94 protein-coding genes (2 of these 94 running past the window's edge) are annotated in these 115343 nt (G+C 72.3%); 46 read left to right on the top strand and 48 right to left on the bottom strand.

Going from position 1 to position 115343, the window contains the following annotated elements:
• Positions 1-68, bottom strand: partial view of a GTP-binding protein gene (locus tag KGD83_RS07150; protein WP_212643082.1) — the beginning only. Its footprint begins 547 nt before the window's first position; 68 of the gene's 615 nt are visible here — the first part of the coding sequence; the start codon lies at positions 66-68; its stop codon lies off the left edge, out of view.
• A 768-nt stretch (positions 69-836) separates the two neighbouring features.
• Here KGD83_RS07150 and hisS point away from each other — a divergent pair.
• The 4 genes from hisS (at position 837) to KGD83_RS07130 (ending at position 8897) form a co-directional block, all read left to right on the top strand.
• Complete coding sequence (gene hisS, locus KGD83_RS07145) at positions 837-2171, top strand: histidine--tRNA ligase (RefSeq protein ID WP_212643081.1); 1335 nt, start codon at positions 837-839, stop codon at positions 2169-2171.
• A gap of 344 nt (positions 2172-2515) precedes the next feature.
• Positions 2516-4972, top strand: a complete 2457-nt coding sequence (locus KGD83_RS07140) for an ATP-binding protein (protein ID WP_212643080.1) — start codon at positions 2516-2518, stop codon at positions 4970-4972.
• A 166-nt stretch (positions 4973-5138) separates the two neighbouring features.
• Positions 5139-7652, top strand: coding sequence for a LuxR C-terminal-related transcriptional regulator (locus tag KGD83_RS07135; RefSeq protein ID WP_212644304.1), 2514 nt, complete (start codon positions 5139-5141; stop codon positions 7650-7652).
• 396 nt (positions 7653-8048) lie between these two features.
• Positions 8049-8897: an AMP-binding protein gene (locus tag KGD83_RS07130; RefSeq protein WP_394358113.1), complete on the top strand. Its 849-nt coding sequence runs from the start codon at positions 8049-8051 to the stop codon at positions 8895-8897.
• A gap of 212 nt (positions 8898-9109) precedes the next feature.
• On the opposite strand, the gene KGD83_RS07125 is transcribed toward KGD83_RS07130, so the two are convergent.
• Positions 9110-9661 (bottom strand): ATP-binding protein, encoded by a 552-nt coding sequence (locus KGD83_RS07125; RefSeq protein ID WP_212643078.1) that lies wholly within the window; start codon positions 9659-9661, stop codon positions 9110-9112.
• 352 nt (positions 9662-10013) lie between these two features.
• On the opposite strand from KGD83_RS07125, the gene KGD83_RS07120 reads away from it, so the two are divergent.
• Positions 10014-10973, top strand: coding sequence for an ATP-binding protein (locus KGD83_RS07120; RefSeq protein ID WP_212643077.1), 960 nt, complete (start codon positions 10014-10016; stop codon positions 10971-10973).
• 14 nt (positions 10974-10987) lie between these two features.
• Here the strand turns inward: KGD83_RS07120 and KGD83_RS07115 are convergent, their stop codons facing one another.
• The 3 genes from KGD83_RS07115 to KGD83_RS07105 form a co-directional block, all read right to left on the bottom strand.
• Positions 10988-12211, bottom strand: a complete 1224-nt coding sequence (locus KGD83_RS07115) for a multidrug effflux MFS transporter (RefSeq protein WP_212643076.1) — start codon at positions 12209-12211, stop codon at positions 10988-10990.
• A 145-nt stretch (positions 12212-12356) separates the two neighbouring features.
• Positions 12357-13199 (bottom strand): GNAT family N-acetyltransferase, encoded by an 843-nt coding sequence (locus KGD83_RS07110; protein WP_212643075.1) that lies wholly within the window; start codon positions 13197-13199, stop codon positions 12357-12359.
• A 91-nt stretch (positions 13200-13290) separates the two neighbouring features.
• Positions 13291-14931, bottom strand: coding sequence for an alpha/beta hydrolase (locus KGD83_RS07105; protein WP_212643074.1), 1641 nt, complete (start codon positions 14929-14931; stop codon positions 13291-13293).
• Positions 14932-15079: 148 nt separating this feature from the next.
• On the opposite strand from KGD83_RS07105, the gene KGD83_RS07100 reads away from it, so the two are divergent.
• Positions 15080-15544 carry an Lrp/AsnC family transcriptional regulator gene (locus KGD83_RS07100; protein ID WP_212643073.1) on the top strand — a complete coding sequence of 155 codons (465 nt, stop codon included), beginning with the start codon at positions 15080-15082 and terminating at the stop codon, positions 15542-15544.
• Between the two features lie 263 nt (positions 15545-15807).
• Here the strand turns inward: KGD83_RS07100 and KGD83_RS07095 are convergent, their stop codons facing one another.
• The 6 genes from KGD83_RS07095 to dxr all read right to left on the bottom strand — a co-directional run bounded on the left by KGD83_RS07095 (position 15808) and on the right by dxr (position 25048).
• Positions 15808-17517, bottom strand: a complete 1710-nt coding sequence (locus KGD83_RS07095) for a flavin monoamine oxidase family protein (RefSeq protein ID WP_212643072.1) — start codon at positions 17515-17517, stop codon at positions 15808-15810.
• A gap of 177 nt (positions 17518-17694) precedes the next feature.
• A complete protein-coding gene (locus tag KGD83_RS07090) occupies positions 17695-18501 on the bottom strand; it encodes a carbon-nitrogen hydrolase family protein (protein ID WP_212643071.1) in 807 nt (268 codons plus the stop codon).
• Between the two features lie 238 nt (positions 18502-18739).
• Positions 18740-20224: an amino acid permease gene (locus tag KGD83_RS07085; protein ID WP_212643070.1), complete on the bottom strand. Its 1485-nt coding sequence runs from the start codon at positions 20222-20224 to the stop codon at positions 18740-18742.
• A gap of 710 nt (positions 20225-20934) precedes the next feature.
• On the bottom strand, positions 20935-22092 hold the full coding sequence (gene ispG, locus KGD83_RS07080) for a flavodoxin-dependent (E)-4-hydroxy-3-methylbut-2-enyl-diphosphate synthase (protein WP_212643069.1): 1158 nt from the start codon (positions 22090-22092) through the stop codon (positions 20935-20937).
• A gap of 358 nt (positions 22093-22450) precedes the next feature.
• A complete protein-coding gene (locus KGD83_RS07075) occupies positions 22451-23806 on the bottom strand; it encodes a M50 family metallopeptidase (RefSeq protein WP_212643068.1) in 1356 nt (451 codons plus the stop codon).
• A gap of 21 nt (positions 23807-23827) precedes the next feature.
• Positions 23828-25048, bottom strand: coding sequence for a 1-deoxy-D-xylulose-5-phosphate reductoisomerase (dxr, locus tag KGD83_RS07070; RefSeq protein WP_212644303.1), 1221 nt, complete (start codon positions 25046-25048; stop codon positions 23828-23830).
• Between the two features lie 392 nt (positions 25049-25440).
• Here dxr and KGD83_RS07065 point away from each other — a divergent pair, with 392 nt between their 5' ends.
• Both KGD83_RS07065 and KGD83_RS07060 read left to right on the top strand, forming a co-directional pair.
• Positions 25441-27126, top strand: a complete 1686-nt coding sequence (locus tag KGD83_RS07065) for a CocE/NonD family hydrolase (RefSeq protein WP_212643067.1) — start codon at positions 25441-25443, stop codon at positions 27124-27126.
• 154 nt (positions 27127-27280) lie between these two features.
• Complete coding sequence (locus KGD83_RS07060; RefSeq protein ID WP_212643066.1) at positions 27281-28336, top strand: trypsin-like serine peptidase; 1056 nt, start codon at positions 27281-27283, stop codon at positions 28334-28336.
• Positions 28337-28420: 84 nt separating this feature from the next.
• Here KGD83_RS07060 and KGD83_RS07055 read toward each other — a convergent pair whose 3' ends face one another.
• Positions 28421-29845, bottom strand: a complete 1425-nt coding sequence (locus tag KGD83_RS07055) for an aldehyde dehydrogenase family protein (protein WP_212643065.1) — start codon at positions 29843-29845, stop codon at positions 28421-28423.
• Positions 29846-30156: 311 nt separating this feature from the next.
• Here KGD83_RS07055 and KGD83_RS07050 point away from each other — a divergent pair, with 311 nt between their 5' ends.
• Entirely contained in the window at positions 30157-31965 is a 1809-nt protein-coding gene (locus tag KGD83_RS07050; RefSeq protein ID WP_212643064.1) for a coiled-coil domain-containing protein, read from the top strand.
• A 43-nt stretch (positions 31966-32008) separates the two neighbouring features.
• Here KGD83_RS07050 and KGD83_RS07045 read toward each other — a convergent pair whose 3' ends face one another.
• A complete protein-coding gene (locus tag KGD83_RS07045) occupies positions 32009-32500 on the bottom strand; it encodes an AAA family ATPase (protein WP_212643063.1) in 492 nt (163 codons plus the stop codon).
• Positions 32501-32559: 59 nt separating this feature from the next.
• Between KGD83_RS07045 and KGD83_RS07040 the strand changes: the two genes are divergently transcribed.
• Positions 32560-33444, top strand: coding sequence for a 3-methyladenine DNA glycosylase (locus KGD83_RS07040; protein WP_212643062.1), 885 nt, complete (start codon positions 32560-32562; stop codon positions 33442-33444).
• 37 nt (positions 33445-33481) lie between these two features.
• Here the strand turns inward: KGD83_RS07040 and KGD83_RS07035 are convergent, their stop codons facing one another.
• The 6 genes from KGD83_RS07035 to KGD83_RS07010 form a co-directional block, all read right to left on the bottom strand.
• Positions 33482-33895 (bottom strand): thiol-disulfide oxidoreductase DCC family protein, encoded by a 414-nt coding sequence (locus tag KGD83_RS07035; protein ID WP_212643061.1) that lies wholly within the window; start codon positions 33893-33895, stop codon positions 33482-33484.
• A 309-nt stretch (positions 33896-34204) separates the two neighbouring features.
• On the bottom strand, positions 34205-35311 hold the full coding sequence (locus KGD83_RS07030; RefSeq protein ID WP_212643060.1) for an ABC transporter ATP-binding protein: 1107 nt from the start codon (positions 35309-35311) through the stop codon (positions 34205-34207).
• Positions 35308-36423, bottom strand: coding sequence for an ABC transporter ATP-binding protein (locus tag KGD83_RS07025; RefSeq protein WP_212643059.1), 1116 nt, complete (start codon positions 36421-36423; stop codon positions 35308-35310). The genes KGD83_RS07030 and KGD83_RS07025 overlap by 4 nt, the downstream gene beginning before the upstream one ends.
• Before the next feature lies 1 nt (position 36424).
• The gene (locus KGD83_RS07020) at positions 36425-37468 is read right to left on the bottom strand and encodes an ABC transporter permease (RefSeq protein WP_212643058.1); all 1044 of its coding nucleotides are present in this window, start codon (positions 37466-37468) and stop codon (positions 36425-36427) included.
• Complete coding sequence (locus KGD83_RS07015) at positions 37468-38472, bottom strand: ABC transporter permease (RefSeq protein WP_212643057.1); 1005 nt, start codon at positions 38470-38472, stop codon at positions 37468-37470. The genes KGD83_RS07020 and KGD83_RS07015 overlap by 1 nt, the downstream gene beginning before the upstream one ends.
• A 242-nt stretch (positions 38473-38714) precedes the next feature.
• On the bottom strand, positions 38715-40382 hold the full coding sequence (locus KGD83_RS07010; RefSeq protein ID WP_212643056.1) for an ABC transporter substrate-binding protein: 1668 nt from the start codon (positions 40380-40382) through the stop codon (positions 38715-38717).
• A 340-nt stretch (positions 40383-40722) separates the two neighbouring features.
• Here KGD83_RS07010 and KGD83_RS07005 point away from each other — a divergent pair, with 340 nt between their 5' ends.
• A complete protein-coding gene (locus KGD83_RS07005) occupies positions 40723-41130 on the top strand; it encodes a hypothetical protein (protein WP_212643055.1) in 408 nt (135 codons plus the stop codon).
• A gap of 130 nt (positions 41131-41260) precedes the next feature.
• Here the strand turns inward: KGD83_RS07005 and KGD83_RS07000 are convergent, their stop codons facing one another.
• Together KGD83_RS07000 and KGD83_RS06995 are read right to left on the bottom strand one after the other, a co-directional pair.
• Positions 41261-41755, bottom strand: a complete 495-nt coding sequence (locus tag KGD83_RS07000; RefSeq protein WP_249352189.1) for a hypothetical protein — start codon at positions 41753-41755, stop codon at positions 41261-41263.
• 107 nt (positions 41756-41862) lie between these two features.
• Complete coding sequence (locus KGD83_RS06995; protein WP_212643054.1) at positions 41863-42393, bottom strand: gluconokinase; 531 nt, start codon at positions 42391-42393, stop codon at positions 41863-41865.
• 138 nt (positions 42394-42531) lie between these two features.
• On the opposite strand from KGD83_RS06995, the gene KGD83_RS06990 reads away from it, so the two are divergent.
• On the top strand, positions 42532-43248 hold the full coding sequence (locus KGD83_RS06990; RefSeq protein ID WP_013154647.1) for a FadR/GntR family transcriptional regulator: 717 nt from the start codon (positions 42532-42534) through the stop codon (positions 43246-43248).
• 27 nt (positions 43249-43275) lie between these two features.
• On the opposite strand, the gene KGD83_RS06985 is transcribed toward KGD83_RS06990, so the two are convergent.
• Positions 43276-44652: a GntP family permease gene (locus KGD83_RS06985; RefSeq protein WP_212643053.1), complete on the bottom strand. Its 1377-nt coding sequence runs from the start codon at positions 44650-44652 to the stop codon at positions 43276-43278.
• Between the two features lie 672 nt (positions 44653-45324).
• Between KGD83_RS06985 and KGD83_RS06980 the strand changes: the two genes are divergently transcribed.
• The 7 genes from KGD83_RS06980 (at position 45325) to KGD83_RS06950 (ending at position 53164) form a co-directional block, all read left to right on the top strand.
• Complete coding sequence (locus KGD83_RS06980; protein ID WP_212643052.1) at positions 45325-45957, top strand: DJ-1/PfpI family protein; 633 nt, start codon at positions 45325-45327, stop codon at positions 45955-45957.
• Positions 45958-45959: 2 nt separating this feature from the next.
• Complete coding sequence (locus KGD83_RS06975; RefSeq protein ID WP_212643051.1) at positions 45960-46415, top strand: MarR family winged helix-turn-helix transcriptional regulator; 456 nt, start codon at positions 45960-45962, stop codon at positions 46413-46415.
• 82 nt (positions 46416-46497) lie between these two features.
• The gene (locus KGD83_RS06970; protein WP_212643050.1) at positions 46498-47502 is read left to right on the top strand and encodes a threonine aldolase family protein; all 1005 of its coding nucleotides are present in this window, start codon (positions 46498-46500) and stop codon (positions 47500-47502) included.
• Positions 47503-47645: 143 nt separating this feature from the next.
• A complete protein-coding gene (locus KGD83_RS06965) occupies positions 47646-48437 on the top strand; it encodes an IclR family transcriptional regulator (protein ID WP_212643049.1) in 792 nt (263 codons plus the stop codon).
• A 260-nt stretch (positions 48438-48697) separates the two neighbouring features.
• Positions 48698-50197 carry a glycerol kinase GlpK gene (gene glpK / locus KGD83_RS06960; protein WP_212643048.1) on the top strand — a complete coding sequence of 500 codons (1500 nt, stop codon included), beginning with the start codon at positions 48698-48700 and terminating at the stop codon, positions 50195-50197.
• A gap of 214 nt (positions 50198-50411) precedes the next feature.
• The gene (locus tag KGD83_RS06955; RefSeq protein WP_212643047.1) at positions 50412-51164 is read left to right on the top strand and encodes an MIP/aquaporin family protein; all 753 of its coding nucleotides are present in this window, start codon (positions 50412-50414) and stop codon (positions 51162-51164) included.
• A 431-nt stretch (positions 51165-51595) separates the two neighbouring features.
• Positions 51596-53164 (top strand): glycerol-3-phosphate dehydrogenase/oxidase, encoded by a 1569-nt coding sequence (locus KGD83_RS06950; protein ID WP_212643046.1) that lies wholly within the window; start codon positions 51596-51598, stop codon positions 53162-53164.
• 81 nt (positions 53165-53245) lie between these two features.
• On the opposite strand, the gene KGD83_RS06945 is transcribed toward KGD83_RS06950, so the two are convergent.
• From KGD83_RS06945 to KGD83_RS06900, 10 genes are all read right to left on the bottom strand, one after another.
• Positions 53246-53449, bottom strand: coding sequence for a cold-shock protein (locus KGD83_RS06945; RefSeq protein ID WP_047868215.1), 204 nt, complete (start codon positions 53447-53449; stop codon positions 53246-53248).
• 638 nt (positions 53450-54087) lie between these two features.
• The gene (locus tag KGD83_RS06940) at positions 54088-54996 is read right to left on the bottom strand and encodes an ATP-binding cassette domain-containing protein (protein ID WP_212643045.1); all 909 of its coding nucleotides are present in this window, start codon (positions 54994-54996) and stop codon (positions 54088-54090) included.
• Between the two features lie 8 nt (positions 54997-55004).
• Positions 55005-55961: an ABC transporter ATP-binding protein gene (locus KGD83_RS06935; protein ID WP_212643044.1), complete on the bottom strand. Its 957-nt coding sequence runs from the start codon at positions 55959-55961 to the stop codon at positions 55005-55007.
• Entirely contained in the window at positions 55961-56869 is a 909-nt protein-coding gene (locus tag KGD83_RS06930; RefSeq protein ID WP_212643043.1) for an ABC transporter permease, read from the bottom strand. Before KGD83_RS06930 ends, KGD83_RS06935 begins: the two co-directional genes overlap by 1 nt.
• Entirely contained in the window at positions 56866-57861 is a 996-nt protein-coding gene (locus tag KGD83_RS06925) for an ABC transporter permease (protein WP_130394988.1), read from the bottom strand. The genes KGD83_RS06930 and KGD83_RS06925 overlap by 4 nt, the downstream gene beginning before the upstream one ends.
• A gap of 187 nt (positions 57862-58048) precedes the next feature.
• Positions 58049-59752: an ABC transporter substrate-binding protein gene (locus KGD83_RS06920; protein WP_212644301.1), complete on the bottom strand. Its 1704-nt coding sequence runs from the start codon at positions 59750-59752 to the stop codon at positions 58049-58051.
• 555 nt (positions 59753-60307) lie between these two features.
• Complete coding sequence (locus tag KGD83_RS06915) at positions 60308-61327, bottom strand: LacI family DNA-binding transcriptional regulator (RefSeq protein ID WP_212643042.1); 1020 nt, start codon at positions 61325-61327, stop codon at positions 60308-60310.
• A 121-nt stretch (positions 61328-61448) separates the two neighbouring features.
• Positions 61449-62330 carry an Fpg/Nei family DNA glycosylase gene (locus tag KGD83_RS06910; RefSeq protein ID WP_212643041.1) on the bottom strand — a complete coding sequence of 294 codons (882 nt, stop codon included), beginning with the start codon at positions 62328-62330 and terminating at the stop codon, positions 61449-61451.
• Positions 62331-62461: 131 nt separating this feature from the next.
• Entirely contained in the window at positions 62462-65572 is a 3111-nt protein-coding gene (locus tag KGD83_RS06905) for a DEAD/DEAH box helicase (RefSeq protein ID WP_212643040.1), read from the bottom strand.
• A 159-nt stretch (positions 65573-65731) separates the two neighbouring features.
• A complete protein-coding gene (locus KGD83_RS06900; protein WP_212643039.1) occupies positions 65732-67177 on the bottom strand; it encodes a PucR family transcriptional regulator in 1446 nt (481 codons plus the stop codon).
• Between the two features lie 250 nt (positions 67178-67427).
• Between KGD83_RS06900 and gabT the strand changes: the two genes are divergently transcribed.
• Positions 67428-68765 (top strand): 4-aminobutyrate--2-oxoglutarate transaminase, encoded by a 1338-nt coding sequence (gene gabT, locus KGD83_RS06895; RefSeq protein WP_212643038.1) that lies wholly within the window; start codon positions 67428-67430, stop codon positions 68763-68765.
• Positions 68766-68930: 165 nt separating this feature from the next.
• Here the strand turns inward: gabT and KGD83_RS06890 are convergent, their stop codons facing one another.
• Positions 68931-69857: a LysR family transcriptional regulator gene (locus tag KGD83_RS06890; protein ID WP_212643037.1), complete on the bottom strand. Its 927-nt coding sequence runs from the start codon at positions 69855-69857 to the stop codon at positions 68931-68933.
• A gap of 119 nt (positions 69858-69976) precedes the next feature.
• On the opposite strand from KGD83_RS06890, the gene KGD83_RS06885 reads away from it, so the two are divergent.
• From KGD83_RS06885 to KGD83_RS06875, 3 genes are read left to right on the top strand one after another with little or no spacing between them, the layout of a single operon-like run.
• Positions 69977-71341 (top strand): CitMHS family transporter, encoded by a 1365-nt coding sequence (locus KGD83_RS06885; RefSeq protein ID WP_212643036.1) that lies wholly within the window; start codon positions 69977-69979, stop codon positions 71339-71341.
• A gap of 32 nt (positions 71342-71373) precedes the next feature.
• On the top strand, positions 71374-72705 hold the full coding sequence (locus KGD83_RS06880) for an acyclic terpene utilization AtuA family protein (RefSeq protein ID WP_212643035.1): 1332 nt from the start codon (positions 71374-71376) through the stop codon (positions 72703-72705).
• The gene (locus KGD83_RS06875) at positions 72702-73028 is read left to right on the top strand and encodes an AtuA-related protein (RefSeq protein WP_212643034.1); all 327 of its coding nucleotides are present in this window, start codon (positions 72702-72704) and stop codon (positions 73026-73028) included. Before KGD83_RS06880 ends, KGD83_RS06875 begins: the two co-directional genes overlap by 4 nt.
• A gap of 15 nt (positions 73029-73043) precedes the next feature.
• Here KGD83_RS06875 and KGD83_RS06870 read toward each other — a convergent pair whose 3' ends face one another.
• Positions 73044-74648: a PucR family transcriptional regulator gene (locus KGD83_RS06870; RefSeq protein WP_212643033.1), complete on the bottom strand. Its 1605-nt coding sequence runs from the start codon at positions 74646-74648 to the stop codon at positions 73044-73046.
• Between the two features lie 196 nt (positions 74649-74844).
• Between KGD83_RS06870 and KGD83_RS06865 the strand changes: the two genes are divergently transcribed.
• Together KGD83_RS06865 and KGD83_RS06860 are read left to right on the top strand one after the other, a co-directional pair.
• Entirely contained in the window at positions 74845-76131 is a 1287-nt protein-coding gene (locus KGD83_RS06865) for an aspartate aminotransferase family protein (protein WP_212643032.1), read from the top strand.
• A gap of 178 nt (positions 76132-76309) precedes the next feature.
• Positions 76310-77818 carry a CoA-acylating methylmalonate-semialdehyde dehydrogenase gene (locus KGD83_RS06860; protein WP_212643031.1) on the top strand — a complete coding sequence of 503 codons (1509 nt, stop codon included), beginning with the start codon at positions 76310-76312 and terminating at the stop codon, positions 77816-77818.
• Positions 77819-78059: 241 nt separating this feature from the next.
• Here KGD83_RS06860 and KGD83_RS06855 read toward each other — a convergent pair whose 3' ends face one another.
• Together KGD83_RS06855 and KGD83_RS06850 are read right to left on the bottom strand one after the other, a co-directional pair.
• Positions 78060-78302 (bottom strand): hypothetical protein, encoded by a 243-nt coding sequence (locus tag KGD83_RS06855; RefSeq protein WP_212643030.1) that lies wholly within the window; start codon positions 78300-78302, stop codon positions 78060-78062.
• Positions 78303-78541: 239 nt separating this feature from the next.
• Entirely contained in the window at positions 78542-79357 is an 816-nt protein-coding gene (locus KGD83_RS06850; RefSeq protein ID WP_212643029.1) for a carbon-nitrogen hydrolase family protein, read from the bottom strand.
• A gap of 133 nt (positions 79358-79490) precedes the next feature.
• On the opposite strand from KGD83_RS06850, the gene KGD83_RS06845 reads away from it, so the two are divergent.
• The 3 genes from KGD83_RS06845 to KGD83_RS06835 are packed head-to-tail and all read left to right on the top strand — an operon-like array spanning position 79491 to position 82743.
• Positions 79491-80165, top strand: a complete 675-nt coding sequence (locus tag KGD83_RS06845; RefSeq protein WP_212643028.1) for a TetR/AcrR family transcriptional regulator — start codon at positions 79491-79493, stop codon at positions 80163-80165.
• A 53-nt stretch (positions 80166-80218) separates the two neighbouring features.
• On the top strand, positions 80219-81148 hold the full coding sequence (locus tag KGD83_RS06840; RefSeq protein ID WP_212643027.1) for an ABC transporter ATP-binding protein: 930 nt from the start codon (positions 80219-80221) through the stop codon (positions 81146-81148).
• A complete protein-coding gene (locus tag KGD83_RS06835; protein ID WP_212643026.1) occupies positions 81145-82743 on the top strand; it encodes an ABC transporter permease in 1599 nt (532 codons plus the stop codon). The genes KGD83_RS06840 and KGD83_RS06835 overlap by 4 nt, the downstream gene beginning before the upstream one ends.
• 74 nt (positions 82744-82817) lie before the next feature.
• Here the strand turns inward: KGD83_RS06835 and KGD83_RS06830 are convergent, their stop codons facing one another.
• Positions 82818-83288: a YqaA family protein gene (locus tag KGD83_RS06830; protein WP_212643025.1), complete on the bottom strand. Its 471-nt coding sequence runs from the start codon at positions 83286-83288 to the stop codon at positions 82818-82820.
• A gap of 31 nt (positions 83289-83319) precedes the next feature.
• On the bottom strand, positions 83320-84417 hold the full coding sequence (gene rlmN, locus KGD83_RS06825; protein WP_212643024.1) for a 23S rRNA (adenine(2503)-C(2))-methyltransferase RlmN: 1098 nt from the start codon (positions 84415-84417) through the stop codon (positions 83320-83322).
• A gap of 198 nt (positions 84418-84615) precedes the next feature.
• On the opposite strand from rlmN, the gene KGD83_RS06820 reads away from it, so the two are divergent.
• Both KGD83_RS06820 and KGD83_RS06815 read left to right on the top strand, forming a co-directional pair.
• Positions 84616-85701, top strand: a complete 1086-nt coding sequence (locus tag KGD83_RS06820; protein WP_212643023.1) for a suppressor of fused domain protein — start codon at positions 84616-84618, stop codon at positions 85699-85701.
• A gap of 91 nt (positions 85702-85792) precedes the next feature.
• Positions 85793-87025: an MFS transporter gene (locus KGD83_RS06815; protein WP_212643022.1), complete on the top strand. Its 1233-nt coding sequence runs from the start codon at positions 85793-85795 to the stop codon at positions 87023-87025.
• 22 nt (positions 87026-87047) lie between these two features.
• On the opposite strand, the gene KGD83_RS06810 is transcribed toward KGD83_RS06815, so the two are convergent.
• The gene (locus tag KGD83_RS06810; RefSeq protein WP_212644300.1) at positions 87048-87422 is read right to left on the bottom strand and encodes a BlaI/MecI/CopY family transcriptional regulator; all 375 of its coding nucleotides are present in this window, start codon (positions 87420-87422) and stop codon (positions 87048-87050) included.
• Between the two features lie 636 nt (positions 87423-88058).
• Here KGD83_RS06810 and KGD83_RS06805 point away from each other — a divergent pair.
• From KGD83_RS06805 to KGD83_RS06790, 4 genes are all read left to right on the top strand, one after another.
• Positions 88059-91718, top strand: a complete 3660-nt coding sequence (locus tag KGD83_RS06805) for a multifunctional oxoglutarate decarboxylase/oxoglutarate dehydrogenase thiamine pyrophosphate-binding subunit/dihydrolipoyllysine-residue succinyltransferase subunit (RefSeq protein WP_212643021.1) — start codon at positions 88059-88061, stop codon at positions 91716-91718.
• 77 nt (positions 91719-91795) lie between these two features.
• A complete protein-coding gene (locus KGD83_RS06800) occupies positions 91796-91975 on the top strand; it encodes a DUF6104 family protein (RefSeq protein WP_013154687.1) in 180 nt (59 codons plus the stop codon).
• 187 nt (positions 91976-92162) lie between these two features.
• Complete coding sequence (locus KGD83_RS06795; RefSeq protein WP_212643020.1) at positions 92163-93014, top strand: DUF4097 family beta strand repeat-containing protein; 852 nt, start codon at positions 92163-92165, stop codon at positions 93012-93014.
• A complete protein-coding gene (locus KGD83_RS06790; protein ID WP_212643019.1) occupies positions 93015-94085 on the top strand; it encodes a PadR family transcriptional regulator in 1071 nt (356 codons plus the stop codon).
• A gap of 68 nt (positions 94086-94153) precedes the next feature.
• On the opposite strand, the gene KGD83_RS06785 is transcribed toward KGD83_RS06790, so the two are convergent.
• Complete coding sequence (locus KGD83_RS06785; RefSeq protein ID WP_212644299.1) at positions 94154-95284, bottom strand: NAD(P)-dependent malic enzyme; 1131 nt, start codon at positions 95282-95284, stop codon at positions 94154-94156.
• A gap of 447 nt (positions 95285-95731) precedes the next feature.
• Between KGD83_RS06785 and KGD83_RS06780 the strand changes: the two genes are divergently transcribed.
• The 7 genes from KGD83_RS06780 to KGD83_RS06750 all read left to right on the top strand — a co-directional run bounded on the left by KGD83_RS06780 (position 95732) and on the right by KGD83_RS06750 (position 101128).
• Positions 95732-96664 carry an ABC transporter substrate-binding protein gene (locus KGD83_RS06780; protein ID WP_212643018.1) on the top strand — a complete coding sequence of 311 codons (933 nt, stop codon included), beginning with the start codon at positions 95732-95734 and terminating at the stop codon, positions 96662-96664.
• A 38-nt stretch (positions 96665-96702) separates the two neighbouring features.
• Positions 96703-97668 (top strand): amino acid ABC transporter permease, encoded by a 966-nt coding sequence (locus KGD83_RS06775; protein ID WP_212643017.1) that lies wholly within the window; start codon positions 96703-96705, stop codon positions 97666-97668.
• Positions 97665-98486, top strand: a complete 822-nt coding sequence (locus tag KGD83_RS06770; protein ID WP_275956950.1) for an amino acid ABC transporter ATP-binding protein — start codon at positions 97665-97667, stop codon at positions 98484-98486. The genes KGD83_RS06775 and KGD83_RS06770 overlap by 4 nt, the downstream gene beginning before the upstream one ends.
• 137 nt (positions 98487-98623) lie before the next feature.
• Entirely contained in the window at positions 98624-99211 is a 588-nt protein-coding gene (locus KGD83_RS06765) for a class I SAM-dependent methyltransferase (RefSeq protein ID WP_212643016.1), read from the top strand.
• 83 nt (positions 99212-99294) lie between these two features.
• Positions 99295-99777 carry a GNAT family N-acetyltransferase gene (locus KGD83_RS06760; RefSeq protein WP_212643015.1) on the top strand — a complete coding sequence of 161 codons (483 nt, stop codon included), beginning with the start codon at positions 99295-99297 and terminating at the stop codon, positions 99775-99777.
• Positions 99778-99902: 125 nt separating this feature from the next.
• Positions 99903-100328 (top strand): ATP-binding protein, encoded by a 426-nt coding sequence (locus KGD83_RS06755; RefSeq protein ID WP_013154696.1) that lies wholly within the window; start codon positions 99903-99905, stop codon positions 100326-100328.
• A 41-nt stretch (positions 100329-100369) separates the two neighbouring features.
• Positions 100370-101128, top strand: a complete 759-nt coding sequence (locus KGD83_RS06750; RefSeq protein ID WP_061080583.1) for an RNA polymerase sigma factor SigF — start codon at positions 100370-100372, stop codon at positions 101126-101128.
• A gap of 32 nt (positions 101129-101160) precedes the next feature.
• Here KGD83_RS06750 and KGD83_RS06745 read toward each other — a convergent pair whose 3' ends face one another.
• Entirely contained in the window at positions 101161-101550 is a 390-nt protein-coding gene (locus KGD83_RS06745; RefSeq protein ID WP_212643014.1) for a hypothetical protein, read from the bottom strand.
• A 184-nt stretch (positions 101551-101734) separates the two neighbouring features.
• On the opposite strand from KGD83_RS06745, the gene KGD83_RS06740 reads away from it, so the two are divergent.
• Positions 101735-102667 carry a diacylglycerol/lipid kinase family protein gene (locus KGD83_RS06740; RefSeq protein ID WP_212643013.1) on the top strand — a complete coding sequence of 311 codons (933 nt, stop codon included), beginning with the start codon at positions 101735-101737 and terminating at the stop codon, positions 102665-102667.
• 305 nt (positions 102668-102972) lie between these two features.
• Positions 102973-103230, top strand: a complete 258-nt coding sequence (locus tag KGD83_RS06735) for a WhiB family transcriptional regulator (protein ID WP_047869445.1) — start codon at positions 102973-102975, stop codon at positions 103228-103230.
• Between the two features lie 170 nt (positions 103231-103400).
• Here the strand turns inward: KGD83_RS06735 and KGD83_RS06730 are convergent, their stop codons facing one another.
• Positions 103401-104945, bottom strand: coding sequence for a sensor histidine kinase (locus KGD83_RS06730; protein WP_019608063.1), 1545 nt, complete (start codon positions 104943-104945; stop codon positions 103401-103403).
• 143 nt (positions 104946-105088) lie between these two features.
• Here KGD83_RS06730 and KGD83_RS06725 point away from each other — a divergent pair, with 143 nt between their 5' ends.
• On the top strand, positions 105089-105829 hold the full coding sequence (locus KGD83_RS06725) for a GntR family transcriptional regulator (RefSeq protein WP_013154702.1): 741 nt from the start codon (positions 105089-105091) through the stop codon (positions 105827-105829).
• Positions 105830-106658: 829 nt separating this feature from the next.
• Positions 106659-106970: a hypothetical protein gene (locus KGD83_RS28480; RefSeq protein ID WP_249352187.1), complete on the top strand. Its 312-nt coding sequence runs from the start codon at positions 106659-106661 to the stop codon at positions 106968-106970.
• A 17-nt stretch (positions 106971-106987) separates the two neighbouring features.
• On the opposite strand, the gene KGD83_RS06715 is transcribed toward KGD83_RS28480, so the two are convergent.
• The 4 genes from KGD83_RS06715 to KGD83_RS06700 form a co-directional block, all read right to left on the bottom strand.
• Positions 106988-108322, bottom strand: a complete 1335-nt coding sequence (locus KGD83_RS06715) for an HD-GYP domain-containing protein (protein ID WP_212643012.1) — start codon at positions 108320-108322, stop codon at positions 106988-106990.
• Positions 108322-109731 (bottom strand): HD-GYP domain-containing protein, encoded by a 1410-nt coding sequence (locus KGD83_RS06710; RefSeq protein WP_212643011.1) that lies wholly within the window; start codon positions 109729-109731, stop codon positions 108322-108324. Before KGD83_RS06710 ends, KGD83_RS06715 begins: the two co-directional genes overlap by 1 nt.
• An 842-nt stretch (positions 109732-110573) precedes the next feature.
• The gene (rsrA, locus tag KGD83_RS06705) at positions 110574-110885 is read right to left on the bottom strand and encodes a mycothiol system anti-sigma-R factor (RefSeq protein ID WP_212643010.1); all 312 of its coding nucleotides are present in this window, start codon (positions 110883-110885) and stop codon (positions 110574-110576) included.
• On the bottom strand, positions 110882-111598 hold the full coding sequence (locus KGD83_RS06700; RefSeq protein ID WP_047869444.1) for a sigma-70 family RNA polymerase sigma factor: 717 nt from the start codon (positions 111596-111598) through the stop codon (positions 110882-110884). Before KGD83_RS06700 ends, rsrA begins: the two co-directional genes overlap by 4 nt.
• Positions 111599-111910: 312 nt before the next feature.
• Here KGD83_RS06700 and KGD83_RS06695 point away from each other — a divergent pair, with 312 nt between their 5' ends.
• Entirely contained in the window at positions 111911-112732 is an 822-nt protein-coding gene (locus KGD83_RS06695; protein ID WP_212643009.1) for a class I SAM-dependent methyltransferase, read from the top strand.
• Positions 112733-112810: 78 nt separating this feature from the next.
• On the opposite strand, the gene thiC is transcribed toward KGD83_RS06695, so the two are convergent.
• Together thiC and KGD83_RS06685 are read right to left on the bottom strand one after the other, a co-directional pair.
• A complete protein-coding gene (gene thiC / locus KGD83_RS06690; RefSeq protein WP_275956949.1) occupies positions 112811-114484 on the bottom strand; it encodes a phosphomethylpyrimidine synthase ThiC in 1674 nt (557 codons plus the stop codon).
• Positions 114485-114843: 359 nt separating this feature from the next.
• Positions 114844-115343, bottom strand: the 3' portion of a protein-coding gene (locus tag KGD83_RS06685) for an SOS response-associated peptidase (protein WP_212643008.1). 352 nt of this gene lie beyond the right edge of the window; 500 of the gene's 852 nt are visible here — the last part of the coding sequence; its start codon lies off the right edge, out of view; it ends in the stop codon at positions 114844-114846.

The following is a 115343-nucleotide window of genomic DNA, read 5'->3' as shown; positions in this document are numbered from 1 at the left end:
ACGATGATCTTGGTGGACAACGCGGTCGAGGCGTGGGCGTTGTTCGTGCTGTTGACTGGATCGATCACAGTTAGTCCTAGCGGGAGTGCCGGGCCAGCGGGACGGACGGCGCGCACGGTCCGGTCCTCGGGGTAGGCGACCCATCGGGGTCGGTACCGACGCGGGAGGCACCGTTCCTGGAACCTAACACTGGATGGCCGGTGGGGAAGGCGTTTTGGCTCAGTGGTGCGGCACGCCACACCGGTCGGCTCGTGGGGCCCGCGGCTCCCGGGCAGAGGAGGAGTCGCGGGAGTAGTGGTGGCCGTCGCGTGGCGGTGCGTCCTCCGCCCGAAACCGACCGTGAACAGGTAAGCACACACCTGTACCCCGGAAGGTCGACTTTACGACATTGTGAGCGGTCATTTTCGGCCGCTTTCGGCCGCGCCGATCCCTGTCCGGCGGGGTCCCCGGAGTCTACGGTGGAGGCAGGGCCCCGCACCGGCAAGTGCGGTCGCGGAGAAGACTCCTGGCACGAGGACGCGACCATCCGCGGGAGCCCCGGCGGCGCCCCGGGCACAGGCCACCCACCGACGTCCCGCTCTTCGACGTCGGTCCGGTCGACACTCCGGTCCGGCGCGCCAGCGCCCCACCGGCCCACAACCGTCCACGTGGGCCGGTGGTGGCCGAACCGCGGCGAGCGGTCGCGGCGGCGGGCAGTCCGCCGCGCCGCCCTCCCGACCGGGTTCCCCGTAGACTGGACCGGCCCTCCCCCGCCCGACGAGCGAACCCGCGCGTGCGTACGCGCGGCGCGGACGGGACCAGCAAGCCGAGACGAAACTGTGAGCCGAGAACCCCGCATGTCCGATCAGCGCGTCGTCCGCCCCACTCCCATCAGCGGTTTCCCCGAGTGGTCCCCTCAGGTCCGGGCCGTGGAGCAGCGCTGGCTGGACCATATCCGCTCCGGGTTCGAGTCCTTCGGCTTCGCGTCGGTGGAGACGCCGTCCGTGGAGAACCTCGACGTGCTGATGGCCAAGGGCGAGACCTCCCAGGAGGTCTACACCCTGCACCGCCTCCAGGCCGACGCCAAGGACGACTCCGACGCCAGGCTCGGGCTGCACTTCGACCTCACCGTGCCCTTCGCCCGGTACGTCGCGCAGCACTTCAACGAGCTGTCCTTCCCCTTCAAGCGGTACCAGATGCAGCGCGTGTGGCGGGGCGAGCGCCCCCAGGAGGGGCGCTTCCGCGAGTTCACCCAGTGCGACATCGACGTCATCAACGTCGACTCCGTCCCGCTGCACTTCGACGCCGAGCTGCCGCGCATCGTGCACCGGGTGCTCAGCGGGCTGGACCTGCCCGCCTGGACGCTCAACGTCAACAACCGCAAGGTCCTCCAGGGCTTCTACGAGGGCCTGGGCATCAAGGACCCGATCGCGGTCATCCGCGCCGTGGACAAGCTGCACAAGATCGGCGACGACGGCGTGCGCCGGATCCTGCTGGCCGACGGCCTGACCGGCGAGCAGGCCGACGCCTGCCTCGCGCTGGCCCGCGTCCGCGGCACCGGGCCCGGCGTCGCCGAGCGGGTCCGCGGGCTCGGGGTCTCCTCCGAGCTGCTCGACGAGGGGCTGGAGGAGCTCTCCTTCGTGCTGGAGGACCTGGCCGACCTGCCCGAGGGCAGCGTCGTGGCCGACCTGTCCATCGCCCGCGGCCTGGACTACTACACGGGCACGGTCTACGAGGCCTCCTTCGACGACGACCCCGGCTACGGGAGCATCTGCGCGGGCGGGCGTTACGACGACCTGGCCGGGCAGTTCATCCGCAGGCGGCTGCCGGGCGTGGGCATCTCCATCGGCCTCACCCGCATCTTCGCCAAGCTCGTCGCCGAGGGCCGGATCGAGGAGGGGCGCGCCTGCCCCACCGACGTGATGGTCGTGGTACCCGGCGCCGAGCGCCGCAGGGAGGCCCTGCGCACCGGGGAGCTGCTGCGCGGGCGCGGGTTCAACACCGAGGTGTTCCACTCCACCGCCAAGGTCGGCAAGCAGATCCAGTACGCCGCCAAGAAGGGCATCCCCTTCGTGTGGTTCCCGCCGTTCGGCGAGGACGGCGGCCACGAGGTCAAGGACATGGGGTCGGGGGAGCAGGGTCCGGCCGACCCCGCCGCCTGGACTCCGAAGGGCCCGGAAAGCGCGGAGTAACCGCTCCATAGCACCTTCCAGTCCGGCGTGGGCGGTTTCTGTCCGCTCATGCCGGAACCGGCCATTCGGAGGACAACCGGGGGTGGCGGGTGCGACACTGGGGACGGCGTTCCCCGCGCCGCCCCCCGCAGCGGCGGCGCGGCCTCCCGGGGCCTGCGGTGGATGCTTGCTCGGCCCCTGGGGGGCGTCGTTCAAGCGTCGGCGGGGTTCTGGAGGTGCCGGAGGTGAGACTGCGAGGAACGAGCCGTCTCACCGGAGGTGCCGAAGGTTCTTGCCTTCGGGGCGCTTGAACACGGGGCGAAGCGGAGCGGAGCCCCAAGAAGCACTGCCCAGTAATCGAGGCCATGTCCCCTCCCCGCCACAACCTGCCCCTGTCAGCCGGCGAGTTCATCAGCTTCGTCGGACGCGAGCGCGACATCGTCGACCTGGGCCGCCTCCTGGGCACCGCCCGGATGGTCACGCTGACCGGTACCGGCGGTATCGGCAAGACGCGCCTGGCCCTGCACCTGGCCGAGCGCGTCATGCGCCGGTTCCCCGACGGCGTGCGCTTCGTAGACCTGAGCGAGGCCTCCACCCACGACCAGGCACTGCGCGCGGTCGCGGGCAGCCTCCAGGCGGTGCAGGACGACTCGCGCACCATGACGGACGCCGTCATCACCTCGCTGCGCACCCGCAACCTGCTGCTGCTCCTGGACACCTGCGAGCACGCCGTCGGGCCGATGGCGCAGCTGTGCCAGGCCGTGCTGCGCGACTGCCCCAGGGTGCGCATCCTGGTGACCAGCCGCCAGCCCCTGCACGTTCCCGAGGAGAACATCTGGCGGGTGCCTCCGCTGTCCCTGCCCGCGCGGCCCACACCCACCGACCCCTACGCGGCCGACCCCGCGCCCATCCCCCGGCGCGACACCCAGCGCTACGAGTCGGTGCGCCTGTTCGTCACCCGCGCGCACGCCGCACGCGCCGGGTTCGAGATGACCAGGGAGAACTCCGGTTACATCGCGGAGATCTGCCGGATGCTGGACGGCATGCCGCTGGCGATCGAGCTGGCCGCCGCACGGGTGCGGGTGCTGTCGGTGCAGCAGATCCTGCGCCGCCTGGACGACCGGTTCCAGCTGCTGACCAGCGACGGGTCCGAGGACCTGCCGCCGCGCCAGCGGACGCTGCGCGCGGTCCTGGAGTGGAGCCACGACCTGCTCACCGAGCCGGAGCGGCTCCTGCTGCACCGGTTGTCGGTGTTCTCCACCTGGTACCTGGAGGCCGCTGAGGACGTCTGCTCGGGCGAGGGGGTCGACCCCGCCGACATCCTGCCGCTGCACTTCTCTCTGCTGGACAAGTCGCTGGTGGTGATGGACGCCGAGGTGGACGGCACCACCCACTACCGGCTGACCGAGACGGTGCGCGCCTACGCCGCCGAGCACCTGGCCGACAGCGGCGGCGAGGACGACCGGTGGGAACGCTACCTGCGCTTCTGCGTCGCCCGTCTGGAGGAGTGGGCCAAGAGCTGCTGCGCGCCGATGCCGTGGGGCGAGCGCCTGGGGCACCTGCGGCTGCTCGACCACCACCGGGAGAACCACGCCCGCGTGGTGGACTGGGCTCTCTCACGCGGGCGCGTGGACGAGGCCCTGCGGGTGTGCGTGGCGCTGCGCCCCTACTGGATCGTGCGCGACCTGGCCGCCGAGGGCAGCCGCCTCCTGGAGCGGGCGCTGGCCACCGACCCCGACGCGCAGTCCCCGCACCTGCGGGCGCGCGCCCTGGCCCTGCACGCCGAGCTGCGGCTGGACCTGGACGCGGCGCCGCGCGTGTCCACCCTGGCCCTGTGCGCCCTGGAGGCGGCGCGGGCCTGCCGCGAGGCGGGAGCGGCCGCCTCCGCGCTGGCCACCCTGGCGGCGCTGTGCCTGCGCACCGGGACGCTGGACGAGGGGCAGGAGCACGCCGAGCGGGCCGGGGTCTGGGCCTCCCAGGTCAGCGACCCCATCACCGAGGCGGCCACACTGGACGTGCTGGCCCAGCTGGCCCGCCGCCGCGGCGAGGCCGAACGGGCCACGGCCCTCCTGGAGCACAGCGTCGCGGTGGCCGACAACCTCGGCGACCGCTGGAGCGCGGCCCGCGCCCTGCACGGACTGGGCTCGATCGCCGCCGAGCGCGGCGACTTCGCGCGGGCGCGGGAGCTGTTCTCCGACGCCCTGTCGGTCTTCGGCGAGCTGGAGGCAGCCCCGGCCACCGCGCACTGCGCCCGGGAACTGGGCCGCCTGTACCTGGCCGAGGGCGAGACGCTGCTCGCCCGGGAGCCCCTGGCGACGTGCCTGCGGGTGAGCTTCACCTCCGGCCGCAGGCTCGCGGTGGCCCGTGCCCTGGAGGCGCTGGCGGAACTGGCCCTGGCCGAGGAGGAGGCCGAGCGGGCCGCCGCCCTGGTGGGGGTGGCCGCCGACCTCAGGGCGGTGCTGGACCGCCCCTCGGCCGAGACCCTGCGGCTGCGGTCGGCGGCGGAGCGGCGCGTGGGCGCCACGCGCACCGCCGAGGCGTGGAACGCGTGGCGCCCCCTGCCGCTGGAGCAGGTGCTCGACCGCGCGCTGGCCTTCCCCCGGCCCCAGGCCTCGGGGCCCTCGGGCCCGGATTCGCTGACCCCCCGGGAGAGGGAGGTGGCCGAACTGGCCGAACAGGGCCTGTCCAACCGCGAGATCGCCGAGCGGCTGACCATCAGCCACGCGACGGCGGCCCGCCACATCGCGAACATCTTCAGAAAACTCTCGATTTCCTCGAGGACGCAGTTGACCGGCTGGGCCGTCCCGGGTGACGGTGGCTGACACGGCCCCGGTCGAGGGCACGCACTTGCACAGTGCGCGTGCACCCGCTAAGACAGGAACTCCGGGTACCAGAGCCCACACCAACGACGTCCGCCCTTGCCGACCTTCCCCCAACCCTGGTGAGAACCTCCCCCGACAGCCCCTACATGTGAAGGCCATGGCACCTTTGACCGCGCCCGCGCGGCACAACCTCCCCCGTCCGGGCACCGGATTCGTGGGCCGTGAGCGGGACCTGAGCGACCTGCTCCGTCTGCTCGGCTCCAGCCGCTCCGTCACGCTGAGCGGAACCGACGGGCTGGGCAAGACGCGTCTGGCGATACGCGTGGCCGAGCAGACCACCGCGTGGTTCCCCGACGGCGTGTGGATGGTCGGCATGGCGGACGCGCGCACGACCCTGGAGGTGTACGCGCGGGTGGCCGCCGCCGTGGGCGTGGTGGAGGAGCCGGGGCAGCCGTTGTCGGTCACGGTGACCGAGGCACTGTGCGAACGCCACCTGCTGCTGGTGCTGGACGCGTGCGAGCACGCCGTCGAGGAGGTGGCCGAGGTCGGCGAGGCCCTGCTTGCATCGTGCCCGTCAGTGTCGATCCTGCTCACCAGTGAGACCCCCGTCCGCCTGTCGGGCGGCACCGTGTGGCGGATGACGCCGATGGCGCTGCCGCTGCCCGCGCGCAAGGGGCCCCAGCCCGACCCCGCCGGCGCGGAGGCGGTGCGGCTGTTCATGGACCGCGCCCGCGCGCGGGACCCGCGCTTCTCGCTCTCGCGCGAGGAGATGGAGACCGTGACGGAGCTGTGCGACCTGGCGGGCGGCATCCCGCTGGCGATCGAGGCGCTGGGCGCGAGCGCGCCCGGGGTGGGGCCCGCCGTGCTGGTCGACGAGCTGCGCGAACACCTGTCCTCCCCTGAGGTCCAGCCCGGCCCGGGGCAGGCGGTCCCGCGCAGCGAGATGCTGCCGGTGGTGCTGGACTTCGTGTACCGCGGGCTGCCCGAGGCCGAGCGGGTGCTGCTGCGCCGCCTGTCGGTGTTCCGGGGCTGGAACCTGGAGCTGGCCGAGCAGGTGTGCGCCGACGAGGCGCTGCCCGAACAGGCCGTCCTCGACCTCGTGACTTCCCTGCTGAACCGCTCCCTGATCACCGTGACCGGCGAGTTCGAGGGCCGGGTGCGCTACCGGCTGCCCGAGGCCGTGCAGCGGTTCGCGCACTCCCGGCTGGTAGCGGCGGGTGAGGCGGAGCTGTTCCAGGAGAGGCTCCTGGACCGGATGCTGCGCCTGGCCGAGGACCTGGGCCAGAAGCTGGAGTCGAGCCGGGTCATGCCCTGGAGCGAGCGCGACTCCGGACGCCAGCGCGTGATCGCCGAGTACGACACGCTGCGCTCCCTGCTGCGCTGGGCGCTGGAGCACGGCGCCGCCGAACCGGGCCTGCGGCTGTGCGTGAGCCTGACCGCGCACTGGGTGAGCCACCAGAGCTACTCCGAGGGAGCGCACTGGATGGACCGCCTGCTGGAACTGGAGGACGCGGCCAAGGCGCCCTCGCGCGCGCGGGCGCTGGTGGGCCGGGCCCAGCTGGCGCGGGTGCGGCGCGACCACGAACTGGCGGTCTCGCTGGGCGAGGAGGGACTGCGGCTGTGCCGGGAGGCCGGGGACGACGTGTTCGTCCGCGTCGCGCTCAACCTGCTCGCCCTGGTCGAGGTGCGCGAGCGCGTGTCGGACCAGGCCGCGGTGCGGGTGGAGGAGGCGCTGCGGCTGTGCCGCGAGTCGGGTGACCTGTGGGGCGAGGCGATCGCCCTGGGCACCCGGGCGGCCCTGGTCGCCCAGCAGGGCGACCACCCCACGGCCGACCACCACTACAACGCCGCGCTGACGCTGCTGCGCGGGATCGACCACCGGTGGGGCGTGGGGGTCACCCTCATGGGCCAGGCGCGCGCGGCGGAGGCCAGCGGCGACCTGTTGACGGCGGACCGCTGCTACCGGGAGGCGCTGGACACCCAGCGGCTGATCGGGGCGGCGGCAGAGGAGGCGCGCTGCCTGGCCGGGATCGGCCGGGTGGCGCACGCCCAGGGGTCCACGGGACAGGCCTACGACTACCTGAGCGAGGGCCTGCTGCTGAGCCACTCGACGGGCCAGCGAGCGGACGCGGCGCGCGCCCTGACCGCGATCGCCCGGGTGTCCTTCGGGGCGGGGCTGCGCGAGGGCGCCTGCCGCCTGGCGGGCGCGGCGACGAGCGTGCGCGAGCGGCTGGGGCTGTCCGCGCACGAGGCGCCGTGGCCGTTCACCGACGTGGAGAAGGTCCGGCGGCGACGCCGCCAACTGGTGGTCTGGTGGGAGCAGGGCCGGACGCTGGCCCTGTCGAACGCGGTCCGCGAGGGAGAGCAGCTGGCGGAGGAGGCGCGGCGACCGCCGTCGCGCCGCTCCGCGCCGCCCAGCCGTCCCGCGCGCGGGCGCCGGGAGCGGGGAGGGCCCGTCCCGGACCCGGAGTCGGTGACCCCCGAGGAGCGGCTCACCCCGCGTGAGCTGGAGGTGGCCCTCCTGGTGAGCCGGGGCAGGAGCAACCCGGAGATCGCTCGGGAACTGTTCATCACCCCGTCCACGGCGGCGCGGCACGTGGCCAACATCAACCGCAAGATGGGCTTCCACTCGCGTACGCAGATCACGTCGTGGGTACGCCACCACCGGTCCTCGGACTAAGCTGCCCGATCTGCCCTGTTAAGCCCGGCTCGCCACCGGGAGAACCGCCTTCCGCAATGAATCTACATATGCAGGTGCATAGCAATATGCATGTGCATCTGGCTGTGAAAGCGCTAGGCTTCAAGCCATGGGACACCACGTTCGTGGCACTGCGGTGGCACGGTCGCCAGGGTCCCGGAAACGGCCGTCGAACACCGGTGTGACACTGGTTCCCGGCGGACGTCAGCCCCGGGGAGGTCTCCGGGGCCGGTGGGAGGCCGCGTCGGCACGGGTTGCGTCCTGGGGAGGGACGCCGCATCCGCCGACCGGTGCGTCGCCGCCGGGTTCGCCACGTGGAGGGGGCGTGACGAGCCCGGGCGGCGGCACCGCCGCCTGATGGGCGAACTGGGGGTACGTATGGGGGTAGGGCTGTCTTCAGGAACCGGACGACCGGGGCGCCACCTGCCGCGCCGGGACGACCCGATCGGATCCTTGACCGGAGGCCTGTGCGAACGGCTCCGGTTGCGGCCCGCGCGGGGGGGATCGATCCGCGGGGTCGGGCACCGCGTGGACGCCCTGTCGTTCGCCGCCAAGGTGGAGCAGGCCGCGGCGGGGCTCAGCCGCCGGGGCATGTGCTTCGGTGACGTGGTGGGGGTGCTCGCGCCGGTCTCGCCGGACCGGTTCCTGGCCACCTACACCGTGATGGCCGTTGGCGGGCGCGCGCTGCCCCTGTCGACCGCCTCCGACCTGGACACCCAGTGCGCTGTGCTCACCGAGACCGACACCCGCCTGCTCCTGGTCAGCGCGGACATGGCGCAGACGGCGCTGGAGCTGGCGGAGCGCTCGCGGGTGCGGCAGGTGATCGCGTTCGGGCAGGCGCTGGGGACCACGCCCTTCGAGGAGCTGTTGCAGCCCAGCCCCGACGGCAACGGGTACAGCCCGGCGCGCGGCCTGTTCGACAACGGCATCCTGGGCTACGAGGACACCAGCGGGGGGCTCCTGACCACGCTGCACCCGCACAACGACCTCATGGGGCGCTTCTCGGAGCTGCGGGACCTGCTGGAGCTGACCGCCGACGACGTGGTGGCGGTGGACGAGCGCGGCGACGAGGCCACGCGGGTGGCCCTGGTGGCGCTGGCGCTGTGGACCGGGGCCTGCGTGCTGACGGGGGCGGACTGCCCGCCGCCGGAGGGGCGCCAGGTGACGGTGCGCTGCGCGCCCGAGCCGGAGCGGATCGGCTACCCGCCGTCCGGCGGGGCGTACTGACCCGGGGCGCGTTGGGGGGACGCGGGTCCGCTGGTGCGGCGGGGGCCGACGGTAAGGCCGTGGATCCGGGCGTCGGCTGGAGCTGACCGTGCGGACGGGGGCCGCAGGATGCCTCGCGGCGGACGGGGAGGGCGCCGCGGGCGTCCGCCGGGGGCCGTGCCGCGCGGTGACGGTGGACGGGGGCGGCCCGTGCCCCCTTCCGGTTCACGCCCTCAGTCGTCGACCGCCAGCTCCGCCTCCGGACGCCCGCCCTCGGCGGTCTCCCCGGCGTGGTCGTCGATCTCGAACCAGGCCACGTGCGTGGCGTCGCTCCAGTACTCGCCGCTGCGGGTGGCGCAGCTGTCCACGATGAGCTTGCCGCGGCCGAAGTCGTCGCCGTCCTCCCGCGTGTGCTCGCTCTCGCCGTCGCGCACGCCCTGGTCGGCGATGGCGACGCGCAGACGCCCGTCGTCGGAGCGGATGAACAGTGTCATGACGCCGCCGCTCTGCCCGGAGCGCGAGTGGAGCAGGGCGTTGGTGGCCAGCTCGCTGACGGCCAGCTCGGCGTCGTCCAGGGAGCCCTCGGAGTGGCCCATGCGGGTGAGGAAATCGCGCACGCGGGAGCGGATGGAGCGCACCGCGGTCAGGTTCCCGGCACAGCTCCACACCGTGTGGTCGGTGACCCCTCCGGTGAGTTCGCCCGTCTCGATGGTCGGTGCGGCCGGAGCCGTGCCCTCCGGCGCCTCCGCGGGCACGTATTCCCGGAGTTGCCTCGCCTCAGCCATCCGGTCACTCCAATCACCCGCGACGGACGCGCGGGTTGCGCCGCCTGCACTCACCTTAGACAAGGGTGTGCTGGCTCCAGAACAGCACACCCGTGTTCTCCCTGTCGGGGATTGGCCACAAAACCCTGTCACGTGTCATCCCCGATATGGACAAAGGAAACAGTCCCGACTCCAGCGACACCCATGTGAGGTGTAACACGTTGGCAATACGCGGCGCGACGGGACCGTTCGGCTGACAGCGCGAACAACAGGAACGATAATCGTTGCCACATCCGGGCCCCGGTCGGCCCGTCCCTCCGCGGGCGGGCAACCGCCGCGCGCCCGGCGCACACCCACGTTCCGAAGGACTCACATGAAGATCGCGTTCGCCGGCAAGGGCGGCAGCGGCAAGACCACCCTGTCCGCGCTGTTCACCCGCCACCTGGCCGCCCAGCACGTGCCCGTGGTGGCCGTCGACGCCGACATCAACCAGAACCTGGGCGCCGCGCTGGGGGCGTCCGAGGAGGACCTGGCCGTCCTGCCGCCCCTGGGCGCGCACCTGGACGAGATCAAGGAGCTGCTGCGCGGGGACAACCCGCGCATCCACTCGGCACGGGAGATGATCAAGACCACGCCGCCGGGCCGCGGGTCGCGCCTGCTGACGGTGACCGGGGACAACCCGCTGCACACCCGCTTCGGAGCGCGGATCCGGGGCGCCACACTCATGGTCACCGGCCCGTTCGCCGAGTCGGACCTGGGCGTGTCCTGCTACCACTCCAAGGTGGGCGCGGCCGAGATGTACCTCAACCACCTGGTGGACGGGCCCGGCGAGTACGTGGTCGTCGACATGTCCGCGGGCGCCGACTCCTTCGCCTCGGGGATGTTCACCCGCTTCGACATGACCTTCCTGGTCGCCGAGCCCACCGTGCGCGGCGTGGGCGTGTACCGGCAGTACGCCGAGTACGCCCGCGACCACGAGGTCGCCATCCGCGTGATCGGCAACAAGGTGCGGGACGAGTCGGACGTGGAGTTCCTGCGCGAGCACGTGGGCGACGCGCTGGCGGGGTGGATGACGCACTCGGGGTTCGTGCGCTCGATGGAGAAGGGCCGCCACCCGGCGCTGGCGGAGCTGGAGGAGGACAACGTCAAGACCCTGGCCCTGATGCGGGACATGGCCGACGCCGCGCCCAAGGACTGGGAGCGCTTCACCCGGCAGTCGGCCGAGTTCCACCTGCGCAACGCGCGGGCCTGGGGCAACGAGGCCAAGGGCGCGGACCTGGCCGCCCAGGTGGACCCCGGCTTCCTCATGGGTCCGGCGGCGCTCACCGGCTGAACGCGCGGAGCGGGTCACGGGGCCGGGTCGGCCACGCGCCCGCGCACGCGCGGCGAGGTCAGGGCCAGCAGGACGCCCAGGCCCAGGAGGGAGGTGGTGAACAGGACGGCGCCCATCGGCACGGCGGTGCTCTCGTCCAGGCCCACCAGCGGCGCCACCGCCGCGCCGAGCAGCGGGGGCAGCGCGCCCAGCACGGCGCTGGCGCTGCCCGCCCGCCGCTCCTGGCCGCGCATGGCCAGGGCGAAGGAACTGGTGAGGATCATCCCCATGCACGTCATGTAGACGAAGATCGGCGCCACGAGGGCCACCAGCGGGCCGTCCACCAGCGTCGCCGCGAGCAGCACCCCGGTCGCCGCCACCGCGGCGGAGACCGCGCACACCAGGAGGACGCGCTCACCGAAGCGGGCACTGAAACGGCCCACCGCCCAGCTCCCGGCGATGATGGCCGCGCCGTTGATCCCGAACAGCACGCCGAAGACCTGCGGCGACACCCCGTACAGCTCCTGGTAGACGAACGGCGTCCCGGCGACGTAGGCGAAGCTGCCGCCGTGCACGAGGCCGACCACCAGCGCGTAGCCGAGGAAGGCGCGGTCCCTCAGCAGCTCCCCCACCGTCCGCAGGGTGCCGCCCACCGTGCCGGGGATGCGCCGCTCCACCGGCAGGGTCTCCTCCAGCCGCAGCGCCACGATCACGACGATCACCGCGCCCAGCAGCGCCAGGGCCAGGAAGACGGCCTCCCAGCCCGCGAAGGACGGCCACAGGATGGCGCCGCCCGCGATCGGCGCCAGCAGGGGCGCGACCGCGTTGACCACCATCAGCAGGGCGAAGAACCGGGTCAGCTCGGTGCCGTCGAACACGTCGCGCACGACCGCGCGAGAGAGCACGACCCCGGCCGAGGCGGTGAACCCCTGGAGGAAGCGGGCCAGCACCAGCACGGCGATGTTCGGCGCCAGGGCGCACAGCAGCGACGCCAGGACGAACAGGACCAGGCAGGTGAGGAGCGGGCCGCGGCGCCCCCGGGCGTCGCTGATCGGGCCGACCACCACCTGGCCCACGGCGAGGCCGATCAGGCAGGTGGTCAGGCTCAGTTGCACGTGGGAGGCGCCGGCCCCCAGGTCCGCGGCGATGTCGGGGAAGGCCGGCAGGTACATGTCGATGTTGAGGGGGCCCAGGACGGCGAGCAGGCCGAGGAGGAGGGCCAGGCCCAGGCGTGCGCGGCCGGTCGGGTTGTGCTGCATGGCGCTCTCTCGTGGGTGGCAGAGGGCGCGGGGCGCCACGGACCTGGGACCAGGCTAACCGGCCGCGGCTCCCCCGGCCCCGTCGCGGGGGCGGATCTGACACTGGTCCGTCAGAACGCCGTCGGCCGCGCCGGTCGCGGTGCGCTCAGAACAGCACCGACATGACCTCGCCGACCTGGCGGAAGCCGACCCTCTCGTAGGCGGCGCGGGCCGGGGTGTTGAAGTCGTTGACGTAGAGGGTGACGCGGGGCGCGATCTCGGCGAGCGCGTACTCGACCACGGCCGCCATCCCCGCCGTGGAGTGCCCCCGGCCGCGCAGGTCCGGGTGCACCCACACGCCCTGGACCTGGCAGGCGTGCCGGGTGACCGCGCCGATCTCGGCCTTGAACACCACGCGCCCGTCCTCGATGCGGGCGAAGGCCCGGCCGGTGCGCACCAGTTCGGCCACCCGGGCACGGTAGAGCGCGCCGCCGTCGCCGGAGTCCGGCGGGACGCCGACCTCCTCGGTGAACATGGCCACACAGGCGGGCACGATGGTGTTGAGCTCGGACAGCTGGACCCGGCGTACCAGGGGGTCGGCGGGCACCGGGGGCGGGCCGCTGATCTCCAGGACGGGCTGGCTGGCCCTGATGACGCGGGCGGGCCCCCACGCCGGGGTGACCTGCTGCCAGAAGTCGCTGACCGCGTCGACGGGACCGACGATCGAGGAGCAGCGGCGGCCCCTCCAGCGGGCGTGGTCGGCGAAGCTGCGGATCGCGGCCGGTCCGGCGTTGACGGGGACGAGGTTGGCCCCCGAGTAGCACAGGGCGGTCAGGCGCCCCCTCTCGGTGTGCCCCCACACCTCGGCGCCGCCGGGGCCGCCGGAGAGGCCGGTGGCCATCAGGCGGGAGGTGACGAAGACGTTGCCCACGGGGTCGGCGTCCAGGAGCGCGCGAACGGCCTCCCGGTCGCGTTCGCCGAGGATCCGTACCGGCGAGGTCCGCAGCATCGCATCTCCCCCATCTTCCCAGTGCCCTCGTTCGGGCGCCGGGGGACGACCAACCAAGCCTTTTCGCGCCGGTTCCAGCCTATTCGACCGGTTACTCCCGCGTCTCGGACTCCACGATCGCGCCGACGTGGTGCCCGGGTACCGGAGCGGGACGCTCCACCATCGTCCCAGGTGCGTTCTGGGCGGTACGCGGCTGGGGTTCGGGGCGTCCCTCACAGGTGACGTCGGGCCCCTCGCCCTCGGCGCGCGCGGGCAGCTCCCCGTCCCGGAGGTAGGCGGTGACGATCTCGTCCACGCAGTCGTTGCCGGTGAGCGAGACGCCGTGGGTGTGGCCGCCCTCCTCGGTCACCAGGACGGAAGCGGGCAGGCGCTCGCGCAGGGAGAAGGCGCCCTCGACCGGCGTCGCGCCGTCCTCGGTGGCGTGGACCAGGAGCACGTCGCCCCCGTAGGCGGGGTGTTCCCCGGGGCCGTCTCCGACCTGGAACCAGTCGCCGGATCCGGCGCTCCAGGAGGCGCACGGAGCGTTGTACCAGGTGTTGTTCCAGCTCATGAAGGGCGCCTCGGCGTGGGACTCCTCTGCGTCGGCACTCCACGTGGACCAGTCCCGGGGCCAGTGGGAGTCGGTGCACTGGACGGCGAGGTAGCCGCCGTAGCCGCGGTCGGATCCGGCGTTCTCCCCGTAGGCCTCGTACAGGGCGAGCAGGGGCGCGCCGTCGGACTCGGTGATCCGGGCCGAGAGGGCGTCGGCGACCGAGGTCCAGTAGGCGCTGCTGTAGGCGACCACCATGGCCGTGCCCTCCAGTTCGGTGGGGCCGACCGTGCCCTCGGCGGGCTCGTCCTCCAGTTCCGAGCGCAGGGTGTAGTAGGCCTGGGCGACCTCTTCCCCGGTCGTGCCGAGTCCGTAGACGTCGTCGTGGCGGGCGGTCCAGGCGAAGAAGGCGTTCGCCGCGCGGTCCAACGCGCGGTTCTGGGCGAGGTTGCTCTCGTACCAGGGCTTGTCGGGGTCGACCACGCTGTCCAGGACCAGGGAGCGGACGCGGTCGGGGTAGAGCGCGGAGTAGACGGTGCCCAGGTAGCTGCCGTAGGAGTAGCCGAGGTAGTCGATCCGCTCCCGCCCCAGGGCGGCCCGGATGGCGTCCATGTCGTGGGCGGTGTCCACGGTGCGGGTGTGCCCGAGCAGGGGGCCGGTGTTGTCCGCGCAGGCCTCGGCGTAGGCCCGGGCGTCGGCGCGCAGCGCCTCCTCGGCGGCGGCGTCGGCGGGCACGGCGGCGGGTCGCACTGGGGTGAAGTGGCCGGGGTCGCAGGTGATGGACGGGGTGGAGGCGCCCACCCCGCGCGGGTCGAAGGAGACGACGTCGTAGGTCTCGCGCAGTTCGGCCGGCATGCGCCAGTGGGTGTAGGAGGCCCACTGGCGTCCGGCGCTGCCGGGTCCCCCGGGGTTGACCAGCAGGGTCTGGCGGGCCTCGCCGCCGGCGGGGACCCGCGAGAGCGCGATTTCGACGCCGTCGTCCCGGCCGCTGAGCCGCCCGCCGTCGGCGGTGCGGGCGAGGGGGACGGTGAGGGTGGCGCACTCCAGGTCCTCGTCCGCGACGGGCTGGATGTCCTCGCAGGGCGCCCAGTCGAGGCCGCCCTGGTCGATGCGGGTGGTCTGGCCGGCCTGCGCTGGGACCGCCGCGACCAGGGAGGCCAGGACCGCCACGGCCGAGACTCCGGCCCGGGTTCGTGCTCGCACTCGTCCACTCCCTCACAGAGATGATTACAATATGAATTGTTATCACTCCGGAGGGTAACCAGCGGATGCGACACGAGTCCCAGGGGGACACACCCCGGTAACATGTGCCCTGCCTCAATCAGACGTGGACAGACGGGGACGAAGCGCAATGCGGCTGGATCGTGTCGATGAGCGGATCATCGCGACACTCGGCGCGGACGCGCGGATGAGCTTCGCCGAGATCGGCCAGCGGGTCGGGCTGAGCCCCTCCGCGGTCAAGCGCCGCGTGGACCGGCTGGTGGAGTCCGGCGCGGTGCGCGGGTTCACCGTGGTGGTGGAGCCGCAGGCCGTGGGGTGGACCACCGAGGCCTTCATCGAGCTGTACTGCCGGGCCCGCACGTCACCGGGCGAGATCCGGACAGGTCTCGCGGGCTACGCCGAGATCACCTCCGCGTGCACGGTCACCGGTGAGGCGGACGCCATCGTGCAGGTCCGCGCCCGCGACACCCACCACCTGGAGGAGGTCATCGAGCGCCTGGGCGCCGAGCCGTTCGTGGTGCGGACCAAGAGCACGCTCGTGCTCTCGCGCCTCGTGGACCAGCCCATCCTCGCCGGGACGGCCGATCTGCCGTGAGGCGCCTCCCCGCGGCGGGACCGCGGGAAGGCGCCCGACGAGGTACCGCTCGGGCGTCGGTGGGGTGCTGGAGGATTCTTAGGTGGGACTGCGGGGAACGAGCCGTCACGCCGGAGGATCCGAAGGTTCGCCCCTTCGGGGAAGCCCGAACAGGAAAGGGCTGCGCGGAGCTTCCGTTGAGGGTGGCGGCCCGCCTCCGCGCGGAGCGCCCCCGGCGGGCGACGGGCGGGCGAAGCGGAGCGGCGGCCCGAAGGGGCGCTACCTCAGTCCTCGGGGAGGGCGACCGGCGCGAGCTCGTCGAACAGGTCGCCCGGGCCCGGGTTGGACGGGTCGGTCCCGCCGCCGAAGTGGTGGACCACGCCCCACACCGCGTTGAGCGCGGTCTGCACGGCGCCCTCGGCCCAGCCCGCCGTCCAGGACACGTCGTCCCCGGCCAGGAACAGACCGCGGTGGCGCTCCTCCAGACCGTCCTGGCGGAAGTGCGTGAACAGGCGGCGCTGGTAGCGGTAGTGGCCCGGCAGGTTGGCCTTGAACGCGCCCATGAAGTAGGGCTCGTCCTCCCACGACACCGTCACCGGGTCCCCGGTGATGTGGGAGCGGATGTCCACGCCCGGGTAGATCTTGGACAGCGACGAGAGCATGACCTCCAGACGCTCGTTGGCCGACAGCGGCAGCCACTTGAGCGAGTCGTCGCACCAGGTGTAGGACATGCAGATGGCCGCCGGGCCGTCCGGGTCCGACCCCTCCAGCAGGTAGGTGCCCCGGGTCATCCGGTCGGTGAGCGTCATGCTCATGACGTCGCGGCCGGTCTCGGGGTCCTCGTCCCGCCAGAACGCGCGGTCCACCGGCACGAACAGCTTCGAGGACTCCATGTAGTGGGTGCGCTCGATCGCCGTCCAGTGGTCGATGGGCAGCAGGTCCTCGTCGCAGTCGATCTTGGACAGCATCATCCAGCTCTGCGCGGTGAACACGGCCGCCGGGTAGGTGCGGGTGGAGCCCGAGGCGTCGGTGACCGTGATGTTGCCCGCCGGGGAGCCCTTGGCCGCGGTGCGGCGCAGGGCGGTGACGGCCGGACGCGGGCCGCCCTCGTGCAGCGAGGCCAGGGTGGTGCCCTGCGCCCAGTGCACGAGCTTGTCCGGCGTGTCCTCCCACAGGCGCAGCGGCAACTGCTCCACACCGCCCACGATGCCCATGTGGTCGTCGTCGGCGCCCGTGTAGGTGACGCGCAGGATCTCCAGGATGGAGTTGGGGAAGTCGGTGTCCCAACCGCCGGTCCCGAAGCCCACCTGGCCGAAGATCTCGCGGTGGCGGAAGGAGGCGAAGGCCGGGGAGTCGCACAGGAAGCCGTAGAAGGTCTGGTTGTCGAACCGGGCGACCAGCTCGTTCCAGATCTCCTTCTGGGTGGCCACGTCGCGCTCGCGGATGGCCTTCTGCATACGGGTGTGCTGGACGCTGTCCAGGGCCGCGTCCCAGGCGCGGGCCACCTCGCGGTAGACCTCGGGCAGGTCGTCGAGCGAGGTGGCGTAGTGGGCCCGCCCCTTGAGGTCGACCACGGTGCTGGGGGTGGCCGGGGAGAGCGGGTTGGGGAACGGCGTCGTCTCCAGGCCCGCGCGGTCCACGTAGTGCCAGAAGGCGGTGGAGGACGGCGGGAAGCGCATGGCGCCCATCTCGGCGACCACGTCGTCGGGGCAGCCCGCGAGCTTCTCCGTGCGCAGCCGCCCGCCGATGCGGTCGGCCTCGTACACGACCGGCCTGAGCCCCGTCTTCATCAGCTCGTAGGCGGTGACGATCCCCGACAGCCCGCCGCCGATGACGGCGACCTCGGTGCCGTGGCGCTCCGCCGGGACCTGCCCGAGTCCGGCGGGGTGCTCCAGGTAGGCGTCGTAGGCGAACGGGAAGTCCGGCCCGCACATGTTCAGCGGCGTGTCCTGCGCGGGTGCGGCACCGGCCGCCGTGGGCACGGCAGACGTCATTCTCCAACCCCTCCTTCGTGGGTGCGGTCCGGCGGGGAAGCCGGTGGTCGTCCGTGCGCGGCGGCACGGGTCGTGATGGCGGATCGACGGCTCGGGGGGCGCGGGGGCGCGGGCGGGCGCGCCCCGGCACGGGAGTGTGACGCCGGGCGGCGCGGCGCCGTCCGCCTCAGGCGAGGGTCAGGCGGTGAGCGTCCGGTACAGGGCCGGACGGCGGTCGTCCAGATAGGACTGCGCGCTGCGGGCGCGGGTGAGGGCGTCCGGGTCGACGTCGCCGACCAGGAACTCCTCGCCGGGGCCGGCACGCAGCGTCTCGGAGCCGTCGGGCGCGAGCAGGGCGCTAAGCCCCGCGTAGCGCAGGTCGCCCTCGGCGTCGCAGCGGTTCACGTACGCCAGGTGGATCTGGTTCTCCAGGGCGCGCACCGGCACGATCCTCTCGGCCACCTCGGTGAAGGGCATCATGAGCGCGGTGGGCACCAAGAGGAGTTCGGTACCGGCGAGGGCGTGGGCGCGCACGGTCTCGGGGAACTCGACGTCGTAGCAGACCAGCAGGCCGACGCGGATCCCGTCGAGGTCGGTCTGGACCACCGGCTCCGCGCCCGGGGAGAACGCCCCGCGGTCCAGGTCGCCGAACAGGTGGGTCTTGCGGTAGGTCCGGCGGTCGCCGTCGGAGTCCACGAGCTGGACGGCGTTGTACACGGCGCCGTCGGCGCGCTCGGGGAAGCCGTGCACGATGGCGACGCCGGTGTCGGCGGCGATCGCGGCGACAGCGTCGCTGAGGGGGCCGTCGCGGGGTTCGGCGAGCCGGGCCAGGACGTCCGGGTCCAGGTTGTAGCCGGTCAGGGACATCTCGGGTCCCACGAGCAGGCGGGCCCCGGCGTCGGCGGCGGCTCTGGCGCGGTCGGCGAGCCGGTCGAGCGCGGCGGCGGGGTCCGCGCCGGGTCCGGCGCCCTGGTCGAGGGCCACGCGCAGGGGTCCGCGTGTCACTGCCTCTCACCTCGCTTTTCTCCGTCGTCTCGGGGCCGCGTCCACTCTAGGTGGACGAACGCGCCGAAACAGTGCGCCCATCCGGAGGATTCCCGCGTCTTTTCTGCGAGGTGCCGCTGTTCCTTGCGCCCGCGGGCGGATCGGTGCGGCATGTGGTGCGCCGCACCCTCCCGGGGGACACGCGAGGGGCCGGGGGGATCCCCCCGGCCCCCGCACGCGCGGTTCCCGACCGGTGCGGCTAGGCGCGGACCTCGCTGGTCACGGGGTCGGTCTCCAGGACGGAGCGGCGCATGCTGTAGGCGAAGTAGACCGCCACGCCGACGGCGAGCCAGACCAGGAAGGCCGCCCACACGCTCATCGACATGCTGAACATGAGGTAGGCGCAGGCCAGCACTCCCAGGACCGGCGTGACCGGCGCCCCCGGCACGCGGAAGGCGCGCGGCAGGTCGGGCCTGCTGCGGCGCAGCACCAGGACGGCCACGTTGACCAGGGCGAAGGCGAAGAGGGTGCCGATGGCGGTGGCGTCGGCGAGCGGCCCGAGCGGGACCAGGGCGGCGAGCAGCGCGATGAGCACGGAGGTGATGAGGGTGTTCGTGCGCGGGGTGCCCTTGGCGTCGAGGGTGGAGAAGGCCCTGGGGATGAGCCCGTCTCGCGACATCGCGTAGAGGATGCGGGTCTGGCTGTAGAGCACGACCAGGACCACGCTGGCCAGGGCCAGGACCGCGCCGGCGGCGAAGATGACCGCCCACACGGGGGTGCCGGTGACCGAGGTCAGGATGCCCGCCAGGGAGGTCTCGCCGTCGACGAAGCCGGTCCAGTCGAGCGCGCCGACCGCCGCGAAGGCGACCAGGCAGTACAGCGCGGTGACCAGGATCATCGCGAACATGATCGCCCGGGGCAGGTCGCGCTGCGGGTTCTTGGCCTCCTCGCTCGCGGTGGAGACCGAGTCGAAGCCGATGTAGGAGAAGAACAGGGTGGCGCCCGCGGCGCTGACACCGGCCATGCCCATCGGCATGAACGGGGCGAAGTTGCCGTCCTGGACGGCGGTGATCGCGATGGCCACGAACATCACCAGGATGGCGACCTTGACGGCGACCATGACGGCGTTGACGCGGCTGCTCTCGCGGACCCCGGCGAGCAGGGCGAACATGGACAGCAGGACCACGACGGCGGCGGGCAGGTTGATCACGCCGCCCTCCATGGGGCCGACGAGAACCGCGCCCGGCAGGGACAGGCCGGTGGTGAGCTGGAGGAGTTCGTTGATGTACTCGCCCCAGCCGACGCCGACCGCGGCGACCGACACACCGTAGGTGAGCATGAGGCACCAGCCGCACACCCAGGCCATGAACTCGCCGATGGTGGCGTAGCTGTAGGAGTAGGCGGAGCCGGAGGCGGGGATCATTCCGGCCATCTCGGCGTAGGCGAGCGCGGAGAACAGCGCGGTGATCCCGGCGAGCACGAACGAGAGGATGACGGCCGGCCCGGCGACGGGGACGGCCTCGCCCAGCACGACGAAGATGCCGGTGCCCAGGGTGGCGCCGATGCCGATCATGGACAGCTGCCAGAAGCCCATGTGCCGTCGGAGGCCGCTGCCCTCGGAGTCCTGGGTCTCGGCGACGAGCCTCTCGATCGGCTTGCGCCTGGTGAGGCGCTGCCTCAGCGCGGGCGCACCGCCCGGGCCTGCGGCCCCGCGGGCGTCCGCAGGGCTCTTCTGGTCCACCACGTGTCTACTCCTCGTTCATGTACGTGGGCACACCGCTTCCCCGGGGGAGGTACGGCGGGGTGGGGGTCCGGCCGCCGCGCGTCGGGGCGGCCCGAAGCCCTCAGCAACGGTAGCCGCGTTATCTACGTAACATGACCCACATTCGTTGCGTCTGTCCGTTTCAAGCGGCGGGATCGTGCGCGTCCGCGCAAGGAAACGCGGGTTCCTGTGATCGACGCCATACAAAGTCACCCTGGGTGACCACTACCACGCAGGAGAGCGAACAAGCTGGTCAGGGGCGCGCGGCGAAGCCCCGGGCACGACGGAGGACCGGAACCCGCCCGTGCGCGGACGCGCCCCGGCCCTCGTGCGCGTGCCGGTCCGCCCGGGGCCGGACAGGACCGACCGCCCGACCGCCAAGCCCCGTTCGAGTCGGAAGTAGGTTCGCCGCGTGTTCACGACCGCGGGGACCAGGAGGGGAAGCCTTGGGGCCGGGAACGGTGCCGACGAGGAGGTTGAGGAAACCCACGACCCGTTGCCACGACCCGCTGACCACGTTGACCGCCCCGAGCATCGTGATACTCCAACCGAGCAGCCCGTGGACGGCGTTGGCGAGGGGGCGGACCGGTCGTCCCCGTGATCATGCGCGTGTCCAGGCACCGGCACCACAGCGAACGGCCGCGCCGGCCCCCGGAAGGGGCGGCGCGGCCGTCGGAGGCGGCGGGAGGGGCTCAGCCGGCCACGGAGACCGTGGGCGCGCCCGACTCGGCGCCGGACTCGCCCATCTCCTCGGCGATGCGCATGGCCTCCTCGATGAGGGTCTCCACGATCTTGGACTCGGGCACGGTCTTGATGACCTCGCCCTTGACGAAGATCTGGCCCTTGCCGTTTCCGGATGCCACGCCCAGGTCGGCGTCGCGGGCCTCGCCGGGGCCGTTGACGACGCAGCCCATGACGGCCACGCGCAGCGGAACCTCCATGCCCTCCAGACCCGCGGTGACCTCCTCCGCGAGCGTGTACACGTCCACCTGGGCCCGGCCGCAGCTGGGGCAGGAGACGATCTCCAGGCCGCGCTCGCGCAGTCCGAGCGACTCCAGGATCTGGTTGCCGACCTTGACCTCCTCAGCGGGGGGCGCGGACAGGGACACGCGGATGGTGTCACCGATGCCCTCCGAGAGCAGCGCGCCGAAGGCCACCGCGGACTTGATGGTGCCCTGGAAGGCGGGACCGGCCTCGGTCACGCCCAGGTGCAGCGGGTAGTCGCAGGCCGCGGAGAGCTGGCGGTAGGCGTTGACCATGACCACGGGGTCGTTGTGCTTGACCGAGATCTTGATGTCGCGGAAGCCGTGCTCCTCGAACAGCGAGCACTCCCACAGCGCCGACTCGACCAGGGCCTCCGGTGTGGCCTTGCCGTACTTCTGGAGCAGGCGCTTGTCCAGCGAACCGGCGTTGACGCCGATGCGGATCGGCGTCCCGGCCTCGCCGGCCGCCTTGGCGATCTCGGCGACCTTGTCGTCGAACTTCTTGATGTTGCCCGGGTTGACGCGCACGGCGGCGCATCCGGCGTCGATCGCCTGGAACACGTACTTGGGCTGGAAGTGGATGTCGGCGATCACCGGGATCTGCGACTTCTTGGCGATGACCGCCAGGGCGTCGGCGTCGTCGTTGGTGGGCACGGCCACGCGGACGATCTGGCAGCCCGCGGCGGTCAGCTCCGCGATCTGCTGGAGGGTCGCGTTGATGTCGGAGGTACGGGTGGTCGTCATCGACTGCACGGACACCGGGGCGTCCCCACCGACGGGAACGTTCCCGACCATGATCTGCCGCGTCTTGCGCCGGGTCGCGAGCGGGCGCGGCGGTGCGGCGGGAATACCGAGATCGACGGTCACGCTTGATTCACCTCGTCTGCCGCCGAGGAGGGGGCGGCACTTGATTCGTCCGTTTCGGGAATTGGGTGTCCGGCGCAGCGCGCGGGTCCGCGTCCGGGGATCACCGTGTCCGGCGGCCTTGGCTACGCCGTCGTTCCCGGATCGCGCCCCCAGGTTACCCGTACCCGGGAGCGTGCCCGGCACGGAACGCGGACCGGGATACCAGGGTGAACGACCGGCGCCGCGGGGGTGTCCGCCGCCCGTCGGGCGGTCACCCGGGCGGTGGACGGGAAGGGCCCCGGCACAGGGCCCGGCTCCCCGGACCGACCGGGCGGGCGGAGCCCCGTCCCGGCGGCCGGAGGGCCGCCGGGACGGGGGGTCAGCCGAAGAGCCTGACCGGGTTGAACAGGTCGGCCACGAGCAGGACCACGCTGAACACCAGGAAGCAGGCCACGACCACGTAGGCCACCGGTGTCAGCATCGCCACGTCCACCGGGGCGGGTTCGGGTCTGCGGAAGAGCCTGGCCCAGCCGCGCTTGATCCACTCCCAGATGGCGCCGGCCATGTGACCGCCGTCCAGCGGCAGGATGGGCACCAGGTTGAAGGCGAACAGGAAGAGGTTCACCCCGGCCAGGATCTGGATCATGATCGCGGCGGTGTCGGCCACGGGCAGGCCCTGGGCCATGATCTCGCCGCCGATGCGGGAGATGCCGATGATGCCCACCGGGGAGTCCTGAGTGCGCTGCTCGCCCAGGAACGCGGCGGCGAACACGTCGGGCACCTTGCTGGGCAGGGCGATGAGGGCCTCGCCGACGCCGACCATCATGCCGCCCATCTCGGCGGCGGACTGGGCGAGGGTGAGCGGGGCGCGCTCGGTGGCGAAGACGATGCCGAGGAAGCCCACGACCTCGGTCTCGTAGACGCGGTAGCCCTGCTCGTCGTAGACCGGCTCGCCGTCGGCGTCGGTCTCGTAGACGAACTCGCCCTCGGCGTCGCGGGCCGGGAGCTCGTTCTCGACGATGTCGACGTCCAGCGGCAGCCGCTCGCCGTCGCGCTCGACCACGATCTCCGTGTCGCCCACGGCCTCGCGGATCTGCCGGTTGGCGGTGCTCCAGTCCGGGGTGGACTCGCCGCCGACGGAGACGATGACGTCGCCGGGCAGCATCCCGGCCTCGGCCGCGGGCGTGGGCGGGGCGTCCTCGCAGTCGGTGGCGGAGCTGCCCGCGGGGACCACGCACTCGCTGACCGTGGCGATCTGGGTCGTGCTCTGCGGCACCCCGATGCCCATGAACAGCACGGCGAGCAGGATCGCGGCCAGGATGACGTTCATGCCCGGACCGGCGAACATCACGATGAGGCGCTTCCAGGGCGCCCGCTGGTAGAACTGCCGGTCCTGGTCCTCCGGGGACAGCTCGACGTAGGACGCCTCACGGGCGTCCTCGGCCATGGCCCGCCAGCGCGAGAGCTTGCGGGAGCTGTCGTCGGCCCTCTGGCGCGAGGGCGGGAGCATGCCGACCATGCGCACGAACCCGCCCAGCGGGACCGCCTTGACGCCGTACTCGGTCTCGCCCCTGCGGACGGACCACAGGGTCTTGCCGAAGCCCACCATGAACTCGGTGCACTTGATCCCGAACATCTTGGCCGTGGCCATGTGGCCCAGCTCGTGCCAGGCGATCGAGAACAGCAGGCCGAAGACGAACAGGACGATCCCGACCACGGTCAACAGGGCGACCATGCATCTCTCCTCAGGGCGGTGTCAGGCCTGGCGCGCGAGCAGCTCGCGCGCACGCGTGCGGGCCCAGGTGTCAGCGGCGTACACGTCGTCCAGGCTCAGGTGTCCTCTGCGGGAGGACGCTCCCCCGGCACGTTCTGTTCGCTGGTGCTCCGAGACTACCCGGGAGACGGTGTCCATGATGGCCGGGAACGCGAGGTTTCCCCCGAGGAAGGCGTCGACCGCCTCCTCGTTGGCCGCGTTGTAGACCGCGGGCGCGGTCCCGCCCGCCGCGCCGACCTCGCACGCCAGGCGGACGGCGGGGAAGGCCTCGTGGTCCAGCGGCTCGAAGGTCCAGGTGTGGGCGCGGGTCCAGTCCATGCCGGGCGCGGCGTCGGGCACGCGGTCGGGCGCGCCGAGCCCGTAGGCGATGGGGATCATCATGCTGGGCGGGCTGGCCTTGGCGATCGTGGAGCCGTCCACGTACTCGACCATGGAGTGGACGACCGACTGCGGATGGACGACCACGTCGATCCGGTCGAAGGGCACGTCGAACAGCAGGTTGGCCTCGATGACCTCCAGCCCCTTGTTGACCAGGGTGGCGGAGTTGACGGTGATGACCGGGCCCATGCTCCACGTGGGGTGGTCGAGGGCGTCGGCGGGGGTGACCGAGGCCAGTTCGTCGCGGCTCCGGCCGCGGAAGGGGCCCCCGCTGGCGGTGACGACCAGGCGGCGCACCTCGTCGCGGCGGGCGTGGACGTGGCCCTGCGCGAGGCTGGCGAGTTCGTCCCCGGGCAGGTGGGGGAAGCACTGGGCGATGGCGAAGTGCTCGGAGTCGACCGGGATGATCTGGCCGGGCCGGGCGAGCTCGCGCACGAGCGGCCCGCCGATGATGAGGGACTCCTTGTTGGCCAGCGCGAGGGTGCGCCCGGCGCGCAGCGCGGCGAGGGTGGACTCCAGGCCCAGGGCGCCGGTGATGCCGTTGAGGACGACGTCGCACTCGCTCCCGGCCAGCTCCGCGACCCCCTCGGGCCCGGCCAGGACGGTGGCGCGGCTGCCGTGCCCGGCGAGGGCGCGCGCGAGTTCGCCCGCGCGGTCGGGGTCGGCGACGGCGACCAGCGGGACGTCGAGCTCGGCCGCCTGCTTGGCGAGCAGGTCCACGCGCCCGCCGCCCGCGGCCAGGCCCACCACGCGGAAGCGTTCGGGGTTGCGCTGGACGATGTCGATGGCCTGGGTTCCGATAGAGCCGGTGGAACCGAGGATCACTGCTGTTCGCTGTTCTTCTCGCACGCTCCCCATTGTTCCGCAATCCGCCGGGCGGAGTGCGGGGCCTGTGGACGGACCGGGGCGGAACGCGGGCCCGTGGCGCCGACCGGAGGAGGCGGCGGGATCGTGCGTCACCGGGTCTTTACAACCGGTGCCCGGTGACCTAACTTAACCCGTGAGTAAGCTACCCCCCAGTTGGAACGGTCTGTCGGGCGGCGCGTCGAGGCGACGCGAGCACGGCCCGGTGGGACCACCGGGCAGTACGCTCCCCGCGAGGCGCTCGCCCGGACGCCTCCGCCGCGACCCCCGGGTTCCGGCCTCCCCCGATGGCGAGACGGCGCGACGACCCATCGGTCACCCCACCCCGCCAGCCCCCCTGAGGTTCCCCCGCCATGCGCCCTGTCACGACCCCCTCCCTCCCCGCGCCCCGCGAGGCCGGACCGCCGCGTACCGGTTCCGGGCTCCGCGCCGCCGCGCGCCTCCTCCCCCGCCCGCTGTCCGCCGCCCTCGCGGCCGTGCTCGCCGCCGCCGTCCTCACGCCCGCCCCGGCCTCGGCCGCGGTCGGCGCCAGCATCGGCTACGAGACCATCGTCAGCCACGACGGCACCGAGCTGAGGGCGAAGGTCATCACCCCCACCGGGGTCGAGGGCCCGCACCCGCTGCTGGTCATGCCCTCCGCCTGGGGGACGCCCCACCTCCTCTACGTGGGCGCCGCCGCCAGGCTGGCCCACGAGTCCGGTTACCAGGTCGTGGCCTACACCTCGCGCGGTTTCTGGGACTCGGGCGGCGGGATCGGGGTGGCCGGTCCCGAGGACCGCGCCGACGCCGGCGCCGTCATCGACTGGGCGCTGGAGAACACCGACGCCGACCCCGACCGCATCGGCATGGCCGGGATCTCCTACGGGGGCGGCATCAGCCTGCTGACCGCCGCCGAGGACGAGCGGATCCGCGCCGTGGCCTCGCTGAGCGGCTGGGCCGACCTGGCGGTCTCCCTGTATCCCAACGAGACCGTCGACACGCAGTCGGCCGAGCTGCTCCTGCTCGCGGGCAAGCTCACCGGCACCCCCGGCGAGGAGCTGGCCGGGATCGAGGCCGCCTACCGGCGCGGCGACATCCAGCCCGCCCTGGACGTGGCCCCGGACCGGTCGGCGGCCGCCAAGGTGGACGCCATCAACGCCAACGGCACGGCCGTGATGATGGCGCACGCCTGGAACGACGGCATCTTCCCCGTGGGCCACATCACCGACTTCTACGAGGAACTGGATGTGCCCAAGCGGCTCATGATCACCCCGGGGGACCACGCCACCCAGGAGCTGTTCGGCGCGGCCGGGCTGCCCGACGAGGTGTGGGAGGCCCTGGGCGACTGGTTCGACCACCACCTGCGCGGCCAGGCCAGCGAGGTGGACGCCGGGGGCCCCGTGCACGTCAGGCCCAACAACGGGCGCGGCGGCTGGACCACGCACCCCGACTGGCCGTCGGTCACCGCGAGCACCGACCGGTACTACCTGGCCGAGCCGGACACCGACTGGTTCCGCTGGCAGAGCAGCGGCGCCATGGAGCCCGAGCCCTCCACCGGCTGGAGCTACCGCTTCCGCACGGGGATCGCCACCCCGGCCGAGAGCGGCACCGTGCTGGTCTCCGGCGCGCTCCAGCAGTTCTTCGACGTCCCGACCGGGGTGCTGCTGCCGGCGGTGGACCGCCACCGGGCCGCCGTGTGGACCAGCCCCGCCTACCCCGAGGGGGCGCGGGTGGCGGGAACGCCGGAGGTCTCCCTCACGTTCACGCCAACCGCCCCGGAGCAGTCGGTGTACGTGTACCTGTACGCGATCGACGGGTGGGGGACCGGTTCCCTGCTCTCGCACGCGCCCCACACCCTGCGCGGGGCGACTCCCGGTGAACCGGTCACGGTGGACACGGAGTTGGCGCCGGTGGTCTGGGACGTGCCCGCGGGGCACCGCCTGGCCGTGGTGGTGGACAGCCTGGACGCGCGTTACCAGGACGAGAGCGACATCGGGGACCGGGTGGGCCTGACCTCCCCGGAGGAGGCGCCCGCCCGGGTCACGGTTCCGCTCACCTGACGGGCGCCGGGGACCTCCCCCGGCGGCGGCCCGGGCCCCCTCCGGCCGCCTCCGGCGCACCCCAGTGCCGGAGGCGGCCCCTTCTTCCCCCGCCGCGCACGACACAAACACAAAGTAGCCACTCGACTACCGAAAGTGTGCGAGGATGCTCGTCATGACCTCGTCCACCGCACACAGGATCCTCGCCCCCCTCGCCGCCGCTGCGGTCGCCGCCGGGGGCCTCTTCCTCGCCGAGCAGCTCCCGGCGCCCGCGTCCGCCGTCACCCAGGCCATCCACTCCCCCGCGGTTCCCGCGCAGGAGGACCGCGAGGCCCTTTCGCACGTGACGGGGCTCTCACACCAGAGCGCCGCCGTGACCGGCGACCAGCACCGGGCCGTGCTGGACTACTGGACCGAGGAGCGCATGGCCGCCGCCAAGCCCATCACCGGCATGCTGGAGGACGTCCTCACGTCCCCCGAGGGCGGGACCGCGCCGGACGAGGGAGTGGAGCACCAGGCCGCGCCGCGCTCCGACAGCGAGGGCGAGCGCTGGACCTCGGGCGGGCTCGTCACCAGGACCACCGGCAAGGTCTACCTGACCATGGACGGGCGCGACTTCACGTGTTCGGCGTCGGTGGTGGACGCGGCGAACCGGAGCACCGTGGTCACCGCCGGGCACTGCGCCAAGGACGGCCGGGGCTCGTGGGCGCGCAACTGGACCTTCGTACCCGGCCACGCGGACGGGGAGAGCCCCTACGGCCGGTTCACCGCCAGCGACCTGCTGGTGGCGCCCGAGTGGTCGCGCCAGGCGGACGACAGCTACGACTTCGCCATGGTGGTGCTCAACCCCGACGGGGGCACGACCGTCCAGGAGCGGGTGGGCTCCCAGCGGATCGCGTTCGACGCCTGGACCGAGGACAAGGTGCGCGAGGGAGTGCAGGTGTACACGTTCGGGTACCCGTCGGCGTCCCCGTACGAGGGCAGGCACCTGCACTACTGCTCGGGCCGTACCGAGCCCGACACCGGCGGCACCACGGCCAACGGGGTGCGCTGCTCCATGACGCAGGGCTCCAGCGGCGGCCCCTGGTTCGCCGGTTTCGACACCGGCACCGGCCGGGGCACGATCACCTCGGTGGTCAGCTTCAAGTACGCCGACGACCGCAGCGTCCAGTACGGCCCCCGGTTCGGCCGGGAGGCGCGCGAGCTGTACGAGCAGGCGGCCCAGCTGTAGAACCCGCAGGACGGGCGGTGTCCCCCGGCCCCCGTGGCGCGGGGGACACCGCCCGTTACGGGTCCGGGGCGGTCCCCGGAGGCGCTACAGGTCGATTCCGGTCAGGACGAGGACCCGCTCGTAGGACAGGTCGGTCATGGCGGCGCGCACGCCCTCCTTGCCAACACCCGACCCCTTGACCCCGCCGTAGGGCATCTGGTCGGCGCGGAACGTGGGCACGTCGCCGATGACCACGCCGCCGACCTCCAGTTCGCGGTGGGCGCGGAAGGCGGTGGGCAGGTCGCGGGTGAACACGCCCGCCTGGAGCCCGAAGTCGCTGTCGTTGACCGCGGCGAAGGCGGCGTCTGTGTCGGCCGCGCGCTGGAGGACCAGCACCGGGCCGAAGACCTCCTGGCGCACCACCCGGGAGTCGTCCGGGGCCTCGGCGAGGACGGTCGGCGCCACGGTCACGCCGTCGCGCGTGCCGCCGGTGAGGAGCTTGGCCCCGGCGGTGACGGCCTCGTCGATCCAGGAGGCCACGCGCTCGGCCGCGGCCTCGTCCACCAGCGGGCCCACGTCGGTGGCCGGGTCGGAGGGGTCGCCCACTCCGAGGGCCTCCACCCGCTCCACGAGGCGCGGGACGAACTCGTCGTACACGGAGTCCTCGACGATGACGCGCTGCACGCCGATGCACACCTGTCCGGCCTGGTTGTTGCCGAACAGGGCCACCCGCTGGGCCGCCCAGTCCAGGTCGGCGTCGGCGAGCACCACGGCGGCGGCGTTGCCGCCCAGTTCCAGGGTGACGTGCTTGTGCGGGGCCAGGCGGGGCAACTGCCAGCCGAAGGCGCCGCCGGTGAAGGAGATGACGGGCAGGCGCTCGTCGGTGATGAGGGAGGCGGCGCGGTCGTTGGGCATCGGCAGCACCGACACCATGCCGCCGGGCAGGTCCGTCTCGGCGATGATCTCGCCCAGGACCAGGGCGGTCATCGGGGTGGCGGGGGCCGGCTTGAGGATGATGGGCGCGCCGACGGCGATGGCCGGGGCGACCTTGTGGGCGACGAGGTTGAGGGGGAAGTTGAACGGCGAGATGCCCAGGACCGGCCCCTTGGGGACGCGGCGCACCAGGGCCATGCGGCCGGTGCCGCCCGGGTCGGTGTCCAGGCGCTGGAGCTCACCGCTGTCGCGGCGGGCCTCCTCTGCCGCCCAGCGGAACACGGACACGGCGCGTCCGGCCTCGGCGCGGGCCCACTTGATCGGCTTGCCGCTCTCGGCGGTGATGGTGCGGGCGATCTCCTCGGCGCGCTCGCCGATGCGCCGGGAGACGTGGTCGAGGGCGTCGGCCCGCACGTGGGCGGGCAGGGCGGCGGCCTCGGCGGCGGCCGCGTGCGCGGCGGCCACCGCCTCCTCGATCTGCTCGGCGGTGGGCACGGAGACGGTGCCCGCGTCCTCGCCGGTGTAGGGGTTGACGAGGGTGATCTCGGTGTCGCCGGTCGCGGCGGTGCCGGCCAGCCAGAACGGGCGCGTAGACATGCCCGTGACGCTAGTGCCCCCTTCTCCCGGTATGCCTTGTCCACCGTTGCCAACACGAACACGGGAGTTGGCCACAGTGGCGCAAGAACTACACGCGTACGGCTCCGCGCTCCGAACAGGGACGACAGCGGGGGGTGTACACCGGAGTGACGGGCGGTATCGTCTGAGGATCAGACAGCCTGACCGGGGATCTTTGGTCGGCCGACTGGCGCCGGCGACCTCCTTCGTCCACAGTGGTGAGGAGGGCTCTGCCAGCGCGTTCGGCCGGACCCTCGGGTCCGCCACCGCCGACGGGATCCCGGGAGTGCCCATTGCCGCTTGTCTACCGCACGCTCGTCGCGGTCCCGGAGCACGACGGCGACCTGGTCGCCGTCACCTCGACGGTTCTGTCGCGGTGGTTGAGCAAGCGCGGCAACTCGGGCGCGCGGGTGGACTTCTCCGCGTCGGGGCGCCATGAGCTGAGCAACCGCTCCCGCGCCCTGGTCGTGCGGCACGACAACCCCGACGAGGGCCTGTCCTTCCTGCGGCTGACCACCGAGTCCGACAAGACGGACGGCGTGTGGCGGACGGTCGCCACCGCTGTCGTGGACCCGGCGCTGTCCCCGTGGCGGTACGTGTGGATCGACATGACCGTCACCCCCTCCTCTCCGGCGGGTGAGGGCTCCGAGCAGCCCCGGCTGGACGTCATGCCGCCCGAGGCAGCGCGCATGCTCCTGGAGGCGGTGCACGGCCACGACGGCGGCCACCCGCTGCCGCCCGCGCCGCGGATCGTGCGCGGGCGCGAAGACGACCTCGTGGACACGCTCGTGGCCGCGATCCGCGACCCCCTGCGGCGCATGGCGGTGGTGGCCACCGGTTCGCCCCGTGACGTGACCGTCGCCGACTGGCGCGGTGCCATGGCCGGGGCGCTGTCGCGCTGCACCGGCATGTGCTCGGGGTACGTGCTCGACGACGCCGCCCTGGAGCGCGTCGGCGCGCTCCTGCCGCCGGGTCTGGACGTCCCGCCCGGCGGGGTGCGCACCTTCTTACCCGGGGTGGACCCGCACGACGAGGCGGACGCCGCACGCCACCCGAGGATGAGCCCGGCCACGCTGGACACCGCGCGCGACGGCGAGCGCATCCGCAACTGGGTGGGCGCCGCCCTCTCGCGGCGGGTGCGCGACAACGCGCTGGAGGTGGGCCTGCCCGGTCCGCTCCAGGCCGTGGACGCGCTGCTGGAGGAGGAGACCGACGACCTGCGGCGGTCCGGACCCGGCACGGCGCGGCCGCGGGTGAGCGTGCCCGCGGCCCGGGGCGCGGCCGTCGTGCACCGGGCGGCGCAGGGCGGGGCCGGTTCGGCCGGGGCCGCCTCGGCGCTGGAGCGCGAGGCCCTGGAACAGCAGGCCCAGCGGCTGCGGGAGGAGGTCACCCGGCTCGGCGCGCGGGTCAGCGAGCTGTCCGAGGAGCGCCACGGACTCCTGGCCGAGACCGCCGACCTGAGCGAGGAGCTCGACACCGCCCGCGAACAGGCGCGCGCCGCCCGCTACGAGGCCCGCTGGCTGCGCGAGCAGGCGCGCGAGGCCGGGCTGTTCCGACTGGCCGCGGCGCCCGCGCCGATCGACCCGCAGCGGCGGCCCCCGGTCAGCGTGCGCGAACTGCTGGAGCGCATCACCGACGACTCGGTGCTGCCGCACCTGTACTTCACCATCGAGGACGCCACGGTCTACGAGTTGTCCGACAGCCGCAAGGAGTCCCTGTGGGTCACCCGCGCGTGGGAGGCGCTGCTGGCCCTCAACGACTACGCGCGCTACCAGTTCGACAATCCCGGCACCGGACTGGGCTTCCACTCCTACCTGCGCGAGACCCCGGACGGGTACCAGGTGATCCCCATCAAGCGGTTGGCCTCGCAGGAGTCGGACCACGTGCGCAACCGGGGCAAGCTCAACGACAAGCGCCTGTTCCGGGTTCCCGAGGAGGTGGAGCCGAGCGGGCGGCTGCCCATGTACGCGCACATCAAGCTCGACATCGAGTACGGGATCTGTCCGCGGCTGTACTTCTACCCCCACCTGGGGCCGGGCACCACGAACCGGGTCTACATCGGCTACCTGGGCCGCCACCTGCCCGTGCAGCAGACCAACTGAGGCCGCCCGGGCACGCGGAGCGGGGCCGGGCCGCGTCAGGGGCCTACCCCCCGGTGAGGCGCAGGATCTCGTCGACGACGCTCGCGAGCGGTCTGGTGGCGTCGACGACCGTGCCGTTCCGGGGAACGTCCTCCTTCGTCCGGTGCAGGCGCGCGATGAGGTCCCGTTCGGCCCGCCTGCCGCCCCACTCCCCCTTCGGCCGCCCGTCGAGCCGCCGGCGCAGCGTCCGCGGGTCGACCTCCAGGACGAACACCCCGTCGAACAGCTCGATGAACTCGGGGAAGTTCCTCGAACCGCCGCAGAAGAACGTCACCGCGCTGCCCCGGTCGGCGACCAGGGACCTGACCCGGTCGACGTGCCAGAGGTGGTGCTCGTGCCTCAGGCCCTCCGTCGGCTCACCGGTTCTCGGATCGCCCTGGTAGGCCAGCTCCCGGTCGCCGTCGACGGCGTGGTGCCCGCGCCGCCGCAGTTCCGCGCAGACCGAGGTCTTGCCGGTGCCGGAGACGCCCTCGACCAGGTAGTTGCGCACGCCCATCACCGGAGCGTACAAGAACGCGGGGGCGGGGATCCCGAGGCGCGCGTACCCTGGGGGCCGTGACGGAAGCGAGTACGCGGGCCCCGGCGGCCCTGCCCGAGGTGCTGTGGCGCGAGCGCGCCGAACGGCACCGCGACCGCGTGGACGCGCTGGTCGGGGACCACCTGCGGCGCCGCCGGGAGGGCGTGCGCCACCCGGTGGAGGACTTCCTGTTCACCTACTACAACCTCAAGCCCGCGCAGCTGCGGCGCTGGCACCCCGGCGCGGGGACGGTGCTGCTGGGCGAGGGCGCCCGCGCCCGCCTGGACGAGCGGTTCTACGCCGAGCTGCCCGGGGGCGCGGTGGGCCTGGACACCGCGGCGTTCCTGGCGGCGCGGCCGGTGCTGGACTTCGTGGAGCGGCTGCTGTCGTCGGTCGCCGGGCGCCCCGCCCACCTCGGCTGCTTCGGGCTGCACGAGTGGGCGATGGTGTACCGGACCGGAGAGGTGCGGCACGGACAGGTGCCGCTGCGGCTGGGCCGGGAGGGCACCGACCGGGTCGTGGAGACGCACCGGATCCGGTGCTCGCACTTCGACGCGTTCCGGTTCTTCACCGAGGCCGCGCGCCCGCTCAACACGCTCCGGCCCAGCCGGGAGCGGCAGGACGAGCTGGACCAGCCGGGGTGCCTGCACGCCAACATGGACCTGTACAAGTGGGCGTACAAGCTGACCCCGGCGGTGCCCTCGGAGCTGGTGGTGGACTGCTTCGAACTCTCGCGGCAGATCCGGACGCTGGACATGCGCGCCTCCCCCTACGACCTGGCGGCGTGGGGGTACGCGCCGGTGCGGATCGAGACCGCCGAGGGCAAGGCGGAGTACATGGAGGCGCAGCGGGGGTTCGCCGAGCGCGGCGCGGTGCTGCGGGAGCGGCTGCTGGAGGTGTGCCGGGCCCTGCGCGCGGCCTGAGCCCGCGGGCCGGACGCGCGGCCGGCGCGGAGCCTGGTCACCCGCCCTGCTGAGGGGGGCCGAGACCGCAGGAGGGGGCTCCCCCGGGGAGGGGGATGCGGTGGCGGTTGGCGGCCACCCAGCGGTAGGCGGACCGGTTGAGCGAGCGCAGCAGCGGCAGGCGCGCCAGGCGGCCCAGCGGCCGGGTGAGCGGGCGCCCGTGCAGCAGGAGTTCGGCGACGGCGTCGCCGCCCGAGAAGCGGCGCCCGTCCGCGTACACGAACCAGGCGCTGGCGTCGGTCTGCTCCGGTGTCAGCCCCACGGAGTCCAGGTCGAAGTCCTGCCAGGCCACGAAGCTGCTGCGGGCGCGCAGCCGGTCGCGGGCGAAGACCACCGAGCGCTTGCAGAACCCGCAGTCGCGGTCGTACAGGAACGTCCCGGTGCCGGGGACGGTGTCCAGCGAAGGCCTCATACCGTCATCGTGCCCGCCCGGGGGCGCCCTCTCCCGGTTCCGGCGGATGTTCTTCGCCGCACGCCACGCGCGGAGCCGCCCACATGGGGCTCCGCGCCCCCGGGTGAGCGACCGCACAGCCGCCCTTCGGCGCCCCGCCCCACTGCCATCAGGGGGCGCCGGTGTCGCGGGCGGCCCGGGCCCGCGCCCACCGGCGCCAGCGCCACGGCCGCCTGGAGGAGAAGCCGCGCCCGGGAAGGGGCCGCCGCACGGTGGCCCGGCACGGAGGGCGGCCGCCCGGATCCCGGACGGCCGCCCCCGCCGGTCGGCTCAACCGGTGCCGTGCACGATGCGCTCGGCCATCTCCTCCCTGGGACGGATCTCACCCGAGAGGATCTGCTCGGCGTAGTGGCAGGCCACCCTGTGGGTGCCGCCCCCGGCGGTGTTCCCGACCGGGCGCAGTTCGGGCCGCTCGGTGTCGCACCGCTCCTCCTGCCGCCACGGGCAGCGGGTGTGGAAGCGGCAGCCCTCGGGCGGGTCGGCGGGCGAGGGCAGGTCGCCCGCCAGCAGGATGCGCTCGCGGCTGTCCTCCACCTGCGGGTCGGGGACCGGCACCGCCGACATGAGCGAGCGCGTGTACGGGTGCATCGGCGTCTCGTACAGGTCGTCGCTGGAGGCCTCCTCCACCAGGCCGCCCAGGTACATCACCCCGACCACGTCGCTGACGTGGCGGACCACGGCAAGGTCGTGCGCGATGACCAGGTAGGTCAGCCCCAGTTCCTCCTGGAGGCTCTCCAGCAGGTTGAGCACCTGGGCCTGGATCGACACGTCCAGCGCCGAGACCGGCTCGTCGCAGATGATGAGGTCGGGCTCCAGCACCAGCGCGCGGGCGATGCCGATGCGCTGGCGCTGGCCGCCGGAGAACTCGTGCGGGTAACGGGTGAGCGCCTTGGCCGACAGGCCCACCCTCTCCAGGGCGTCGACCACGCGCCTGCGCTGGTCCTCCAGGACCAGGGCGCGGCGCTCCCGGCCCCCGGAGGGCCCCTCCCCCGGCGGCGGGCCGCCGATCCCGTGGGTCTGCAGGCCCTCCAGCAGGATGGAACCGATGTTCTGCCGGGGGTTGAGGCTGCCCAGCGGGTCCTGGAACACCATCTGGAGGTTCTTGCGCTGGCGGCGCATCGACTCCTCGTCCAGGCCGGCCAGGTCCTGTCCGCCGAAGAGCACCTCGCCCTCGGTGACGTCCACCAGTCGCAGCACCGCGCGGCCCAGGGTGGTCTTGCCGCAGCCCGACTCGCCCACCAGACCGTAGGTCTGGCCGCTCTCGATCTCCAGGCTGACTCCGTCGACCGCGCGCACGTGGCCGACGGTGCGGTCGAAGAACACCCCCCTCCTGATGGGGAAGTGCACCTTGAGGTCGTTGATCCGCAGCAGGCTCATCCCCGCTCCTCCTCGTCGTCGCCGTCCGGACCGCCCGGGCCGTCCAGCGTGGGCCGGTCGGCCGCGTCCGCGTCCCGGATCGGGTTCACGCACCGGTGCACGTGTGCGGCCGCCGGGCCCCGCCCGGAGCGGCCGTCCTCCTCCACGCCCGCCGCGGCGCCCACCGCCACGAGCTCCGGCGGCCCCTGGAGGCACTCCATCGTGTAGTGGTCGCAGCGGGGCGCGAACGCGCACCCCTGCGCCCAGGCGATGTTGTCGTTGACCGACCCCCGGATGGGGGTGAGCCGCTCACCGCGCGGGGCGTCCAGCCGGGGGATGGAGCCCAGCAGGCCGACCGTGTAGGGGTGGGTGGGGTCGGCGAACAGCGGCGCGCGCGGCGCCGTCTCCACCGCCCGCCCCGCGTACAGGACGTTGATGTCGTCGCACAGTCCGGCGACCACGCCCAGGTCGTGCGTGATCATCAGCAGGGCGGTGCCCTCCTCGGTGACCAGGTCCCGGAGCAGTTCCAGGATCTGCGCCTGGATGGTGACGTCCAGGGCGGTGGTGGGCTCGTCGGCGATCATCACGCGGGGGCGGCAGGCAACCGCCATGGCGATGAGCGCGCGCTGGCGCATGCCGCCCGACAGCTGGTGCGGGTACTCGCGCAGCCGCCGGGTGGGGTCGGGGATGCCCACCCGGTCCAGCAGGTCGGCGGCCTCCTTCTCCGCCGCCGAACCGCGCATCCCCCGGTGGCGGCGCAGGATCTCGGTGACCTGGCGGCCGATGGGCACCACGGGGTTGAGGGAGCTGAGCGGGTCCTGGAAGATCATCGCCAGCTGGGAGCCGCGCAGGTCGCGCATCCGCTTCTGCGACAGCTTCAACAGGTCGACGGGCCCGTCGGGCAGCCGCATGACGGCGCTGCCGCCGACCCGCACCCCCCGGTCGGGGAGCAGGCCCATGAGGGCGAGCGAGGTGACGCTCTTGCCGCAGCCGGACTCGCCGACCAGCCCGGTCACCCGGCCCTCCTCCAGGGTGAAGGACACCCCGTCCACGGCCCGCACCTCGTCGGAGCCGCGTCCGCCGAACACCACGGACAGCTCGTCCACCGCCAGCAGCGGCGTGCTGGAACTCATGTCACTTCCTCAGCTTGGGGTCGAGCGCCTCCCGCATCGCCTCACCCAGCAGGGTGAAGCCCAGGGCGGTGACGATGATGGCCAGCGCCGGGTACACGGCCAGCTGCGGCGCGCTGGACAGGAACCGCTGGGCGTCGGCGAGCATGGTCCCCCATTCGGGGAAGGCCGGGTCCGGGTTGCCCAGACCCAGGTAGGACAGGGCCGCCGCGTCGATGATGGCGGTGGCCAGGGTGAGCGTGGACTGCACGATCACCGGGCCGAGCGAGTTGGGCAGGATGTGCACGAGGGCGATCTTGTGCTTGCGCACGCCCAGCGCGCGGGCGGCCAGCACGTACTCGCGGTTGCCCTGGGAGAGCATCGCGCCGCGCAGGAGACGGGCGAAGATGGGGATCTGCGCCACGCCGACCGCGAACATGACCGTGGTCAGGCTGGGGCCGACCAGGGCTGCGATGGTGACCGCGAGCAGCAGGGTGGGCAGCGCCAGCATCATGTCGATGACGCGCATGACGGCGTTGTCCACCTGGCGGCCCCAGCGGCCGCCCAGGACCGCGGCGGCCCCGGCCGCGCCGCCGAGCAGTGCGCCGACGCCGAAGCCGACCAGGGTGGCGACCACGCCGACCAGGAGGGTCTGGCGGGCGCCGATCACCATGCGGGAGAACTGGTCGCGGCCGAGGTTGTCCAGGCCCAGCCAGTTCTCGGCGCGCGGGCCGACGAACACGTTGCGGTTGGGGAAGACCTCGTCGCCCCAGCTCTGGGAGACGGGGTCGTAGGGCGCGATGAGCGGTGAGAACAGCGCCACGACGAGGAACACCACGACGATCACGGCGCCGGTGATGGCCATGGGGCTGCGGCGCATGCGCTCGAAGGCGGTGCGCCAGATGCCCGCGCCGTGTTCGCCCTCCTCGCGCTGGCCCATGAGTTCGGCCAGCCGGTCCACCCTGGCCGCCTTGCGTCCCAGGAGGGGCGTGTGCTGGGCCGCGGTGCCCTCGGGCTCCGGTGCGCCCGCGGGTTCGGACCGGTGGTGGGGGCTCGGTGTCGTCGGCATCACTGGGCCCGCACTCTCGGGTCGAGGAGGCTGTAGGAGATGTCCACCAACAGGTTGATGAACACGTACATGGTCGCGATGAGCAGGATGAACCCGGTGAGGACCGGGTAGTCGCGCCCCTGCGTGGCGGCGTAGACGAACGAGCCGATGCCGGGGAAGGCGAAGACGCTCTCGGTGAGCACGGCTCCGGCGAACAGGCTTCCGGTGAGCAGTCCGACCGAGGTGACCACGGGGAGCATGGCGTTGCGCATCACGTGACGGGTGCGCACGGTGTTGCGGTGCAGCCCCTTGGCGTTGGCGGTGCGCACGTAGTCCTCGCCGACCACCTCCAGCACGCTGGCCCGGGTCATCCGGACGATCACGGCGAGCGGGATCGAGGCCAGCGCGATCCCGGGCAGCACCAGGTGGAGCAGGGCGTCCCACACCACGTCGAGCTCCCCGGTCCGCAGGCCGTCGAGGACGACGAACCCGCTGAGGTCGGTGCGGATCAGGCCAGGCGAGAGCCGGAAGGCGGAGGGGAACATCCCGAGACGCTCGGCGAAGACCACCTTCAGGATGAAGGCGAGGAAGAACACCGGCGTGCAGATGCCCAGGAGGGATCCGCCCACGGCCGCGAAGTCCAGCACGGAGCCGCGCCTGCGCGCGGCGAGGTAGCCGAGGGGGACTCCGACGACGACCGCGATCAGCATCGCGGTGACCGACAGTTCGAACGTGGCCGGGAAGCGGGTGAGGAACTCCTCGGTGACCGGCCGTCCGGTGGAGAGCGAGGTCCCGAGGTCGCCCTGGAGGATACGGCGCAGGAAGGCCAGGTACTGAACCGTGACCGGTTCGTCCAGGCCGAGGGAGCGACGCAGCGCGGCGCGCTGTTCGGCCGTCGCGTCGTCGGGTAGGAGGGCGTACTCCGGTCCGCCCGGCAGCCGTTGCAGCCAGACGAACAGCAGGATCGACAGGCCGCCCAGTGTCGGGATCAGCTGGAGGAGACGCCTGACGATGAATCGCAGCACCTTCGCCGCCTTTCGCCAGTGGTGGGAACTATGGACGCGAAGCGTCCCCGCCGGATCGCGGCGGGAGTTCGAGCGGGTGGTTCGGACGAGGGGCCCGGTCGGCGCGCGGGCGGTGCGCCCCGCCGGGCGGTGTCGCGGCGCGGGGCGCGCGGCCCCGGACGGGCCGGGGGCCGCGGCCCCGGGCAGTGGGCGGGCCCGACCGGTGGCCGGTCGGGCCTTCCCCTCCCCGCGGGGGAGGGGGACTACTTCCAGGAGGCCTCGGAGAAGTTCTCCTGGGTCAGCGGGCTGACGTTGGGCGGGTTGACGTTCGCGGAGAAGGCGATGGACGGCGGGGAGCTGGAGATGGGCAGCCCCGGCAGGATGTCCATGATCTGGTTGTTCAGGTCCTGGTAGGCGGCGACGCGCTCCTCCTCGTTCGGGTTGGTGCTCGCCTCCTCCATGGCGTCGAACAGGTCCTCGTCACGGAAGCCGAACTCGCTGTTGTACTGGGAGAACCAGGTGCCGATGAAGTTGTAGGCGTCGTTGTAGTCGCCGGTCCAGCCGAGCAGGTACAGCGGGCACTCGCCGGAGTTGGTGCGCGGGACGTACTCGGTCCACTCGTAGGTGACCGGCTCCACGGTGACGCCGACCGCCTCCAGGTCCGCGGCGATGACGTCGAAGATGTCGCGCGGCGCGGGCATGTAGGGGCGGGTGACGTCGGTCGGGTAGCAGAACTCCAGGGTCAGGTCCTCCTGCCCGGCGTCCGCCAGCATCTCCTGGGCCAGTTCGGGGTCGTACTCGTAGGTCTGCACGTCCGGGGACCAGCCGTCGAGGGTGTCGGGGTGGAACTGGGTCGCGACCTCGCCGCCCTCGGGCAGGATCGTGTCGACGATGCGCTGGCGGTCCACGGCGTGGGCCAGGGCCTGGCGCACCTCCAGGTCGGCGAGCGCCTCGCTGGCCTCCTGCTGGTAGGCCATGTACAGGACGTTGAACACGCCGCGGGTGGGCACCTGGAAATCGGCCTCGGTCAGGGGGGCGACGTCGGCGGGGGCGACCAGGTCGTAACCGTGGATGTCACCCGCTTCCAGGGCCTGGCGGCGGGCGGTCTCGTCGGGGATAGCGCGCAGGATCATCGTCTCGAAGCCCGCGGCGTCGCCCCAGTAGTCGTCGAAGCGCTGGAGGGTCACCTCGGCCTGGTCGTGGTCCCACTCCTGGACGGTGAAGGGTCCGGTGCCCGCGACGGTTCCGGCCGTCTGGGTGTACTCGGGGAGGGTGAAGTTGCCCTCCTCTCCGGTGATCTCGGCGTCGGCGATGGCCTCCAGCGTGGTGGGGCTCATGATGCCGAACGAGGCGAGGCTGAAGCCGCCGGGGAAGATGGAGGAGTACTCGTCGATCGTGATGACCGCGGTCAGCTCGTCGGTGGCCTCGCAGGAGACGTACCGGGACTCGGCGAGGTCCTCGCTCTCGTTCTCCGCGAAGCCGCCGAAGATCGACTGCCAGTAATAGGAGTTGTTCGAGCTCTGGAAACCGCCGGTGAGGTTGTACCAGCGGTCGAAGTTGGCGCAGACCGCCTCGGCGTTGAACTCGTCGCCGTCGTGGAACACGACGCCGTCGCGCAGGTGGAAGGTCCAGACGGTGCCGTCCTCGGACTGTTCCCAGTCCTCGGCGAGTCCGCCGACGATTTCGGTCCCGCCCGATTCGTGCTCGAGAAGGGTTTCGAAGACCTGCCTGCTGTAACGGAAGGTCTCACCGTCACTGGTGAGGAAGGGGTCGAGGGTTTTGATGTCGCCCGCGGAGGCGAAGACGAAGGGCTCCGACGCGTCGGTCCCCCCGCCCTCGCGGTTACTCTCGGCACACGCTGTGGCCACCAGCGTGAGCGCGGCCGCGGAGGCCAGGAGGGCCAACGGCTTTCGGAAAGGCTTCCTGAACATGGTCCACCTCAGTGCGGGGCCCGGCAGGCCCTGGAACGATTGAGTGGACCCTAGACCGCGCCGAGAGCGACTGTGAAGATAGACAGCTGGGTATTAATACAACCGTTTCCCATCTGTGCCGTGATCCATGGGCGCATTTTCGGATACGAGTTGTCGAACAGATGAACGCACTATCACGTGAGACTGCACGGCAACACCCCCGTAACCAGGGAAAGACGACTTCCCCACTACCTGATATCCGATGATCGGATGAAAGGGTGTGTTTTCCGGGCTCGCGGACCCGCCCCGGAGCCCGGGCACCGGTGTCGGCGCAGGCGCCGGGCGGGCCTATGATCTGCCAATGACCACACCGCTTGACGACGCGGCGCTGACCGCGTTCCTCGAGGGCCAGGAGGCCTCCTGGCTGGCCGAACAGCTGATGCTGGTGGCCGACGAGGATCCCATCACCAGGATCCGGCTGACCGCCGCGGCCGGATCCGAGAGCGCAGTGGACGAGGCGCGCGCCGCCGTCCTCGCCAGGGTCGTGGCCCACCTCCCGCAGGAGGCCGCCCAGTCCCCCGACGACGGCGACGCCCTGCACCGGGCCCTGGACCTGCTGGACGACCTGGCCGACTACGGTTTCGAGGAAGAGTCGGCCGACATCGCGGACGAGGCCAGGGAGATCTACCTGGGCCGCCACGGGGAGGACGACAGCGACCACCTGGCGCGGCTGCACGCGGCCGCCGACGGCGAGGACGACGAGGAGTAGCGCGGGAGGGGTCCGACGGCGCGCCGTCGGCCCCGCCTTCGGGTACGCGCGCGGCGGGGGCCCGGGCTCGGGCCGCCCCGCCCGCGGGGGCGGGGCGTACCGCCGGACCGGTCCGCGGGCGCCGGGCCCCCTACCGACCGCACCAGCGGTGGACCTCGCTGCTCCACAGCGCGATGTTGACGACGATGGCGGCGACCGCCACCACGACCGCCGCCAGCAGCAGCTGCGTGTCCACCAGCCGCGCGGCCGCGTACAGACCGGCCACGGCGACCCCCATTCCGGCCACGGCGCCGACCTGGGCGGTGCGCCACAGGGCGTTGCCGCCGCGGCGCACCGGGACGGCCAGGGCCCCCAGGGCCACGCCCACGAGCGCGGCGGTGACCATCAGGGCGCGCAGGCCCTCGGCGGCGTCCTCGTGCGCGCCCGAGAGCATCCGGTCGCCCGCCAGGTAGGCCAGCAGGCCGTACGCGGGGACGGCGACCAGCATCAGGGCGAAGGTCTGGCGCACGTCGCGCGGGGGCCGCACACCGGGGCGGCGTTCCGCGAGGAGGCCCGCCGCGGAGGACCGTGCGGTGCCGAGGATCCGGGAGGCGGGGGACAAGGGGGACGAGACGGAGTTCGACATGCCGAACAGCGTCGCGTTCCGGGAGGAACCGCGCAAGGCGCCCGCGGAACCGTGCGCGGAATTCGAGACCCGACGGTGATGTGACCGTGGCCCGCCGCCGTTTCCCTTCAGTCCCCGACGACCGGCGCCTCCGCCGGACGCAGCAGCGGCCCCGCGTACTCCAGGGCCTGCCCGACGAGGGCCTCCACGTCGTTCCTGACGTCGAGTTCGAGGCCGGGCTCGTCCGCCTTCAGCCGCTCCAGGGTGTCGAGCTGCGACTCCAGGAGCGCGGGCGGCATGAAGTGGTCCTGACGGGCCTCGATCCGCCGCCAGATCACCTCGGCGGAGCCGTGCATGTGCAGGAAGCGCACCCCCGGGGCGGCCTGGCGCAGGACGTCGCGGTAGCTGTGCCTGAGCGCCGAGCACGCCATGACCGTGGACTGGCCGGCGGCCTCGTGCTCGGCGATCCACCGTGCCAGCTCGTGCAGCCACGGCCAGCGGTCCTCGTCGGTCAGCGGGACGCCCGCCGCCATCTTGTCGATGTTGGCCCGGGGGTGGAAGTCGTCGGCCTCGGCGAAGGGCAGGCCCAGCTGCTTGGCCACACGTTCGGCGACAGTGGTCTTGCCGCTGCCCGAGACCCCCATGAAGACAAAGTGCATGGTTTCTCCGTGTCGTGGTGCCCCTGCGTGGCCGCAAGCGTCACCATTAATAGTGATATCAATCAATCCGGCTAGGCTTCAGCGTGACCCCACGACCGCATGCGGCCAACCGGACGGCCCCGGAGCACGAGGAGAACGATGGCCACGGACCACCGCACACTGCACAACCGCGTGCTGGCGGTGCTCGGACCCGCCATCGCCGCAGGCGAGTACCGGACCGGCCACACCTTCACCCTCCAGGGCCTGGAACAGGACTTCGGCGTCTCCCGGACGGTCGCGCGCGAGGCCGTGCGCGTCCTGGAGTCCATGCGGCTGGTGGTCAGCCGCCCCCGCACCGGCATCCGCGTGCGCCCGCGCCGGGACTGGAGCGTCTTCGATCCCCAGCTCATCCGCTGGCGCCTGGCCGGGCCCGGCCGCATGGAGCAGCTGCGGTCGCTCAACGAGTTGCGCGCCGCGCTGGAACCGGGCGCCGCGGCCCTGGCCGCCGAGCGCGGCGACGCCGAGGAGCGGGCCCAGCTGGTGGTGGTCGCCGACCAGATGGTCCGCACCGGGCGCGCCGGTGACCTGGAGACCTTCCTGGAGTTGGACGTCACGTTCCACCGCCGCATCCTGGAGCTGTCCGGCAACGAGATGTTCGTCGGCCTGTCCCAGGTGGTGGCGGAGGTCCTGGTCGGACGCACCTCCTACCACCTGATGCCGCGCAACCCGCGCCCGGAGGCGCTGCGGCTGCACAAGGCCGTGGCCCAGGCGATCCGGGACGGCCTCCCCGACGTGGCGGAGGCCGCGATGCGCTCCATCGTCACCGAGGTGTCCGTCGCGCTGGAGGGCGACCGGAGGGCGGAACCCGCGTCCTGAGCGGACGGCCGGGTTCCGCCCGCGCGGTCACAGCACCAGGCTCAGTCCGAAGGCGAGCCCGAAGCCGATGAAGCCGATCAGGGTCTCCATGACCGTCCAGGTCTTGAGCGTGGTCTTGACATCCATACCCAGGAAACGGCCGACGAGCCAGAACCCGGAGTCGTTGACGTGCGACAGGGCGGTGGCGCCGGAGGCGATCGCGATGACGATCAGGGCGAGGTCGATCGAGGAGAGTCCCGAGGTGGCCGCCACGGCCGGGGCGATCAGACCCGCAGCCGTGGTGATGGCGACGGTGGCCGAGCCCTGGGCGACGCGCAGCGCGAGCGCGATGACGAAGGCGGCGACGATCACCGGCAGGCCGGTGGACTCCAGGCTGTCGGCGAGGGCGTCGCCGATGCCGCTGGTGCGCAGCACGCCGCCGAACATGCCGCCCGCGCCGGTGATGAGGATGATGGCGCAGACCGGGCCGAGCGCGCCGCCGACGATCTCCTCCACCCGCTGACGGGTGAAGCGGCCCGGACTGAGCACGACCATCGCGAAGAGCACGGTGATGAGCAGCGCGATCGGGGTCTGTCCGAGCAGCTGGAGGATCTGCGCCCAAGTGGCCTCAGCGGACACCGCGCCCGTGGAGACGAACGTGGTCACACCGGTGTTGGCGAAGATCAGCAGCATCGGCAGCAGGAGGACGGCCAGCACGGTCACCAGGCGCGGCGGGTTCTCGTGCTTGACGGTGCCGTCGGACATGATGTCCTCGGGAACCGGCAGCTCCCACTTCTTACCGGCCCACAGGCCGAACAGGTAGCTGGCCAGGTACCAGGTGGGGATGGCCAGGACGGTGCCGACCAGGAGCACGAGGCCCATGTCCGCCCCGATCTCCACGGCGGCGGTGACCGGGCCGGGGTGCGGGGGCACGAAGGCGTGCATGACCGCGAAGGCTCCCGCGGTGGGCAGCGCGTACATGAGCACCGATCCGCCGACGCGGCGGGCCACGCTGAAGACGATCGGCAGCATGACGATGAGGCCGACGTCGAAGAAGATCGGGAAGCCGAAGAGCAGGGAGGCGACGCCGAGCGCGAGCGGCGCGCGCTTCTCGCCGAAGAGCTTGATCAGCGCCCCGGCCAGGACGGCCGCGCCCCCGGTGATCTCCAGCAGGCGTCCGATCATCACGCCGAGCCCGACGAGCAGGGCGACGTTGGCGAGGGTGCCCCCGAAGCCGTCCAGGAGGGTGGGCACCACCCCGGAGACGGGGATGCCGGTGGCCAGGGCGGTCAGGACGCTGACCAGGATGAGCGCCACGAACGCGTGCAGCTTGAGGCGGATGATCAGGAACAGCAGGAGGGCGATGGCTCCCGCAGCGATCCCGAGAAGGGGTCCCGTCCCGTAGACGGGTTCGAAGTTCTCCACGACGGAGCCTTCCGTGGGTGTGCGGTGGTGCTGAGCTGTACGGGAGTACGGCTCCGACCTGCTCTGGGGGCAGGCTCCGAGAATGGTAATACCATTTGTGAGGTTATGTGAACACCGGCGTTCCGTTCTGTTACAACCGCGAGACCTGCGTCACCGGAAATCCGACCCACCAGCAGCTTTCGGGGCAGGGGTGACATGCGACACACGGGCGCGTTCGGTCGTCACCCCGCGAGCCCCGCGGGGGCGGGGTGGGGCGGGGGCGCCCGCGCTCGCGCCAGCCGGTGGGAGTCGGGCGCGGCCCCGCGGCGGCCGAAGGTGAACGGAGGCGCCCGCCCCGTCCCCATGAGGACGCGAACGTGCACCTTCAACCACCAGGGGGCCGGGGTTCGAACCCACCGCAGGCCGACCCAGGCAGGACCGCCCCCGATCCACACCCCACCCGCCCCTGCCCAAGTCACTTTCCGGGTTTGGTCGGTGGAGGCACGCACTTGTAGGCCGGCCGAAAAAGCACAACAGGCAACACCTGATCCATGATGGCCGTGGACACGCTGACCGCCTTGGCCTGCGGACCAGCGCCCATCCCTCCAGAGGGCGCATCAGACGCACGGAGCACCGCGGATCCGTCCACCCTCGGACATTGACAGCACACTGTCAAAATGACAACATGCTGTCATGATCGAAGACACCAGTCAGACCGTCCACCTCGCCGTGTACGACCAGCTGGCGGACTGGGAGATCGGGCACACCACCGCGACCATCCGGGGCGGCGACTGGCAGCGCGACCCCGGGCGCTACGACGTGGTGACCGTCGGCCTCACCGGCGCGCCCGTCACGACCGCGGGCGGGCTGACCATCCTGCCGGACATCACCCTGCCCCAGCTCAAGCCCTCCTCCAGCGCGATGCTGATCCTGCCGGGGGCGGACGGCTGGGACGTGGACCCCGAGGCCTTCTCCCCGTTCGCGTCCGCGGCCGGGATCTGGCTCGACGCCGGTGTGCCGGTCGCGGCCATCTGCGGCGCCACGGCCGGGCTCGCCCGGGAGGGGCTCCTGGACTACCGCGACCACACCAGCGCCGCTCCCGAGTACCTGCTGGCCACCGGCTACGCCGGGATGCGCCGCTACCGCTCCGCGCTCGCGGTCTCCGACGGCGGCCTCATCACGGCCGGGCCCACCGCGCCCCTGGAGTTCGCCCGGGAGGTCTTCGCGGCCCTGGACCTGTACACGCCCCGCGTCCTGGACGCGTGGTACCGGCTGCACGCCGAGCACGACCCCGGCGCCTACCACGTGCTGCTGGAGGGGGCCTGAGCATGGCCCCTGCCGAGGACAGACACTCCGACCTGCTCACCGGGACCGCGCTCGCCGTCTTCCGCCTCAACGGGCAGTTCCTGTCGGTGGCCGAGGAACTGGCCCGCACCGCCGGACTGACCGCCGCGCGCTGGCAGGTGCTCGGCGCGGTGGCCCGGGAACCCCTGCCGGTGTCGGCGGTCGCGCGCCGCTTCGGCACCACGCGGCAGAGCGTGCAGCGCATCGCCGACCTGCTGGTGGAGCAGGGGCTGGCCGAGTACCGGCCGAACCCGGCGCACAGCCGCGCCAAGCTGCTCGCCGCCACCGGGGAGGGCCTGGACGCCCTGCGCCGGATCAGCCCCGACCACGAACGGGTGGCCAAGGCCCTGGTCGCCGAACTGGGCGAGGAGGACAGCGCTCGCGTACTGGAGGCGCTGGCCCGGCTCTCACGCGCCCTGGACCGGATCGGGAGCGACTGAGCGGCGGGCAGTATCGTCGGGCGGACACCCCGTCCGCCCCGCCCCCGCCCGAGGGCACGCGTCCCACCAGGAGGAAGACGCCATGATCGACCTGCGTTCCGACACCGTCACCCGCCCCACCCCGGCCATGCGCAGGGCCATGGCCGAGGCCGAGGTGGGCGACGACGTGTGGGGCGAGGACCCGACCGTGCGGGAGCTGGAGGAGGAGACCGCCGGGCTGCTGGGCCGGGAGGCCGCGCTGTACGTGCCGTCCGGGCACATGGCCAACCAGCTGGGGCTGTACGTGTCCACCCGCAGCGGCGAGGAGGTGTGGGCGCACGAGAACCACCACCTCATCGGCGACGAGCAGGGCGCGACCGCGGTGCTGGCCCGGGCCCTGCCGCGCCTGTACTCGGACGGGCTCTGCCCCACCGACGCGGTGCTGGAGTCGTGGATCGCCGGGCGGGGTGACGTCCACCGGGCCGAGCCCGCCCTGGTGTGGCTGGAGAACACCTTCACCGGCCGCGTCGTGCCGCTGGCCGAACAGCGCCGGGTCACCGGGTTCGCGCACCGGCACGGGCTGCGCGCGCACCTGGACGGGGCGCGGCTGTGGAACGCGGCCACCGCGCTGGACGCCGCCCCCGCCGAGGTCGCGGACGGGTTCGACACGGTGTCGGTGTGCTTCTCCAAGGGTCTGGGCGCCCCGGTGGGCTCGGCGCTGGTCGGGGACGCCGACACGGTGCGCAGGGCCCGGCGCGGGCGCAAGCTGCTGGGCGCGGGGATGCGCCAGGCCGGGATCATCGCCGCCGGTGCCCTGTACGCGCTGCGCCACCACCGGGAGCGGGTGGCCGAGGACCACGAGCGCGCCGCGGAGCTGGCCCGGCTGATCTCCGAGCGCTCCGGGCTGGCAGTGCGGGCGCGGACCAACATGGTGCTGGTGCCCGCCCCCGCCGGACAGGGGGCGCGCTACGCCGAGGCCTTCGCCCGCCACGGGGTCGCGGGGCTGGGCATCGGCGACGCCGTGCGCCTGGTGGTGCACCTGGAGACCACCGACCGCGACGTCGAGGAGGCCGCCCGGGGCGTGGCCGAGGCCGCCGCCGAGCTGTGACCCCGGCGGCCGGGCGCGGCGGTCGGCCGACCTAGACTGTGCCGATCGCCTGACCGCCCGGCCGCCGCGGGCGTGCCACGCGTCACAACGCGTAGTAGCATTTCGCGTATGACATTGTCGTACTAGAGAGTGGTAGCACCGCAATGCCGGGAAAAATCCAGTCGATCGAACGCGCGGCAGCCATTCTCCGGATCCTGGCCACCGGCGCCCGCGGGCTCAGCCTGGCGGAGATCTCCCGGTCCCTGGAACTGCCCAAGGGCACCGCGCTCGGCATCCTGCGCACCCTCCAGCACGTGGGCTTCGTCGAGCAGGACCCCGAGTCGGGCCGCTACCGCCTGGGCGGGGGCATGCTCAGCCTGGGCACCCGTTACCTGGACGGCAACGAGCTGCGCACCCGCGCCCTGAACTGGGCGGACAGCCTGGCCTCGCGCAGCGGCGAGAGCGTGCGGATCGGCACGCTGCACAAGCACCAGGTGCTCGTGGTCCACCACGTGTTCCGCCCCGACGCCTCCCAGCAGACCCTGGACGTGGGCGCCCTGCTGCCGCTGCACGCCACCGCCATCGGCAAGGTCCTCATGGCCTTCGACCCACTGGCGGCCCCCGAGGAGGACCCGGCCGTGGTCGAGAACGGAGGGGCGCCGGCCCTGACCTCCTTCACCCGGCACACCGTCACCTCCCCCGCCGCGCTGGAGCGCCAGCTCGACCAGGTGCGCGACGACGGCTGGGCCTGGGAGGCCGAGGAACTCGTGGACGGCGAGGTCTCCATCGCCGCCCCCATCCGCGACCGGCGCGGCACGACCGTCGGCGCCATCGGGGTGCGCGGCGCCGTCGAGCGCCTGCGCGGCGAGGGGGGCAGGCCCGACATGGAGCAGGTCTCCTACGTGCGCGACGCGGCGCGGGCCATCTCCCGGGAACTCGGCGTCACCCCCTACTGAGGGATCACGGCACGGCTCCGACACCGCCCGCGGAAGGCCTTCCGCGCGGCGGCTTCCGGCGTTAGCCCGCACCTGGCAGCGTTGCCGTCGAGAGGACGTGACGCACGCGACACGATTGCGTCACACGGCCTTGACATGGGAAGGAAAGACGGATGAAACTAACGGCTACTCATACGTCAATGTCGTACAACGTGCGGGTTTAATCCGAAACCGTGTGCGTCCGGCCCCGTCCCGAGCCCCACCCTGAAGGCGAGCACCCGATGAGTCAGCAGTACGTCGCCGCGATCGACCAGGGCACCACGTCGAGCCGCTGCATCCTCTTCGACCGCGACGGACGTATCGTCTCGGTCGACCAACGCGAACACAGGCAGATCTTCCCCAAGCCCGGCTGGGTCGAACACGACGCCGTGGAGATCTGGACCAACGTCGAGGCGGTCATCAGGGGAGCCCTGGACAAGAACGACATCACCCCCGACCAGATCGCGGCCGTCGGCATCACCAACCAGCGCGAGACCACCCTGGTCTGGGACCGCGAGACGGGCGAGCCGGTCCACAACGCCATCGTCTGGCAGGACACCCGCACCGACGACCTGGTCCGCGAGCTGGGCGGCGAGGAGGGCCAGGACCGCTTCCGCGAGCGGTGCGGCCTGCCGCTGGCCACCTACTTCTCCGGCCCCAAGCTGCGCTGGCTGCTGGACAACGTCGACGGACTGCGCGAACGCGCCGAGCGCGGCGAGGTCCTGTTCGGCACCATGGACACCTGGATCATCTGGAAGCTGACCGGCCGCCACGTCACCGACGTGACCAACGCCAGCCGCACCATGCTGATGAACCTGTCCACCCTCCAGTGGGACCCCGAGGTCCTGGAGGCCATCGGCATCCCCGAGGGCGTCCTGCCCGAGATCCGCTCGTCGTCGGAGGTCTACGGCGAGGCCAAGGGCTACCTGGCCGGAACCCCCGTCGCCTCCTCCCTCGGCGACCAGCACGCCGCGCTGTTCGGCCAGACCTGCTTCGACCCGGGCGACGTCAAGGGCACCTACGGCACCGGCACCTTCCTCGTGATGAACACCGGCACGGAGCCGGTGACCTCCGAGAACGGCCTGCTCACCACGCTGGGCTACAAGCTCGGCGACGAACCGGCCGTGTACGCCCTGGAGGGCTCCATCGCGGTGACCGGCTCCCTGGTGCAGTGGCTGCGCGACAACCTGGGCCTGATCTCCACCGCGCCCGAGATCGAGACCCTGGCGCGCACAGTGGAGGACAACGGCGGCTGCTACATCGTGCCCGCCTTCTCCGGCCTGTTCGCCCCGCACTGGCGCAGCGACGCGCGCGGCGTCATGGCGGGCCTGACCGGCTACGTCAACAAGGGCCACATCGCGCGCGCCGTCCTGGAGGCCACCGCGTGGCAGACCCGCGAGGTCGTCGACGCGATGAACGCCGACGCGCCCACGGAGCTGACCACGCTCAAGGTGGACGGCGGCATGACCGCCGACAACCTGCTCATGCAGATCCTGTCCGACGTGCTCGACACCGAGGTCGTGCGCCCGATGGTCGCCGAGACCACCTGCCTGGGCGCCGCCTACGCCGCGGGGCTGGCGGTGGGCTACTGGCCCGACGTCGAGACGCTGCGCGCCAACTGGCACAAGGCAGCCGAGTGGACCCCGAAGATGGAGCCCGCCGTGCGCGAGCGCGAGTACCGCAACTGGAACAAGGCCGTGCGCCGCACCCTGGACTGGGTCGAGCACGAGGACGCACAGTAGCGCGGGGCGGCGTCACCCCACCGAACGACCGGTTCCCAGGAGCCCCGGCTGCCGCCCTCGGCTCCCGGGAACCGGCCCGCGGGGCGCCGTGCGCGCTCCGCTCCATCCCATTCCTGTGACGGGTGCGTCCTATCAAACCCCCGCCTCCGGCCCGGCGCCGGTCGGCGGGGTGAGGCCCCCGTGACCCGGTTCCCCTGACGGGGCGGAGGTCTCCATGGTCTATCTGGCAGAGTTCGTCGGTACGGCGATCCTGATCCTGCTCGGCGGCGGTGTCGTCGCCGGTGTCTCGCTCGCACGCTCCAAGGCCCTCAACGGCGGCTGGATCGTCGTCACCTTCGGCTGGGGCATGGCGGTCGCGATGGCCGTCTACGTCGTCGGCGCCACCAGCGGCGCCCACATCAACCCGGCGGTCACGCTCGGCCTGGCCAGTATCGGCGAGTTCGGCTGGGCCCAGGTCCCGGGTTACATCCTGGCCCAGATGGGCGGCGCCTTCACCGGCGCCGTCCTGGTCTACCTGGTCTACCTGCCGCACTGGAAGATCACCGACGACCCGGACGCGAAGCTGGGCGTGTTCAGCACCGCCCCGGCCGTGCGCAACCCGGTGGCCAACCTCATCACCGAGGTCGTCGGCACCGCCATGCTGCTCCTGGGTGTTCTGGGCATCGGCGCGAACTCCGGCTACGTCTCCATCGAGGGGGGCGTGGACCTGAGCGGCCTGTTCACCAACGGCCTGGCGCCGCTGCTGACCGGCCTGCTGGTGCTGGCGATCGGCCTGTCCCTGGGCGGCCCGACGGGATACGCCATCAACCCGGCCCGCGACCTGGGGCCGCGCATCGCGCACGCGGTGCTGCCGATCCCCGGCAAGGGCCCCTCCGACTGGGGATACGCCTGGATTCCGGTGGTCGGCCCCCTGCTGGGCGGCGTGATCGGCGCGTGGATCTGGAAGCTCACCGGGTTCGGCGCCTGAGCGCCGCCGGCCCGGGACGGTGTGACCGCCGCCCCCGACCGGCCCGCCCACGAACGCCCGAGCCTGCCGGGGACCCGCATTCCGGGCCCGCGGGCCGGGCCCGGACTCCGCGAAGCCCCGGGGTGTCGCCGTGCGACGCCCCGGGGCTTCGCCGTGCGCGCCCTCGGCTCGGGCCGGCCGCGCAGTCGGCCGATGAGGTTCGACAATGCCGCATCCCAGGAGCCCCATGTGTTGACTCGGATCCCCTGGGCAACTTCAGCCAAGTTCGTCTGCGCTTCAGTCCGCGGCTGGTCCCGTTTTCTCGGCGAAAACACCCCCTCTTCTTCACCAGCGTTCGGCATTGTCGTATTATGAAGGCGATACATCGCCTGAAACGTGGAGACTGTTCAGGTGCACGCGAGGCCCCCTCCATCCCTCCGAGGAGCACAGCCATGACCGTCAGCGCCAGCCAGAACCGCATCGCATCGTCGCGCTCGCGCACACGCGACGAACTCACCCGGGGGACCTTCGACCTCCTGGTCGTCGGCGGCGGGATCCTCGGGACCTCCGTCGCCTGGACCGCCACCCAGGCGGGACTGCGCGTGGCCATGGTCGACTCCGGCGACTTCGCCGGAGCCACCTCCAGCGCCTCCTCCAAGCTGGTGCACGGCGGACTGCGCTACCTGCAGAGCGGGCAGGTGCGCCTGGTCGCCGAGAACCACCGCGAGCGCCGGTCCCTGGCCTCGGAGGTGGCGCCGCACCTGGTCAACCACATGCCGTTCCTGGTCCCGATCTACTCCGGCGGCCCGCACGGGGCCGCGAAGATGGGCGCCGGGGTGTTCCTGTACTCGGCCCTGTCGGCATTCGGCGACGGCATGGGCCGCCTGCTCTCCCCCGCACAGGCGCGGCGGCTCGCCCCGGGGCTGCGCACCGACGGCCTGCGGTCGGTGGCCGCCTACAGCGACCACCAGATGAACGACAGCCGGATGGCCGTCATGAGCGTGCGCGCCGCCGTGGACGCGGGCGCGGTGGTGCTCAACCACGCCGAGGTCGTGGGGCTGCGCACCACCCGGGGCCGGGTCACCGGCGCCGACCTGCGCGACCGCGTCGACGGCGGGGAGTTCGGCATCGACGCGCGGCTGGTCCTCAACGCGACCGGCCCTTGGGTGGACCGGCTGCGGAGCATGGAGGACCCCTCCGCGGCGCCCAGCGTCCGCCTGTCCAAGGGCGCGCACCTGGTGCTGCGCACCCCCGAGCCCTGGCGCGCCGCGCTGACCATCCCCGTGGACAAGTACCGGGTGTCGTTCGCGATCCCGTGGGAGGGCAGGCTGCTGCTGGGCACCACCGACGAGGAGTACACCGGGGACCCGGCCGACGTGTCGGTCGTGCCCGCCGACGTGGAGCAGATCCTGGGCGAGGCCGCGCTGGGCATCGACGCGCCCTACCTGGACGCCTCCCACGTCGACTACTCCTTCGCGGGGCTGCGGGTGCTGCCCGGCGGACCCGGTGGCACCAGCGCGGCCAAGCGCGAGACCGTGGTCACCCAGGGGCGGGGCGGGATGCTCTCGGTGGCGGGCGGCAAGTGGACGACCTACCGCCACATCGGCCGCGCCGTCCTCAAGGAGCTGCGCAAGGTCAGCGCCGTGCCGCTGTCGGAGGACATGGCCGACCCGCTGCGCACGGTGCCGCTGCCCGGACTGGCCAGCCCGGACGCGGTGGCCCAGCGGCTGATCACCGACCGCGCGCCCGGCGCCCCGCTGGACCCGCTGGTCGCCCGCCACCTGGCGTCGCACTACGGGAGCCTGGCCATGGACATCGCGGCGATGGTGCGCGAGGAGCCGCGCCTGGGCGAGCGCATCCACCCCGACGGCCCCGACATCTGGGCGCAGGTGGTCTTCGCCCGCGACCGCGAGTGGGCGGTGAAAGCGGACGACGTGCTGCGCCGCCGCACGACGGTGACCGTGCGGGGGCTGGACACCCCCGAGGTGCGTCGGCGCACCGAGGACCTGCTGGAGGGGTGAGCCCCCGCCCCCTCGGGGGCCGCACACGCGAACGCCCCGGAAGGCGGTGCCTTCCGGGGCGTTGCGCGAAGTTATCGCGTGCTAGATCGCGACGACGTTCTCGGCCTGCGGGCCACGGGTGCCCTGGACGACCTCGAACTCCACGCGCTGGTTCTCCTCCAGGTTACGGAAGCCCGTGCCCTGGATGGCGCTGTAGTGAACGAAGGCGTCGGGGCCGCCGCCGTCGGGGGAGATGAAGCCGAAGCCCTTCTCGCCGTTGAACCACTTCACAGTTCCCTGAGCCATGTTCTCTCCTTCAGCTCGGTGTACACGGACGCAGACTCACGTCCGCGAATTGCCGCGAGCCGGACTTCCTTGAAGAAACCGCCCGCCGGTCACAAACTCCGCGGGCAAGACACCAACTGCGAAATTCAACGACTAACAATCACTTCGAACGTACCACAGACGGGTCGGCCAGCGAAGGATTCCGATGTGGCAACCCGCACGGCCCGCCGGGGAATACCGGCGGACCCTCCAGGGTACACGTGTGCCGCGTGGGAACGCACTCCGGGGTGTCACACCCCGTTCAGGCGGACGTCGCCGCCACGTCGTCGGCGCACCTCAGGACGGGTGCGCACGTGAGCGCCCCCGGCTCCGGGGCGGCGCCCGCCCGCGGCAGCCCCGGCGTGCGGCCCGGTGGGCGCAGGAGCGGCCCGGAGGCGTCCGCCGACGCCCTCCGCGACGGGCCCGTCGGCGCCCGGAACCGGCCCCCGCGAGGGGATCCGGGACCGTGCGGGCACCCGGAAACAACCGTCGACCGCCCGGGTTCGGTTATCGAATCGCGGCTTTCGGAAACCGGTGTCGGGAGCGCGCGGAGAGGACCGGAAAACACCGAGGCGCCCGCGGGGGGTGGACGGGCGCCGGGATGAGGGGAAGCGGGCGGCTCAGCCCTGGTCGATCCCCACGAAGTGGCCCTCCTCGGCCTCGATCAGCGGAGCGGAGTCCTCGTCGGGCGCCGTCGGCAGGACGACGTCCTCGGGGGGGTTGGCCGCCAGTTCGGCGTCGACCTCGGCCCAGGTGCGGTGCAGCTGCGGCACGCAGGACAGCAGGTGGCGGCTGTAGGGGTGCAGCGGGTTGTCGAAGACCCTGGCGGTCGGGCCCATCTCGGCGATCGCGCCCTTGCGCAGGATCACCGACTTGTCGCTGACGTAGTTGCCCAGCGACAGGTCGTGGGTGACGAACAGGATGCCCAGGCCGCGCTCCTTGAGGTCGGCGAGCAGGTTGAGCACGTCGATGCGCGTGGAGGCGTCGAGCATGCTGATGATCTCGTCTGCGACCAGCAGCTTGATGTCCAGCAGCAGCGCCCGCGCGATCAGCAGGCGCTGCAACTGGCCGCCGCTGAGCTGGTGCGGGTACTTGTTGAGGACGTTGCCCGGGTCCAGGCGCACCGTCGCGATCGCGTCCAGCACCTTGTCCCGCCACTCCGTCTCCGGGGTCTTCGGGAAGTAGGAGGTGCGGACCATCTCGAAGACGCGGTCGGCCTTGAAGATGGGGTTGAAGCAGCTGAACGGGTCCTGGAAGACCCCCTGCACACGGCGGTAGTACTCCTTGCGCGCGGCGTGGCCCTTGATGGTGGTGATGTCGGTGCCCTCGAAGGTGATGCTCCCCGAGGTCGGCTTGAACAGGCCCAGCACCATCTTGCCGAGGGTGCTCTTGCCGCTGCCGCTCTCACCGATCAGCGAGACGACCTCGCCCGCCCCCACCGTGAGGCTCACGTCGCGGACGGCGCGCAGGCGGTCACCGCCGAACGCGCCAACCTTGTACACCTTGTGCACGTGGCTGAGTTCCAGCACGGTCTACCTCACCCCGTCTTCCAGCAGGCGGCCCAGTGGCCGGGTTCGATCTCCACCAGCGGCGGCTGTTCGGAGCACTTGGAGAACGCCATCGGGCAGCGGTCCTTGAACCGGCAGCCGGTGGGCGGGTTGAGCAGTCCCGGCGGGGTGCCGGGGATGCCCTGCAGGCGGCCCCCCTGCACGGTGGAGGTGGATCCGACCTCGGGCAGCGCCCCGATGAGCATCTGGGTGTAGGGGTGCTTGGGCTCGTTGATGATGGTGCTCGCGGACGCCTTCTCCGCGATGTGCCCCGCGTACATCACCATGATCGTGTCCGCCATCTGGTACACGAGCGAGATGTCGTGGGTCACGAAGACCATGCTCTTGATGTAGCCCCGGTCGCGGAACTCCACCATCGACTCGGCGACGGAGCGCTGGGTGGACACGTCCAGGGCCGAGGTGACCTCGTCGGCGATCAGCAGCGACGGGTTGAGCAGGGTCGAGATGACCATGACGACGCGCTGCTTCATGCCGCCGGACAGCTCGATCGGGAACCGGTTGAGCACGTCGGTGTCCAGGCCGACCAGTTCCAGGCGGCGGTGGAGCTCCTCGGTGACGTCGGCGGGCCGCACGCCGCGGGCGCGCAGCAGCTCGTTGATCATCCTCCCGATCTTGCGGGTCGGGTTGAGCGCGCTCATCGCGTACTGCGGGATGAGCGAGATCTCGTGGTACCGCAGGGGCACCATCGCGCGGTCGTCGGCGATGGGCACGTCCTTGCCGTCCAGCTCGATCGTGCCGCCGACGTGGCGCATCCGCGAGTCCAGGCGGATCAGGCTCTTGCCCAGGGTGGTCTTGCCGCAGCCGGACTCCCCGGCCAGGCCCATGATCTCCCCGTCGGCGAGGTCGAACGTGACGCCGTCGAGGGCGTGGACGTCCCCGCGCAGGGTCTGGTAGTAGACCTTCAGGTCCTTGACGCGCAGGGTCATCACAGCTCCCGCAGCTTGGGGTTGAAGACCTCGTCCAACCCGACGTTGAGGATGTACAGCGAGCCCACGATCACGGTGATGCCGAGACCCGGCGGGATGAACCACCACCACATGCCGAGGGTGAGCGCGCTCCAGGCGACGGCGCTCTCCAGCATCAGGCCGAGGGACACGCCGTTGGAGGGGCCTAGGCCGATGAAGTCCAGGCCGGCCGCGGTGAGGATCGCGCCGCCGAAGAGCAGGATGAAGGACATCACCAGGTACGAGCTCATGTTGGGCGCGATCTCGGTGGTGATGATCCTCCACGTGCGCCGACCGCTCAGCCGGGCCAGGTCCACGTAGTCGCGGGTGGCCAGGGACAGCGCCTGCGAACGCACCGCGCGGGCCGCCCACGGCCAGGCGGTCAGACCGATGAACAGGCCCTGCACGAACAGGCCGCGCGCGTCCAGGTAGGCGATCGCGACGATGAGCACGACCATCGCGGGCAGCACCAGGACCACGTTCGTGATCATGTTGAGGATCTCGTCGACGATCCCGCCCTTGTACCCGGCGACGAAGCCGACCGTCGTGCCGATGACGAAGGCGACGCCGCCGCCGAACAGGCCGATGATGAACGTGGCGCGCACGCCGTACACGAACTGGGCCCAGATGTCCTGGCCGAACGTGGTGGTGCCCAGCCAGTACTCGCCGTTCGGCGCCTGCATCTGCGGGCCGACGTACTCGTTGGGGCTGTCGCTGACGAAGAAGGGACCGATGATCCCGAGCAGCAGGAAGGCCAGGACGATACCCGAGCCGATGAGCAGCTTGGGGTTGCGCCGGGCGAAGTACAGGGCCTCGGAGCCCTTGCGCCCGGCCGGTTCGGGGGCGTCCGCCTTCTCGGCGGTGCCCGGAGCTCCGGCGACGTTCGTCATGAGGAGCCTCCCGTCATCTGGACCCGGGTGCGCGGGTCGATCAGCACGTAGACGATGTCGATGATGAAGTTGGCGATCAGCACGCCGACGACCACGAACAGGAAGACGCCCTGGAGCAGGAAGAAGTCGCGGCTGTCCAGGGAGTCCAGGATGAGCTTGCCGAGGCCGGGGTAGTTGAACACGATCTCGGTGAGCAGGGAGCCCGCGATGATCGTGCCCAGCTGGACGGCCAGACCCGTGATCTGCGGCAGCATGGCGTTGCGGAACGCGTAGCGCCGGACCAGCTTGCGCGGCGCGCCGAGGGCCTGGAGGTAGTTGGAGTAGTCCGCGTCCAGCTCGTAGATGATCATGTTGCGCATGCCGATCGCCCAGCCGCCGAGCGCCACCAGGAACATGGACAGGAACGGCAGGAACCAGTGGGTGATCAGGTTGGAGATGAACAGCCAGCTGAACTCGGGGCGCAGGGAGAAGCTGTAGCCGCCCGAGGCCGGGAAGATCCCGGCGACGATGCCCAGGCTCCAGGCCAGCAGCAGGGCCAGCCACATGTACGGCGTGGCGGTGAGGATGTAGCCGACCGGCAGGACCGTGTTGTCCAGGGCCTTGCTGCGGGCGGCGAAGGCGCCGAAGCGGTTGCCGATGACCCAGCTGAGCAGGATCGCGGGGAGCAGCAGTCCCAGGGTGAAGGGGACCGCCCTCAGGATGACGTCGAGGACCGGCTCGGGGTAGAGCATCACGCTGATGCCCAGGTCCCCCTTGAACAGGCCCGCCCAGAAGCTCAGGTACTGCTCGTGCAGCGGCTTGTCGAGGCCGAAGACCTCCTCGTAGTAGGCGGTCATGGCCGCCAGGGCCTCGGGGTCGCCCACCGAGGCTCGGGAGAGCATGCTGCGGATGGGGTCGCCGGGCATGAAACGCGGAATCATCCAGTTGATGGTGACCGCGACGATGAACGTAAGCAGGTAGACGAAGAGCTTACGACCGATATAGCGCCACACACGTTCCTCCAGGTGATGGCGGCGGACAGTCGAGTGGCCCCGGAGGGGCGCGGCACGGACCCCGGGTGGTGTTCCGTGCCGCGCCCGCTCTCCTGGGGCGCCCCCGGCCGGGCTCTTTCGCGCCGTGCCTCGGCCGGGGTCGGGGAGTGGTCAGCGGGGTGGACGGGGGAGAGCCGCTCCCCCGCTTCTACTCGACCGGTTCGATGGAGGCGAGGGTCTCGACTCCGCCGAGCTCGTACCAGCCCTCCCACATCACCGCGGGGGTGCTGGGCGCGCCCTCCGCCTCACTGGGCCAGTTGGTCCAGGCGGCGTTGTTGGCCTGCGACCACTGGCCGTTGTACCAGAGCGGGATGGTCGGCAGCTCGGCCAGGAAGTGCTCCTGGAGCTGCGAGGTGACCTCGGCGGCGGCCTCGACGTCGTCGGCGGGGACCCGGGCGAGCTCCTCGGTGAGGGCCCACGCCTCGTCGCTCTCGTAGCGGTGGAAGTTCACCGTGGTCTGCTGGTCCTGGACGGGCAGCTGGTAGAGGTAGTCGTAGTAGGTCCACGGCGAGTTGCTCAGCTGCCGGGCGTTGTTGATGACCAGGTCGAACTCGCCCGCGTTGCGGTTGTCGTTGAGCAGGCCCTCGTCGGGGAACTCGGCCGTGATGTTGATGCCGACGTCCTGGGCGTTCTGCTCGATGAGGCGGGCGGCCTCCATCCAGTCGGTCCAGCCGGAGGGCACCGCGAGGGTCAGGGCGATGGCCTCGCCGTCGGGCGTCTCGACGAAGCCGTCGCCGTCCTCGTCCATGTAGCCGGCCTCCTCCAGGATGGCCACGGCCTCGTCCGCGTCGAAGGTGAAGCCCTCGCGCTCGACCAGCTCGTGGTCGATGTAGGCGTCCCACTCGGGCAGCAGGCCCGTGGGGTTGGCCGGCTGGACCAGGTTGGCGTACGGGCCCTCGACGATCTGGGTGATGTTGATCGAGTGGGCCAGGGCCTGGCGGAACGCCGTGTCGTTGAGCGGCTCACGGGTGTGGTTCGGGATGAGCCACGCCGTGTTGGCGCTCTTCATGTACGGCGGGCCGTCGTAGAAGCTGGTGATGGTCTCGTTGCTGTTGAGGACCTGGTCGATGCCGGGCAGGAAGTTGTTGGAGAGGTCGACCTCGCCCTGGTTCAGCATGCCCATCGTGACCTCGTTGGAGGCGTTGACGATGTCGACGATGTAGCGGGCGTCCATCGTCATGTCGAGGGCCTCGGCGGCCCACCACTCGTCGTTGCGCTCCCAGACCATGCGGTCGTCGGTGTGCGACTCGTAGACGTAGGGGCCGGTGCCGACGGGGTTCTCGTTGGCGCTGTCGGTGATCTGGGTCTCCTCCATGTCGGCCCAGATGTGGTCCGGGACGATGGGGTTGGAGTAGGCCCAGTTCATCCACTCCTGCGGACGGCTCTCCGAGAAGGTGACGGTGACCGTGCGCTCGTCGGTGGCCTCGACGCCCTCGACGTAGTCCCAGACGTTGCTGTAGGGAACGCCGCTGATCTGGCCGAGCTCCAGCGTGGTGACCACGTCCTGGGCGACCAGGGGCTCACCGTCGTTCCACGTGACGCCCTCGCGCAGGGTGATCACGTGCTCGGTCTCCGAGGTCCACTCGTCGCTCTCGGCGAGCCAGTGGACGTACTCGCCCGCGTCCGGGTCGTAGTGGAAGAGCGACTCGTAGACCAGGCCGTTGGTGCCGACCGCGAACTGGCCCCGCATCATCGGGTTCCAGCTGGTCGGTGCCGACCACGCCGTACCCGTGGTGTACAGGGTCTCGTTCCTGGGGTACTGACCCGAACCGCCCTCGCTGTTCCCGCCGTCACCCGAGCAGGCGCTGACCGCGAGGGCCAGGGCCGCGAGTGCCGCCGGAAGCCGCAGCATTCTCATCTCGACTCCTCCTTGTCACCCGGCCGGCCTATGGGGGGAGTCCCCTCCGTGAGACCGGAAGGGTTGGGAGCGCTCCCAGTGGTGAGCGCGCGAGACCGTTGCTGAACCGGGTAAGTGACGTTAACAACAACACGTCCGCAGGAAGGGCGTCAATGCCCGACACTTCGCTGTTATTCGCTTGTAACAGCACAGATGCGGGTATGTCAGTAAGTTCGGCGGCGCTGAACCGGTTCCGCACGGGCGTTCTCGCTCCCTCCGGGGCCTGTCGGCGTGGGGCGTTACGCGCCGCAGCCTTCCACAGCTCGGGAGGGGGTGGTAGCACCCTCACGGTCACCTTTTGGACACCAAAGCCGCAGAGACCACCGAGGCAACTCACGCCCCTGTTTTCACATCGTTAACAACCACCACGGTGCGCGCCGCGAACCCCGGCATCCGCGCCACGAGGGGCTTACGGACCCTCACGCGGTGTACGCGTCGGACGGGACGTACGGCCCGCCGGACCGGCCGCGCGGCGTCCCCGACCGCGGGCGGCCGGTCGGGGACGCCGGGTCACGCGCCCAGGGGGCCGGTGCTGCCCCGGGGGAGCAGCTCTCCGCGGGAGGTCTCGCTGTTGGCCACCGGCTTGCCCTCGATCGTTTTGGCCAGCATCAGGGCGGCCTGGCGGCCGTAGGACACGATGTCGCGCACTATGGCGGTCAGCGAGGGGCGGACCAGGCGGCACAGCACCGAGTCGTCCCAGGCCACGATGGACAGCTGCGAGGGCACGTCCACGCCCATCTCGTGGGCCACGCCCAGTCCGGCCACGGCCATGAGGTCGTTGTCGTAGATCAGGGCGGTCGGCCGGTCGGTGGCGGCCAGCAGCTTGCGCGTGGTCCTCGTGCCCCCCTCACCCGTGTAGTCGGCGTGCACCCAGCGGGCCTCGCTGAGCCCGGCCTGGGCCGCGGCGTCCAGGAAGGCCTGGGTGCGCACGCGGGTGTGCACGAACTTCTCCGGGCCCGCCACCTGGACGATGCGCCGGTGGCCGAGGGCGGCCAGGTAGTGGACGACCTCGTGCATGGCGGTGGCGTCGTCGGTGTGCAGGTAGGGCAGGGAGCCCACGCCCTCGGGTCCGCCGAGGACGACGGCGGGCAGCGGGAGCTCCTCGACGACCTGGACGCGCGGGTCGCCCACCCGCAGGTCGACCATGATCACGCCGTCCACCCGGCGTTCGGACGACCAGCGGCGGTAGGACGCGATCTCGGCGCCCATGTCCTCGGTGACCTGTAACAACAGGTCGACCCCCGAGGAGGCCAGCTCGGTCTCGATCCCCGAGACCAGTTGCATGAAGAAGGGTTCCAGCCCCAGGGAGTGGGCGGGCCGGTCGACCACCAGGCCGACCGCCCCGATCCGGCCGCCGGGGGCGAGTGCGCGCGCCGGGCTGCTGGGCGCCCAGCCGAGGTCGCTGGCGATCGCCAGGATGCGTCTTCGGGTCTCCTCCGAGACCCCCGGACGCCCGTTGAGCGCGTAGGACACGGCCCCCTTGGACACCCCCGCGGCCTTGGCGATGTCCATGATGGTCGGACGCCGCATCAAACCCCCCATTCGTCCCCCTGATCACACAATGCTGAACCGGTTAAGCAGACGGTTCGGGATTGTACTGCATGACCTTGGCGTCCAACCCGACAAATGGGTACTTAACTCGCGAAAGCTCTCAAACTCCTTGGCACCGGGGGCACCAGTAGAGGGTGCGTCCGGCCAGTTCCGCGGAAGCGATCGGCGAGGAGCACACCCGGCAGGGTTCACCGGTCCGGTAGCACACGTAGAGGCTGTCGGGCCGGGGCACGGGACGCGCGTCCGGGTCGGGGCGGTGCTCGGGCAGGGTGGTGATGATGTAGCCGTCCCGCACGCCGTCGCGGAGCAGGCCCGACAGGTCGTCCCACAGCCGCGACCACTGGTCGGCCGTGAGGTCGCGGCCCGGGGTCATCGGGTCCAGCCCCGCCCGGAACAGCGACTCCGCGCGGTAGATGTTGCCGATGCCCGCCACGACGTCCTGGCGCATGAGGAGCGCGGCGACGCTGGTCCGGGAGCGGCTGACCACGCGCCAGGCCCGCTCGGGGTCGGCGTCGTCTCGCAGGGGGTCGGGTCCCAGCCTGGCCTGGACGGCGCGCTTGTCGTCCTCGGTGACGACCTCGCAGGCCGAGGGGCCGCGCAGGTCGGCCCAGCCGGAGGAGTTGACCAGACGGGCGCGCACCGCCCCGACGGGTTCGGGCGGCACGGCGAAGCCCTCGGCGTCGCGGAGCAGCTCCCGGCGGGCGCCGCCCGCGGCCCGCGGCGCGCCCAGGTGGCGTTCGCCGTCGGCGTCGCCGAAGGACCAGGCGCCGTACAGGCCCAGGTGGACCCGCAGCCACTCCCCCGAGTCGAACCCCAGGAAGAGGTGCTTGCCGTGGGCCTCGCTCTCGGTGAGGACCCGGCCGTCGATCCGGGCGGCGCCGTCGGTGAAGCGCCCCTGCGGGCTGCTGGCGCGTACCGCGCCTCCGCCGAAGGTCTTGTCGAAGTGCGCTGCCAGGCGGTGCAGCGTGTGGCCCTCGGGCACCGGTCCTCTCCTCCCCCGTACGTCCGGAGCGGCGTGAACACCGCCTTCCGGACATCGGGCTCCAGGGTAGTGCGCCCGCCCCGTCCGCCGGTCCGGTCGGCGCCCGGCCCCGGCGGGGGCCGCACGGCGGGTCAGTGGGCGGTGAGGATCTCCTCCACCAGGGCGCGCGGGTCGGCCAGGCAGCGCCAGGCGGGCACCACGACCACGGGGTCCCCCGTGGTGCGGTTGAGCGTCTCCCCGCGGGCGAGCAGCCAGCGCAGGGAGCGGCCGTCGGGCTCCCGGTCGAGCAGGAGCAGCAGTCGGCGGGAGCCGAACCGGACCACCATGTCGGCGGTCCAGCCCTCGACCGTCTGCTGGAGGGTCACCTCCGCCCCCACCCCGCGCAGCTTTCTGACCAGCGCGGAGGCGGCCGCGTCGGTCCGCCCCGCGCGGCCGTCCGGCGTCGACGCCTCCAGGGCGCCCAGCGGGCCGTCGTCGCCCGACCAGTACCCGCGGTCGCCCACGACCACGAGCCGCTGGCGCGTGCGGGTGAGCACCGACGACCACAGGTGGCCCATCCGGCGGACGCGCCGCTCGGCGACGGCGGGCGCCCCGTAGGCCAGCGTCGGCGTCAGGACGGTGACGTCCGCCGGGTCGTGGTCGTCCGCCAACAGGTCCGGTCCGCCCACCCGCACCTCGTGGCGCGGGACGCGCTTGCCCAGCAGGCGGCGCACCAGGGCCGCCTGGGGCTGGGTCGGCGCGACCACCGCGATCACCCGGCCCCGGGGCAGGTGGTCGTCGAGCTCGCCCACCACCACCGCCACCCGGTAGGCCTCGTCCCGGTTGACGAAGGACGCGCCGGGCGCGGCCTCGCAGACCCCTGCGACGTCGCGCCACTCGAACGCGGGGCCGGCCGAGGGGTCGGGGAGGGTGCGCACCGCGAGCCTTCCCCCGTAGCAGTGCCGCGAGGCGGCCCCGGCGAGCTGGGGCGGCGCTCCCTCGTGCTCCTCCAGCCACCGCATGGGCGGCGCGGCCCGGTACAGGGCGCGCATCGCCGAACCGCCGCCGTAGCGCAGGCCCCGGTCGTCCAGCTGGCCCGCGACCAGTCCGGCGGCGGACAGCGCGCGGCGCTCCTCGTCCGGTTCCAGCACGCTCACGGGCCCCGGGTGCGCGGGGTCTCCGAACACCACGGCGCGGTTGGCGCGGTAGAGCACCGGCAACAGCTCGGCCAGCCGGGTGCGCTCGGCCCCGACCACGACGGCCAGGTCGAACAGGCCCGCCCGGGGTTGCAGCGCCCGGACCTGGTCGGTGCGGCACACCCACGCGGGCAGGGTGTCGAGCAGCCCGCCCAGACCCGGCCAGCCGTGGCCGCGGTGCCAGTTGAGGCTCTCCAGGCGGTGCTCGATGGCGGCGCGGCCCCGCCACAGCCGGGGGTCGCCGACCGCGCGCAGGCAGGCGGAGCTGGACCTGCGGTGCCGGGCGAGGGCGTCGGCCAGGTCGGCGGTGAGCGTGTTCAGCGGCGCGCAGCGGGTGCGCCGGTCCACGGCCGCGCGCCACTCGCCCTCCAGACGGGCGACCGCGCGCAGGCGGTCGAGGCTGTCGGGGTCGGTGTCCACTCCCAGTTCGCGGCGGACGGCGCCGCGGTGCGCCAGCCCGGCCAGCCCCCCGGCGCCCGCGCGCTCGGCCCGGTGCAGCCAGTACTCGGGACCGCCCCGCTCCGGCGTGAAGAGGGAGTCGGGGTCCCACCCCTGGGAGACGACCCGGCCGCGCTCCTCCGCCAGACGGGCGAGCGCGTGGCCGCCGGAGGCCATGGTGTCCATGGCCCGCCACGCCTCGCGGACCGCCGCCCAGTCCGCGGCCAGGTCCGCCCAGTGGACGGTTGGGTCCTCCCCGCCGGAACCGGCGGGGGCCGCGGGCAGGCTCCGGGAGTGCTCGGTGAGGAGCCGGGTGAGCAGCACGGCCTCGGCCGTGCTCCGTCCGTCCCCGCCCACGCGCACGACGGGGTGCCAGGGGGAGGTGTCCGCGCGCAGGCGCACCGCGTCGACGTCGGCCTCGGTGCGCCCGCACACCAGGACGCGCTGGCCGTTGCTGACGGCGGTGCGCACGAGGGCGTCGACCAGGTCGTGCACACCGCTTCCGGGCGGGGCGGCGGCCACGGTGAGCTGCTCGCGCATGGCCGCGCACAGGACCGCGTACTGGGACTGGTCGAGGGCGGTCGCCGAGATCGGGACGGGGGGCTCGGCGGCGTTTCCGGCGGGGTCGGCGCAACCGCGGCGGGTCGCGGCGCGGGGGCCGCGGAAGAGCCGTCCGGACGCCGCCGGGCCGGGGGCCCCGGCCGTCCGGGAGGGCTGTCCGAGCAGGGGTTCCAGGGCGGTCCCGCTGACGTCCTCGGGGTCGAGGCCGTCGCGGCCGGAGGGGTCGAGGTCGGCCAGGACCCCCTCGACGCCGACGGGTTCGCGCTCGTCGGCGTCGAGGCGTCCCCCGCCGGGCCCGGCCCGGAAGATCACGGCGACGTTGTGGGCGCCGTCCGTCCCGGTGCGCGGGGCGCCCCGGGTGCCCAGGGGTGCGATGTCGTCCACCCGCTCGATCTCCAGGCCGGAGAGCAGGGCGCGGACCCTGGCGGCGAGGTCGGCGACGGCAGCGGGGCGCCGCAGGGGGTCGGGCGCACCGGAGCGCAGCCGGGTCCGCAGTTCGAACAGGTCCTCGGGGTCGGTGAGGCCGAGGCGTCCCAGGAGCGCGGGGTTGACGTCGGGCGGGCCGACCGCGCGGACCAGCGTGTCTCCGGACCCGGCGGGGTTGTCCGCGGTCTCGTCCGCGATCCGCACGTCGACGGTGAGCAGGGGCAGGGCCGCCCGGTCCTCGCCCTCCCCCAGGATCACGAGCGGATAGCCGTAGCGCACGGACTGGCCGAGGTCGTGGGCCGCGCGCAGGACGCGGACGGACTCCGGGTGCAGCGGAATCGTCTCCCCGACCCCGCTGAAGAGCACCTCGGGGCCCGGGGGCAGGCACGCGCAGCCGTCGGAGCCCAGGTCGCCGACCGGGACGACGTGGGTGTGCACCGCCTCGCGACGCAGGCAGGCGCGCAGGTAGGCCAGCAGGGAGCGCACCTCGGAACGGTCGATCGGGGGCTTCCATCGCAGCGAGGCCGTGCCGACGCCCGACGGGCCGCCGAGCGCCCCGGGGAGGTGGACGCCGGTTCCCGGCGGCGCCCCCGGCACGCCCGCGCGCACGATCCCGTCCTCGTCGTCCCGCAGTGACCTCAACGTCTCCCCCACACGGCTGTGTCATCGGCCGACTACCCACCGACAGCAAGCCATTGTGGTGTACGGACCGCACCCGGACCCCGCGAACACCGGAACCCGTCACCACTTTCACTCCCGGTGACGACGCCGGGCGACGGGGTCCGGGGGGCGTGAGGGCGGTCAGTCCGCGGCGCCGCGGACGCGCAGGGCGATCCACAGCTCGGTGCGGTAGTCGGGGTCGTCCAGATCGCCGGGCAGCAGGTCGCGGATGCGCCGCATGCGGTAGCGCAGCGTGTGGCGGTGGACCCCCAGTGCCTCCGACGCCGCGTCCCACCGGCCCGAGGCCGCGAGGTAGGCGCGCAGCGAGGCGAGCAGTTCGGCCGAGGTGCGCTGGCGCAGCAGCGGGGCGAGCAGGTCCCCGGCCATGCGGGCGCCGGCGGGGGTGTCGGCCAGCCCGAGCAGCCCGCCGGGCAGGTCGCCGGCGCGGAGCAGCCCCTCCCCCGCGTCGCGCGCGGCGGCCAGCGCGCGCTCGGCCTGGGACAGCGCCGCGGACAGTTCCGCGTAGGGGGACGGGTCGCTCACCCCGACCGGCCCCTCCAGGACCTCGCCGAGCACCCCCGTCGCGGTGTCGGCGGGGGCCAGCAGCAGGGCGCGGCCGTCGTGCTCGGTGGTCAGGACGCCCTCGGGCGGGTGCGCGGGCCCGGCCCCGTCGGCGGCCGCCACGATGACGGGTTCGGCGGGAAGGACCCCGCGCAGCCGCTCCGCTCCCGGGTGGAGGGGGTCCAGCGCCCCGGTGAGCAGCGCCGCGAGCACCCCCTCGCGCACCCGGGACGCGGCGTCGTGGGCGGTGCGCTCCAGTTCGAGGGAGAGCAGCGACACCGCGGCGTTGACCAGCGTGCGCTCGTCCGGGCCGAGGCGTCCGCCGGTGCCCACGGCCAGGAACCCGCGGACCCGGCGGCTGGTGGCCAGGGGCTGCACGGAGACGTGTTCACCGCCCGAGGTGAGGGAGACGCTGGCGCGCACGCCCGCCTCGCGCAGCCGGTCCAGCTCCTCGGCGAGTCCGGCGGCGCGGGGGGAGGCCCCGGCGGGGGCGGCGTGCCGGGCGGCGCCGTCGGCGGAGAGCAGCAGCACCCAGGCGCCGAGTTCGCGGGCCAGCCGGTCCACGATCGCCGCCTCCCCGCTGAGCGCGGCGCGGGTGAGGTCGCGCTGGGCGGCGAAGGCCCTGCTCAGCCCCTCGTACTCCTCCTTGGCCAGGAGCCGGGACACCTCCTTGCCGATCGCGATGAAGGGGGTCTCCCGGGCCACCTCCAGCAGCGTGAGGCCGAACTCGGCGGCGGCCTCGCGGAGCGGCTCGGGGGTGCGCTCCAAGACCACGCCGACCGCGAAGCCCAGCGCGGTGACGCGGCGCTCGGCCAGGCGGCGCGTGTAGTCGCGCAGGTCGGGGACTCCGGTGGCCCAGCGCACGCCGGTGGTGAGCAGGAGTTCGCCGCCCGCCAGGTAGGGCGTGGGGTCCTCCAGCTCGCTGACCGCTACCCACTCCACCCGCCGGTCCAGGTTCTCCTGGCCGGTGAGCAGGTTCAGGCGCAGGCGGGGCGTGCGCATCAGGGCCCCCAGGGTCGGTGGCATCGGCTTCCCCTCCACTTCGGCCGCCGGCCGAGGCGGTTCGGCGCGGTCGGCGGGACCGGACGCGGGCCGTCCTCCCGCCGCTCCGGCGGACCCGCTTCGTGCGAACCCTGACGCGCTGGCGCAAGGCTCCGCCCTGATTATCCACCTTGTCCATGTGGGGGCGGTTCCGCGCACCCTAGTGTCGTCCCAGGTCGGGGAGCCCACACCCGGCCCCTCTCCGCTCCCGTCCACCGCAGAAGGAGGCAGCCGCATGGCAGCGACCGAGGTCGCCCAGTCCCGCCGGATCGTCACCGAGATCCCCGGCCCCAAGTCCCGCGCGATCCAGGAGCGCCGCCGTTCGGCCGTCGCCCAGGGCGTCGGCAGCGTCCTGCCGGTCTACGTCGAGCGCGCGGGCGGCGGCATCGTCGAGGACGTCGACGGCAACGCCCTGATCGACTTCGGCTCCGGCATCGCCGTGACCAACGTCGGCAACGCCGACCCCCGCGTGGTGGAGCGCGCCGCCGAGCAGCTCGGCCGGTTCACGCACACCTGCTTCATGGTCAACCCGTACGAGGCCTACGTGGACGTGTGCGAGGCACTCAACCGGATCACGCCGGGCGACCACGAGAAGCGCTCGATCCTGCTCAACTCGGGCGCCGAGGCGGTCGAGAACGCGGTGAAGATCGCCCGCAGCGCGACCGGCCGCCAGGCGGTCGTGGTGTTCGACCACGCCTACCACGGCCGCACCAACCTCACCATGGGGCTGACCGCCAAGAACATGCCCTACAAGCAGGGCTTCGGGCCGTTCGCCGGTGAGATCCACCGGATGCCGATGGCCTACCCGTACCGCTGGCCCACGGGCCCGGACAACTGCGGCCCCGAGGCGGCGGCCATGGTGATCGAGCAGATCACCAAGCAGATCGGCGCCCAGAACGTGGCCGCCGTGGTGATCGAGCCGATCCAGGGCGAGGGCGGCTTCATCGAGCCGGCCCCCGGGTTCCTGCCCGCGGTGGTGGACTTCTGCCGCGCCAACGGCATCGTGTTCGTCGCCGACGAGGTGCAGACCGGCTTCGCCCGCACCGGCCATATGTTCGCCAGCGAGCACGAGGGCGTGGTCCCGGACCTGATCACGACCGCCAAGGGCATCGCGGGCGGCCTGCCGCTGGCCGCGGTGACCGGGCGCGCCGAGCTGATGGACGCCGTGCACGGCGGCGGCCTGGGCGGCACCTACGGCGGCAACCCTGCCGCGTGCGCCGCCGCGCTGGCCGCCCTGTCGGCGATCGAGTCCGACGGCCTGGTGGAGCGCGCCCGTGAGATCGGCGAGCTGATGCTGGGCCGCCTGCGCGAGCTGGCCGCCAAGTACGAGGTCATCGGCGACGTGCGCGGACGCGGCGCGATGATCGCGATCGAGCTGGTCCAGGACGCCGACCGCACTCCCGCCCCCGAGGCGCTGGCCGAGGTCCTGTCCCACTGCCACTCCCGCGGCCTGGTCCTGCTGAGCGCGGGCACCTACGGCAACGTGATCCGCATGCTGCCGCCGCTGGTGATCGGCGACGAGCTGCTGCACGAGGGCCTGGACATCCTGGAGGAGGCCTTCGCCCGGCTGTAGCACCCGTACGGCGGAGGCGGCGGGCGGCGCGGGGAGCGCCGCCCGCCGCCTCCGCCGTCACCGGGCCGCGCTCCGTGACCCCGCCCTGGGCGGCGCGCGGCCGCGTCAGTGCCCCCGTCGCCGTCCCGCACGCGACACCGTCGCGCACCTCCCGCTCCGGCCCCGTCAGCGCGTCCAGGCCACGTCCCGCGGAAGCGGGTGGTCCTCGGCGCGCATCTCCTCCAGCAGTGAGAGGAACCCCGCCGCGACCGGCCCCGGCCTGCGGTCCCGGCGCGTGAGCACGCTCAGCCCGCGGTCGACGACCGGGTCGGTCAGGGGCACGCGCACGTGGTCGGCGAAGCTCATCAGCACCCCGACCAGGGCCGGGAGCGCGGTGACGCCGATCCCCGCGGACACCAGGCCGCCGATGGTCGAGACGTTGCCCGCCCGCACGATCCGCTCGGGCACCACGCCCGCGCGCTCGAAGGCGGCGTCCGCTCCCGCGCGCACGCTGGAGTCGCCGCCGGTGGCCAGGAAGGCCTCCCCCGCGAGGTCGGCCCAGGTCAGCGCGGCCCGCTCCGCGAAGGGGTGCCCCACCGGCACGACCGCGAAGTAGCGGTCCCGCAGGAGCGGCCGCGACACCAGCTCGCCGGGCACCCGGCCCTCGGCCACCAGGGCCAGGTCGCACTCCCCCGCCTGGAGACGTTCCACGGCCGCCTCCGACATCCCGTCCAGGACGTGGACGTCGGCCTCGGGCGTGCGCGACCTGAGCCGGGAAATCACCGAGGGCAGCAGGGCGGCCGCCACCGAGGGCAGCGTCGCCACCGCGACGGTGCCGCGCTCGCCGCGAAGGAACCGCTCCAGCCCGTTCATCTCCGAGCGGTGCGCCTCCAGCAGGCGTTCGGCCACGGCCAGCAGCTCGGCCCCCTCCGGAGTGCACTCGACCCTGCGCGTGGTCCGCTCAAGGAGGCGTACCCCCAGGGCGCGCTCCAGCCCGAGCACCGTCCTGCTCAGCGAGGGCTGCGCGACGCGCAGTTCACGGGAGGCGCGCGTGAAACTCCCGTACCTGGCCACCGCGGCGTAGGCGGACAACTGCCTCAGGCTCAGATCCATGCCTCCAGAGCATAGATCCAGAGGAAACTGATGTTGGACACGGGGAGGACCCCGCGAAACCATGTCGGCATGTGTCCCCCGTCACTTCCCCCCGTGAGGGTGTCCGAGGAGCGTGCCAGATGCTGACCGCCATGGGTTTCGCCACGATCGCCGTGGTGCTGCTGCTGCTGTTGTCCAACCGGGTGGGCGCGGTGGTCGCGCTCGTCGGCGTCCCGGTGGCGGCCGCCTTCGCGTTGGGCTTCGGCCCCGACGAGGTGGCCTCCTTCGTCGGCGAGGGCATCGGCGGCGTGGCCTCCACCACCGCGATGTTCGTGTTCGCCATCCTCTACTTCGGGGTGATGCGCGACGCGGGGCTGTTCGCGCCGATCATCCGCCGCGTGCTCGGGTTCGCCGGGAACACGCCGGTGACCGTGGCGGTCGCGACGGTGGTGCTCGCGATGGTCGCCCACCTGGACGGCGCGGGCGCGACCACCTTCCTCATCACCATCCCGGCGATGCTCCCGCTCTACGACGCACTGGGCATGCGCAGGGTGGTCCTGGCCGCGCTGGTCGGGCTGGGCTCGGGGATCATGAACATGGTCCCGTGGGGCGGGCCCACCGCCCGGGCCGCCACCGTCCTCGGCGTTCCGGCCAACGAACTGTGGGCCCCGCTGATCCCGGCCCAGCTGGCGGGCATGGCCGCCTGCGTCGCCGTGGCCTGCTACCTGGGCCACCGCGAGCGCGCGCGGCTGGCGGCGGCCGGTCCCGTGCCCTCCCCGGTGCCCGCCGCGACCGGCAGCCCGGCCGGGTCCGCAGGGACGGGCGGGACCGACCCGCTCGCCGCGGGCGGACGGGAACCCGACGCCGACCTGCTGCGCCCGCGCCTGTACTGGGTGAACGCCGCGCTGACCGTCGCCGCCGTCCTCACCCTGGTCTTCGGGCTGCTCTCCCCCGAACTCGTCTTCATGCTGGCCCTGGTCGTGGCGCTCGTCGTCAACTACCCGGGGATGAAGGCCCAGACCGAGCGCGTCAACGCCCACGCCTCCGGGGCGATCCTCATGGCAAGCACCCTGCTCGCCGCGGGCGTTTTCCTCGGGATCATGGAGAACAGCGGCATGATCGAGGCGATGGGGCGGGCCATGACCGGCGCCGTGCCCGGCTTCCTCGGCCCCGGGATGGCGGCGGTCGTCGGCGTCCTGGGCGTGCCCATGAGCCTGCTCTTCGGCCCCGACGCCTACTACTTCGCCGTCATGCCGGTGCTGACCGCCGTGGGCGAGGGCTTCGGCGTCGCCGCGGTCGACATCGCCCAGGCCTCGATCATCGGCCAGGAGACCGTCGGCTTCCCGATCAGCCCGCTGACCGGCTCCTTCTACCTGCTGGTCGGCCTGGCCGGGGTGCCCATCGGCTCCCACATCCGCTTCCTGCTGCCGTGGGCCTGGCTGGTCAGCCTCGTCGTCCTCGCGGTCGCCCTCGCCGGCGGGGCCGTCCCGCTCTGGGTCGGCTGACCGCCCCGTCCACACCGTTCGAAGGAGTCAGTGTGCCCAGCAGAGCCCGGATCGGGTGCGGCGCCGGTTTCGCCGGCGACCGCCTCCAACCCGCCGTCGACCTCGTGGAGGGAGGCGACCTCGACACCCTGGTGCTGGAGTGCCTGGGAGAGCGCACCGTGTCCCTGGCCTCGCTCCGGGAGGCCAGCGGGTCGGGTCCCGGCTACGACCCGACCCTGCGGCGCCGCCTGGAACTCCTGCTCGAACCGCTGCACCGCCGCGGCACCCGACTGGTCACCAACGCGGGGGCGGCCGCCCCCGCGGCGGCGGCGCGCATGGCCCGCGCCACGGCCCGGGAAATGGGGCTGCCGACCGTGGTCGCCGCGGTCTCCGGCGACGACGTGCTGCACCTGCTGGACCCGTCCGCGCCCTGCTGGGAGGACGGGCTGCCGCTGGAGGCGCACGGCGAGATCGTCTCCGCCAACGCCTACGTCGGCGCCGACGCCCTGGCGCCCGCGCTGGAGGGCGGGGCCGACGTGGTGATCGCGGGCCGGGCGGCCGACCCCTCGCTGTTCCTCGCGCCCCTGGCCCACCGCCTGGGCTGGGACCCCGGCGACGCGGACGCGATGGCCGCGGGGACCCTGGTGGGCCACCTGCTGGAGTGCGCGGGCCAGGTCAGCGGCGGCTACTTCGCCGACCCGGGCCGCAAGGAGGTCCCCGGCCTGGCCCGCCTCGGCTACCCCCTGGCCGAGGTGGAGCGGGACGGCTCGGCCGTGGTCACCAAGCTGCCGGGGACCGGCGGCCGGGTGGACCGGCTCACGGTCACCGAACAGCTCACCTACGAGGTCACCGACCCCCGGGCCTACGTCACGCCGGACGCGGTGCTCGACATGACCGGGGTGCGGCTGGCCGAGACCGGACCGGACCGGGTGCTGGTCACCGGGGCCCGGGGGCTGCCCCGGCCCGGGGAGCTGAAGGTCAGCGTCGGGTACCGGGCGGGTTTCCGGGGCGAGGGCGAGATCTCCTACGCCGGCCCCGGCGCGCTGGCACGTGCCCGGCTGGCGGGCGAGGTGGTGCGTGAGCGCCTGGGCGGGAAGGTCTCCCGGCTGCGCGCCGACGTCGTGGGCGTGGACGCGCTGCACGGCTGGAGCGGGGACGGCCGGGGCGAGCCCTTCGAGTGCCGGCTGCGGGTGGCCGCCCTCGGTTCCGCCCGCGCGGACGCCGAGGCGGTCGCCGAGGAGGTGGGCGCCCTCTACACGTCGGGGCCCGCCGGAGGGGGCGGGCTCAGGACCTCCGTCCACGAGGTCGTGGGCGTGCTGTCGACCACCGTCGACCGGGAGGCCGTGCGCACCCGGGTCGACTTCTTCGGAGAGGGGGAGCGGTGAGCACCGTGCTCCGCGACGTCGCCCACGCCCGGGCCGGGGACAAGGGCAACCTCAACACGATCGCCGTCATCGCCTACGAAACCGAGTGGTACCCGGTGCTGTGCGCCGAGCTGACCCCCGAGCGGGTCGCCCGCGCGCTGGGCGGGCGCGTGCGCGGGCCGGTGACCGTCCACCGGATGGACAACGTGTGCGCGCTGGTCCTGGTGTGCCCGCGCGCGGGCGAGGACACCGTGACCACGTCGCTGTACCTGGACGCCCACGGCAAGAGCCTGGCATCGGTCCTGCTGGGGATGGAGCTGGAGGGAGCGCCCGGGGCGCGCTGACCGGAAGGCGGCGGGTCAGCGCTCGTCGCGGACCGAGTCCAGCGACAGCAGCGCCACGTGCAGGGACAGGCAGGTCTCCACCGAGTCCAGGTCCGCGTCCAGGACGTGGGCGATGCGCCGCAGCCGGTCGTAGAACGCCGGTCGGGACAGGTGCGCCCGCCCGGCGGCGAGCGCCTTGTTGCGGCCCGCGCCCAGGTAGTGGCGGAGCATGTCGGTCAGGTCGCCGCCGTGCCGGGCGTCGTGGTCCAGCAGCGGCCCCAGCTCGCGCTCGACGTAGGTCTGGAGCCGCTCGTCGTCGCGGAACAGGTGGAGCAGGCCGCGCAGGTGCAGGTCGGGCAGCCGGTAGAAGGGGCGCTGGTCGCTCTGGCGGATGGCCACGTCGCCGACCTGGCGCGCCTCCAGGAAGGAGCGACGCACCTCCCGGACCCCGTCCGCGGAGGAGCCCACGGCCAGCACCGCGGCGCCGCCCACCGCGGTGCGGATGCGTTCGGCGAGCATGTGCAGGGTCGGCTCCAGGCGCTGGCGGCCCGGCAGCGCCAGGAGGATGCCCACGCGCAGGTCGTCGAGCGAGCCCACCAGGGCGGGCAGTCGCAGCTCGCGGCAGGCGCGCGCGGCGCCCTCGGCGGTGTCGGACAGGCGCGCCTGGGCGGCCAGTCCGGTCCCGCTCTCACGCAGGCGCAGCACGAGCCCCACCAGTTCGCGGCCGTTGAGCGGCACGCCCACGGCCCGGGCCCGCACCAGCGCCTCCTCCGGGTCGGAGTAGGCCCGGTCGATGATGCCCGCGATGATCGTGCGGTGCGTCTGCCGCTCCAGGCTCTCCTGGTGGCGCTCCAGCAGCCTGCCCAGCGCCAGGGTGGTGGCGGCGCGTTCGATGAGCATGCTCTGGCGCGGGGTGGGGTTGGCCCCGACCACGAGGATCAGCCGCCCCCAGTCCTGGCCGCGCGCCCCGACCGTGGTGACCAGCCAGCCGTTGGCGGGCGTGTGGACGGTGCGCGTTCCCGAGCGCGCCGCGCGCGAGCGGCTCTCCCAGGAGGTGAGCAGGGTTCCGGGCTCCTCGCCGTTGAGGTCGCAGGCCAGTACCTGGTGGGTGAGGTTCTCCAGGACCACTGGGCAGCCCGAGAGCTGGGCGACCTCGTGCAGGATGCGCCCGGTGTCGGCGCCCTCCACCGAGAGCTGGGTGAAGACCGAGTGCAGCTTCTCGGACTCGCGCAGCTCCTCCAGCTGTTCGTTGACCACCCGGATGTGCACGGCCTCGGTGATCTCCACGAAACGGGCCTCGCGGTCGAGCAGGACCACAGGCACGGCCGCGTCGCGCGCGGCGTCGAGGAAGGCGGGCGGGAGCTCGGCGTGGTACTTGCGGCCCAGTTCGACCGCGATGCCGCTGACCCCGGCGGCGGCCAGGTCGTCGATGTAGCGGCGCAGCGCCTCGGGGTCGTCGGGCATGGCGATGCCGGTGCTGAGCACCAGTTCACCGCCGCGCAGCAGGTGGGCGAGGTCGGTGACCTCGGCGATGTGCACCCAGCGCACGGCCACGTCCAGCCGGTCCGGGCACGCCACGACCCGGGGGCGGGCGCGCTGGAGGGCGGGAAGCTGGAGGACTTCGGCGAGGGTGGGAAGCACGGCACCCATCCTAGGAGGCGGGCGCGGAACGCAGTGTCAGGCTCCCGGCCTCCCGGTTTACACGGTGTACCGCGCCGACCGGGTCTGACCTGAGGGGAGGGCACGCGCGCGCCGGGTTACACGTCGTAAACCCGGCCGCCATGTTGTCAACATGCTGATCCTGGCCAAGCCCGGGGGCCGGGGCGAGACTGGGTGCATGTCGGAACTTCTCTCGCGCCACCGCGCGGTCATGCCCTCCTGGCTTCCCCTGTACTACGAGTCCCCGCTGGAGATCACCGGCGGCGAGGGCGCCCGTGTCACGGACGCCGAAGGCAACACCTACCTGGACTTCTTCACCGGCATCGTGACCAACATGCTCGGCTACGACGTGGCCGAGGTACGCGAGGCCGTCGAGCGCCAGATCGCCAGGGGGGTCGTGCACACCTCCACCCTCTACCTCATCCGCGGCCAGGTCGAGCTGGCGGAGCGGATCGCCAGCCTGTCGGGTATCCCGGACGCGAAGGTGTTCTTCACCAACTCCGGCACCGAGGCCAACGAGACCGCCCTGCTGCTGGCCACGTACGCGCGCGGCAGCGACGAGGTGCTGGCGATGCGCGGCAGCTACCACGGGCGCTCGTTCGGCACGGTGGCCGTGACCGGCAACCGGGCGTGGAAGAACTCCTCCCTGTCCCCGCTGAACGTGCACTACCTGCACGGCACCGACCACGCGGCCCCGGCCTTCCGGGGGATGACCGACCGGGAGTACGTCGAGGCGTGCGTGGCCGACCTGCGCGACGTACTGGACACCGCGGCGCCGAACGTGGCGTGCCTGATCGCCGAGCCAGTGCAGGGCGTGGGCGGGTTCGCGATGCCGCCGGACGGCCTGTACGCCGCCTACAAGGAGGTGCTGGACGAGCACGGCATCCTGTTCGTGTCCGACGAGGTGCAGACCGGCTGGGGGCGCACCGGCACGAGCTTCTTCGGCATCGGCGACCACGGGGTGGTACCGGACGCCATGACCTTCGCCAAGGGCCTGGGCAACGGGTTCGCCGTGGGCGGTGTGGTGGCGCGCGGCGACCTGATGGACCGGCTGGGCGCGCTGGGCGTGGCCACGTTCGGCGGCAACCCGGTGTCCATGGCGGCGGCGGGGGCGACCCTGGACTACGTGCTGGAGCACGACCTCCAGGGCAACGCCCGGCGCCAGGGCGCGCTGATCCTGGAGGGGCTCCGCGCGCTGACCTCGCTGCCGAGCGTGCGCGACGTGCGCGGCAAGGGGCTGATGTTCGCCGTGGAGATGGCGGACCCCGCGACCGGCGCGCCGTCCTCCCACCTGGCCGGGAGGGTGCTGGAGGCCACCCGCGAGCGCGGCCTGCTGGTGGGCAAGGGCGGCGTGCACGGCAACGTGCTGCGGATGGCGCCGCCGATGACTCTGTCGCAGGAGGAGGCCGTGGAGGGCCGCGACGTGCTGCTGGACGCGGTGCGCGCGGTGGACGCCGAGGCCTGAGGAAGGGTCGGCCGGGTCCGCGGGAGGGCCGACCGGGCCCGGGGGTCGCCGCGCACGGTCGCGGAGGCGGGCAGCACGATGTCGGCGGCCCCCGGGAACCCCCCGTAATCAAGCAAACCGCGCCGGGGCGCGGCGCACCAGCCCCGACCGCGCCCCTGTGGACAAGGAAGGGAGCGGCATGAGCAAGCACGTCACCCACTGGATCGGCGGGACCGCCCACGAGGGACCGGCCCGGCGGACGGGGGACATCTACGATCCGGCGTCCGGGCGGGTCACCGGCGCGGTCGACCTCGCCGGACGGCACGAGGTCGACACGGCGGTGACGGCCGCGCGGGAGGCCTTCCCGGGGTGGCGCGACACCCCGCTGTCCCGGCGGGTGCAGGTCCTGTTCCGCTTCCGCGAGCTGCTCAGCGCCAACGCCGACCGGCTGGCGGAGCTGATCAGCGCCGAGCACGGCAAGGTCTTCTCCGACGCCCGGGGGGAGGTGGCCCGCGGCCTGGAGGTCGTCGACTTCGCCTGCGGCATCCCGCACCTGCTCAAGGGCGGCTACTCCGAGAACGTGTCCACGGGCGTGGACGCCTACTCGATCCTCCAGCCGCTCGGCGTGGTCGCCGGGATCACTCCGTTCAACTTCCCGGCGATGGTGCCGATGTGGATGTTCCCGGTGGCCCTGGCCTGCGGCAACACGTTCGTGCTCAAGCCCAGCGAGAAGGACCCCTCCGCGTCGGTGCTGCTGGCCGGGCTGTGGACCGAGGCGGGCCTGCCCGAGGGCGTGTTCAACGTGGTGCACGGCGACAAGGAGGCGGTGGACGCCCTCCTGGAGCACCCGGACGTGGCGGCGGTCAGCTTCGTGGGCTCCACCCCGATCGCGCGGTACGTGTACCGGACCGCCGCCGAGCACGGCAAGCGCGTGCAGGCCCTGGGCGGGGCCAAGAACCACATGGTGGTGCTGCCCGACGCCGACCTGGACCTGGCCGCGGACGCGGCGGTCTCGGCCGGGTTCGGCTCGGCGGGCGAGCGGTGCATGGCCGTCTCCGCGGTGGCCGTGGTGGACTCGGTGGCCGACGAGCTGGTGGAGCGGATCCGCGAGCGGGTGGCGCGCCTGCGCGTGGGCCCCGGCGACGACGAGCGCAGCGAGATGGGGCCGCTGGTCACCAGGGAGCACCGCGACCGGGTGGCCTCCTACCTGGAGTCGGGGGTGCGCGAGGGGGCGACCCTGGCGGTCGACGGCCGCGTGCACCCGGTGTCGGGCGGGAGCCCGGACGGGTTCTGGCTGGGACCGTCGCTGCTGGACCACGTCGGCCCCGAGATGTCGTGCTACCGGGACGAGATCTTCGGCCCGGTGCTGAGCGTGGTGCGCGTGGGCGGCTACGACGAGGCGGTCAAGCTCGTCAACGCCAGCCCCTACGGCAACGGCACGGCGGTCTTCACCAACGACGGGGGCGCCGCCCGGCGGTTCCAGAACGAGGTCGAGGTCGGCATGGTGGGCATCAACGTCCCCATCCCGGTGCCGATGGCCTACTACTCCTTCGGCGGCTGGAAGCAGTCCCTGTTCGGCGACTCACACGCGCACGGCACGGAGGGTGTCCACTTCTACACCCGCACCAAGGCGGTCACGGCCCGTTGGAGCGACCCGGGCCAGCGGCCCGAAGGAGGTGTCGACCTGGGGTTCCCCACCAACGGTTGACTCGGATTCCGTGAAAATAACGGACGGATCTGCCTCACTGTCGGTCGGCGGTGAACGACACGGAGTATCGTTGTCACAGGACGCCCCTCACGGGGCGTGGTCGGCGCCGGCAGCCGACGCACGAACCATCCGGGAAGGGCGCGCTCATTTCCCCTCCTCCCCAATGGAAGCGGGCGCGCCAACGGGAGCGCTCCGGGTCCGCCTCTCCCCCTGGACCCGGAGCGCGACCGCCTGCGCACCGCTAGCGCACCGCGAACAGCCGCTCCTCGGCGGCCACCCGGGGCTCCGCGCCGACGAGGTCGGCGCACTCCTCACAACCGAACACCGCGCTCCCGTCCGGGAGCTCACCGAGCACCCGGCGGGGCCGGGGCCACTTGGTGTGGCAGACGACGCAGGCATCCCCCATGCACTGCGCCCAGCTCAGCGAATCCGGATCGTAGACCTCGACGTCGATCGCGGGCCGCGTGTCTGGTTCGCACATCATGCTCGTTCCGCGCAATGTCCTTGCTCCCCCCGTGGTTTAGGACAGTCTGGCGGGCCGATAGTTACCGGCTCTTTATTGAATCAGAAGCTTTGGGCACCTGGAATGGTTCAGACCGATCTACATCACGCCATGCACGGGAATCATAACCCTAAGTGATGATGCCTGGGAAGACCCTGTCTCGCAGGATGGGATTCATCAGTTTTGTCCGACTAGCTGCGGGGCGGTAGTGATCCGGGACCTCAGTCCTCGGCCCGCACAGAGACCGAAAAACGGCGCAGGGAGAGCGCCGGATTGAGCTCCCGCACCTCCTCGACCCGAGAGGCCGAAACCCCGGCCGAGGCGACCGCGAAGGTCTGCTCACCCAGGGCCGCGAGCGGTGTCCCCATGGGATCGACCACCATGCTGTTGCCCGCGCCCGCGGGCGCCGCCTGCCCGGACGCGGCCACGTACACGGTGTTCTCGATGGCGCGTGCCCGGGCCAGGGTCCGCCAGTGCTCCTCCTTCAGCGGGCCGGGCACCCACTGCGCGGCCAGCAGCACCACGTGCGCCCCGGCCTCGGCGATGCGCCGTGTCACCTCGGGAAAGCGCAGGTCGTAGCAGGTCTGCAGACCGAACACCACGCCGTCGACGGTGAAGGTCTCGGGCTCCTCGATCGGGCCGGGGCGCAGCACGTCCGACTCCCGGGCGCCGAAGGCGTCGTACAGGTGGATCTTGCGGTAGTGCGCGACCCGCTCGCCCTCCGGCGACAGCGCCACCAGCGTGTTGGTGAAGCGGGCGGCGTCGGCGCCGCCCTCGGACTCGCCGACCCCCAGCACCAGGTGCACGCCCTCCCGCCGGGCGGTGTCGGCGGCCTCGGAGACGAAGGGGCCGTCCAGGGGCTCGGCCGCCGCCACGTAGCGCTGGTCGACACGGCCCGCGGTGAACATCGTGTACTCGGGGAACAGGACCACACGGGCCCCGTCCGCCGCGGCGCGTGCGGTCAGCTCCGCCACCGAGCGCTGGTTGCGCGCCTTGTCCTGACCGGGGGCGAACTGGGCGACCGCGACCTGCACCATCGAACCTCTCCTCGTCGGCGTGGGGCGCCCGGGGCGCCGTGCACCGAGTGTACGGCCAGCACCGCCGCTCCGGTCCGCGCGGACCGGGCGGCCCCCTTGCCAAGAGGCTAAACAAGTGTTTAATGTATTGAACATGAGTTCAATCGACCGTCCGGACCGGCCCGCGAGGGAGTCCGACCTCACGGCGCGCGCCAGGATCCGCGACGCGGCGATCGCGTGCTTCGGCCAGCGCGGGTTCGGCGTGAGCGTGCGGGCGATCGCCGAACAGGCCGGGGTCTCCCCCGGGCTGGTGATCCACCACTTCGGCTCCAAGGACAGGCTCCGGCGGGCCTGCGACGACCACGTCACCGCGGCCGTGAACGAGGTCAAGACGGACACGGTCACCAGCCACGACGGGCAGACCTTCCTCCACCAGCTCGCGACGATGGAGCAGTACGCCCCGCTCCTGGCCTACGTCGTCCGCTCCATGCAGGCCGGCGGCCCGCTCGCGGCCGGGCTCTTCGAGCGCATGGTGGCCGACATCGAGGTCTACCTCGCCACGGGCGAGGCCGAGGGCACCATCCGCCCGAGCCGGGACCCGGCCCGGCGCGCCCGCTACCTGGCCGCCAACTCACTCGGATCGCTGCTGCTGTTCCTGACGCTGGGGCGCTTCGAGGGGGAGGTCGACTTCGCCCGGGTCGCGCACGAGTGGTCGCGGGAGTACATGCTCCCGACCCTGGAGCTGTACACCGAGGGCCTGCTCACCGAGCGCGCGATCCTCGACGCCTACCTCGCGTACGTCGGCGATCCCCCAGAGGAACCCGGCTGACCGCCCCGAACCCCCGTCCCCGACCCCCACCACGCACGGAGGGAACGACGACCATGACACCAACCGCCATCGAGGTCCGCGGCGTCGACAAGCGCTTCGGCCGCTTCCAGGCCCTGGACAAGCTGGACCTGACCGTCCGCACGGGCCAGGTCGCGGGCTTCCTCGGGCCCAACGGCTCCGGGAAGTCCACCACCATCCGCGTCCTGCTCGGCCTGCTCAGGGCCGATGCCGGGACGGTCAGCCTGCTCGGCGGCGACCCCTGGCGGGACGCCGTCGCCCTGCACCGGCGCCTGGCCTACGTGCCCGGCGACGTCACCCTGTGGCCCAACCTGACCGGAGGGCAGGCGATCGACCTGCTCGGGCGGCTGCGCGGCGGACTCGACCCCGCGCGCCGCCGTGAACTGCTGGCCCGCTTCGAACTGGACCCGACCAAGAAGGCGCGCGCCTACTCCAAGGGCAACCGGCAGAAGGTCGCCCTGGTCGCGGCCCTGGCCTCCGACGCAGAGCTGCTCATCCTCGACGAGCCCACCTCCGGCCTGGACCCGCTCATGGAGGCCGTGTTCACCGAGTGCGTCCTGGAGGCCAAGGCCCGGGGCCGCACCGTGCTGCTCTCCAGCCACATCCTCTCCGAGGTGGAGAAGCTCTGCGACACCGTCACCATCATCCGCAGGGGGCGCGCGGTGGAGTCGGGCACCCTGGACGACCTGCGCCACCTGACCCGCTCCTCCGTGCGCGCCACCGTCACGGGGGACGCCCGGATCCTGGAGGGCGCCGACGGGGTGCACAACCTGCGGCTCGACGGCGACACCGCCGCCTTCGACGTGGACAACACCCGCATGGGCGCCGTCATGGGCACGCTCACCGGCCTCGGCGTCCGCTCCCTGGTGAGCAACCCGCCCTCCTTGGAGGAACTGTTCCTGCGCCACTACGGCGACGAGCTGGCCGCGCGCGGGGCCGACGACGACGGGGGGACCGGGGCATGAACGCGTTCACCGGCACCGGCACCCTCGTCGGGTTCGTCCTGCGCCGCGACCGCATCCGGCTGACCGTCTGGACCCTGGCCCTGGTCGGCACCGTCGTCGCGACCGTTCCGACCCTCGACGACATGTTCTCCACGGACGCCCAGCGCCGGGCCCGGGCGGCACTCATGGAGACCCCGACCGGCGTCGTCTTCGGCGGCCCCGGGTACGGGCTGGACGACTACCAGCTCGGCCCGATGGTGGTCAACGAGCTGACCATGAGCGTGCTCATCGCCCTGGCGGTCATGAGCGTCCTGCACGTGGTCCGGCACACCCGCGCCGAGGAGGAGAGCGGCCGCGCCGAACTGCTGCGCGCCAGCGTCCTGGGCACGAGCGCCCAGATGACCGCCGCGCTGGTGACCGTCTCGGTCGTCAACCTGCTCATCGGCGCCCTGACCGCGCTGGCCATGGCGGGCAACGGCCTGGCGGTCGCCGACTCCGCGGCCTACGGGCTGGGGCTGGCCCTGGCCGGGGTCTCCTTCGGCGCCGTCGCCGCCGTGTGCGCGCAGGTCACCGAGCACGGACGCGCCGCCGCGGGCCTGGCCTTCCTGGTCACCGGCGTGCTGTTCCTGTCCAGGGTCGTCGGCGACATGGCCGGGGAGGGCGGCAACGCGCTGTCCTGGCTGTCGCCGTTCGCCTGGGTCCAGCAGACACGCGTGTTCGACGACCTGCGCTGGTGGCCGCTGGCGCTGTACGCGGTCCTCGTGGCGGTGCTCTTCGCGCTGGCCTACGCCCTGGCGGACCGGCGCGACCTCGGCGCGGGCCTGGTCCCCTCCCGGCCCGGTCCGGCCGGTGCGGGCGGTCTGCTCAACGGCGTGTTCGCGCTGCACCTGCACCAGCAGCGCGGGGCGATCCTCGCCTGGACGGCCGCGGTCTTCCTCTTCGCCCTCGCGTTCGGCTCGCTGGCCACGGAGGTGGAGGGGATGCTGGAGGAGAACCCCGACCTGCTGGCCGTCCTCGGCGACTCCGCCGACGACGTCACCGGGGGCTTCCTCGGCACCATGAGCGGTTACGTGCTGATGGCCGCGTCGGCCTACGCCGTCATGTCCGTGCTGCGGGCGCGGGGCGAGGAGACCTCAGGGCGCGCCGAGCTGACCCTGTCCGCGGCCGTCGGCAGGGTGCGCTGGTTCGGCGGCGCCCTGGTGGTCAGCGTGCTGTCCTCGGCGGTGATCGTGGTGGCGGGCGGCGTCGGCATGGGCCTGAGCGCGTCCGCGGCCCTGGAGGACACCTCCTGGACGTGGACGATGACCGGGGCCGCCCTGGCCCAGCTGCCGGTGGCCCTGCTGTTCGCCGCGCTGACCGCGCTGCTGGTGGGAACTGCCCCGCGCCTGACCCCGCTGGTGTGGGCGTGGCTGGGCTACAGCCTCCTGGTCTCGCTGCTCGGACCGATGCTGGGCCTGGACGACCGGCTGCTGGACCTGAGCGCGTTCGGGCTGCTGCCCCAACTGCCCGCCGAGGAGTTCGACGCCGTCCCGGCGGCAGTCGCGCTGGGGGCGGCGCTCGCGGCCAACGCGATCGGCCTGGCGGGCTTTCGCCGCCGGGACCTGGCCGGCGTCTGAGGGGAACGCGGTCCGGGCCGCCGAACCGGGGACCGGCCGGGCGGCGCCCGGCTCGTGTCAGGGGCGGACCGCGCTCAGGGCAGGTGGGACAGTCCCCAGGCGGGCGCGAACACCACGACCAGGAAGCGCGCGGTGCGGGTGGCGAAGGTGATCAGGGCGAACAGCACGACGTTCATCCGCACCACCCCGGCCAGCACCGACACCACCATGAACGGCGGGACGCTGGCGAGGGAGCTCACCGCCACCAGGCCCGCGCCCCAGGCGGGCTGCTCCTCGGCCCTGCGCCGCCAGCCCTCGGCGCGTGCGGCCCACTTGCCGGGCGTGGCGCTCCTGCGGCGGATCCACGACGCGGAGAGCGACCCGCGCCCGGCGTAGTAGTAGGGCAGCTTTCCCAGGGTCTGTCCGACCCCGGCCGCCACCGCCATGGCGACCAGGGCGCCGTCGTCCATCGCGATGACGGCGCCCACCAGGTAGACCTCGATGTTGATGACCGGGACGAGCCCGGAGAGGAGGGCGACCGCGAAGGCCAGCGCCGTCTCGATCACCCCGTGCTCCCGGGCTCCGCGGGCGGGCCGGTCAGTTCTCGGCCGCCGCGAGCTGCCCGCACGCGCCGTCGATCTCCTGTCCGCGGGTGTCGCGGACGGTCACCGCCACCCCGTGCGACTCCAGCCGCCGCACGAACTCGCGCTCGTCCTCGGGGCGCGAGGCCGTCCACTTGGACCCCGGGGTGGGGTTGAGCGGAATGAGGTTGACGTGCACCAGGTGCCCCTTGAGGAGCCTGCCCAGCAGGTCGGCCCGCCAGGCCTGGTCGTTGACGTCCTTGATGAGCGCGTACTCGATGGAGACCCGGCGGCCGGTGGTGCCCGCGTAGCGCCAGGCGGCGTCCAGGACCTCGCCGACCTTCCAGCGGGTGTTGATGGGCACCAGCTCGTCGCGCAGCTCGTCGTCGGGCGCGTGCAGGGAGATCGCGAGGCGGACCTGCATCCTCTCGTCGATGAGCTTGTTGATCGCGGGCACCAGGCCGACCGTGGACACGGTGACCCCGCGCTGGGAGATGCCCAGGCCCTGGGGGACGGGGTCGGTGATGCGGCGCACCGACTGGAGCACGCGCTTGTAGTTGGCCATGGGCTCGCCCATGCCCATGAACACGATGTTGCTGATGCGGCCCGGGCCGCCGGCGACCTCGCCGTTGGCCAGGTCGCGGGCGCTGGCGACCACCTGGTCGATGATCTCCCCCGTGGAGAGGTTGCGGGTCAGGCCCGCCTGGCCGGTGGCGCAGAACGGGCAGTTCATGCCGCACCCGGCCTGGGAGGAGATGCACAGGGTGACGCGGTCCGGGTAGCGCATGAGCACCGACTCGAACAGCACCCCGTCGAACGCCTTCCACAGGGTCTTGCGGGTCATGCCGTTGTCGCAGGTGATGTGGCGCACGGGCGTGAGCAGGGTGGGCAGCAGCGCCTCGCCGAGCCGCTCCCGGGAGGAGGCGGGCAGGTCGGTCATGGCCGAGGTGTCCGACACCAGGGAGCCGAAGTAGTGCTGGGCGAGCTGCTTGGCCCGGAAGGGCTTCTCGCCCAGCTCACGGACGACCTCGGCCCGCTCGTCGGGGCTGAGGTCGGCCAGGTGCCGGGGAGGTTTGGCACGGCGGGGTGCGACAAAGGTGAGCTCGGCGGGCATACACAGTCCGTAGGAAGTGGAGTCGGTGGTCTGGCGCCCGGGCGCGGACGGCGGCGGAACGTGTCGTTATACGACTTATACGCCGCCGCGGTGCAGCTCCGCCTGTCAGGGCACTACCGTCGATTCTACGCACTGCGCGGACGGTCCTGACGGGCCCGTCCGGCTACGACGACCGGGGATCGGTGTGTGGGAGGGCCGGTGACAGGGATCGACGTCCTGCTCGACGAGATCAGCCCGTACCAGAGCCGACGCGTCGTCGTCGAGTGTGACTCCCACACCACGGCCGCCTACCTGCTGGACGCGCGCGGGCGCATCCGCGTCCCGGTGTGGCTGGCCAACCACGGGATCGCGCCGCGCACGAGCGAGTCCGGCGGGCTCTACGAGGGCCGGGCCCCGCTCATGCCCGAGGCCTACACCAAGCACCCGCAGGGCCGCCCCCGCTTCGACCCCGACCGCCTGCGCGCCGTGTGGTTCGAGGAGGGCGACGGGGTCGCCCTGGTGGACGAGGAGGGGTTGCTGGCCGTCATCCCGGGCTGGGCTGAGGCCGACAGCGGGCTGCCGGGGTACGCGCGCGAGGCGATCGGCCGCAGCGCCTACGCCTGGGAGCTGGACTCGGTGCGCGGGCAGCTGTGGCCGCGCGTGGTGCACGCCGAGGCCTACTGGGACTGGCGGCGCGCCTCGGGCGCCTGGCGCAGCGTGCAGCGCACGGTGCTCAGTCACCTCAACCGCAACGTGGGCGAGCCCGGGCACTACTGGGACGTCTCCGACGGCCACCCGCCGCTGCTGCGAGTGTCGGAGCGCCCGCCCACCGCGGACCGCCCGTACACGGTGCTGTCCACGGTCGGGATGTGCGGTCAGCGCATGCCCACGCTGGACCGCTACATGGCCAACACCTCCCAGCACGCCCGGGTGGAGCTGGCCCTGGCCACGACACTGCCCGCGCACCACGCCGCCCGCGTCTTCCGGTGGATCGGCGCCTTCCCCTGGCGGGCGGTGACCTGGTTCGGGACCGGGCACACCGTCAAGTGGCTGGACAACCCCGAGGACCGGGCCATGCGCGGCGGCGCGGGAGCGGTGCTGCTCCTGGAGGACCCCTCCGCCCTGGTCACCCGTCCCGAGCACGGGCCGCCGGACACCGCCGGGCTGTCCTTCCAGGGCGACCCCGTGCGGTGGCTGTGGATCGTGCCGATCACACGCCCCGAGCACCTGTTCGCCAAGGAGCACGACAGCGCCACCCTGGTGGAGAAGCTGGCCGCCGAGGGGCGCAGCTGGGTGCTGGGTTAGCCGGGCACACGGGCGCCGCGCGAAAAGCCGTTGACACCCCGCGACCGGGACGGGATCGTCGCCGTGTCGGGGCGAACGGAGGCGGGGGACCATGGCGCGCACCGGAGGCGGAGGCGCGGGTCTGACGGCCCCGCTGGGGCACCCGGCCTTTCGCGGGCTGGCCCTGGGCCGGGCCCTGATGGCCCTGGGCAACGGCATGGCGTCGGTGGCGCTGGCCTTCGCCGTGCTGGACGTGACCGGCTCGCTGACGGGCGTGGGGCTGGTCGTGGGCGCGCGCTCGGTGGCGAACGTGGCGCTGCTCCTGCTCGGCGGCGTCGTCGCCGACCGGCTGCCGCGCGCGCTGGTTCTCCAGGGCGGATGCGCCCTGGCCGCGCTCTCCCAGGCGGCCCTGGGCGCGCTCCTGCTGACGGGTACCGCCTCGCTGCCGCTGATGATCGCGCTGAGCCTGGTCAACGGCGCCGCCGCGGCGGTGAACCTGCCCGCCTCCGCGGCGCTGACGCCGCAGACCGTACCCGGGGAACTGCTGCGCCAGGCCAACGCGGCGATGGGCGTGGGCGTCCAGGGCGGGATGTTCCTGGGGATGTCGGCGGGCGGCGTCGTGGTGGGCCTGCTGGGCGCGGGCTGGGCGATCACCGCGGGCGCGGCGCTGTTCGCCTGCGCCGGGGCGGCCTTCCTGTCGGTGCGGGCCGCCCGGGCGCACGGGCCCGTGGACACCGGGGACGCGAACGTGCTGCGCGACCTGCGGGAGGGGTGGAGCGAGTTCGTGTCGCGGCCCTGGGTCTGGATCGTCGTGCTCCAGTTCATGGTGGTCAACGCGGGTTGGTCGGCGGCCACGGCCGTGCTGGGCCCGGGCATCGCCGACGAGACCTTCGGCCGGACCGCGTGGGGTCTGCTCATGGCGGCCAACAGCGTCGGGCTGCTGGCGGGCGGCGTGCTGGCGGCCCGCTGGCAGCCGCGGCGGGCGCTGGTCTACGGCTCGGCGCTGATGACGGCGCACGCCGTGCCCTTCCTGGCCCTGACCGGGCCGTCGCCGCTGCCGGTGCTGTTCGCCGCGATGTTCCTGGCGGGCGTGGCGGTGCAGCAGTTCGACGTGGCCTGGGAGGTCGCCGTCCAGGAGAACGTGCCCAGGGAGAAACTGTCGCGGGTGTACTCCTACGACGCGCTGGGCTCGTTCGTGGCGATGCCCCTCGGGCAGGTCGCGATCGGCCCGTTCGCCGAGCGGTTCGGCCCGGCCCCGGCCCTGGTGCTGGTGGCCTCGCTGACGCTGCTGGCCACCCTGGCCGCGGTCTCCTCACGCAGCGTGCGCACCCTGACCCGCCCCTAGGGCACCTCCGGCGGGCGCCCCTCTAGCTGGCGACGCCGCGCCGGTCCCGGGCCTGGGCCAGCACGCGGTGCAGGCGCGCCACCTCCTCGTCGCTGAAGCGCTCCACGAAGCGCAGCAGGGTGACGCCGGGGTCGGGCCCGGTGTTGAGGACCTCGTCCATCATCCGCGCGGTGTACTCGGCGTGCGACTCGCGCGGCCAGTACGTCCAGGCGCGGCCGGTCTTCTCCCGGTCCAGCAGCCCCTTGGTGAAGAGGATGTTGGCCACCGTCATGACGGTCGTGTAGGCCACCTCGCGGTCGTAGACCATGCCCTCGCGGATCCGGCGCACGGACATCGGCTCCCCGGACCGCCACAGCGCGTCCATGATGGCCGCCTCCAGTTCACCCAGACCCCTCATGGCCTCCCCGCCCGTCACGTCCTCGGTTCCGAGGATCGTAGACACGAGGGGGCCTCCCGCGTGGGAGAACTCCGCAGAGCACACAGATCCGCACACGCTCGGCACCGGTCACCGGCGTTTCACCAGCGAACAGGCGTTCTCGCACGAGGGAAAGGGCGTTCGCGGCCGGGCCCGGGCCCCGTCCCGCCCGCTGGGAAGACCGACGGAGGGGGCCCGGCCGTCCTGCCCGGCCGCTCGCACCCCCTCCGACGGAGGCCCGCCCCGACCGGTTCCCCGGGGGGCACCGTGTTACACGCCACATCCGGCATGGCCGGACGCGGCCAACAAGTTCACATCGCGAAACCCCTGCAAAAACCCACAAACCTGGCACCCTCGCGACTCTGGGCTTTGTTACTCGCACGTAGAGGCAGTACTGATGTGAAAGATTGTTACCTATCTCCTAGTTTCCACAAGGTCAGCGTTCCCCGCGCGGAGGCCGGTACAAGTAGCCTTGTACCCGACGAGTGCTGGCCAGGCCAGATGCTTCTCCGTATGCGCGGAACAGCTCCCGCGTTCGTTTCTTGAGCCCGCCTTGCCAGCAGCCACCCGTCTTCCTACACATTCACAAGCGAGCTGCGGAAGTGGGCGATCTCCGCCGTGTCGTCTGAGGCGTCTCAACCCCTGACAGATTTCGGTCCCAACGAGTGGTTGGTCGAGGAGCTTTATCAGAAGTACTTGAACGACCCGAACTCCGTTGACAAGGCCTGGTGGAACTTCTTCGCGGACTACAAGCCCGCGGAGACTGCTGGCGCGAAGGGCGGGAGCGGCGCGAAGGCGCAGGGCGAGAAGGCCCCCGCGGCCTCCGCCCCCAAGAAGAAGCCGGCCGCCCCCGCGGCCCCGGCCGCGTCCGCCAAGCCCAAGAGCAAGGACGACAAGGAGGGCAAGGACGAGGCCCTCCAGGTCAAGCAGGAGCGCCTGCGCGGCGCACCCGCGCGGACCGCGACCAACATGGAGTCGAGCCTGGGCCTGCCCACCGCCACCAGCGTGCGCGCGGTGCCGGTCAAGCTGCTCTTCGACAACCGCATCGTCATCAACAACCACCTCCGGCGCGGCCGTGGCGGGAAGGTCTCCTTCACCCACCTCATCGGCTACGCCATGGTCAAGGCCCTCAAGGCCATGCCGGAGATGAACCACTCCTACGCGGAGGTGGACGGCAAGCCCGGCGTCGCCAAGCCCGAACACGTGAACTTCGGCCTGGCGATCGACCTCCAGAAGCCCGACGGCACCCGGCAGCTGGTCGTGCCCTCCATCAAGAAGTCCGACGAGATGGACTTCACGGAGTTCTGGAGCGGCTACGAGGACCTGGTCCGCAAGGCCCGCGGCAACAAGCTGGGCGTGCCGGACTTCCAGGGCACCACCATCAGCCTCACCAACCCCGGCGGCATCGGCACCGTGCACTCGGTCCCGCGCCTGATGCCGGGCCAGGGCACCATCCTGGGCGTGGGCGCGATGGAGTACCCGGCCGAGTTCCAGGGCGCCTCCTCCGACACCCTGGCTGAGCTGGGCATCAGCAAGGTCATGACGCTGACCTCCACCTACGACCACCGCATCATCCAGGGTGCGCAGTCCGGCGAGTTCCTGCGCCGGATCCACCAGCTGCTGCTGGGCGAGGACGGTTTCTACGACGAGATCTTCAACTCGCTGCGCATCCCCTACGAGCCGGTGCGCTGGGTGCAGGACATCCACGTCAACAAGGCCACCCAGCTCGACAAGACCACCCGGGTCCAGGAGCTGATCCACGCCTACCGGGTGCGCGGCCACCTGATGGCCGACACCAACCCGCTCGACCACGAGCAGCGCAAGCACCCCGACCTGGACGTGCTCGAACACGGTCTCACCCTGTGGGACCTGGACCGCGAGTTCCCCACCGGGGGCTTCGGCGGCAAGCAGGTCATGAAGCTGCGCGACGTGCTGGGCGTGCTGCGCGACACCTACTGCCGCACGGTGGGTATCGAGTACATGCACATCCAGAGCCCGGAGGAGCGGGAGTGGATCCAGGCGCACGTCGAGCGCGAGCACGAGAAGCTCGACCGCGACGAGCAGCTGCACATCCTGCACCGGCTCAACAGCGCCGAGGCCTTCGAGACCTTCCTGCAGACCAAGTACGTTGGCCAGAAGCGCTTCTCCCTGGAGGGCGGCGAGTCGCTGATCCCGCTGCTGGACGGCGTGATCTCCAGGGCTGCCAAGGCCGAGCTGGACGAGGCCGTCATCGGCATGGCCCACCGCGGCCGCCTGAACGTGCTGGCCAACATCTGCGGCAAGTCCTACGGGCAGATCTTCGGTGAGTTCGAGGGCAACCTCGACCCGCGCAGCGCGCACGGCTCGGGCGACGTCAAGTACCACCTGGGCACCGAGGGCACCTTCGAGACCCAGGACGGCCAGAGGATCCGCATCTCGCTGGCCGCCAACCCGTCCCACCTGGAGACGGTCGACCCGGTCGCCGAGGGCATCGTCCGCGCCAAGCAGGACGTGCTCAACAAGGGCCCGCAGGGCTTCACCGTCCTGCCGATCCTCATCCACGGCGACGCCGCGTTCGCCGGGCAGGGTGTGGTCGCCGAGACGCTGAACCTGTCGCAGCTGCGCGGCTACCGGACCGGCGGCACGGTGCACGTCATCGTGAACAACCAGGTGGGCTTCACCACCTCGCCGTCCGACAGCCGCTCCAGCGTCTACGCCACGGACGTGGCGCGGATGGTGCAGGCGCCGATCTTCCACGTCAACGGGGACGACCCCGAGGCCGTGGTCCGGGTCGCGCACCTGGCCTTCGCCTACCGCCAGGCGTTCAACAAGGACGTCGTCATCGACCTCGTCTGCTACCGGCGCCGCGGCCACAACGAGGGCGACAACCCCGCCTTCACCCAGCCGCTGATGTACGACGTCATCGACGCCAAGCGCTCCACCCGCAAGCTGTTCACCGAGGCCCTCATCGGCCGCGGCGACATCACGGTGGAGGAGGCGGAGTCGGCGCTGCGCGACTACCAGTCGGAGCTGGAGCGGGCCTTCACCGAGACCCGCGAGGTCGAGAAGAAGCCGGTCGAGCCCGGCGCCGTGGTCAAGCCCGAGGTGTTCACCGAGGGCCGCCTGGAGCACTCCGCCGTCGAGACGGCGATCAGCACCGAGACGGTCAAGCGGGTCATCGACACCCAGGTGTCGCTGCCCGAGGGCTTCACGCCGCACCCGCGGCTGGCCCCCCAGCTCTCGCGCCGCGCGACGATGGTCGAGACCGACGCGGTCGACTGGGCCACCGGTGAGCTGCTGGCCTTCGGGTCGCTGCTGCTGGACGGCCACCCGGTCCGGCTCATCGGCCAGGACAGCCGCCGCGGCACCTTCGGCCAGCGCCACGCCACGCTGATGGACCGCGAGACCGGCGAGACCCACACTCCGCTCAAGCAGTTCGACGACGGCATCACCCGGTTCCACGTGCACGACTCCCTGCTGAGCGAGTACGCGGCCCTGGGCTTCGAGTACGGGTACTCGCTGACCCGTCCCGACGCCCTGGTGATGTGGGAGGCGCAGTTCGGCGACTTCGTCAACGGCGCGCAGACCATCATCGACGAGTACATCAGCGCGGGCGAGCAGAAGTGGGGACAGCGCTCCAGCGTGACCCTGCTGCTGCCGCACGGCTACGAGGGCCAGGGGCCGGACCACTCCTCCGCCCGCATCGAGCGGTTCCTGCAGCAGTGCGCGCAGGAGAACATGACGGTGGCCCACCCCAGCACCCCGGCGAGCTACTTCCACCTGCTGCGCTGGCAGGCCAAGTCGCCGCTGGAGCGCCCGCTGGTGGTGTTCACGCCCAAGTCGCTGCTGCGTCTGAAGGCCGCCACCTCGGCCGCCGCGGACTTCACCTCGGGCCACTTCGAGCCGCTGATCAAGGACGACTCGATCGCGCCGGACAAGGTGCGGCGCGTGGTGCTGTGCTCGGGCAAGATCTACTACGACCTGGACGCGGCGCGCCGCAAGAGCGGTGACAAGCACACCGCGATCATCCGGGCGGAGCGGCTCTACCCGCTGCCGATCGAGGAGATCCGCGAGCAGCTCAAGGCCTACCCCAACGCGGGAGAGGTCCTGTGGGTGCAGGAGGAGCCGGCGAACATGGGCCCGTGGCCCTTCGTCGCGCTGGTCTTCTCCGAGCAGCTCGACCGCCCGTTCACCCGGATCTCGCGTCCGGCCTCCTCCGCGCCCGCGGCCGGTTCGGCCAAGCGCCACGAGGCCGAGCAGCGGGCACTGGTGGACACGGTCTTCCCGCCCGCCGACTAGCGGTCGGAGGGGCCCGGGGCGCGGCTCTGCGCGCCCCGGGCCCCGATGCGGGCCTGCGAGCACGGAGAAGGAAGAACGTGTACTACACCGATCGCGGAATCGAGGAGTTGGAGAACCGCCGCGGCGGCGAGGAGGTCAGCTTCGCCTGGCTCGCCGAGCAGCTGCGGGCGTTCACCGACATGAACCCCGAGTTCGAGACCCCGGTCGACCGGCTGGCCACGTGGCTGGCGCGGCTGGACGACGAGGACGACGAGTAGGGACCGCCTGAGGGGCCCGGGTCAGCGCGACCCGGGCCCCTTCGCGTGCCCGGGGACCTCCCCCGGCGGTCTCGGGGTTCGCCCGGAGGTCTCCCTGAAACAACCCGCCGATCCGCGACATATCTTGAGTTCGCCGCAGACGCGACATATCGTGAGACCACAGAGCGAGCGAAAGGGGCCGAGCACGATGGCACGTTGGACCATCGACAGGCCGATGACCCAGACCCTGGACGGCATCGTCGCGTTGCGGGTCCGGATCATCGGGGGCCACGTCAACATTCTTCCCACCGACGACCCGGTCACCTTCGAGGTCGCCGACATCGTCGGTGAACCCCTCCTGGTCACGCAGGAGGCGGGCATCCTCACCATCCAGTACGAGGACCTCACCGGCCAGGGGTTCCTGGACCGGCTGCGGCCGGTCCAGCTCAACAGCTACAAGAGCGTGCAGCACCGCAGGGCCACCGTGAACCTGCGACTGCCCAAGGACTGCCCGGTCGAGGTCAGCACGGCCAGCGCGCCGATCGTCGCCGCAGGGCTCAGCGCCCGCAGCCAGCTGCGGACCGCGACCGGGGAGATCACCCTGGACGACGTCTCGGGCGAGACCGAGATCAACACCGTCTCGGGCAGCACCGCCGTGCGCGAGCCCCACGGCAGTCTCAAGTTCAACAGCGTGAGCGGCCAGCTGGCGGTGGCGGGCGGACGGCTGTCCGCGCTGAGCGCCAAGACCGTCTCCGGTCAGCTGCTGGTCGACACCGGCGTCGCCCCGGCGGGGCGGGTCCGGCTCACCTCGGTCTCGGGCGAGATCGCCCTGCGGGTGCCCTCCGAGACCTCGGCGACCGTGGAGCTGCGCACCGCGGCGGCGCCCGCCAAGTCCGACTTCGGGCTGGACCGGCGCAGCGCCCCGGCCAGGACGGTCCTGAGCGGGAGGATCGGCAGCGGCGTCGACCCCGCCTCCATCACCACCAACTCCGCGTCCGGTCGGACCGCGCTGCTGCGGCGCGCGCCCGAGGCACCGGCCGCGATCCCCGAGGGGGCCTGAATGAGTACCATCTTCGGCCACGGCAGACTGCGGCTGTACCTGCTCAAGCTGCTGGACGAGAATCCGCGGCACGGCTACGAGATCATCAGCCTGCTCCGCGACCGCTTCCTCGGCGTGTACTCGCCCTCTCCCGGCACGATCTACCCCCGGCTGGCCCGGCTGGAGGAGGAGGGGCTGGTCACCCACACAGAGGAGGGCGGACGCAAGGTCTACAGCCTGACCGACAAGGGCCGCGAGGAGCTGCGCGAGCGCGAGAACGACCTGAACGACCTGGAGCGGGAGATCACCGACTCGGTGCGCGACATCGCCCGGGCGGTCAAGCAGGACGTGCGCGCGACGATCAGCTCGCTGCGCGACGAGCTCAAGTTCGCCTCCGGGGGCGCGCGCCGCCCCGGACCCGAGGCCCCGGGCGAAGCCGCCGGGACCGCCGACCCGACCGGGCCCGCCGACTCCACCGCCTCGGAGGAGGGCGGCCGGGGCGAGGAGGCGGCGGACGCGTCCGGGAAGGAGTCCGGCGAGAACCGCGAGCAGTCCGGGCAGGGCTGCGAGGACGGCTCGCGGTGGTCCCGCGAGTGGGAGCGCTTCACACAAGGCTTCGGGGCGTTCGGAGCCGCCTGGGGCGGCAGGCGCGATTCCGGGCGCCCGTCGCAGGGCCCGGAGTTCGAGAGCGCGCTGCACGACTTCGGCGACCGCGTGCGCGACGTGGTCCGCGAGGCGGGACACGTCGGGGAGGCCGCCGCCACCGACCTGCGGCGCATCCTGGACGACACGGTCGAGGTGATCCGCCGGGACATGCGGCACTGGGGCCCGCCCGCCGACCGCGCGGAGGGGTCCGGGGAGGGGGCCGCCACCGCCCCCGAGGCGGGGGAGCAGGAGCCCGCCGCCCCGGAGCGGTCCGGGACCTCCGGGGCCGAGCCCGCCCCGGAGCGGTCGGGGACCTTCGAGGACAAGCCCGCCCCGGAGCGGTCGGGGACCTTCGAGGACAAGCCCGCCTCCGAGGGCGGGACGCGTCCGAGGCCGTCCGCCGATCCCTGGAGCGAGGCGGTCGACGACCCCGGCGACGGCAGGTAGGCAGTGCGCGGAGGGGCCCGGAGGGCGGCGCGGGGGCGCGCCCTCCGGGCCCCGTCGTGTCCGGGCCCCTAGCCGCGGGCGACGCCGTCCTCGCGGGCCTGGGCGGCGACCGCGGCGGCGACCGCCGGGGCCACCCTCTCGTCGAAGGGGCTGGGGATGATGTAGTCGGCGGACAGCCCGTCGCCCACCAGGTCGGCCAGCGCCGTGGCGGCGGCCAGCTTCATGTTCTCGGTGATGTCCGTGGCCCCCGCGTCGAAGGCGCCCCGGAACACGCCCGGGAAGGCCAGGACGTTGTTGATCTGGTTGGGGAAGTCGCTGCGCCCGGTGGCGACCACGCTCGCGTGCCTGCGGGCGACGTCCGGGTGCACCTCCGGGTTGGGGTTGGCCATCGCGAAGATGATCGCGTCGTCGGCCATGGTGGCGACCACGGACTCGGGGACCTCGCCCGCGGACAGGCCGATGAACACGTCGGCCCCCTCCAGCGCGCTCTCGATGGACCCGCGCAGCCCGGCCCGGTTGCTGATGGAGGCCAGCTCCCGCTTGACGGGGGTCAGGCCCTCGCGGCCGTCGTAGATCATGCCCTTGGAGTCGGCCACGGCGATGTCGCCGATCCCGCCGTCGACGAGCATCTTGGTGACGGCCACGCCCGCGGCGCCCGCGCCCGAGACCACGGCGCGCAGGTCGGCCAGGGCGCGCCCGGTGAGCCGGGCGGCGTTGCGCAGCGCGGCCACGGTGACGATGGCGGTGCCGTGCTGGTCGTCGTGGAAGACCGGGATGTCCAGGCGCTCGCGCAGCTGGCGCTCGATCTCGAAGCAGCGGGGCGCGGAGATGTCCTCCAGGTTGATCCCGCCGAAGGAGGGCGCCATGCGCACGACGGTCTCGACGATCTCGTCGACCCCGGTGCAGCCCAGCGCGATCGGCACGGAGTCGACGCCGGCGAACTGCTTGAACAGCAGCGACTTGCCCTCCATCACCGGCAGGGAGGCCTCGGCGCCGATGTCGCCCAGGCCCAGCACCGCGGTGCCGTCGGTGACGACGGCGACCAGGTTGCTCTTCCAGGTGTAGGTGTCGACGAGCTCGGGGGACTCGGCGATGGCGTCGCAGACGCGGGCGACGCCGGGGGTGTAGGCGAGGGAGAGCCCCTCCTGGTCGCGGACGTCCACGGACGAGGTCACGTGGAGCTTGCCGCCGCGGTGCATCGCGAAGGCGGGATCGTCGTCACGACGCGGGTTCTGGGAACGCGAAACAGTGGTCACGGTTGAAAACCCCTCAGGTCTTGCGTGTTCCACCCGCCGTCGGCCATGACGGGGGCGGACCTGGCGGTGGTGCGGACCGCGCGCGAAGACGTGACGATTGCTAGGGGGCCCTCCTCGGCGCCGGTCGGCCATGACCGGTGGTGTCGCCGGGGAGAGTCGTTCTTCGCGGGACTCCTATACGAGTTGCTGCGCGGCCGCCTCTCACGGGGATGACCCGTTACGCAATCCTCTCACAACGGTGACCGCAGGAACATCGCGGGTGTGCACGATGGGACGGCACCGGCTTCTGAGTGCTAAAAGAAGATTGTCCTGAATGTCGTTCCGACTCGGGCGGTCGGGTCACGAACCCGCCCCCGCCAGGCGTTACGCGCCCCCGAAGGAGACCCCGCGATGGCTCTGCACAAGTCCCTGCCCACGCCGTTCGCCCTCGGCGCCCTGTCCCTCGCCGGCGTCCTGGCGCTGACCGCCTGCGGCGGCGGGGACGGCGACGGAGGAGGCGCGGAGGAGTCGGCCGCTCCCGAGGCGCCCTCCGTCGAGGTCGACGAGGAGCTCGCGGCGCTCGTGCCCGCCGACATCGCCGAGGCCGGGACCGTCACGGTCGGCGTCGAGGCCTCCTACCCGCCCGGCGAGTACCTGGACCCCGACGGCGAGACCGTCCTCGGCTTCAACGTGGACCTCGTCAACGCCGCCATGGCCAAGCTCGGCCTGGAGGCGACGTGGGAGCCCACCGCCTTCGACTCCATCATCATCGGCGTGGACACGGGCACCTACGACCTGGGCTCCTCCTCCTTCACGGTCACCGAGGAGCGCATGGAGCAGGTCAACATGGTCAGCTACTTCTCCTCTGGCACCCAGTGGTTCGCCCAGGCGGGCAACCCCCAGGACGTGGACCCCGACAACGCCTGCGGCATGCGGATCGCGGTGCAGTCCAACACCACGCACGACACCGACATCGAGGAGCGCAGCGCGGCCTGCGTCGACGCCGGTGAGGAGGCCATCACCATCCAGAAGTTCGAGAGCCAGCCGCTGGCCACCGAGACGGTCGTCTCCGGGGTCAACGACGCCTCGCTCGCCGACATGCCGACCTCGGCCTACGCGCTGGAGCAGACCGGCGAGGGCGTCCTGGAGTTCATCGGCGAGCAGTACAACGCCGCCCCCTACGGCATCCTCACCAACAAGGAGGACACGGAGCTGGCCGAGGCCGTGGCCGCCGCCTTCAACGCGCTCATCGAGGACGGCACCTACGCCGAGGTACTGGGCGAGTGGGGCGTGGACGCCGGCGTCATGGAGTCCGCCGAGGTGAACCCCGAACTCGCCGAGTGAGCAGGCCGACCTACACCCACTGAGCGAAAGACCGACCCTTGTCCTCACCGACCGAACCGACGGACGGCCCGGTGTCGAAGACCTCGACACCGGGCCGTCCGGCCGACCACGTCACCGCCGTCCCCGTGCGCTACCCCGAACGGTGGGTCGCGGCCGGGGTCATCCTCGTCCTCGCGGCCATGTTCGTGCACATGCTGTTCACGAACGACGCCTTCAACTGGCCGTTCATGTTCGACCACATGTTCTCCGAGCCGGTCACGCGCGGCGTGTGGATCACCCTCAGCGCCACCGTGCTGTCGATGATCATCGGCGTCGTCCTGGGCATCGTCCTGGCGGTGATGCGGCTGTCGGGCAACCCCGTCCTGGTGTCCGTCTCCTGGCTCTACACCTGGTTCTTCCGGGGCGTGCCCCGCCTGGTGCTGGCGGTGCTCTTCGGCAACATCGCCATCCTGTACCAGACCATCGAGTTCGGCCTGCCCTTCGACAACTACTGGATGCCGTGGCTGGGTCTGGAGGGCGACGCCCGCTTCTTCGAGATCGACACCCGCACCGCGCTGAGCGGCTACACGGCCGGCCTGCTGGCGCTGTCGCTGTCCGAGGGCGCCTACATGGCGGAGATCATCCGCGCGGGCCTCCAGTCGGTCAACAAGGGCCAGACCGAGGCCGCGCAGGCGCTGGGCATGGGCAAGGGCCGGGTCCTGCGCCGGATCACCCTGCCGCAGGCGATGCGGGTGGTCGTGCCGCCCACGGGCAACGAGACCATCGCCATGCTCAAGGACACGGCGCTGCTGGCCTACGTGCCGGTGACCATCGAGTTGTTCTACCAGCTCCAGGCCATCGGCTCCCGGACCTACCAGATCTTCCCGATGCTGGTCGCCGCGTGCCTGTGGTACCTGGCCATCACCAGCGTCCTGATGGTGGGCCAGTACTTCCTCGAACGCAGGTTCAACCCCGGCCAGTACGGCAGTATCCGCGACCGCATCGTCGGAGGGGCGCACAGGTGAGCGACAAGACGAAGGACCCGGGCGTCGTGGAGACCGCCGAGGGCGCCACCCTGCCCGCCGACGCGCTCGTCGTGGCGGAGAACGTGCGCAAGAGCTTCGGCCGCCTGGAGGTGCTCAAGGGCATCGACCTCCAGGTCGGGCGCGGCGAGGTCATGTGCGTGATCGGCCCGTCCGGGTCGGGCAAGTCCACGTTCCTGCGCTGCGTCAACCACCTGGAGAAGCTCACCGCCGGGCGGCTGTGGGTCAACGGCGAGCTGATGGGCTACCGGCAGAAGCGCGGAAAGCTCTACGAGCTGCGCGACAACGAGATCGCCGCCCAGCGCAGCGACATCGGCATGGTCTTCCAGCGCTTCAACCTGTTCCCGCACCTGAGCGTCCTGGGCAACATCACCGAAGCGCCCGTGCAGGTCAAGCGGATCCCCCGGAGCCAGGCCAACGCCAAGGCCATGGAGCTGCTGGAGCGGGTCGGCCTGCCCGACAAGGCCGACGCCTACCCCGACCAGCTCTCCGGCGGCCAGCAGCAGCGCGTGGCCATCGCCCGAGCGCTGGCCATGGAACCGTCGCTGATGCTGTTCGACGAGCCCACCAGCGCCCTGGACCCGGAGCTGGTCGGCGAGGTCCTGGACGTCATGCGCGACCTGGCCCGGGGCGGGATGACCATGGTGGTCGTCACCCACGAGATGGGATTCGCCCGCGAGGTCGGCGACTCCCTGGTCTTCATGGACGACGGTCTGGTCGTGGAGTCGGGCACGCCCGCCGAGGTGCTCTCCAACCCGCGCCACGAGCGCACCCGGGCGTTCCTGTCCAAGGTGCTCTGAGCGCTCCGAGGAGGCCGCCGCGGCCCCGACCCGGGCGCGGCGGCCGGTACCGGCCGGGGAAACACCCCCGGATCCCTTGACCGCGCGGCGGCGCGTCGCCAGAGTCGTGGTGTACGCGCCCCGCTCGGGAGAGGCACATGGACGCTCGCACGGAACACACACGCAGGCGCTGGGACCGGATGGCCGCCTACTGCGAGCACAGCGAGCGCTTCCAGAGCCCCGCCATGCGCCGCACCCGCGAGATCCTGTGCGCCGGGGCGCGCGGCGAGACGCTGGAGGTGGCGGTCGGGTCGGGCCGCAACCTCGCCCACTACCCGCCTCAGGTGCGCCTCACCGCCGTCGACGTCAGCCCGCGGATGCTCGACCGCGCCCGCGAGAGGGCCGAGGAGCTGGGCAGGGCCGTGCGCTTCGTGGAGGGCGACGCCCAGGAGCTGGACTTCCCCGACCGGGCCTTCGACACCGTCCTGTGCACGCTCGCGATGTGCGCCGTCCCCGACCAGGGGCGCGCCCTGGCGGAGATGTACCGCGTACTGACGCCGGGCGGCAGGCTCCTGATGGTCGACCACATCGAGTACGCCCGCATGCCCGGGCGGCTGGTGGAGCGGCGCCGGGAGAACCCGCGCCGCCTGCCCCGGGACGTCGCCGTCGAGGCCGGGTTCGAGGTCGTGCACCACGACCGGCTGTTCCTCGGACTGGTGGAGCGGGTGGTCGCCCACCGGCCCTGAGCGGCCCCGGGGCGCGGGGGCGCCCCGCCGCAGCGCATACCCTGGACGCGACCGTGTCCCCGCCGCGCGCCAGAGGTGGTCCGATGATCCGTCCCGCACGTCCCGACGACGTTCCCGTCATCCACGCCCTGGTCCGCGAACTCGCCGAGTACGAGAAGGAGCCGGACGCGGTCGTCGCCACCGAACAGGACCTGCGCACCGCGCTGTTCGGACCGGACGCGGCGGTGTTCGCGCACGTCGCCCAGGAGGACGGGGACGGCCCGGTCGTCGGGTTCGCGCTGTGGTTTCGCAACTACTCCACCTGGACCGGCAAGCACGGCGTGTACCTGGAGGACCTGTACGTGCGCCCCCAGGCGCGCGGGCGGGGGCACGGACTGGCCCTGCTGCGGACCCTGGCGAGGATCTGCGTCGAACGCGGCTACACCCGGTTGGAGTGGTCGGTGCTGGACTGGAACGAGCCCTCGATACGGTTCTACGAGTCCCTGGGCTCGCGTCCCATGGACGGGTGGACGGTCCGCCGCCTGGACGGCGGCGCGCTGGACGCACTGGGCGCGGAGGTCCCCTGAGACCGGCCCTCCGTCCCGCCTTTCGCCCCGGATCGTGTGGACACGATCCGTTCGCCCTGCGTCAGTGGCAGGGTAAACCAGATACATTGCTCTCAAGCGGCAACCCCGCCCCCCGAAGGAGGGACGTGACCGAAGAAACCGCTGTGCCCACGGCCGACGCCATCGGCGTCCGGGACGCTGTCACCGTCAACATGCCCGCGGACAGCGCCTACTTGTCCGTTCTGCGGACGGCGACGGCGGGTCTGGCCGCGCGACTGGACTTCACCCTCGACGAGATCGAGGATCTGAGGATCGGTGTCGACGAGGCCTGCGCCATGCTCCTCTCCCAGGCGCTGCCGGGCACGGAACTGACCACGGAATTCGAACTCACCCCCGACGGGATGCGCATCTCCGTCTCGGTGCTCACCGCGGACGGGCGCCTTCCCGCCCGCGACACCTTCGCCTGGACCGTCCTGTCCGCCCTCGCGGGAGAGGTCGACGCGGGGGTCGGACCGGACGACCGTGTCCACATCGTCCTGTACAAACGCCGCGGCACGCTGGAGTCGGCGTGAGCGAGAGGGGGCCCGCTCTGACAGCGAAGACCGAGCACGCGGTGCCCGACAGGGCCCGCGCGAGAGAGTTGTTCGAGCGCCTCGGCGAACTCGAGGCGGACTCCGAGGAGCGCCGGCGGATCCGCGACGAGCTGGTGGAGCTCCACCTGCCCTTGGTGGAGTACCTGGCCCGCCGCTTCCGCAACCGCGGCGAGTGGCTGGACGACCTCACCCAGGTGGCCACGATCGGGCTGATCAAGTCCATCGACCGGTTCGACCTGGAGCGCGGGGTGGAGTTCTCCACCTACGCCACTCCCACCATCGTCGGTGAGATCAAACGGCACTTCCGCGACAAGGGCTGGGCGGTGCGGGTCCCCCGTCGCCTCCAGGAGCTGAAGCTCTCGCTCACCAAGGCGGTCAGCGACCTGTCGCAACGGGAGGGGCGCTCCCCGACCGTCGCCGAGCTCGCGGCGCACCTTCAGATGACCGAGGAGGAGGTGCTGGAGGGCCTGGAGTCCGCCAACGCCTACTCGACGGTGTCGCTGGACGCGCCCGACAGCGGGGACGAGGACGCGCCCGCGGTGGCCGACTCACTGGGCATCGTGGACGAGTCCCTGGAGGGCGTGGAGTACCGGGAGTCGCTCAAGCCGCTCCTGGAACAGCTTCCGCCGCGGGAGAAGCGCATCCTGCTGCTGCGCTTCTTCGGCAACATGACGCAGTCGCAGATCGCCCAGGAGCTGGGGATCTCGCAGATGCACGTGTCCCGTCTGCTGGCCCGCACCCTGGCGCAGCTGCGCCAGGCGCTGACCACCGACGACTGACGCGCGAGCGGTCGCCGGGGGCGGCCGCGGCGCTACTTCCCGCGCTCCTCGGGGAAGAGCGCCGCGGTCGTCGGCGGTGAGAGCACGGCCGCGGAGGCGCACACCGCCACGACCGCGAGCACCGCGGCGAACGCGTACTGCTCGCTGGTGAACATGTAGTAGGCCACCACGGCCAGGAAGAGCTGGGTCACGAACACGGGCGTGCGCGCCCAGTCCCGCATCTGCCAGAGTCCGCGCGCGACGAAGACCAGCAGCGCGCCCGCGCCCAGTCCCAGGGCGGTCAGGGGAATCGCGCTGTTCAGGTCGCTGGCCTGGCCGGTGATCGCGGTGAAGAGGCTGTAGACCCCGCTGACCGCGGCGGCCAGCCCGATCAGGGCCTCCAGGGCGGCGGCGATGACGATGGTGACGGGACGCGAAGACACCTGACGAGCCTATACGCGCTCCGGGGCTCCCTCCCCTCGGCCCCGGCTTCGCGCGCGGCGCCCGGACGGTCGGGAGCGGCGCGCGGCGTCCGTCGAGGACGGACCGCCCCGGCGCGGAGCACCCCGGCGGGCGGCGGGCGGAAACGGAGCGGAGGCCCCGGGAGATACGCCCTAGACTGGCGTGGTGCGCGCCCTTCTCATCATGAACCCCCAGGCCACCACGACCACGTCACGCACGCGTGAGGTGATCATGGGCGCCCTGGCGTCGGAGCTGGACGTCACCGTGTCCGAGACCGAGTACCGCGACCACGCGGGCGAGCTGGCCCGCGAGGCCGCCGGGAACGGGTACGAGCTGGTGCTGAGCCTGGGCGGCGACGGGACCGTCAACGAGGTGGTCAACGGCCTGCTGACCACCCCCGAGGGGCTCAGACGCCCCCGATACGCGGTGATCCCCGGCGGCAGCGCCAACGTCTTCATACGCGCCCTGGGCGTGCCCGGCGACCCCGTGGAGGCCACCGGCCTCGTGCTGGAGGCGGTCCGCGAGGGCCGCGAGCGCGAGATCAACCTCGGCCGGATCACCAGCGACCAGGACGACCGCTACTTCACTTTCTGTGCTGGTTTCGGCTGGGACGCCGACGTGGTCCAGCAGGTGGAGAACGAGCGCGCCAACGGGCGCAAGGCCACTCCCGCGCTGTACGCCGAAGTGGCGGTAAAGCTGTTCTTCCAGGGGGATATCCGCGATCCGTCACTAAGCGTGGTCAGCCACGGAAGGTCCCTTGTCGGGGCGTATTTCGCGCTCGTCACCAACACCACGCCCTGGACCTACGCGGGGGCGCTGCCGCTTCAGCCGACCCCGTCCTCGCGTTTCGATCTGGGCCTGGACGCTTTCGCGCTGACCCACTCCTCGCACGCGCTCACGGGGTGGATCCTTTCCCAAATGTTCTTCCCCAAAGGCCTTCCCGCACGTGGGGACGGCTACGTGACGTGGCATGACCAGGACTCTCTCCAGATCACGTCGTCCCACCCCAGGGCCTTCCAAATCGACGGCGAATACCTGGGAGACCGCGAACAGGTCAACTTCCACTCTGTACCGAAGGCATTACGAATCGTCTGTTAATTGCGCCGAAAGACGCCATTCCGAGCCACTGTGACGCACCCGACACGCCGAACAGGACCTTCGGCCTCGGCAGCTCTTGCATGGGCCGATCGATGCTGTCACGCTCAAGATATCGCCGCGAGTTACAGGCGAGTTAATTGGGGCGCTTCCCACATGGCCGTGGGATGAAACCTGGACGGACCTCGGCCCGAACACCCCTTCCGATGGAACCCATCCATCGGGCGCCCTTCGCCCGTTACGGACGCGCACAAGATCGTGAAAAGCTTCACAAGCCCCCGATCGCCTCACCGTGAGGAGTGGACCGCATGGACTGGCGCCATGACGCAGCCTGCCGTGACGAAGACCCCGAACTCTTCTTCCCCATCGGGAACTTCGGCCCCGCACTGATCCAGATCGAGGAGGCCAAGGCGGTCTGCAACCGCTGCCCGGTCAGCTCGGCCTGTCTGCGCTGGGCCCTGGAGAGCGGCCAGGACGGCGGCGTCTGGGGCGGCACCAGCGAGGACGAGCGCCGCGCGCTCAAGAAGCGCCGCGGCAGCGCCTACCGCACCATGGTGAGCAGCTGAGGCCCCGCACACGTTAGGGCCCCGAGGGTTCCCCGGAAACCCCGAGGAGTCCCGGGAGGTCCCGAGGAGTCCCCGCGCGGCGCGGCGGGGACGGCTACCGGGGCCGCGCGGGCCGGTGCGCCCAGCGGCCCCTCGGACCGGCCCCGCGCGTGGTCCGCGCGAGCCCCGTGTCAGGGCAGCTCGCCCTCCTCGTGCTCCAGCGGCAGGCTGATCGCCACCTCGGTCCCGCCGCTCTCCTTGGGCTTGATCGCCAGGGTTCCCCCCAGCTCGCCCACGATGAGGGTCCGCACGATCTGCAGGCCCAGGCTCGTGGTGCCCTCCAGGTCGAAGTCCTCCGGCAGCCCCCCGCCGTCGTCGGAGACGGCCAGCTCCAGGCTGCTCGGCCCCGGGTAGCCCGGCTGCGCGTCGAACCTGCGCACCCGCACCTCGATCCGCCCAGGCCCCTGTCCCAGGCCGTGCTCCACGGCGTTCTGCACCAGTTCGGCCAGGACCATCGACAGCGGTGTCGCCACCAGCGCGTTGAGCAGCCCGAAACCGCCGATCCGGCGCGGCACCACCGCGGTGCCCGTGGAGGAGACCTCCGCCGCCATCTGGATCACCCGGTCGGCGATGTCGTCGAAGTCCACCACCTCGTCGGGGGTGTGCGAGAGCATCTCGTGCACGATCGCGATGGACCCGACCCGGCCCACCGCCTCGTCCAGCGCCGCACGCGCCTCGGGCACGTCCAGGCGCCGCGCCTGGAGGCGCAGCAGGGCGGCGACCGTCTGGAGGTTGTTCTTCACCCGGTGGTGGATCTCCCGGATGGTGGCGTCCTTGGTCATCAGCTCGCGCTCGCGGCGGCGCAGCTCGGTGACGTCACGCACCATCACCAGGGCGCCGATGCGCACCCCGTCGATGACCAGGGGGATGGCGCGCAGCTGCACGGTGACCCCGCGCGCGTCCACCTCGGCCTCCTGCGGCGCCCGACCGCTCGCCGTGTAGGTCAGCGCCTCGTCGCGCGCCTCGCCCGGAGCCGCCAGCTCCAGCGTGGTGCGGTCCAGGCGCGCCCCCACCAGGTCGGCGGTCAGGCCGAGCCTGCGGTAGGCCGACAGGGCGTTGGGGCTGGCGTAGACCACCTCGCCGTTCTGGTCCAGGCGCAGCAGCCCGTCGCCGACCCGGGGCGAGCGCACCATCAGGGGGCCCTGGTCGCTGAACGGGAACGCGCCCTCGGCGATCATCTGGGCCAGGTCGCCCGCGCTCTGCAGGTAGGTCAGCTCCAGGCGGCTGGGCGTGCGCGCCGAGCTGAGGTTGGTACTGCGCTGGATGACCCCGATGAGGTTGCCCTGGCGGCGCACCGGAATGGTCTCCTCGCGCACCGGGACGCCGCCCGACCAGTCCGGGTCGCCGTCGCGGCAGATGCGCCCCTCCTCCCAGGCGCGGTCGATCAGAGCCCTGCGCCCGATGACGCGCGGCGCCGAGCGGGACGTGACATCGGTCATGTCGTCGCGCAGGACGGTCTCGACCAGGTCGTCCTGGAAGGCGGTGGGCCCGGTGGTGGGACGCATCTGGGCGATGGCCACCCAGCCGTCGTCCTCGCGCAGACGCACCCACAGCACGAGATCGGCGAAGGACAGGTCCGCCAGGAGCTGCCAGTCCGAGACCAGGGAGTGGAACCACTCCAGGTCGGCCTGTTTGAGTGACGTGTGTCGCCAGATGAGATCACTGAGGTGAGGCACTCACAAATCATCCCATGAAGGCGTGCATACTCAAGAGGTACGCACTCGACCAGTGGTCCACACCAATCGGCGGCCGCCACCCCCGCCGTGCCGACCACAGCGGGAGGGTTGTGGGCAAGCGCGGGACTCGGCGAAGGAGACTGATGACTGGTCAGCGCACACTGGACGGCAACCCCCGGGTGCCGAAGTACTACCAGGTGAAGAAGCAGCTCCTGGAACTGATCGAGGCGATGCCCGCGGGCAACCCGGTACCCCCCGAGCGCGCCCTGGCGACCCAGTTCGGCACCTCGCGGACCACCGTGCGCCAAGCGCTCACCGAGATGGTGGTCGAGGGCCGTCTGCTGCGCATCCAGGGCAAGGGCACCTTCGTGGCCAAGCCGAAGGTGGCACAGGTCCTGCAGCTGACCAGCTACACCCAGGAGATGCGCGCGCACGGCCTGCACCCCGCCACCCGCATCCTGGACGTGAGCTACATCAACGCCGACGACCAGCTCGCCGAGCTGCTGGCCATCCGCTCCGGCGGGCGCGTGCTGCGCATCGAGCGGCTGCGGCTGGCCAACGGCGAACCGATGGCCGTGGAGACGGCGCACCTGGCCGCGCGGCGCTTCCCGGGCCTGCGTCGGCAGCTGGACCGCTACGCGTCGCTCTACGAGGCTCTGGCGAGCGCCTACGACGTCTCCCTGGCCGAGGCGGAGGCCTCGATCGAGACGGTCCTGGCCACTCCCAACGAGGCGCGGCTGCTGGGCGTGGACGTGGGCCTGCCGCTGGTGCTGCACTGCCAGCACAGCTTCGACGGCGACGGGCACCCGGTGGAGTGGGTGCGCTCGCTCTACCGGGGCGACCGGTACAAGTTCGTCACACGCCTGCGCCCGCCCCGGGACTGACCCCCGTGCGGGCGGGCGCCGGAGCGGGGCGCTCGCCACGCCCGCGCCCGCCTGGCCCCCGTGGGGCCGTGACACGGCCCGTACCCGTCCTCGGACCGGACCGGCGGACCGCGCCGGACGGACCCCGGGGGGGTGGCTGTTGGGTCGGGAGGCGGCTCGAACGCACACAAGGGCACAGGAGTGAGCCCCTACTGCTGCCGGAAAGCGGTGTGTGGTGTGTGTCCCCACCCCGATGGACGGCCCGCCGGTGAAATTCCGTCCGAGGAGTTCGCTGATTCTCCGGACAAGCGCCCCCGGTCCTGGCTACGGTCTTCTCGAACACAGCGACGAAACCGGCAGGTTCAGGAGGCGAGATGGCGGGTACCGGTACGCGGCGGTTGCGGTCGATCGCCGACCCGTTCCTGGTCCCCGCGCCGTCCGGGGTGAGCGTGCGTGACCGGCTCAAGGGCCTCACCCCTGAGGACGAGACGGTGCTGCGGGCCGTGGGCGCCCATCTGGGATCCTTGGCCTCCACGGACCTGGCCGCCCGACGCAGGGATGGCACCGGCCACGGCGGGGACTCCTGGGCGGCCCGCAAACGGGAGCTGACCGCTGAGTCCTCGTCGCGGTGGGCGAGGGGCGCTCACCAGGGCCTCGAACGAGCAGTGGGCGCTGGCCCGCCGCAGCCAGGCCGCCCACCCGCACCGCCTCCAAACGGACATCGACACCCTGCGCCACCGGCTCCCCCAACCCCTCAGAACTCCGGGCACCCAGGACGTCCCGGGCGGGTACTCCTGCCGCCAGGAGTGGCACGCCAAGTCCCGACGCCTGACCGCCCTGGAGCATCGCCATGCGGCGGCGGTGGCCGCTGGAGGCGGCGCTGGCCCGCGGGGTGGTGGGGGTGGACGCCAACGCCGACCACTTGGCCGCCTGGCGACTCGACACCCGCGGCAACCCGATCGGGAACCCGCGACGGTTCGCCTTCGACCTGTCCGGCAGCGCCTCCCACCGGGACGCGCGGGGGCGCCACGCCCTGTCCCGACTGTTGCGCTGGGCCACGACACACGGTGCGCGGGCCGTCGCGGTGAACGCGGTGATCCGGCCCATCCAGCACCGTTCGGGATGGGTGCAGTGCCAAAGTGACCCTGAGGGTCACTTCTGATCACTGTTCAGGAACGGTCAGAGCCGGGAGAGCACCGTGGCCAGCGCGTCCACCACGCGGGGGTCGTACTCGCTGTCGGTGTCCATGCGCAGGCGCTCCAGGACCGCCGTGCGGCGCTCGGCGTCGCCGCTGTCGCCCACGAGGTCGTCGAAGGCGTTGGCCACCTTGATGATCCGGCTGCCCAGCGGCGGGACGCCCTCGTCGCCGTCCCCGGCGAGGGGCTCGCACTGGCGGCGGACCGTCTCGGCCACGTTGTCCAGGACACCGGTCTCCCGGATGATCGCCGAACCCAGTTCGGCGATGCGCCGCTGCTCCCTGGGCGAGGCGAGCACGGTGGCGCCGCCCGCGATGGGCTCGCGCAGGGACAGCTGGCCGATGTCGTGCATCAGGGCGGCGTACTCCAGCTCCAGCAGTTCGGCCTCGGCCAGGCCCAGTTCACAGGCGATCCCGTACGCCAGGTGGCTGACCCGGCGCGAGTGCCCGTTCTCCACGTAGCCGCCCACCTCGGTGACCCGCGACAGCGCCCGGACCGTCTCCAGGTAGGTCCGGCGCACCTCCGCGTGGCGGCGGAAGGCCACCTGCGACACCAGCAGCGGGGCGATGAACACCAGCAGACCGCCCAGGCCGGTCACCGTGCAGGCCAGCGCGATCAGCACGCCGCTGGAGCCGATCGCGGCGCCGGTGGCGAACTGGGCGCGCAGTTCGTCGCGGACCGCGACGGAGGCTCTGGTGCGCAGGCGCTCGGCCCGCAGCACCGCCGCCAGCAGGGAGTCCGCCGCCCAGACGAACATGACCAGCGCCGCCATCAGCAACGTGGCCGTGACGGAGGGGCCCGACAGGTGCAGCTGGTCGGCCAGCGGCCGGAAGGCGATCGCCAGCGCCGCCGCGACGAGCACCCTGCGGGCCACGTCCTCCACACGGGGGCTGCGGCCCACCGCGATGTGCGGCAGCTCGCCCAGGGCCACGCCCAGGGCGACCACCGCCACCACCTGCCAGGCGGAGTGGTGCAGCGGCCCGGAACCCAGCGACAGCAGGAACGCGTAGCTGATCGCGCCGGCAGAGGCGATGGGGGCCACCTCCCGATGGCCCGGCAGGGTGATCCGCGCCAGCTCGCCGGCCGCGACGACCAGGCAGAACGCCAGCGCCACGTGCGGTTCCACGACCCCGGTCGAGGCCGTCCACACCAGCGCGGCCAGGGCGCCCGAGCCCACCGAGCCGACCAGTGCCGCGCGCACCGGCCGCGAGGTCCGCCAGATCGGCCCGCGGCGGCGCTGGTGGTTGAGGGCGCCGCCCTCGGGTCCGCTCAGCACGGGTCCGGCCGACCGGGCCCCGTCCGACTGTCTCTGCGTCATCATCGTTCACGCCCGCCCGTCACTGCCTCGGCGGAGGCCGCGGCGTCCGCGGGGGCGGCCTCGTCGGCCGCCGCCCCTGCGGAGGACGGCTCACCGGCGGCGCGCTCCTGGGCGGAGGCGTCGGCGGGCACCTCCTCCGGTCCCCCGGTTCGGCCGGACTCCTCCACGGAGCGCTCGGCCGCCTCCGACCCGTAGCAGCCGCCCGGAGGCTCGGCGATGTCGGGGGTCTCCCAGCCCTCGCGTTCGACGGCGCGCACGAGCGCCTCGACCATCCTGGGGTCGAACTGGGTCCCCGCGCAGGCCCGCAGCTCGGCGACGGCGTCCTCCACCGACCACGCCCTGCGGTAGGAGCGCGTGGAGGTCAGGCAGTCGAAGACGTCGGCGACGCTGATGATGCGCGCGGACTCGGGGATCTCCATCCCCACCAGGCCCATGGGGTACCCGCGCCCGTCCAGACGCTCGTGGTGGTGCCGGATACCGGCCAGCGCCTCGTCCAGGAAGCTGATCTCGCGCACGATCTCGTAGCCGCGCGTGGGGTGCAGCTTGATGGCCGCGTACTCGTCGTCGGTGAGCTTGCCGGTCTTCTGGAGCACCTTCGTCGGCACTCCGAGCTTGCCGATGTCGTGCAGCATCCCGGCGTAGCGGATCTTCTGCACCCGGTCGGCGGGCATGCCCAGTTCCCGGGCGATCATGGCGGCGCCCTCGGCCACGCGCATGCAGTGGCCCCGGGTGTAGTAGTCCTTGGTCTCCACCGCCTGGCACAGGGTGGCCAGGGTGGCCTCGTGCGCACGGGCCTCGTCCAGCTGCTGGGCGAAGGTCCAGCGCGCGATGAACAGCGGGAGCAGCACCAGCAGCGGTGCGATGAGGCCGACCCCGCCCCAGACCGCGGCGATGGCCAGGCCGAGCATCTGGTAGCCCATGGAGGAGAGCTCGACCCCCACCAGCGGACGCCAGTCGAACCGGCCCCGGGAGCCTCCCGGGCGCACGACGCCCAGGGTCCACATCAGGACGGCCACGAGCGCCGAGTTGACCAGGGAGTGGGTCAGGACGGCGGCGACGTAGGGGAGGACGATGGCCGGGAAGTCCTCCCGGCCGGGTTCTCCCACCGTTCCGCCGAGCAGGAGGTAGACGTGTCCGGCCGCGTAGGCCGCCAGTGCGAACTGTGCTCCGTTGAACGCCCTCTTGACGAGGTTCTGCTTGCGGATGACGAAGCAGGAGGCGAAACCGACCACCGCCGCCCCGACCGGTCCGACCAGGACGACGGCGGCCAGGGCGACCGCCGAACTCGGCGAGATCCCCGCCTTGACGCCCGTCAGGACCGCCGTACTGATCGACTCCGCGACCACGAAGAGAATCGCGATCAGGACCAGTGTGTGCAGATCCAGTCCCGTATAGGGACCGATGAGCATGATGGTGACAGCACTGACAACGACGATTCCGACGTAGACACGCGCGCCCCCAGGAAGAGCCCGCACCCCCGTTCACCCCCCGCCGACGACGACCGGACTGTCATGGTTTCACCGGTTCTGTTCTACCACCAGGACCATCCACTGAAGGCGGTTACCACCCAAAGAACTCCCATCACCGCGTGGAGCATGCCGAAGAACACCGCTGTCCCCTCTCCCCCGACGCGTACGCACCGTCTTTTTCCCCGGGCACGCCGCGTAAATTACCCCATTCGTTGGATATGGCGTCCAGTTTAACGGGCAACGACAGCGCCCCGATTACCCCCAACCCGAACTACCGCCACCGCACCCCCTCCCACTGGCACCAAGTTCCGGAATATGGAATTACGAATTCAATTAGTGGTGAGCTTCGATCACCCTGAGTAAGCACACCCCTGGAAGCAGGGGCGCGCGAAGATCCACCTCCTGGGCGCTTGCCTTGCAGTCCACCGACCGGAACCACCAGGCACGACTACCCCGGGTAACCAAACGAAACGGTGTCCGGATCCGGACAGAAAAAACATTCCGAGTGGGTCACGACCGGCAACGGCCCGGGCGCGCCGGGCGTGTCGGGGGAGGAGGCGGGAACACGGTCGGGAAGCGCCTGACCAAAAACCCGACAGGCTCAGGGAATACGGCACGACATTGCCGCAAAAGTACACAAAAGCCACACATAACTTCAGAGCGCACTAACAACGAAACCGGGTACAAAATGCAACAAAAAGGTGGCGGAAGCTGGAATTCCAGCTTCCGCCACCAGGTGTGCCAGGTTTCGTCGGATACCGGGTTCGCTCCTGCCCGGTCCCTCAGGAGGGCGTGGTGCCCGGGCTTTCCGCGCGCGCCTCCCGCGCCAACTGCTCCGTGCGCGCTCGGGCCAGGCGACTGAGCACCTTGTCCCTCAGGTCCATCGGCACCGGATCACAGCCGCAGTGCTTGGCCACGAGCTTCTTCACCGCCTCCTCCAGCCCGTACTCGTCGAGGCAGGGCCCGCACCCGTCCAGGTGCTCGCGCACCTGTTCGTAGTTGCCCTCCTCCAGCTCCCCGTCGATGTAGGTGTAGAGCTTGGCGAGCACCTCGCTGCACGGGGTGTCGCTGTGTTCGCCGTGGCCGCCGCTCATTGCCGGTCTCCTCGATCCGAGACGTCCTGTCCCCGTCCGCGCGGGGACGTCCCCGAGGCGACCGCGCCGGCCTCGGCCGCCGCCCTCGCCGGCAGGAACCCCCGCTCCACCGCGTACTCCTCCAGCATCGACCTGAGCTGGCGGCGCCCGCGGTGCAGCCGGGACATGACCGTCCCGATGGGCGTCCCCATGATCTCGGCGACCTCCTTGTACGCGAAGCCCTCGACGTCGGCGAGGTACACCGCGATCCGGAAGTCCTCGGGCAGCTCCTGGAGCGCCCGCTTGACGTCGGTGTCGGGGAGGTGTTCGAGCGCCTCGGCCTCAGCCGACTTCAGGCCCGCCGCGGTGTGCGACGCGGCCTGCGCCAGCTGCCAGTCCTCGACGTCCTCGGTCCCCGCCTGTTTCGGTTCGCGCTGCTTCTTGCGGTAGGAGTTGATGAAGGTGTTGGTGAGGATGCGGTAGAGCCACGCCTTGAGGTTCGTTCCCTGTTTGAACTGGTGGAACGAACCGAACGCCTTGGCGAAGGTCTCCTGTACGAGATCCTCCGCGTCGGCGGGGTTACGGGTCATCCGCAGCGCCGCGGAGTAGAGCTGGTCGAGGAAGGGAAGCACGTCCCTCTCGAAGCGCTCTTCCCGTTCCTCGGCTGTCTCCTGCTCCTGGCCCTGTTCCAAGCCCGTCGGCCTCCTCGCGCTGGTCCCGGTTGGGGCGTCCATACCCCAACGATACGGTCCCATGGCACGGGCCCGCGCATCGGCGCCGCGTGGCGCCGACACCGTCTCCTCGCGCTCCAGGCACGTCCCGGCTGTCGGCATGGTCTGTCGGCCCTCCCCCGCATACTCGCGTGTGGCGCGCCCGGACGCTGCTGCTCCGGGCGCGGTGTAGGGGAGAACAACGCTTCGCCCGAGCTGATTCCGCGCCGCGGGGGGACGAAGGTCCCCTCCTCGGGCGAACTTTGTCGTTTACCTCCGTCACCGGAGGTGAGGCATGGCAGAGTGCGGGTAGGACACTTGGAGGATGGGAGAGGAGTGCACGTGCGACCGTCCCCGACCCCGGCCTCCGACCGCCCCCGTTCCACGGCTGCCCAGTTCGCCACCCCCGACCGCCTGTCGGACTACTGGCGGTTCTACTGGGCGGTCGCCGAGGCGCAGGTCGCCCGGTGGCTCCCCGACACCCCCTCCCTGCTGCTCGACCTCTCCGGCGCGGACTACCAGGGCGCCCCGCGCGCCGTGGCCGCCGGACACGACGTGGTGGCCCTGCTGCCGTCGGTGGACGTGGCCGTGCGCCGCACGCTGACCCTGGTGAACGGGCGCGCGGTGGTGCCCCGGCCCGCCCGGCGCGGACGGCTTCGCCACGTGGTGGGCGACTCAGCCTTCCTGCGCAGTTTCGCCCCGGACTCCTTCGACGGGGTCATCGCCGACAACCGGGTGCTGTCCCGGCACCTGGCCACCGAGGAGGCGCTGGCCCGGGTCAGCCGGGTGCTGCGCCCGGGGGGCCGCGCCCTGCTGTGCGTGGACTCGGTGGTGCTGGGCATGGCGATGCTGGCCGAGCAGGACCGCTGGCCCGAACTGAGCCACGCGCCCAACGCGGACGTGCTCCTGGTGCCCTGGCCGGACGGCTCCATCACGCGCTGCTTCACGGCCGAGCAGCTCACCGAGGCGCTCACCGACGCCGGTCTGGAACTGGAGTGGATCAAGCCCCGCACGGTGCTGTCCGCCTCCACTGTGGAGATGATGCTGGCGCGCGACCCGAGGTCGATGGGACGCCTGGTGGAGATGGAGCTGCGCGCCACGGAGTCCGACGACTACGTGGGCGTGCACCTGGTGGCGAGCGCGCGCAAGCCCGGCTAGGGCCGTCCTCCGCCGACGGGGGCGCACGGGGAGGGGGCGGGGACGCCGCCGCGCCCCCTCCCCGTCGCCGCGCCGCCCCTAGTCGGCCAGGGGCAGGTAGACCCGCTTGCCCTGCTCGGCGAACTCCGCTGACTTGTCGGCCATGCCCTTCTCGATGGCGGCCACCGTCTCCAGCCCGTTCTCCTCGGCGTACCTGCGCACGTCCTGCGTGATCTTCATGGAGCAGAACTTCGGCCCGCACATGGAGCAGAAGTGGGCGGTCTTGGCCGGTTCGGCGGGCAGGGTCTGGTCGTGGAAGGACTGCGCGGTCTCGGGGTCCAGGGCCAGGTGGAACTGGTCCTGCCAGCGGAACTCGAACCGCGCCTTGGACAGCTCGTCGTCCCACTCCTGCGCCTTGGGGTGTCCCTTGGCCAGGTCGGCGGCGTGCGCGGCGAGCTTGTAGGTGATCACGCCGGTCTTGACGTCGTCCCGGTCGGGCAGCCCCAGGTGCTCCTTGGGGGTGACGTAGCACAGCATCGCCGTACCGAGCCAGCCGATCTGGGCGGCGCCGATCGCGGAGGTGATGTGGTCGTAGCCGGGCGCGACGTCGGTGGCCAGGGGGCCGAGCGTGTAGAACGGCGCCTCGCCGCACAGCTCCTCCTCCAGGCGCACGTTCTCCGCGATCTTGTGCATCGGCACGTGCCCGGGCCCCTCGATCATCACCTGCACGTCGTGCGCGCGGGCGATGTGGGTGAGTTCGCCCAGGGTGCGCAGCTCGGCGAACTGGGCCTCGTCGTTGGCGTCGGCGATCGACCCCGGCCGCAGCCCGTCGCCGAGGGAGAAGGTGACGTCGTACTCCCGGAGGATCTCGCACAGCTCCTCGTAGTGGGTGTACAGGAAGCTCTCCCGGTGGTGGGCCAGACACCAGGCCGCCATGATCGAGCCGCCGCGCGAGACGATGCCGGTGACCCTGCGGGCGGTGAGCGGCACGTAGCGCAGCAGCACGCCCGCGTGGACGGTCATGTAGTCCACGCCCTGCTCGCACTGCTCGATGACGGTGTCGCGGTAGACCTCCCAGCTCAGCGCGGCCGGGTCGCCGTTGACCTTCTCCAGGGCCTGGTAGATGGGCACGGTCCCGATCGGGACGGGCGAGTTGCGCAGGATGCGCTCGCGGGTCTCGTGGATGCGCTTGCCGGTGGACAGGTCCATGACGGTGTCGGCCCCCCACCGGGTGGCCCACACCATCTTCTCCACCTCCTCGGGGACGGAGGAGGTGACGGCGGAGTTTCCGATGTTGGCGTTGATCTTGACCAGGAAGTTCTTGCCGATGATCATCGGCTCGGACTCGGGGTGGCACCGGTTCGCGGGGATGACCGCCCGGCCCACGGCCACCTCCCGGCGGACGAACTCGGGGTCCACGCCCTCCCGGGCGGCCACGAACCGCATCTCGGGGGTGATGGTCCCGGCCTTGGCGTGGGCCAGCTGGGTGGTCGCGCCGCCGGAGGGGGCGGGCGCGTGGGCCCACTCCCCGCGGGTGGGGGCCAGGCCCCGGTGGACGTCGATGTGCGCGGTGTCGTCGGTGTACGGGCCGGAGGTGTCGTACAGGTCGAAGTGGCTGCCGTTGCTGAGTTCCACCCGGCGCTGCGGGACGCGGAGGGTGTGCCCCTCGGGGGTGGCGACCTCCCGGTAGACCTTGCGTGATCCCATGATGGGCCCGGTGGTCACCCGGTGGTCGGCGGTGGAACTGACGTCGCGGCCGTCGAGAGCCGTCATGGCATGCCTCCCTACGTCGGAATTACCCGAACAGGTTCTGCGGTCGGCGACACCGTTGAGCCGCCCTCTCAGCCCGCCATGGCGCGAGCTCCCGCGTTGCGTATGAAGATGTGGGGGCGCCTCGGGCGCCCCGGGCACGCGGGACCGGGGCGGTCCCCGGCCCGTGCGGCCCCCGACACTGTATCCGGCCGCGGAGCGGGGCTGTCCACCCTCCCCGGGATACAAAAGTGTCCCCCGCACGCCACCCCAGACGGCGCGGACGGACGGGAGCCGCGGGGCGGGACTGTCCAGCGTCCGGGGGACGGGAACCGTCCCCCCGACGGCGCGGACGGCACGGGTCCGTGCCGCTCTCCCCCGGGTCAGAAGAGCGTCTGCGGCTCGTCTCCCCCGGTGTCGGAGAGCGGTTCGAGCAGGTCGGGGCGGTTGTTCTTGATGCTGTTGACGTCGGTGGAGACCTCGTCCACGTCGAAGCGGTCGGCCGGGGTGTCCTGGAGCAGGTGGGCCAACTCGTCGGCCCCGGTCGCCGGGTCCAGCCAGGCCGCCCAGTCCTCGGGGGGCACGACGACGGGCATGCGCTCGTGGATGTGGGCGAGCTCGGGGGCGGCCTCGGTGGTGACGACGGCGCAGCTCCACACCCACGCGGCGGGGTCGTCCTCGGCCACCTCCGGGTCGCGCCAGCGCTCGAAGATCCCCGCCATGGCCAGCGGCCGGTCGTCGGGGTAGCGGATGGAGTAGGGCTTCTTGTCCGCCTTGGCCTTGCGCTTCTTGTGGTGGGGGTCGGTGACCGGCGAGGTGCTGGCCTGCACGGTCCCGTCCCTGCCGATCAGCTGCCACTCGTAGTAGGCGTCGGCGGGCAGCA

Source organism: Nocardiopsis akebiae (assembly GCF_018316795.1).
GTDB lineage: Bacteria > Actinomycetota > Actinomycetes > Streptosporangiales > Streptosporangiaceae > Nocardiopsis > Nocardiopsis dassonvillei.
The sequence above is the reverse complement of the archived record's forward strand: the minus strand, read 5'-3'. Positions and strand labels throughout refer to the sequence as shown.

Coding starts and splice junctions, on each gene's coding strand:
- KGD83_RS07125 (WP_212643078.1), bottom strand. CDS start 9,661: ATGGCTGAGGCGAGGCAACTCCGGGAATACGTGCCCGCGGAGGCGCCG.
- KGD83_RS06765 (WP_212643016.1), top strand. CDS start 98,624: ATGGACGCTCGCACGGAACACACACGCAGGCGCTGGGACCGGATGGCC.
- KGD83_RS07140 (WP_212643080.1), top strand. CDS start 2,516: ATGTCCCCTCCCCGCCACAACCTGCCCCTGTCAGCCGGCGAGTTCATC.
- KGD83_RS06810 (WP_212644300.1), bottom strand. CDS start 87,422: ATGAGGGGTCTGGGTGAACTGGAGGCGGCCATCATGGACGCGCTGTGG.
- KGD83_RS06955 (WP_212643047.1), top strand. CDS start 50,412: ATGGTCTATCTGGCAGAGTTCGTCGGTACGGCGATCCTGATCCTGCTC.
- KGD83_RS06715 (WP_212643012.1), bottom strand. CDS start 108,322: ATGACGCAGAGACAGTCGGACGGGGCCCGGTCGGCCGGACCCGTGCTG.
- KGD83_RS06970 (WP_212643050.1), top strand. CDS start 46,498: ATGATCGACCTGCGTTCCGACACCGTCACCCGCCCCACCCCGGCCATG.
- gabT (WP_212643038.1), top strand. CDS start 67,428: ATGGCAGCGACCGAGGTCGCCCAGTCCCGCCGGATCGTCACCGAGATC.
- hisS (WP_212643081.1), top strand. CDS start 837: ATGTCCGATCAGCGCGTCGTCCGCCCCACTCCCATCAGCGGTTTCCCC.
- KGD83_RS06890 (WP_212643037.1), bottom strand. CDS start 69,857: ATGGATCTGAGCCTGAGGCAGTTGTCCGCCTACGCCGCGGTGGCCAGG.
- KGD83_RS28480 (WP_249352187.1), top strand. CDS start 106,659: ATGCGGCGGCGGTGGCCGCTGGAGGCGGCGCTGGCCCGCGGGGTGGTG.
- KGD83_RS06850 (WP_212643029.1), bottom strand. CDS start 79,357: ATGGTGCAGGTCGCGGTCGCCCAGTTCGCCCCCGGTCAGGACAAGGCG.
- KGD83_RS06865 (WP_212643032.1), top strand. CDS start 74,845: ATGTCGGAACTTCTCTCGCGCCACCGCGCGGTCATGCCCTCCTGGCTT.
- KGD83_RS07055 (WP_212643065.1), bottom strand. CDS start 29,845: ATGTCTACGCGCCCGTTCTGGCTGGCCGGCACCGCCGCGACCGGCGAC.
- KGD83_RS07110 (WP_212643075.1), bottom strand. CDS start 13,199: ATGCTGCGGACCTCGCCGGTACGGATCCTCGGCGAACGCGACCGGGAG.
- KGD83_RS06950 (WP_212643046.1), top strand. CDS start 51,596: ATGACCGTCAGCGCCAGCCAGAACCGCATCGCATCGTCGCGCTCGCGC.
- KGD83_RS07130 (WP_394358113.1), top strand. CDS start 8,049: ATGGGGGTAGGGCTGTCTTCAGGAACCGGACGACCGGGGCGCCACCTG.
- KGD83_RS06790 (WP_212643019.1), top strand. CDS start 93,015: ATGAGTACCATCTTCGGCCACGGCAGACTGCGGCTGTACCTGCTCAAG.
- KGD83_RS07030 (WP_212643060.1), bottom strand. CDS start 35,311: ATGAGCCTGCTGCGGATCAACGACCTCAAGGTGCACTTCCCCATCAGG.
- KGD83_RS07025 (WP_212643059.1), bottom strand. CDS start 36,423: ATGAGTTCCAGCACGCCGCTGCTGGCGGTGGACGAGCTGTCCGTGGTG.
- KGD83_RS06860 (WP_212643031.1), top strand. CDS start 76,310: ATGAGCAAGCACGTCACCCACTGGATCGGCGGGACCGCCCACGAGGGA.
- KGD83_RS07115 (WP_212643076.1), bottom strand. CDS start 12,211: ATGCAGCACAACCCGACCGGCCGCGCACGCCTGGGCCTGGCCCTCCTC.
- KGD83_RS06965 (WP_212643049.1), top strand. CDS start 47,646: ATGCCGGGAAAAATCCAGTCGATCGAACGCGCGGCAGCCATTCTCCGG.
- KGD83_RS06980 (WP_212643052.1), top strand. CDS start 45,325: ATGATCGAAGACACCAGTCAGACCGTCCACCTCGCCGTGTACGACCAG.
- KGD83_RS06795 (WP_212643020.1), top strand. CDS start 92,163: ATGGCACGTTGGACCATCGACAGGCCGATGACCCAGACCCTGGACGGC.
- KGD83_RS06700 (WP_047869444.1), bottom strand. CDS start 111,598: ATGGACGCCCCAACCGGGACCAGCGCGAGGAGGCCGACGGGCTTGGAA.
- glpK (WP_212643048.1), top strand. CDS start 48,698: ATGAGTCAGCAGTACGTCGCCGCGATCGACCAGGGCACCACGTCGAGC.
- KGD83_RS06735 (WP_047869445.1), top strand. CDS start 102,973: ATGGACTGGCGCCATGACGCAGCCTGCCGTGACGAAGACCCCGAACTC.
- KGD83_RS06835 (WP_212643026.1), top strand. CDS start 81,145: ATGAACGCGTTCACCGGCACCGGCACCCTCGTCGGGTTCGTCCTGCGC.
- KGD83_RS06760 (WP_212643015.1), top strand. CDS start 99,295: ATGATCCGTCCCGCACGTCCCGACGACGTTCCCGTCATCCACGCCCTG.
- KGD83_RS06900 (WP_212643039.1), bottom strand. CDS start 67,177: ATGCCACCGACCCTGGGGGCCCTGATGCGCACGCCCCGCCTGCGCCTG.
- KGD83_RS06930 (WP_212643043.1), bottom strand. CDS start 56,869: ATGACGAACGTCGCCGGAGCTCCGGGCACCGCCGAGAAGGCGGACGCC.
- KGD83_RS06780 (WP_212643018.1), top strand. CDS start 95,732: ATGGCTCTGCACAAGTCCCTGCCCACGCCGTTCGCCCTCGGCGCCCTG.
- rlmN (WP_212643024.1), bottom strand. CDS start 84,417: ATGCCCGCCGAGCTCACCTTTGTCGCACCCCGCCGTGCCAAACCTCCC.
- KGD83_RS06725 (WP_013154702.1), top strand. CDS start 105,089: ATGACTGGTCAGCGCACACTGGACGGCAACCCCCGGGTGCCGAAGTAC.
- KGD83_RS06990 (WP_013154647.1), top strand. CDS start 42,532: ATGGCCACGGACCACCGCACACTGCACAACCGCGTGCTGGCGGTGCTC.
- KGD83_RS06885 (WP_212643036.1), top strand. CDS start 69,977: ATGCTGACCGCCATGGGTTTCGCCACGATCGCCGTGGTGCTGCTGCTG.
- KGD83_RS07010 (WP_212643056.1), bottom strand. CDS start 40,382: ATGTTCAGGAAGCCTTTCCGAAAGCCGTTGGCCCTCCTGGCCTCCGCG.
- KGD83_RS07005 (WP_212643055.1), top strand. CDS start 40,723: ATGACCACACCGCTTGACGACGCGGCGCTGACCGCGTTCCTCGAGGGC.
- KGD83_RS06815 (WP_212643022.1), top strand. CDS start 85,793: ATGGCGCGCACCGGAGGCGGAGGCGCGGGTCTGACGGCCCCGCTGGGG.
- KGD83_RS07075 (WP_212643068.1), bottom strand. CDS start 23,806: ATGGTCGCCCTGTTGACCGTGGTCGGGATCGTCCTGTTCGTCTTCGGC.
- KGD83_RS06785 (WP_212644299.1), bottom strand. CDS start 95,284: ATGCACCGCGGCGGCAAGCTCCACGTGACCTCGTCCGTGGACGTCCGC.
- KGD83_RS07065 (WP_212643067.1), top strand. CDS start 25,441: ATGCGCCCTGTCACGACCCCCTCCCTCCCCGCGCCCCGCGAGGCCGGA.
- KGD83_RS06710 (WP_212643011.1), bottom strand. CDS start 109,731: ATGCTCATCGGTCCCTATACGGGACTGGATCTGCACACACTGGTCCTG.
- KGD83_RS07100 (WP_212643073.1), top strand. CDS start 15,080: ATGCGGCTGGATCGTGTCGATGAGCGGATCATCGCGACACTCGGCGCG.
- thiC (WP_275956949.1), bottom strand. CDS start 114,484: ATGACGGCTCTCGACGGCCGCGACGTCAGTTCCACCGCCGACCACCGG.
- KGD83_RS07000 (WP_249352189.1), bottom strand. CDS start 41,755: ATGTCGAACTCCGTCTCGTCCCCCTTGTCCCCCGCCTCCCGGATCCTC.
- KGD83_RS07060 (WP_212643066.1), top strand. CDS start 27,281: ATGACCTCGTCCACCGCACACAGGATCCTCGCCCCCCTCGCCGCCGCT.
- KGD83_RS06945 (WP_047868215.1), bottom strand. CDS start 53,449: ATGGCTCAGGGAACTGTGAAGTGGTTCAACGGCGAGAAGGGCTTCGGC.
- KGD83_RS06855 (WP_212643030.1), bottom strand. CDS start 78,302: ATGATGTGCGAACCAGACACGCGGCCCGCGATCGACGTCGAGGTCTAC.
- KGD83_RS06995 (WP_212643054.1), bottom strand. CDS start 42,393: ATGCACTTTGTCTTCATGGGGGTCTCGGGCAGCGGCAAGACCACTGTC.
- KGD83_RS06840 (WP_212643027.1), top strand. CDS start 80,219: ATGACACCAACCGCCATCGAGGTCCGCGGCGTCGACAAGCGCTTCGGC.
- KGD83_RS07095 (WP_212643072.1), bottom strand. CDS start 17,517: ATGACGTCTGCCGTGCCCACGGCGGCCGGTGCCGCACCCGCGCAGGAC.
- KGD83_RS06845 (WP_212643028.1), top strand. CDS start 79,491: ATGAGTTCAATCGACCGTCCGGACCGGCCCGCGAGGGAGTCCGACCTC.
- KGD83_RS06920 (WP_212644301.1), bottom strand. CDS start 59,752: ATGCTGCGGCTTCCGGCGGCACTCGCGGCCCTGGCCCTCGCGGTCAGC.
- KGD83_RS06935 (WP_212643044.1), bottom strand. CDS start 55,961: ATGACCCTGCGCGTCAAGGACCTGAAGGTCTACTACCAGACCCTGCGC.
- KGD83_RS07045 (WP_212643063.1), bottom strand. CDS start 32,500: ATGGGCGTGCGCAACTACCTGGTCGAGGGCGTCTCCGGCACCGGCAAG.
- KGD83_RS06915 (WP_212643042.1), bottom strand. CDS start 61,327: ATGCGGCGTCCGACCATCATGGACATCGCCAAGGCCGCGGGGGTGTCC.
- KGD83_RS07035 (WP_212643061.1), bottom strand. CDS start 33,895: ATGAGGCCTTCGCTGGACACCGTCCCCGGCACCGGGACGTTCCTGTAC.
- rsrA (WP_212643010.1), bottom strand. CDS start 110,885: ATGAGCGGCGGCCACGGCGAACACAGCGACACCCCGTGCAGCGAGGTG.
- KGD83_RS06975 (WP_212643051.1), top strand. CDS start 45,960: ATGGCCCCTGCCGAGGACAGACACTCCGACCTGCTCACCGGGACCGCG.
- KGD83_RS07020 (WP_212643058.1), bottom strand. CDS start 37,468: ATGCCGACGACACCGAGCCCCCACCACCGGTCCGAACCCGCGGGCGCA.
- KGD83_RS07120 (WP_212643077.1), top strand. CDS start 10,014: ATGAAGATCGCGTTCGCCGGCAAGGGCGGCAGCGGCAAGACCACCCTG.